107 protein-coding genes, 1 tRNA gene and 2 pseudogenes (1 of these 110 running past the window's edge) are annotated in these 115,343 nt (G+C 43.9%); 43 read left to right on the forward strand and 67 right to left on the reverse strand.

Annotated elements, in window-relative coordinates:
* Positions 1 to 196: 196 nt before the first annotated feature.
* From CES79_RS07885 to CES79_RS07915, 8 genes and pseudogenes are all read left to right on the forward strand, one after another.
* Entirely contained in the window at positions 197 to 1,222 is a 1,026-nt protein-coding gene (locus CES79_RS07885; RefSeq protein ID WP_089136839.1) for a phosphate/phosphite/phosphonate ABC transporter substrate-binding protein, read from the forward strand.
* Positions 1,223 to 1,245: 23 nt separating this feature from the next.
* Positions 1,246 to 2,016, forward strand: a complete 771-nt coding sequence (phnC, locus tag CES79_RS07890; RefSeq protein ID WP_089136840.1) for a phosphonate ABC transporter ATP-binding protein — start codon at positions 1,246 to 1,248, stop codon at positions 2,014 to 2,016.
* Positions 2,006 to 2,806 carry an ABC transporter permease subunit gene (locus CES79_RS07895; protein WP_089136841.1) on the forward strand — a complete coding sequence of 267 codons (801 nt, stop codon included), beginning with the start codon at positions 2,006 to 2,008 and terminating at the stop codon, positions 2,804 to 2,806. The genes phnC and CES79_RS07895 overlap by 11 nt, the downstream gene beginning before the upstream one ends.
* Positions 2,803 to 3,657 (forward strand): PhnE/PtxC family ABC transporter permease, encoded by an 855-nt coding sequence (locus CES79_RS07900; protein ID WP_089136842.1) that lies wholly within the window; start codon positions 2,803 to 2,805, stop codon positions 3,655 to 3,657. The genes CES79_RS07895 and CES79_RS07900 overlap by 4 nt, the downstream gene beginning before the upstream one ends.
* Positions 3,658 to 3,696: 39 nt before the next feature.
* Positions 3,697 to 4,443: pseudogene (gene phnX, locus CES79_RS13145) on the forward strand (phosphonoacetaldehyde hydrolase); the annotation flags it as partial.
* Positions 4,444 to 4,482: 39 nt separating this feature from the next.
* Positions 4,483 to 5,592 carry a 2-aminoethylphosphonate--pyruvate transaminase gene (phnW, locus tag CES79_RS13150; RefSeq protein ID WP_235870454.1) on the forward strand — a complete coding sequence of 370 codons (1,110 nt, stop codon included), beginning with the start codon at positions 4,483 to 4,485 and terminating at the stop codon, positions 5,590 to 5,592.
* A gap of 521 nt (positions 5,593 to 6,113) precedes the next feature.
* Positions 6,114 to 7,508 (forward strand): sugar porter family MFS transporter, encoded by a 1,395-nt coding sequence (locus tag CES79_RS07910; protein WP_089136844.1) that lies wholly within the window; start codon positions 6,114 to 6,116, stop codon positions 7,506 to 7,508.
* Positions 7,509 to 7,685: 177 nt separating this feature from the next.
* Positions 7,686 to 9,308: an ABC-F family ATP-binding cassette domain-containing protein gene (locus CES79_RS07915; RefSeq protein ID WP_170173455.1), complete on the forward strand. Its 1,623-nt coding sequence runs from the start codon at positions 7,686 to 7,688 to the stop codon at positions 9,306 to 9,308.
* Between the two features lie 43 nt (positions 9,309 to 9,351).
* On the opposite strand, the gene CES79_RS07920 is transcribed toward CES79_RS07915, so the two are convergent.
* From CES79_RS07920 to CES79_RS07950, 7 genes are all read right to left on the reverse strand, one after another.
* Positions 9,352 to 9,813, reverse strand: coding sequence for a DUF8821 family protein (locus CES79_RS07920; protein ID WP_089136845.1), 462 nt, complete (start codon positions 9,811 to 9,813; stop codon positions 9,352 to 9,354).
* Between the two features lie 9 nt (positions 9,814 to 9,822).
* A complete protein-coding gene (locus CES79_RS07925; RefSeq protein WP_089136846.1) occupies positions 9,823 to 10,335 on the reverse strand; it encodes a GNAT family N-acetyltransferase in 513 nt (170 codons plus the stop codon).
* A gap of 25 nt (positions 10,336 to 10,360) precedes the next feature.
* A complete protein-coding gene (locus tag CES79_RS07930) occupies positions 10,361 to 10,702 on the reverse strand; it encodes an iron chaperone (protein WP_054655519.1) in 342 nt (113 codons plus the stop codon).
* Between the two features lie 10 nt (positions 10,703 to 10,712).
* Positions 10,713 to 11,159 carry a GNAT family N-acetyltransferase gene (locus tag CES79_RS07935; protein WP_054655521.1) on the reverse strand — a complete coding sequence of 149 codons (447 nt, stop codon included), beginning with the start codon at positions 11,157 to 11,159 and terminating at the stop codon, positions 10,713 to 10,715.
* A 184-nt stretch (positions 11,160 to 11,343) separates the two neighbouring features.
* Complete coding sequence (locus tag CES79_RS07940; RefSeq protein WP_089136847.1) at positions 11,344 to 12,192, reverse strand: SDR family oxidoreductase; 849 nt, start codon at positions 12,190 to 12,192, stop codon at positions 11,344 to 11,346.
* Positions 12,193 to 12,244: 52 nt separating this feature from the next.
* Positions 12,245 to 13,000: an SDR family NAD(P)-dependent oxidoreductase gene (locus CES79_RS07945; protein ID WP_089136848.1), complete on the reverse strand. Its 756-nt coding sequence runs from the start codon at positions 12,998 to 13,000 to the stop codon at positions 12,245 to 12,247.
* A 52-nt stretch (positions 13,001 to 13,052) separates the two neighbouring features.
* Positions 13,053 to 13,979: an SDR family oxidoreductase gene (locus tag CES79_RS07950; RefSeq protein ID WP_089136849.1), complete on the reverse strand. Its 927-nt coding sequence runs from the start codon at positions 13,977 to 13,979 to the stop codon at positions 13,053 to 13,055.
* Between the two features lie 125 nt (positions 13,980 to 14,104).
* On the opposite strand from CES79_RS07950, the gene CES79_RS07955 reads away from it, so the two are divergent.
* Positions 14,105 to 14,734: a TetR/AcrR family transcriptional regulator gene (locus CES79_RS07955; protein WP_089136850.1), complete on the forward strand. Its 630-nt coding sequence runs from the start codon at positions 14,105 to 14,107 to the stop codon at positions 14,732 to 14,734.
* Between the two features lie 73 nt (positions 14,735 to 14,807).
* On the opposite strand, the gene CES79_RS07960 is transcribed toward CES79_RS07955, so the two are convergent.
* The 8 genes from CES79_RS07960 to CES79_RS07995 all read right to left on the reverse strand — a co-directional run bounded on the left by CES79_RS07960 (position 14,808) and on the right by CES79_RS07995 (position 22,390).
* Positions 14,808 to 15,443 carry an NAD(P)H-binding protein gene (locus CES79_RS07960; protein ID WP_089136851.1) on the reverse strand — a complete coding sequence of 212 codons (636 nt, stop codon included), beginning with the start codon at positions 15,441 to 15,443 and terminating at the stop codon, positions 14,808 to 14,810.
* 166 nt (positions 15,444 to 15,609) lie between these two features.
* Positions 15,610 to 16,116, reverse strand: coding sequence for a plasmid pRiA4b ORF-3 family protein (locus CES79_RS07965; RefSeq protein ID WP_089136852.1), 507 nt, complete (start codon positions 16,114 to 16,116; stop codon positions 15,610 to 15,612).
* Positions 16,117 to 16,139: 23 nt separating this feature from the next.
* Positions 16,140 to 16,859: a glycosyltransferase family 2 protein gene (locus tag CES79_RS07970; protein ID WP_089136911.1), complete on the reverse strand. Its 720-nt coding sequence runs from the start codon at positions 16,857 to 16,859 to the stop codon at positions 16,140 to 16,142.
* Positions 16,860 to 17,076: 217 nt separating this feature from the next.
* Positions 17,077 to 17,634 carry a hypothetical protein gene (locus tag CES79_RS12705; protein WP_133286334.1) on the reverse strand — a complete coding sequence of 186 codons (558 nt, stop codon included), beginning with the start codon at positions 17,632 to 17,634 and terminating at the stop codon, positions 17,077 to 17,079.
* A gap of 27 nt (positions 17,635 to 17,661) precedes the next feature.
* Positions 17,662 to 18,102, reverse strand: coding sequence for a hypothetical protein (locus CES79_RS07980; RefSeq protein ID WP_089136854.1), 441 nt, complete (start codon positions 18,100 to 18,102; stop codon positions 17,662 to 17,664).
* 244 nt (positions 18,103 to 18,346) lie between these two features.
* Positions 18,347 to 19,291 (reverse strand): Dyp-type peroxidase, encoded by a 945-nt coding sequence (locus CES79_RS07985; RefSeq protein WP_054655541.1) that lies wholly within the window; start codon positions 19,289 to 19,291, stop codon positions 18,347 to 18,349.
* Between the two features lie 341 nt (positions 19,292 to 19,632).
* Complete coding sequence (locus tag CES79_RS07990) at positions 19,633 to 21,564, reverse strand: elongation factor G (protein WP_089136855.1); 1,932 nt, start codon at positions 21,562 to 21,564, stop codon at positions 19,633 to 19,635.
* A 250-nt stretch (positions 21,565 to 21,814) separates the two neighbouring features.
* Positions 21,815 to 22,390, reverse strand: coding sequence for an NAD(P)H-dependent oxidoreductase (locus tag CES79_RS07995; RefSeq protein ID WP_054655543.1), 576 nt, complete (start codon positions 22,388 to 22,390; stop codon positions 21,815 to 21,817).
* A gap of 105 nt (positions 22,391 to 22,495) precedes the next feature.
* Between CES79_RS07995 and CES79_RS08000 the strand changes: the two genes are divergently transcribed.
* On the forward strand, positions 22,496 to 22,888 hold the full coding sequence (locus CES79_RS08000; protein WP_089136856.1) for a winged helix-turn-helix transcriptional regulator: 393 nt from the start codon (positions 22,496 to 22,498) through the stop codon (positions 22,886 to 22,888).
* Positions 22,889 to 22,986: 98 nt separating this feature from the next.
* Here the strand turns inward: CES79_RS08000 and CES79_RS08005 are convergent, their stop codons facing one another.
* Positions 22,987 to 24,438 (reverse strand): glycoside-pentoside-hexuronide (GPH):cation symporter, encoded by a 1,452-nt coding sequence (locus tag CES79_RS08005; protein WP_089136857.1) that lies wholly within the window; start codon positions 24,436 to 24,438, stop codon positions 22,987 to 22,989.
* A 311-nt stretch (positions 24,439 to 24,749) separates the two neighbouring features.
* Positions 24,750 to 25,868, reverse strand: coding sequence for an ROK family transcriptional regulator (locus CES79_RS08010; protein ID WP_089136858.1), 1,119 nt, complete (start codon positions 25,866 to 25,868; stop codon positions 24,750 to 24,752).
* A gap of 224 nt (positions 25,869 to 26,092) precedes the next feature.
* Here CES79_RS08010 and CES79_RS08015 point away from each other — a divergent pair, with 224 nt between their 5' ends.
* Entirely contained in the window at positions 26,093 to 26,869 is a 777-nt protein-coding gene (locus CES79_RS08015; RefSeq protein WP_089136859.1) for an SDR family oxidoreductase, read from the forward strand.
* A 243-nt stretch (positions 26,870 to 27,112) separates the two neighbouring features.
* Entirely contained in the window at positions 27,113 to 28,681 is a 1,569-nt protein-coding gene (locus CES79_RS08020) for an FGGY-family carbohydrate kinase (protein WP_089136860.1), read from the forward strand.
* Between the two features lie 84 nt (positions 28,682 to 28,765).
* On the opposite strand, the gene CES79_RS08025 is transcribed toward CES79_RS08020, so the two are convergent.
* The 6 genes from CES79_RS08025 to CES79_RS08050 form a co-directional block, all read right to left on the reverse strand.
* Positions 28,766 to 29,650, reverse strand: a complete 885-nt coding sequence (locus CES79_RS08025; protein WP_054655549.1) for an SDR family NAD(P)-dependent oxidoreductase — start codon at positions 29,648 to 29,650, stop codon at positions 28,766 to 28,768.
* Between the two features lie 60 nt (positions 29,651 to 29,710).
* Positions 29,711 to 30,274 (reverse strand): TetR/AcrR family transcriptional regulator, encoded by a 564-nt coding sequence (locus CES79_RS08030; protein ID WP_054655552.1) that lies wholly within the window; start codon positions 30,272 to 30,274, stop codon positions 29,711 to 29,713.
* Positions 30,275 to 30,323: 49 nt separating this feature from the next.
* The gene (locus tag CES79_RS08035) at positions 30,324 to 31,325 is read right to left on the reverse strand and encodes a cation diffusion facilitator family transporter (RefSeq protein WP_159459478.1); all 1,002 of its coding nucleotides are present in this window, start codon (positions 31,323 to 31,325) and stop codon (positions 30,324 to 30,326) included.
* A 239-nt stretch (positions 31,326 to 31,564) separates the two neighbouring features.
* Positions 31,565 to 32,950, reverse strand: a complete 1,386-nt coding sequence (locus CES79_RS08040) for a DHA2 family efflux MFS transporter permease subunit (protein ID WP_089136862.1) — start codon at positions 32,948 to 32,950, stop codon at positions 31,565 to 31,567.
* Between the two features lie 455 nt (positions 32,951 to 33,405).
* Positions 33,406 to 34,359: a zinc-binding dehydrogenase gene (locus tag CES79_RS08045; protein WP_054655554.1), complete on the reverse strand. Its 954-nt coding sequence runs from the start codon at positions 34,357 to 34,359 to the stop codon at positions 33,406 to 33,408.
* Positions 34,360 to 34,409: 50 nt separating this feature from the next.
* Positions 34,410 to 35,168, reverse strand: coding sequence for an SDR family oxidoreductase (locus CES79_RS08050; RefSeq protein WP_089136863.1), 759 nt, complete (start codon positions 35,166 to 35,168; stop codon positions 34,410 to 34,412).
* Positions 35,169 to 35,350: 182 nt separating this feature from the next.
* On the opposite strand from CES79_RS08050, the gene CES79_RS08055 reads away from it, so the two are divergent.
* Positions 35,351 to 35,839 (forward strand): MarR family winged helix-turn-helix transcriptional regulator, encoded by a 489-nt coding sequence (locus CES79_RS08055; RefSeq protein WP_089136864.1) that lies wholly within the window; start codon positions 35,351 to 35,353, stop codon positions 35,837 to 35,839.
* A 67-nt stretch (positions 35,840 to 35,906) separates the two neighbouring features.
* Here CES79_RS08055 and CES79_RS08060 read toward each other — a convergent pair whose 3' ends face one another.
* On the reverse strand, positions 35,907 to 36,461 hold the full coding sequence (locus tag CES79_RS08060; RefSeq protein ID WP_054655558.1) for a hypothetical protein: 555 nt from the start codon (positions 36,459 to 36,461) through the stop codon (positions 35,907 to 35,909).
* A gap of 118 nt (positions 36,462 to 36,579) precedes the next feature.
* Between CES79_RS08060 and CES79_RS08065 the strand changes: the two genes are divergently transcribed.
* The 3 genes from CES79_RS08065 (at position 36,580) to CES79_RS08075 (ending at position 38,409) form a co-directional block, all read left to right on the forward strand.
* Complete coding sequence (locus CES79_RS08065; protein ID WP_089136865.1) at positions 36,580 to 37,584, forward strand: amidohydrolase family protein; 1,005 nt, start codon at positions 36,580 to 36,582, stop codon at positions 37,582 to 37,584.
* A 16-nt stretch (positions 37,585 to 37,600) separates the two neighbouring features.
* Positions 37,601 to 37,912, forward strand: a complete 312-nt coding sequence (locus CES79_RS08070; RefSeq protein ID WP_054655560.1) for a DUF2316 family protein — start codon at positions 37,601 to 37,603, stop codon at positions 37,910 to 37,912.
* 86 nt (positions 37,913 to 37,998) lie between these two features.
* Positions 37,999 to 38,409: a hypothetical protein gene (locus tag CES79_RS08075; protein WP_054655562.1), complete on the forward strand. Its 411-nt coding sequence runs from the start codon at positions 37,999 to 38,001 to the stop codon at positions 38,407 to 38,409.
* A 45-nt stretch (positions 38,410 to 38,454) separates the two neighbouring features.
* Here CES79_RS08075 and CES79_RS08080 read toward each other — a convergent pair whose 3' ends face one another.
* Entirely contained in the window at positions 38,455 to 38,955 is a 501-nt protein-coding gene (locus CES79_RS08080) for a TetR/AcrR family transcriptional regulator (RefSeq protein ID WP_054655564.1), read from the reverse strand.
* 115 nt (positions 38,956 to 39,070) lie between these two features.
* Here CES79_RS08080 and CES79_RS08085 point away from each other — a divergent pair, with 115 nt between their 5' ends.
* Positions 39,071 to 40,036, forward strand: a complete 966-nt coding sequence (locus CES79_RS08085) for an alpha/beta hydrolase (protein ID WP_204772903.1) — start codon at positions 39,071 to 39,073, stop codon at positions 40,034 to 40,036.
* A gap of 94 nt (positions 40,037 to 40,130) precedes the next feature.
* Here CES79_RS08085 and CES79_RS08090 read toward each other — a convergent pair whose 3' ends face one another.
* Positions 40,131 to 41,090: a DUF5655 domain-containing protein gene (locus tag CES79_RS08090; RefSeq protein ID WP_089136867.1), complete on the reverse strand. Its 960-nt coding sequence runs from the start codon at positions 41,088 to 41,090 to the stop codon at positions 40,131 to 40,133.
* A 330-nt stretch (positions 41,091 to 41,420) separates the two neighbouring features.
* On the opposite strand from CES79_RS08090, the gene CES79_RS08095 reads away from it, so the two are divergent.
* A complete protein-coding gene (locus CES79_RS08095; RefSeq protein WP_089136913.1) occupies positions 41,421 to 42,590 on the forward strand; it encodes a DUF2075 domain-containing protein in 1,170 nt (389 codons plus the stop codon).
* Between the two features lie 60 nt (positions 42,591 to 42,650).
* Here the strand turns inward: CES79_RS08095 and CES79_RS08100 are convergent, their stop codons facing one another.
* Together CES79_RS08100 and CES79_RS08105 are read right to left on the reverse strand one after the other, a co-directional pair.
* Positions 42,651 to 43,232: a nuclear transport factor 2 family protein gene (locus tag CES79_RS08100; RefSeq protein WP_089136868.1), complete on the reverse strand. Its 582-nt coding sequence runs from the start codon at positions 43,230 to 43,232 to the stop codon at positions 42,651 to 42,653.
* Positions 43,233 to 43,254: 22 nt separating this feature from the next.
* Entirely contained in the window at positions 43,255 to 43,554 is a 300-nt protein-coding gene (locus CES79_RS08105) for a DUF2316 family protein (RefSeq protein WP_054655572.1), read from the reverse strand.
* Between the two features lie 150 nt (positions 43,555 to 43,704).
* Between CES79_RS08105 and CES79_RS08110 the strand changes: the two genes are divergently transcribed.
* On the forward strand, positions 43,705 to 44,139 hold the full coding sequence (locus tag CES79_RS08110; protein ID WP_054655574.1) for a MarR family winged helix-turn-helix transcriptional regulator: 435 nt from the start codon (positions 43,705 to 43,707) through the stop codon (positions 44,137 to 44,139).
* Positions 44,140 to 44,214: 75 nt separating this feature from the next.
* On the opposite strand, the gene CES79_RS08115 is transcribed toward CES79_RS08110, so the two are convergent.
* Positions 44,215 to 44,751 carry a dihydrofolate reductase family protein gene (locus tag CES79_RS08115; RefSeq protein WP_054655576.1) on the reverse strand — a complete coding sequence of 179 codons (537 nt, stop codon included), beginning with the start codon at positions 44,749 to 44,751 and terminating at the stop codon, positions 44,215 to 44,217.
* A gap of 27 nt (positions 44,752 to 44,778) precedes the next feature.
* On the reverse strand, positions 44,779 to 45,402 hold the full coding sequence (locus CES79_RS08120; protein WP_089136870.1) for a sugar O-acetyltransferase: 624 nt from the start codon (positions 45,400 to 45,402) through the stop codon (positions 44,779 to 44,781).
* A gap of 194 nt (positions 45,403 to 45,596) precedes the next feature.
* Here CES79_RS08120 and CES79_RS08125 point away from each other — a divergent pair, with 194 nt between their 5' ends.
* Together CES79_RS08125 and CES79_RS08130 are read left to right on the forward strand one after the other, a co-directional pair.
* Positions 45,597 to 46,163, forward strand: a complete 567-nt coding sequence (locus tag CES79_RS08125) for a TetR/AcrR family transcriptional regulator (RefSeq protein WP_054655578.1) — start codon at positions 45,597 to 45,599, stop codon at positions 46,161 to 46,163.
* A gap of 58 nt (positions 46,164 to 46,221) precedes the next feature.
* The gene (locus tag CES79_RS08130; protein WP_054655580.1) at positions 46,222 to 46,950 is read left to right on the forward strand and encodes an SDR family NAD(P)-dependent oxidoreductase; all 729 of its coding nucleotides are present in this window, start codon (positions 46,222 to 46,224) and stop codon (positions 46,948 to 46,950) included.
* A 79-nt stretch (positions 46,951 to 47,029) separates the two neighbouring features.
* Here the strand turns inward: CES79_RS08130 and rlmH are convergent, their stop codons facing one another.
* From rlmH to yycF, 7 genes are all read right to left on the reverse strand, one after another.
* The gene (gene rlmH / locus CES79_RS08135) at positions 47,030 to 47,509 is read right to left on the reverse strand and encodes a 23S rRNA (pseudouridine(1915)-N(3))-methyltransferase RlmH (protein ID WP_089136871.1); all 480 of its coding nucleotides are present in this window, start codon (positions 47,507 to 47,509) and stop codon (positions 47,030 to 47,032) included.
* A gap of 495 nt (positions 47,510 to 48,004) precedes the next feature.
* Positions 48,005 to 49,264, reverse strand: a complete 1,260-nt coding sequence (locus tag CES79_RS08140; RefSeq protein WP_089136872.1) for a S1C family serine protease — start codon at positions 49,262 to 49,264, stop codon at positions 48,005 to 48,007.
* A gap of 201 nt (positions 49,265 to 49,465) precedes the next feature.
* Entirely contained in the window at positions 49,466 to 50,275 is an 810-nt protein-coding gene (locus tag CES79_RS08145) for an MBL fold metallo-hydrolase (RefSeq protein ID WP_054655582.1), read from the reverse strand.
* 163 nt (positions 50,276 to 50,438) lie between these two features.
* Positions 50,439 to 51,269, reverse strand: coding sequence for a two-component system regulatory protein YycI (locus CES79_RS08150; protein ID WP_054655584.1), 831 nt, complete (start codon positions 51,267 to 51,269; stop codon positions 50,439 to 50,441).
* Between the two features lie 16 nt (positions 51,270 to 51,285).
* Positions 51,286 to 52,584, reverse strand: a complete 1,299-nt coding sequence (locus tag CES79_RS08155; RefSeq protein ID WP_089136873.1) for a YycH family regulatory protein — start codon at positions 52,582 to 52,584, stop codon at positions 51,286 to 51,288.
* On the reverse strand, positions 52,574 to 54,388 hold the full coding sequence (walK, locus tag CES79_RS08160) for a cell wall metabolism sensor histidine kinase WalK (RefSeq protein ID WP_408005809.1): 1,815 nt from the start codon (positions 54,386 to 54,388) through the stop codon (positions 52,574 to 52,576). Before walK ends, CES79_RS08155 begins: the two co-directional genes overlap by 11 nt.
* Before the next feature lie 99 nt (positions 54,389 to 54,487).
* A complete protein-coding gene (yycF, locus tag CES79_RS08165; RefSeq protein ID WP_089136875.1) occupies positions 54,488 to 55,210 on the reverse strand; it encodes a response regulator YycF in 723 nt (240 codons plus the stop codon).
* A gap of 406 nt (positions 55,211 to 55,616) precedes the next feature.
* On the opposite strand from yycF, the gene CES79_RS08170 reads away from it, so the two are divergent.
* Positions 55,617 to 55,689: transfer RNA gene (locus CES79_RS08170), tRNA-Lys, on the forward strand.
* 697 nt (positions 55,690 to 56,386) lie between these two features.
* Here the strand turns inward: CES79_RS08170 and CES79_RS08175 are convergent.
* The 4 genes and pseudogenes from CES79_RS08175 to CES79_RS08190 form a co-directional block, all read right to left on the reverse strand.
* The gene (locus tag CES79_RS08175; protein ID WP_054655648.1) at positions 56,387 to 56,884 is read right to left on the reverse strand and encodes a GNAT family N-acetyltransferase; all 498 of its coding nucleotides are present in this window, start codon (positions 56,882 to 56,884) and stop codon (positions 56,387 to 56,389) included.
* A 77-nt stretch (positions 56,885 to 56,961) separates the two neighbouring features.
* Positions 56,962 to 57,920, reverse strand: a pseudogene (locus CES79_RS08180) (NADP-dependent oxidoreductase).
* Between the two features lie 268 nt (positions 57,921 to 58,188).
* On the reverse strand, positions 58,189 to 59,385 hold the full coding sequence (locus tag CES79_RS08185; protein ID WP_089136876.1) for an aminotransferase-like domain-containing protein: 1,197 nt from the start codon (positions 59,383 to 59,385) through the stop codon (positions 58,189 to 58,191).
* The gene (locus CES79_RS08190; protein ID WP_089136877.1) at positions 59,385 to 60,389 is read right to left on the reverse strand and encodes a ketopantoate reductase family protein; all 1,005 of its coding nucleotides are present in this window, start codon (positions 60,387 to 60,389) and stop codon (positions 59,385 to 59,387) included. Before CES79_RS08190 ends, CES79_RS08185 begins: the two co-directional genes overlap by 1 nt.
* A gap of 533 nt (positions 60,390 to 60,922) precedes the next feature.
* Between CES79_RS08190 and CES79_RS08195 the strand changes: the two genes are divergently transcribed.
* Complete coding sequence (locus tag CES79_RS08195; RefSeq protein WP_054655591.1) at positions 60,923 to 61,357, forward strand: GNAT family N-acetyltransferase; 435 nt, start codon at positions 60,923 to 60,925, stop codon at positions 61,355 to 61,357.
* On the opposite strand, the gene CES79_RS08200 is transcribed toward CES79_RS08195, so the two are convergent.
* Positions 61,354 to 61,755 carry a MarR family winged helix-turn-helix transcriptional regulator gene (locus CES79_RS08200; RefSeq protein WP_054655593.1) on the reverse strand — a complete coding sequence of 134 codons (402 nt, stop codon included), beginning with the start codon at positions 61,753 to 61,755 and terminating at the stop codon, positions 61,354 to 61,356. The genes CES79_RS08195 and CES79_RS08200 overlap by 4 nt on opposite strands.
* Before the next feature lie 136 nt (positions 61,756 to 61,891).
* Here CES79_RS08200 and CES79_RS08205 point away from each other — a divergent pair, with 136 nt between their 5' ends.
* Complete coding sequence (locus tag CES79_RS08205) at positions 61,892 to 62,449, forward strand: LysE family translocator (RefSeq protein WP_054655595.1); 558 nt, start codon at positions 61,892 to 61,894, stop codon at positions 62,447 to 62,449.
* A gap of 106 nt (positions 62,450 to 62,555) precedes the next feature.
* Here the strand turns inward: CES79_RS08205 and CES79_RS08210 are convergent, their stop codons facing one another.
* Positions 62,556 to 63,647: an Ldh family oxidoreductase gene (locus CES79_RS08210; RefSeq protein WP_054655597.1), complete on the reverse strand. Its 1,092-nt coding sequence runs from the start codon at positions 63,645 to 63,647 to the stop codon at positions 62,556 to 62,558.
* Positions 63,648 to 63,932: 285 nt separating this feature from the next.
* Here CES79_RS08210 and CES79_RS08215 point away from each other — a divergent pair, with 285 nt between their 5' ends.
* Positions 63,933 to 65,114 carry an MFS transporter gene (locus tag CES79_RS08215; RefSeq protein ID WP_054655599.1) on the forward strand — a complete coding sequence of 394 codons (1,182 nt, stop codon included), beginning with the start codon at positions 63,933 to 63,935 and terminating at the stop codon, positions 65,112 to 65,114.
* A 729-nt stretch (positions 65,115 to 65,843) separates the two neighbouring features.
* On the opposite strand, the gene dnaB is transcribed toward CES79_RS08215, so the two are convergent.
* From dnaB to CES79_RS08230, 3 genes are all read right to left on the reverse strand, one after another.
* The gene (gene dnaB, locus CES79_RS08220; RefSeq protein ID WP_089136878.1) at positions 65,844 to 67,241 is read right to left on the reverse strand and encodes a replicative DNA helicase; all 1,398 of its coding nucleotides are present in this window, start codon (positions 67,239 to 67,241) and stop codon (positions 65,844 to 65,846) included.
* A gap of 84 nt (positions 67,242 to 67,325) precedes the next feature.
* Positions 67,326 to 67,778 (reverse strand): 50S ribosomal protein L9, encoded by a 453-nt coding sequence (rplI, locus tag CES79_RS08225; RefSeq protein WP_089136879.1) that lies wholly within the window; start codon positions 67,776 to 67,778, stop codon positions 67,326 to 67,328.
* Between the two features lie 147 nt (positions 67,779 to 67,925).
* A complete protein-coding gene (locus CES79_RS08230) occupies positions 67,926 to 69,947 on the reverse strand; it encodes a DHH family phosphoesterase (RefSeq protein WP_089136880.1) in 2,022 nt (673 codons plus the stop codon).
* Positions 69,948 to 70,135: 188 nt separating this feature from the next.
* Here CES79_RS08230 and CES79_RS08235 point away from each other — a divergent pair, with 188 nt between their 5' ends.
* The gene (locus tag CES79_RS08235; protein WP_089136881.1) at positions 70,136 to 71,554 is read left to right on the forward strand and encodes a DHA2 family efflux MFS transporter permease subunit; all 1,419 of its coding nucleotides are present in this window, start codon (positions 70,136 to 70,138) and stop codon (positions 71,552 to 71,554) included.
* An 86-nt stretch (positions 71,555 to 71,640) separates the two neighbouring features.
* On the opposite strand, the gene CES79_RS08240 is transcribed toward CES79_RS08235, so the two are convergent.
* The 11 genes from CES79_RS08240 to dnaA all read right to left on the reverse strand — a co-directional run bounded on the left by CES79_RS08240 (position 71,641) and on the right by dnaA (position 89,471).
* Positions 71,641 to 74,967 (reverse strand): leucine-rich repeat protein, encoded by a 3,327-nt coding sequence (locus CES79_RS08240; RefSeq protein ID WP_089136882.1) that lies wholly within the window; start codon positions 74,965 to 74,967, stop codon positions 71,641 to 71,643.
* Positions 74,968 to 75,170: 203 nt separating this feature from the next.
* Entirely contained in the window at positions 75,171 to 78,659 is a 3,489-nt protein-coding gene (locus CES79_RS08245; RefSeq protein ID WP_089136883.1) for a leucine-rich repeat domain-containing protein, read from the reverse strand.
* 340 nt (positions 78,660 to 78,999) lie between these two features.
* The gene (gene rpsR / locus CES79_RS08250; protein WP_054655617.1) at positions 79,000 to 79,236 is read right to left on the reverse strand and encodes a 30S ribosomal protein S18; all 237 of its coding nucleotides are present in this window, start codon (positions 79,234 to 79,236) and stop codon (positions 79,000 to 79,002) included.
* A gap of 24 nt (positions 79,237 to 79,260) precedes the next feature.
* Positions 79,261 to 79,788 carry a single-stranded DNA-binding protein gene (gene ssb, locus CES79_RS08255; RefSeq protein WP_054655619.1) on the reverse strand — a complete coding sequence of 176 codons (528 nt, stop codon included), beginning with the start codon at positions 79,786 to 79,788 and terminating at the stop codon, positions 79,261 to 79,263.
* Between the two features lie 35 nt (positions 79,789 to 79,823).
* Positions 79,824 to 80,111 carry a 30S ribosomal protein S6 gene (gene rpsF, locus CES79_RS08260; RefSeq protein ID WP_054655621.1) on the reverse strand — a complete coding sequence of 96 codons (288 nt, stop codon included), beginning with the start codon at positions 80,109 to 80,111 and terminating at the stop codon, positions 79,824 to 79,826.
* Between the two features lie 294 nt (positions 80,112 to 80,405).
* A complete protein-coding gene (gyrA, locus tag CES79_RS08265; protein ID WP_089136884.1) occupies positions 80,406 to 82,979 on the reverse strand; it encodes a DNA gyrase subunit A in 2,574 nt (857 codons plus the stop codon).
* Between the two features lie 84 nt (positions 82,980 to 83,063).
* Complete coding sequence (gene gyrB, locus CES79_RS08270; RefSeq protein WP_054655622.1) at positions 83,064 to 85,010, reverse strand: DNA topoisomerase (ATP-hydrolyzing) subunit B; 1,947 nt, start codon at positions 85,008 to 85,010, stop codon at positions 83,064 to 83,066.
* A 35-nt stretch (positions 85,011 to 85,045) separates the two neighbouring features.
* Positions 85,046 to 86,164 carry a DNA replication/repair protein RecF gene (gene recF / locus CES79_RS08275; RefSeq protein WP_089136885.1) on the reverse strand — a complete coding sequence of 373 codons (1,119 nt, stop codon included), beginning with the start codon at positions 86,162 to 86,164 and terminating at the stop codon, positions 85,046 to 85,048.
* Positions 86,165 to 86,168: 4 nt separating this feature from the next.
* Positions 86,169 to 86,414: a S4 domain-containing protein YaaA gene (gene yaaA / locus CES79_RS08280; protein ID WP_170173453.1), complete on the reverse strand. Its 246-nt coding sequence runs from the start codon at positions 86,412 to 86,414 to the stop codon at positions 86,169 to 86,171.
* A 332-nt stretch (positions 86,415 to 86,746) separates the two neighbouring features.
* Positions 86,747 to 87,886, reverse strand: a complete 1,140-nt coding sequence (gene dnaN / locus CES79_RS08285; protein WP_089136887.1) for a DNA polymerase III subunit beta — start codon at positions 87,884 to 87,886, stop codon at positions 86,747 to 86,749.
* Between the two features lie 250 nt (positions 87,887 to 88,136).
* Positions 88,137 to 89,471 carry a chromosomal replication initiator protein DnaA gene (dnaA, locus tag CES79_RS08290; protein ID WP_054655624.1) on the reverse strand — a complete coding sequence of 445 codons (1,335 nt, stop codon included), beginning with the start codon at positions 89,469 to 89,471 and terminating at the stop codon, positions 88,137 to 88,139.
* A 481-nt stretch (positions 89,472 to 89,952) separates the two neighbouring features.
* Between dnaA and rpmH the strand changes: the two genes are divergently transcribed.
* From rpmH to mnmG, 6 genes are all read left to right on the forward strand, one after another.
* A complete protein-coding gene (rpmH, locus tag CES79_RS08295; protein WP_054702263.1) occupies positions 89,953 to 90,087 on the forward strand; it encodes a 50S ribosomal protein L34 in 135 nt (44 codons plus the stop codon).
* Between the two features lie 80 nt (positions 90,088 to 90,167).
* Positions 90,168 to 90,530 (forward strand): ribonuclease P protein component, encoded by a 363-nt coding sequence (gene rnpA, locus CES79_RS08300; RefSeq protein ID WP_054655626.1) that lies wholly within the window; start codon positions 90,168 to 90,170, stop codon positions 90,528 to 90,530.
* Positions 90,527 to 91,357: a membrane protein insertase YidC gene (gene yidC / locus CES79_RS08305; protein WP_225362357.1), complete on the forward strand. Its 831-nt coding sequence runs from the start codon at positions 90,527 to 90,529 to the stop codon at positions 91,355 to 91,357. Before rnpA ends, yidC begins: the two co-directional genes overlap by 4 nt.
* A gap of 211 nt (positions 91,358 to 91,568) precedes the next feature.
* Positions 91,569 to 92,354: an RNA-binding cell elongation regulator Jag/EloR gene (gene jag / locus CES79_RS08310; RefSeq protein WP_089136888.1), complete on the forward strand. Its 786-nt coding sequence runs from the start codon at positions 91,569 to 91,571 to the stop codon at positions 92,352 to 92,354.
* Between the two features lie 469 nt (positions 92,355 to 92,823).
* Complete coding sequence (gene mnmE, locus CES79_RS08315) at positions 92,824 to 94,215, forward strand: tRNA uridine-5-carboxymethylaminomethyl(34) synthesis GTPase MnmE (protein ID WP_089136889.1); 1,392 nt, start codon at positions 92,824 to 92,826, stop codon at positions 94,213 to 94,215.
* A gap of 29 nt (positions 94,216 to 94,244) precedes the next feature.
* Positions 94,245 to 96,158, forward strand: a complete 1,914-nt coding sequence (gene mnmG / locus CES79_RS08320) for a tRNA uridine-5-carboxymethylaminomethyl(34) synthesis enzyme MnmG (RefSeq protein ID WP_089136890.1) — start codon at positions 94,245 to 94,247, stop codon at positions 96,156 to 96,158.
* Between the two features lie 60 nt (positions 96,159 to 96,218).
* On the opposite strand, the gene CES79_RS08325 is transcribed toward mnmG, so the two are convergent.
* Positions 96,219 to 96,722 (reverse strand): acyl-CoA thioesterase, encoded by a 504-nt coding sequence (locus CES79_RS08325; RefSeq protein WP_191983074.1) that lies wholly within the window; start codon positions 96,720 to 96,722, stop codon positions 96,219 to 96,221.
* 162 nt (positions 96,723 to 96,884) lie between these two features.
* Between CES79_RS08325 and CES79_RS08330 the strand changes: the two genes are divergently transcribed.
* From CES79_RS08330 to CES79_RS08340, 3 genes are all read left to right on the forward strand, one after another.
* On the forward strand, positions 96,885 to 97,241 hold the full coding sequence (locus CES79_RS08330; RefSeq protein ID WP_054655652.1) for an iron-sulfur cluster biosynthesis family protein: 357 nt from the start codon (positions 96,885 to 96,887) through the stop codon (positions 97,239 to 97,241).
* Positions 97,242 to 97,444: 203 nt separating this feature from the next.
* Positions 97,445 to 99,205 (forward strand): pyruvate oxidase, encoded by a 1,761-nt coding sequence (gene spxB / locus CES79_RS08335; protein ID WP_089136891.1) that lies wholly within the window; start codon positions 97,445 to 97,447, stop codon positions 99,203 to 99,205.
* Positions 99,206 to 99,395: 190 nt separating this feature from the next.
* A complete protein-coding gene (locus tag CES79_RS08340; RefSeq protein ID WP_089136892.1) occupies positions 99,396 to 99,587 on the forward strand; it encodes a hypothetical protein in 192 nt (63 codons plus the stop codon).
* Positions 99,588 to 99,918: 331 nt separating this feature from the next.
* Here the strand turns inward: CES79_RS08340 and CES79_RS08345 are convergent, their stop codons facing one another.
* Together CES79_RS08345 and CES79_RS08350 are read right to left on the reverse strand one after the other, a co-directional pair.
* Positions 99,919 to 100,449: an alpha/beta hydrolase family protein gene (locus tag CES79_RS08345; protein ID WP_089136893.1), complete on the reverse strand. Its 531-nt coding sequence runs from the start codon at positions 100,447 to 100,449 to the stop codon at positions 99,919 to 99,921.
* A gap of 33 nt (positions 100,450 to 100,482) precedes the next feature.
* Complete coding sequence (locus CES79_RS08350) at positions 100,483 to 100,911, reverse strand: hypothetical protein (RefSeq protein ID WP_054655636.1); 429 nt, start codon at positions 100,909 to 100,911, stop codon at positions 100,483 to 100,485.
* Between the two features lie 386 nt (positions 100,912 to 101,297).
* Between CES79_RS08350 and CES79_RS08355 the strand changes: the two genes are divergently transcribed.
* Both CES79_RS08355 and CES79_RS08360 read left to right on the forward strand, forming a co-directional pair.
* Entirely contained in the window at positions 101,298 to 101,483 is a 186-nt protein-coding gene (locus CES79_RS08355; RefSeq protein WP_054655638.1) for a hypothetical protein, read from the forward strand.
* A gap of 269 nt (positions 101,484 to 101,752) precedes the next feature.
* Entirely contained in the window at positions 101,753 to 102,127 is a 375-nt protein-coding gene (locus CES79_RS08360; RefSeq protein ID WP_054655640.1) for a hypothetical protein, read from the forward strand.
* Positions 102,128 to 102,363: 236 nt separating this feature from the next.
* Here CES79_RS08360 and CES79_RS08365 read toward each other — a convergent pair whose 3' ends face one another.
* Together CES79_RS08365 and lepB are read right to left on the reverse strand one after the other, a co-directional pair.
* On the reverse strand, positions 102,364 to 103,053 hold the full coding sequence (locus CES79_RS08365) for a M57 family metalloprotease (RefSeq protein ID WP_159459479.1): 690 nt from the start codon (positions 103,051 to 103,053) through the stop codon (positions 102,364 to 102,366).
* Between the two features lie 325 nt (positions 103,054 to 103,378).
* Complete coding sequence (gene lepB / locus CES79_RS08370) at positions 103,379 to 103,963, reverse strand: signal peptidase I (RefSeq protein WP_054656402.1); 585 nt, start codon at positions 103,961 to 103,963, stop codon at positions 103,379 to 103,381.
* A 207-nt stretch (positions 103,964 to 104,170) separates the two neighbouring features.
* Here lepB and CES79_RS08375 point away from each other — a divergent pair, with 207 nt between their 5' ends.
* Positions 104,171 to 105,343 (forward strand): multidrug effflux MFS transporter, encoded by a 1,173-nt coding sequence (locus tag CES79_RS08375; protein WP_191983075.1) that lies wholly within the window; start codon positions 104,171 to 104,173, stop codon positions 105,341 to 105,343.
* 23 nt (positions 105,344 to 105,366) lie between these two features.
* Entirely contained in the window at positions 105,367 to 106,689 is a 1,323-nt protein-coding gene (locus tag CES79_RS08380; protein ID WP_054656401.1) for a C1 family peptidase, read from the forward strand.
* Positions 106,690 to 106,786: 97 nt separating this feature from the next.
* Here the strand turns inward: CES79_RS08380 and CES79_RS08385 are convergent, their stop codons facing one another.
* The gene (locus tag CES79_RS08385) at positions 106,787 to 108,064 is read right to left on the reverse strand and encodes a homoserine dehydrogenase (RefSeq protein ID WP_054656400.1); all 1,278 of its coding nucleotides are present in this window, start codon (positions 108,062 to 108,064) and stop codon (positions 106,787 to 106,789) included.
* A 140-nt stretch (positions 108,065 to 108,204) separates the two neighbouring features.
* Entirely contained in the window at positions 108,205 to 109,359 is a 1,155-nt protein-coding gene (locus tag CES79_RS08390) for a D-alanyl-D-alanine carboxypeptidase family protein (protein WP_225362359.1), read from the reverse strand.
* Between the two features lie 545 nt (positions 109,360 to 109,904).
* On the opposite strand from CES79_RS08390, the gene CES79_RS08395 reads away from it, so the two are divergent.
* Both CES79_RS08395 and CES79_RS08400 read left to right on the forward strand, forming a co-directional pair.
* The gene (locus CES79_RS08395) at positions 109,905 to 110,330 is read left to right on the forward strand and encodes a GNAT family N-acetyltransferase (RefSeq protein ID WP_054656398.1); all 426 of its coding nucleotides are present in this window, start codon (positions 109,905 to 109,907) and stop codon (positions 110,328 to 110,330) included.
* Positions 110,331 to 110,461: 131 nt separating this feature from the next.
* The gene (locus CES79_RS08400; protein WP_225362361.1) at positions 110,462 to 111,562 is read left to right on the forward strand and encodes an SdiA-regulated/phytase-like domain-containing protein; all 1,101 of its coding nucleotides are present in this window, start codon (positions 110,462 to 110,464) and stop codon (positions 111,560 to 111,562) included.
* Between the two features lie 77 nt (positions 111,563 to 111,639).
* On the opposite strand, the gene CES79_RS08405 is transcribed toward CES79_RS08400, so the two are convergent.
* From CES79_RS08405 to CES79_RS08415, 3 genes are all read right to left on the reverse strand, one after another.
* Positions 111,640 to 111,948: a thioredoxin domain-containing protein gene (locus CES79_RS08405; RefSeq protein ID WP_054656397.1), complete on the reverse strand. Its 309-nt coding sequence runs from the start codon at positions 111,946 to 111,948 to the stop codon at positions 111,640 to 111,642.
* A 93-nt stretch (positions 111,949 to 112,041) separates the two neighbouring features.
* Positions 112,042 to 112,875, reverse strand: a complete 834-nt coding sequence (locus CES79_RS08410) for a phage integrase N-terminal SAM-like domain-containing protein (RefSeq protein WP_054656396.1) — start codon at positions 112,873 to 112,875, stop codon at positions 112,042 to 112,044.
* 112 nt (positions 112,876 to 112,987) lie between these two features.
* The gene (locus CES79_RS08415) at positions 112,988 to 113,539 is read right to left on the reverse strand and encodes a hypothetical protein (protein ID WP_054656395.1); all 552 of its coding nucleotides are present in this window, start codon (positions 113,537 to 113,539) and stop codon (positions 112,988 to 112,990) included.
* Between the two features lie 337 nt (positions 113,540 to 113,876).
* On the opposite strand from CES79_RS08415, the gene CES79_RS08420 reads away from it, so the two are divergent.
* Entirely contained in the window at positions 113,877 to 114,350 is a 474-nt protein-coding gene (locus tag CES79_RS08420; RefSeq protein WP_054656394.1) for a hypothetical protein, read from the forward strand.
* Between the two features lie 300 nt (positions 114,351 to 114,650).
* Positions 114,651 to 115,343, forward strand: partial view of a DNA/RNA non-specific endonuclease gene (locus CES79_RS08425; protein WP_089136896.1) — the 5' portion only. The gene runs 156 nt beyond the window's last position; the window shows 693 of its 849 coding nt (coding positions 1-693); the start codon lies at positions 114,651 to 114,653; its stop codon lies off the right edge, out of view.

The following is a 115,343-nucleotide window of genomic DNA, read 5'->3' on the forward strand; positions in this document are numbered from 1 at the left end:
GGGAATGCCTCCTGTGATGTTTTCTGTGGTTACTAAATATCATAAGGGAAGGCATTCCCTATTTCTATACAATTCAGAAATCTTTTATGCATTTACACAAGATATTTTACGCTCTCAAACATTTACGAAGGATTTATGTTGTATTTACAATCACCCGTTACTATTAACCCTATCAAACTAGATAGGGGTTATTCACATGAATATTTTAAAATCAAGCTTATTTACCGCGGGAATCATCGGCCTTTCACTTGCAGCTGCAGGTTGCAGTTCTTCGAATACATCGGGCGGTCATCAAAAAACCAAAGATCTCACAGTCGTTTTCCTACCTGGTGACTCAGCTAAGGAAGCCGGTCCCGCCAGAACAGCACTCGCAAACGAAATTCACAAAGCAACTGGTAAAAAAGTATCCGTTAAGACCACTACCGACTACAACGTGGCCATTCAAGCAATTTCATCTGGGAAGGCCCAGATCGCGCTGATGGGGCCGGATAGTTATATTCAGGCACATAAGCAAAACGCTTCAGTTGAACCGATTTTAACCTACTCTGGTAAGTCCGGAACACTAAAAGACGCGCAGTATCACAGCTACATTATGGTGCCAAAGGACAAGGTCAACCAGTACAAGGTGAATGGTAAATTCAGCCTGGAAAAGATTAAGGGTCAGAAGATGTCGTTCGTTTCAAACACCTCAACGTCTGGCTTTGCCATTCCAGCGGGTGCCATCCAAACCAGCTTTAAGCTCAAAAATAAGGATGATCTCCAACAAAGTAACAAGTTCTTCTCTAAGGTTTTGTTTGGTGGCTCGCACCAAGGTTCAGCCGTCAACTTACTCAAGGGAGACGCTGATGTAGCGGCTTTCGATGATATGGATCTGGTATCATATGGTAAGTTTACCAACGATTCAACCAAAGCGGGTGCTGATTTTAAGATCAATGCCAATGCGCCAGCACCGTTTAATCACGTTCGCGGTAAAGAAAGCATCGCTTTAGCAGCCTATCCAGTCCAAAATGAACCGATTGCGGTGAACGCAAAGACAGTTAACAAATCAGATACCAAGAAGATCATCAAAGCGCTGACCTCATCACGAATCACTAAGGATAAAAAATTCTTCGCGCCAGCTAACGCCAAAGTTCACAGTCTGTTACCTAAAGATGGTGATACTCAGTTCATTGCCATTTCCGACAAATGGTACGCCCCTACGCATAAAGTACTTGGTGAATAACTACTGACAAAGGAGGGACCCATATGCTAACCGTGAATCACCTAGCTAAAAGCTACGATGGCGAAAAAAAGTCGCTGACGGATGTTTCTTTTAGCGTCCGATCTGGTGAAGTAACCGTTATTATCGGGCCTTCTGGTGCCGGTAAAACAACCATTCTACGCAGTATCAACCAACTCATTCGTGACGATGAAGGCGAAATCTTATTTGATCAGATCGATATGCGCCAGTTAAATCGGGTGCAATTACGTCGTGCCCGCAGTCATATCGGGATGATTTTTCAAAGTTATAACTTGATTGAACCGCTGACGGCCATTGAAAACGTTCTGCACGGGTGTTTAGGCACTAAGTCAAATTTTGCTGGTATTTTCTCGATTTACAATAATCGCGAAAAAGAAGAGGCTTTAAAACTGCTTCAAAAAGTCGGCCTCGAAGAATTTGCCTATCAGCAATGCCGAAACCTCAGTGGCGGTCAAAAACAACGGGTGGGTATCGCTCGAGCATTGATGCAGCATCCTAAAATTATTTTGTGTGATGAACCGATTGCTTCACTAGATCCTAAATCGACCATTACTGTTATGGACATTCTGAGAGGCCTTGCCGTTAATGACGGTATCTCGGTTTTGATCAATCTCCACCAAGTCGATATTGCACGTGAATATGCCGACCACGTAATTGGTATTAACAACGGTCAAGTCGTTTTCGATGATCGTACGCAAGCCCTTTCCGATGCCGCAATTACCGGAATATACCGAAAGAATGCCAATTTGGAAGGGAGTTTAGTCCATGAATCCTAATCTTCAGCAAGTCAACCATTTTTTCAATAAAAAACGTTTCCGACTGTCGCTTATATTAGTCATTCTCGGACTAGCTTACGCCGGTGCATCACTTGGATTGGGATTTCAGACCCATTCGTTATTGAATATTCAGGATGGTATCGCTTGGTTGATTCAAAATTTCATCCCTAATGAAGCTTCAAAAGGTTATTGGCATGAGATTAGCCAGCAGCTCTTCCGAACCTTTTTAGTAGCCGTAGCAGCGACTACTTGCGCCGCTGTTGGTGCCTTATTTCTAGCGATTATCGGTGCCAAAACGCTGACCGCAGCCATTACTGTCAGCTGGGTCATCCGTGGATTTTCATCCCTGCTTCGAAACATTCCAATTGTTGCATGGGCGATGATCCTACTCTTCTCGTTCAAACAAAACGACCTAACTGGGTTCCTCGCACTCTTTTTCATGACCCTAGGTTTTCTGACACGGGCCTTTATGGAAACCATTGAGGATTTTGGCACCGAAAAAATTCAAGCACTACAGGCTACCGGCGCCACCTACCTCCAGGTTATCTTTCAAGGGTTATTACCGGAAATCGCCGTGGCGCTCATGTCCTGGATCCTTTATATGATTGAAAATAACGTTCGTGATGCAACTTTAGTGGGTTTACTGACAGGAACTGGCATTGGCTTTATTTTTAACCTCTACTTTAAAAGTCTCAGATATGGGGCTGCCGGTCTAGTCGTTCTGTCAGTCATCCTCTTAGTCGTCACGGTTGAATTAATTTCCAATCTGATTGGGAGGTTATTATCATGATCAAACCTGAGAATCAAATTTCATTACCTACTCAAGTACCAACAGGTCCGAGACTGACGATTCCCCTCCGTTTTCGGGACCGGCGTCGAATAACCATCATGCTGACCCTGCTTGTATTGGCCTATATCACACTCATCACGTTACCAACGATGATTCCAAGCCACTTTAAATTAGGCGCAGCTCTCATGAGTTTTACCGAAAACATTAAAATTATGTTTCTGCAGCCACACCTCACTAATACCACCTTTCTCACCCTTTTAGGTGCGCTAGGTCAAAGTATTTTATTAGCTTTTTTAACCACGCTGCTTGGCTCAGTATTGGCTTTTTTCTTCGCTTTAGCCAGTACTAGACGATTGGCACCCACACCCTTAGTACTGGGTATTCAAAGCCTAATGGCCGTCATCCGTGCGATTCCCACCGTGCTTTGGGTACTGATCTACAGTGTGGTCTTCGGATTAGGCGCTGACGCTGCAGTGGTTGGTATTACCTTTCACAGCGTTGCCTACCTCACTAAAGTCTATGCCGATAGCATGGATGAACTTTCACCAGATAGCATTGAAACCATGCAGGCTATGGGACTTAAAAAGGGCACGATTATTCGTCAAGCAGTCATCCCCTACCTCGTCTCTAGTTATTTCAGTTGGACTTTCATCCGCTTTGAAATTAACTTTGCAGACGCTATTGCTGTGGGCGCGGCTGCCGGTGCTGGCGGCATCGGCTATCAGCTTTTCATGTCCAGTAGTTTTTATTTCAATTTTCACGAAGTTGGCGTCATGGTCTACATGATCTTAGCCTTTGCGCTAGTGCTGGAAATTATTTCCTATCGTCTGCGCTCTGTCACTAATCAGTAGTCAAACCATTCTGTCCAACTCACCACTAGGAGGAATCTTATGATTGAAGCCATTGTATTAGATTGGGCTGGTACCACCGTTGACTACGGCAGTCGCGCGCCCATCATTGCCTTTAAAAACGCCTTTGCTCACTTCAGCATTGATTTGAGTGAAGCCACTATCCGTCAAGATATTGGCTTAGATAAAATGACCCACGTGCGTAAACTACTTCAAGAGCCCGAAATCTCAGGTTCTTGGGAAGCAAATCATCCTACCATTCCACTAACTCATGCCGCTGAAAAAATTTATGCCCAATTTCAACTTGAGATTAACAAAGTACTGGTAGCAACCGCTGATTTAAAGCCCGGTGTGACTGATTTAGTTAGGTTCGCCAACTCGCATCATATTCAATTGGCAACCACGACAGGATATACACAAGCAATGCTTGATCAAATACTGCCTTTAGCGGCTGAGCAAGGTTACAATCCTGCCTATAACATTACTTCAGAACAGACCAATCACGTTGGCCGTCCCAAATCAGACATGGTCGATCTCGCTATGAAGAAGATGGAAATTTCTGATCCAACCCACGTGATCAAAGTCGGTGATACCGTTAACGACGTCCTAGAAGGCAAAAATGCCGGCGTAATTTCAATCGGTGTGGCCGAGGGCGGTAATTTAATCGGACTGTCCCAGCAAGCATTCGATCAACTGACCGTTGAAGAACGTGCTCGGTACCGAATCAAAGCAGCTGCCATCCTCAAAGAAGCCGGGGCTGATGAAATTATTAATAACCTCACCGATTTAATTCCATTAATTGAATCGCTTGATGATCAGCAACACAAGGTGCCACTGTTACTCACACCTGGACCATTAACAACTAGCCAAACGGTTAAAGAAACCATGCTAGTTGATCATGGTACTTGGGATGATGATTATAAGGCGCTAACACAGTGGGTACGACACGAATTAGTGGCAATTGGTAACGCCTCAGAAGAAGATTACACCGCTGTTTTAATGCAAGGTAGCGGTAGCTTTGGCGTAGAAGCCGCTATTGGTACAGCTGTTCCGAAAAAGGATGCAACATTATTGATCGCCGCAAATGGTGCTTATGGTGACCGTATGATTGAAATTGCGGAATATTTAGCAATTCCCCACGTTGTGCTGCAAGTTCCAGAAGATCAAGTTATCACGTTAGCAGCAGTGGAAGAAGTCCTAGCCGCACATCCAGAAATTACCCATTTCGCTGTCGTCCATTGTGAAACCACAACGGGAATTTTAAACCCCATTGAGACTATTATCCCGGCTTTAGCAACCAAGGGGATTATCACGTTAGTTGATGCCATGTCTAGTTTTGGTGGTATTCCAATCGATTTAGAGCAACTTCACGTTGACTATCTCATTACCAGTTCAAATAAATGTATGCAAGGTGTACCCGGTTTTAGTATCGTGTTAGCCAAGAAACATACCCTACTAAAAACTAAGGAAAACGCGCGCTCATTGGCACTTGATTTATATGCCCAATATCAAACTTTTGAAAAAAGTGAAGGCAAATGGCGATTTACATCACCGACCCACGTTGTTTACGCTTTTGCTGAGGCCCTACGAGAACTTGATCAGGAGGGTGGTGTAAGTGTTCGCACGCATCGTTATCAGACTAACGAAACGCTTTTACGTGAAGGCATGCAAGATCTCGGCTATAAATTGGTCATTGATGAGTCCGTCCAGTCACCAATTATTACCTCTTTCAAGTTTCCAACGACTGACTTTGATTTCCGAGCATTTTACGACTACCTTAAAGACCGTCGCTTTATCATTTATCCTGGGAAAGTATCAAAATGCGATAGTTTTAGGATCGGCAATATTGGCGAAGTTTCTGCCGAAGATATCCATCACCTACTGGATTTGATCAAAACCTATACCAAAGAAACCTTACAATTACCGGTTGGCAATTAACAGCATCTGTTTTAATCACCGTTAAAAATTCCCCCGAGAAAATAAACGATTTTCAGCAAATATTTCAGAAAGCATTCCACAAATAACGCGTACTAGTCACCTTCCCCGTTTGGAAAGTTGCCAGTACGCGTTATTTTTAATGGTAAAAGCATTATCAAAGCATCATTTTGTTTCACATGAAACAAAATGACACTTAATTTACTAGCTATTTTTGATCAACAATAAAAAAATAAAAAAGTTTTCTTGGGGTATACCAATTGCTGAAAATATTTACTTATCGTATTTATATTCAAATACTTAAAAGTTGACTTGTGAACGTAGGTAAGCTGATGGTGCCTTATGTGACTAAATTAACATGAATTTACAACCTTTTATCGTGAAAAAAGTCACTATCCTATCCAAATTTGAAATCGCTTTAAATTTGAATCTATAGGCAATGTAAACGTTTGTGTTTTTTTAAGAAAGGAATACAATTGAGTTTGTTAAAAACTTATAGCAATTATACGTTAGGAGAGATTATTGTGCGTGTTCGTCATTTGAGTACTTGGTTTATTTTCACTTTCGGCGCACTGGGTGGCCTTTTATTTGGATTTGATACTGGTATTATTTCAGGTGCATCTCCTCTGATTGAATCTAGCTTCCATTTAAATATTGAACAGACTGGTTTTATTACCTCATCCGTTTTGATTGGTTCCTCAGTCGGTGCTTTATCAATTGGTTCTCTGTCAGATAAGTTTGGGCGGAAACGCTTATTATTAGTTGCTTCCATTCTCTTCTTACTGGGTTCCGGGTTATCAATGACTGCTTCAGGTTTCGTTTCAATGGTTGTTGCCCGAATTATCTTAGGCTTCGCCGTGGGGTCAGCTTCAGCATTAACACCAGCTTACTTAGCTGAACTTGCCGATGCTCCTCACCGTGGTTCACTTGGGACGATGTTTCAGTTAATGGTTACTTTAGGTATTCTGTTAGCTTATGTCTCTAACTTAGGTTTCTTAGGACATAACTTATTAGGCCTTCAAGACTGGCGGTGGATGTTAGGATCAGCTTTAATCCCTGCTGCTGCACTGTTCTTCGGTTCATTGGTCTTACCTGAATCACCACGATACTTGGTTGAAATGGGTAAGATTGACGAAGCCAAAGAAGTCTTACATGACTTACGTGCTAAAACTAATGAGGATCCCGATAAGGAATTAGCTGACATTCAATCAGTTGCTAATCAGCCTAAGGGTGGGTTGCATGAATTATTCACTTTCGCTCGTCCAGCCGTTTTAGTTGCCATTGGCCTAATGCTGCTGCAACAATTAGTTGGGATCAACTCAGTAATCTACTTCTTGCCACAAGTCTTCATTAAAGGATTTGGCTTTGCTGAAGGCGATGCCATCTGGATCTCAGTTGGTATTGGTATCGTTAACTTCTTGTGCACGGTTTTGGCATACAACATTATGGATAAATTCAACCGTCGTACGATCTTACTCTTTGGTTCAATCGTCATGGCCGTTGCCATTATCATCCTTTCAATTTTGAACTTTACGTTAAGTGTCAAAGCTGCCGCTGTACCTACTATGATCCTGATTGCCATTTATATCTTTGGTTTCGCCGTTTCATGGGGCCCAATTTGCTGGTTAATGATCGGTGAAATCTTCCCATTGAATGTTCGTGGGATTGGTAACTCAATTGGTTCAGCTGCTAACTGGATTGGTAACTTTATCGTTTCTCAATTCTTCTTGGTATTGCTAAATGCCTTCCATAACAATGTTGGTGGACCATTCGCCGTCTTTGGTTTCTTCGCTATCGTTTCGATCTTCTTCGTCATCTACGCTGTTCCTGAAACTCGTGGTAAGACTTTGGAAGAAATTGAAATGGAAATGCGTCATAAAGAAGCTAACAAAGAAGCTGCTAAAAAAACCGCAAATTAATCTTCTCTTCACTTAAATATCCAAAAGCACCTCTGAATTAAAAATTCGGAGGTGCTTTTTTACCCGATAAATACATTTCTCACGTCTCTTGGATGGAAACTGGCGGATAAATCTGATACTATGTAGGGACGGATTCACGTTTCTTGATTTCGACAACCAAAAAGTGAGGTACTAACTTTGTTAACTGTAACCAATGTGTCCATGAGTTTTTCGGACCGTAAACTGTATGATGACGTTAATTTGAAATTTACTCCCGGCAACTGTTATGGCATTATTGGTGCTAACGGAGCCGGCAAATCGACTTTTCTTAGAATACTTGAAGGCCAATTGACCCCTACTACTGGGAACGTATCAATGGGCGCAAACGAACGCATGAGTAGCTTAAAGCAAGATCATTTTGCTTTCGATGAACAAACGGTCTTGAACACGGTTCTGCAAGGCTATGAACATCTCTATCAGGTCATGACCGAAAAAGACGCACTCTATGCCAAAGCCGACTTTTCCGATGAAGACGGGATCAAAGCCGCTGAGCTTGAAGGTGAATTTGCTGAAATGGACGGCTGGAACGCTGAAAGTGATGCCAACCAACTGCTTCAATCCATGGGCATTGCTGAAGACCAGCAGCAAACACTGATGAAAGACCTCCCAGAAAGTGAAAAGATCAAGGTTTTACTAGCCCAAGCGTTATTTGGCAAACCTGACGTGTTACTTCTGGACGAACCGACAAACGGTTTGGACCCCATGACGATCAGCTGGTTGGAAAACTTCCTAGCTGGTTACGACAACACCGTTTTAGTTGTCAGCCATGACCGTCACTTCTTAAACGCCGTCTGTACCCACATGTGTGACGTGGATTTTGGTAAAATTCAACTCTTTGTCGGTAACTACGACTTCTGGCTGCAAAGTTCAGAACTCGCCTTAAAACTGCGTAATCAGGCTAACTCCAAAAAAGAAGAACAGATCAAACAGCTGCAAGATTTCATCGCGCGGTTCTCAGCGAACGCTTCCAAATCTAAGCAAGCAACTTCTCGGAAAAAGCAACTCGATAAGATTACTTTAGACGACATTAAACCCAGTTCCCGTAAATACCCATTTATCAAATTCACGCCTGAGCGCGAATTAGGTAATGATTTACTGCGGGTTGAAAATGTCAGCAAAACGATCGATGGCCACCAAGTACTCGATAACGTTAACTTCATTCTCCGTCCTGGCGATAAAGCGGCGTTAATTTCACGTTCTGACGTGACCACCAGTATCTTGATGCAACTCTTAGCCGGAACTATGGAACCCGATACCGGCTCAATCACTTGGGGTGTTACAACTAATCGTGCTTACATGCCTAAGGATTTAAATCCCGAATTTAGTAACGAAAACTTGAACATTCTCGAATGGCTCCGTCAATATGCCAGCAAAGAAGAAAGCGACAACACCTTCCTGCGTGGTTTCCTCGGTCAGATGCTGTTCAAGGGTGATGAAGTGCTCAAAGAAGTGCCCGTCCTTTCTGGGGGCGAAAAAGTCCGCAGCTACCTTTCAAAACTCATGTTGAGCAAGGCCAACGTCCTCTTGCTGGATGATCCAACTAACCATCTGGATCTGGAAAGTATCACCAGCTTAAACGATGCTTTGGTTGATTTCAGTGGTTCAATGGTCTTTACCAGCCATGATCATGAATTCATTCAAACGATTGCTAATCATATCGTTGAAGTTGGTCCTAAGGGCGTTGTTGACCGCGCCGATACCACCTATGATGAATTTATGGCACACGAAGCCGCTCAAGCACAAGTCGCTAAAATTTATTAACAGTAACCAAAAACGTCATCTCAAAATTTGAGATGACGTTTTTTTAGTGCTCTTTTTTAATTTTAAAATAACTTCCGCGAATGGTCCCCGCTAACTTAGATCTTTGCCGAGCAAATTTAAATTTATCGGCTAATTCAGCTGGCACTGCCATCCCATCTGAAAGTTTGAAGCCAACCGCCCGTTTACCTTCAGGGTCTAGCGCATACATGACGTTGATGGCCAAGCCATCTTCATAGAAAACGTATGTCCATCTAGTCCCTTCAACTTCGAACTGTGAGACCTCTAGTGGCTTTGCCGGAATTTTGAGGTCACGTTCTGATAAAACGTCATTCACGTAATCCAGTACTTCTGGATGCTCACTAGCCGGTTCCGTCACGTATTCGTGCTTATATTTATTCCAGAAATAACGTGCTTCGTTGGCGCGTAATCCTGCTAGTGCTAGTGCGACTGGTGACGACTCTAAACCAACCTGAGAAACGTTTTTAAAATCAACTTGATAGCTCATTAGCCCACCTCATTTTTTGATATTATCCGCTAGTGACCTTTTAAATACAATTGTTTCTATTTTACCACCCGGAACATCAGTAACACGGTTCGTATCGGTTTTATAAAACCCCATGTGAGTATAAAATTTTTGCGCACTAAGATTAGTCGTTAAAACCTCAAGGTAGATCTGCTGATACTTAGCAGTTAGTGCCTTCAATGCCGGTACAATCAACCGTTGACCAAGTCCTTGATGCTGATATTCTGGCAAAATATAGATGGAATAGAGCTCACCATATTCTGACCAGTCAGCCCATCTAGCTGGCCCGTAGCTGCACACGCCAACAACCTGATTCGTCTCCGTTAGCGCCAACTGCATATTTTGCCAACGCTTTTCAGGGTGCCAGATTGCTGGGATTAATTCTTTTAAAATGGTACTTGGTAACTGATTTTGATAAGTTGCCAGCCAGGTTTGATAATAAACCTGACGAATAGCATCAAAATCTGAATTTTCATTAGCTGGTTGAACGGTAACTGCTGTCATACTCAAAACTCCCTAAAATCATAAGTTAACCTGCCTGGACAACCGTTAAACGATGTTGCGCCAATTTAATGATTAACTGTTCAGGTAACGGTTCATCATACGCAACGTGCCAGCTGCCTTTGGTAGTTTGATAGTCAGCCAATTCGGCCGACAAAAACGCGATGCCTTCACTCGTTGGATAGATGCCAATATGTTGCTGGTTGGCACCAAAATAAAGCACCGCTTTGGGTTGGAAAAAGACCGGCATCCCATAGGAGAGCCGTTCTTCTGCATTGGGCAGAACCGTCTTCAGTAATCGGTACAATTTTGTCAGTTGCTGCTGATATTCTTGGGGTTGTTTAGCAATATACCTGGTAATCACACTCATTAGCTAACCCCTATTCTATGACTTGAAGCTCGAAATCAATGTGAGGAATTCCATCTTCTAAATACACATCCGAAACTGGTTTAAACCCAAACGATTCGTAAAATTTTTGCAAATAGGATTGGCCGGAAATCTTAATATTATTTCCCGGGAAATCCTGCTTAATTTCTTCAATCGTTGCACTGACGATTTCCCGGCCTAGATGCTGTTCCCGAAATTCTTTGACCACTAAAACTCTGCCAAAGCTCATATAGCCTGGCTTAGAGTCCTTGATAATTCGGGTATAGGCAGCTAAGCGCCCATCGACACGAAGAATCATATGAAGGGCATTATCATCTTGATCATCAATCTCTTGATAGGGACACTCCTGTTCGACCACGAAAACCTTAACCCGGGCTTTCATGATCTCTAGTAATTCAGGTACAGATAATTCTGACGTCTTCTTCACGCTTAATCTCATAATGATCCCTCCATTCATTTTTACGGTTGGTTAACCGTTGAAATTTAAATTAATGGCATTATAGCACAGTCACTACTTTAAGCTTATCACTTACTTGCCGAGATTGTCGTTACTCTACACGGCAAAAAAGGACGATTTCGTTTAAAAATCGTCCTTTTGCTGCATCTATTTTGTTGTCTAAAACTTACTTAATTTCCCGCTTCAGATACTCTTCAAAAGTGGTTGGTTCGCGTCCAAGCAACGTCTTAAGCACAAATGGATTACCATCCAAGCCCCACTTAGAATAAGTGTCAGACAAGTGCTTGAATGCTTGACGCATATACAGATCCGTAAAGTTATTTTCATCCAAGAACTTTTCGAGATCAATGTGCGTTGCAACAGCGTGTTCGCCAGTCAGCTTGTTATAAGTATCAACTAAATCTTGAGGGGTATATGTCTTCTTAGTGCCGACTAATTCGAAAGTTGCCTTGTTGTAGGTATCTGGGTCCTTAGCAACCTTAGCGGCAACTTCACCAACGTCCAAAGGATCAACGTAGCATAATTTGCCATCAGAAGCATAGAAGTTTTCGTACTTACCAGTATCGTGCACCCGTTTAGGATCAAAGTTATGCATATAGTGCATTGGCTGCAAGATAGTGTATGGCAATTGCGTTGCCATACCAGCATAGATCAAGTGCTCTTCAGTATCACGCTTTTCAACGTGTTGTAAGAGTGTAGTTAAGATTGGGTGGGTCACAGAAATGAAGATGAATTGTGAAACCCCGTTCTTAATGCTTAAATCGATCATTGTCTTACCAATCAAGCCCTCTTCTGCTGAAAACAGCGGTGGGATGTAGGCAATTTTGTCGCTGGCTTTAGTAATTTCATCAATCACCGTAATATCGGTTAAATCACCGACGAAAGCCTGCTTGATACCTGGTAGATCTTTGACTGCTGGGTTAATGTCGGCTGCACCGACTTCGAAACCGGCATCCACTAAGGCTTTAACAACGTGGCTACCAGCATGTCCAGCAGCTGAAGTAACTGTAATCATAAACTATTTTGCTCCTTTCGAATCATCTAATCACTTAGATTAAATCGTTAAACTACCACGGTACGATGCCGGCATCTTCTGTGAAGGTCCCGTTAGCATCGTTCTTAGGGTCTAAGGCAAGTACAATGGCACGGTGAGCACCACTTTCAACTGGCTTAGCACCATTCTTTTCAAATAATTCCTTGTCGACCAAATCAGTAGCGGTCATACCAGGGTTAACCGAGTTAGCCGTAACATTAAGCTTAGCATCTCTGAATTCCTTGCTAAAGGCAACGGTCATAGCGTTCAAAGCTGTCTTAGAAGCTTGGTATGGGAAGGAAATAATGTGTGAGAACATGGACTTTGGATCTGTAGCCAAGCCCAATGAACCCATATCACTAGTAATGGTGATGATCTTACCATATGAAGCCTTCTTCAATAGCGGAACAGCAGCTCTCGTCATTGCATAAGTCCCAAAGAAGTTAGTGTCAAAGGTCTTACGCAGTTCTTCGACAGTTGATTTCGTTGGTAAAGCATCTTGAGGGCCTGGGATACCAGCATTATTAATTAAAATATTGAGGTAGCCGAATTTATCATTAACGGTTTTAATCGCATCGTCAATGTTTTGTTGATCAGTAATGTCACAGTGTAATAAAGCAACGTCTAAACCTTGATCTTGTAATTCTTTAACGGCTTTTTGACCAAGTTCCATATCGTAAGCACCGATAAAGACGAATTGACCATGTTGTGCTAATGTCTTAGCTTCAACAAACCCCATACCTCTTTCGGCGCCAGTGATCAACGTCACAATTTTTTTACTGTCAGCCATTATAAAACACTCCTTTTCTTATAAGCATTTAATAACTATTTCACATGAAACATTAAAGCCATTCTGAACTATCTGCTGATTTTTCAGTTTCGGCTACTGTACAAGTAGGCTTGATGCCGTTAGCAACTAATTGACGGGCACACCAGTTAGCAACGCTGCGAGGTTTGTGATCCAGTAATTCGATCAATTGCTTGTTGTTACCAGCCCAGCCCCACTTGTTATAAGTTTTACGCAAGGCGTAGAAGGTTTCGGTTGCGAAACTGTCGCTACCTGCAAAGTAATCTGGCCAGTATTCAACCAACTTATCTTCAGGTACGGAAATTGGTGTAATTTCTTTACCGGAAACTTTACTCATGACAGTGGCAACGTCGCGTGGTGTCATGGATTCGTTACTTGCAGTGTAGATCGCGTACTTGTAGCCGTCTTCAGTCAACAGCTTGATGGCACAGTCGGCAACGTCCAATGGGTCGACCCATGAGACCAGCTTATCGATGTCACACATACTTGGATATTCACCCATATCGTAGAACATCTTCATGAAGATGTTTTGATGATACGTTGAAGGCCGAATAACACTCCAGTCTAAGCCGCTTTCAAAACCGCGATAAAGTAAGTATTGTTCATCTTTGGCTTTCATCCGGTGTTGTAGCAGTGTGCTCATGTTCGGGTACATGCAAGATAGGTAAACATACTTGCTGACCTTAGCATCAATGGCTGCATCGATTGCCATACGGCCCATCTTAGCTTCTTGATAAGTGAACTGCGGTGGAATGTAAAGCACCCGATCGACGCCCTTCATTGCTTCAGCGAGGAATTTTGGATCACGGCTATCACCAACAAGGGTTTCTTTAACCCCTTGCTGTTCAAATTTCTTAATGTCTGGGTTCATATCAATGGCACGAATATCAAACCCCTTTTTGGCAAGGTAAGGGACGATCTGACGACCAACTTTACCATATGCGCAGGTAACTAGTAACATATTTCACAACCTCCTTTAATGACCATAGTGTATCCCCTTTCAACAAACTCGTCAAGTATTACTTTATGAGTTTTCTTTAATTTATTTTCGTGTATAATGGTTTTGAACAGAGGGGGAAGATTATTATGACGGGGAAACAATCACAACGGCAGGATCAATATAATCGCGGTAAACAGCTATTTATCGATACTGCCAAACACCTTTTTAAAACGCAGGGGTACGATAAAACCAAAGTTAGCGATATCGTAAATGCCAGTGGCCGAAACGTGAGCACGCTCTATCACTATTTCCCAGCAGGTAAGAAAGATATCGTCAAAATACTTTTAATTACCGATATCAAAGAAGAATTTGATAAATTAGCTGCCTTAATGGCGCAGGAAAGTGACCGCTCGCTCATTGATGCACTACATTTGTTCTATCACCAGTTTGTGGCTATTTTTTACCATAACTGGTACTTAATGTCGATTATGCTTTACTACAAAGACGATTTTGAGGCTGAAGTGACCCCCATCACACGTGAAGGGACCGACCATATGCGCAAACTGCTGGCAGCCTTCTTAAAAAAGCGGGTTGACAACAGAGAATTGTATATCACTGATTGTAACGTGGCTGCTAAATTATTCTTTGCACCTGGGATGGAAGCCATCATTGTTAATTTTTCTGAACCCGAAAAAGACGTCTTTGATACCACTGAAATCGACCAGCTGATTGCGATCTGGCAACGAGAAACGATTTTTTTCGATCAATCTAAATAAGATTGAAAGCAACAAAAATAACCTGAAACTACCATTTCATCGTAGTTTCAGGCTATTTTTGTGAACTCATTTTTTAAGCATCAACGACACTAAACCGTTGTCTAATGCGCTTAGGGTCAGTCATTTCCTGCACAATTGCTGCAGCAAAGTTGCCGATAGTGGTTGTTTCCTTACCGTCTTTATTTACCATTGGGTGGTCGCCACCAATTTTAAAGTTGGTTTGGGGCCCTTCAATTAACTCATTTTGAGGGGTAGCAGCGATCCAATCGACGTTATCGATCCACTTTAAGTATTCAAATTCATGGCTTTGCTGAACGGGTGCGTCGATCCAAGGTTGACCCGCGTACTTTTTCAGAACCGTATCAATCATTGGTTGGCCATCGTCATCTAATAAGGTGCTAGCACCGATGATAAAGACTAATTTCGTAGCCGTATTTTCACGGAACATGGTGATTAGGTTAGTCGCCACATCGATATGCTGATAAGCCTTTGGTGACGCAAAAGCATCCACGACATAGTCAAATCCCTTTAAATCTGAGTAGGTCAATGCTAAGGCATCTTTTTCAAGAACTTTGGCATCCGCACCAAATACCTTTTGTCCTTTTTTAGCATCGCGGACGATTGCCGTCACCTCATTGTTCTTCGCAACTGCTTCTTTGTAAATCGCTTGACCAACGTGCCCTGTTGCCCCAATAATACCGATTTTCATGATAAATTCCTCCCATAATAAAGTTTAAATTTAGTTTAATTAATCCCATTTAAGTTGCCGACCACCGATATAATATAACCAATTTTAAACCACCTGTCAACCATTAATCATTTAACGCTTAATAAGACTAACGTTTCGTGATGAGTACCAACGAAAACAGATGGGTTCAAAAAGCTTCATCCCAACTACCAGCAAATTCCGCAAATAATGCATTGATCGTCTCGCCATTAAAAGATCTGCCACGACTGCCAGTCTCTTCTATGCGTTCTGGACCACGACCAGCCAAAACAACCGGTAATTGATGCTGTTTGGCCTTAATAAAGGACTTCATCGTTACCATTTTTTCCAGCTCAATCTGATGAGTCCAGCTCGCACCAAAGTCATAGATGTAGGTTACGTCGCCCTTTTCTAAATCCGGGTAAACGAAAAATTCAGTTTCGTTGCGCATCCCTTCACCCATATCAAGATCTGGCATAACAATACCATATTCAGTAGTAGGATCCTTAGCCGGTGAAAAACTATGCAGATGGCTATTCGTCCAACCAAACAACACTTGAATAATGGCATGCAGCTGATCATAGCGAATACTTGTCGGGACCAAGACCCGTCGCCAAGTCCCTGGTTTGACATCACTTAACGTTACTCTTAGTTGCATAATACTACTTTCTATCATAAGGCACCCCCAACTAAACGATGCTATAAATACTCACCCAGCCGATAAATTTGATCAAACACCTGATTTTCAACTCTGCGCTCCGCTAAACTTCTTGAATGGATCGTACTGCCAGGCCGGTTGACCTTGGTATACCTAACGGCCGGGTCGTAGCGATAAATACCGGGATTGTTGGCAACAAAGGTCGCTGTAAAAAGATAGTCTTCAGCAATCGTCAATGATTCGTCAAAGAGTAGCTGCTGTTGCCGCAGTGCCGGTAATGAGTAGGCTTTGTTCCAAATATAACCGCCAACTTCCGAACCGTGCCGGCTGGCTTGCTGAAACATAGCTCGTTGGGAGATTTGTTCATAATGATCCCGTTGATCAAGTGGTTGGCTCCACCAACGATACCCCACCGCAACTGCCGGTGTATCGGCTTGAAAGCCCTGCGCCAACGTCTTAACGTAATCCGGATGTAATCGGTCATCACCGTCAACAAAGGCAACTGCATCGCCCGAAGCATGGGTGATGCCAAAATTTCGGGCAGCAGAGACTCCTTGATGCGCGGTAAATTGTTCCACATGAAACATTGGGATGCCATTGGCAAATTGAACTGCCTTTTCTGCCGTGCCATCCGTCGAATGATCATCTATCAGCCAAAGTTCAAACGCTTCTGTTTGAGCGGCAATCGTCGCCAGCGTATCATCAAAATAATGACTTAAATTATAGGTTGGTACCACTAATGTCAGCTTGGTCATATTAATCACCTCTAACACTTATATTTGGTTGTTATTATGTCAGAAATCACATCATAGTCAACGAATTTAACTTGAAATTGGTAATGGCTCGTAGGATAAAAAAGATTCATAATCACTTCTACAATGTGGTTTGATAAAAAGCATGTTAGCTCACTTCAGTATTAATGCAATATAAAAACAGACTACCTCGATTAGATAGTCCGTTGGGTTAATTTGATTCCCTTTACTTGGTTGTTGGTTTATTCAGTGACCGCCATGAACTGGCTTTAAAATAGTAAATATTTTTTGGTGTTCCGTCATGTTTACCATAAAGATGTGAATATGAACTTTCAACTGCTGGAAAACGGTGCTTTTTACCGTTATTGTCACGTAAATAAGCATGGGTAAGGCGCATATCAGGGTCTTGATCCAAAAAGCCAGGGGCAAACATATACCATGCTGATTTTTTTAAGTGGTGAGCCCATAAAGGCCCAACGTAGCCTTTACGACCTTCATGGCCTGAAGAAGATGAGGACATTTTGGTAGTCCCTTCAACTTTATATAAGGCTTTATGGTTAGTAACCATGTTGTGGTCCCCCCAAGATAAAAACGTATACTTGGTAAATTTAATTTCGTTAATTTTAGAAAGATTAGATTTGCAATACCATGTACCTCTGAATGATTTAGGTATAGTTTTTAGATATGCATCATGAGTTTTATGCGCACTCGCAGTTGTAGCAGAAACGTTAAATGTAGCTAAAGCCAGCCCAGTTATAGCCAATCCCTTGATCAGTTTATACATGAAAATTCTCCTTTTAGTATGTAGTAATTAACGCTTTAAATCTTTATGATGGGTCCAATAAGTCATTTTGTATTGAAGGGGATAATAATCTATCAGGGTGCGCTCTTTAAGTGCAGTATATTTAGTGCCTTTAATTTTTATAGTAACCTTTCTAAATTGAGCAGCCGCATCAGTCCCATTACGGCTAAACCAATAATAGCTATGTGGAGATTTATTTTTACCAATATATAATTCTGGTCCGTTAATCCCTTTAAAAAATTTTTTCCCACTTAATTTCCAAGTCCCATTTTGAATGGTGTATTTCGTTATGTTTAACGTTTCGTGGGCCTTATTCAAACTATACCAACGCCCTCTTAAAGTCGTTGGTGTGGTTACATAGTGATGCTTAGCACTGGCATGTGTTGTAGTAGTACTAAATGCGGTAAGGGCTACTCCAATTACAGCTAAGCTCTTAATTAGTTTATTCATGAAATCTTCTCTCCTATACAAAAATAATATTATGTAACATTAATAAGAATAAAACTAATCATTGTATAATGATAGGCTTGGCTTACACAACTAATAGCGGTGCATAGCTATGGCCGAAAATCACGTCAAGTAGCTGTTAAATACTTAGTGCCACTAAACTAAAGAATTCTGTAAATATGTGCCCCGCATTTATCCCACTAAAAAAGACCCGCCATCATTTGACGAGCCTTGATTCTGATTTAATTTAAAATATTTCGCCATCCGCAATCTTAATCAGCACTGTCCGCGATGGAATAAAGAATAACTCCCCGGTTTCTGGTGTTGAGAAGTCCAGCAAGCGGTCGGATTTAGTAAACATTCCTTCTAGCATCCGCTTAGTGACTTCCCAGTGACGAGAATACCCAATGAAGTAGGTCCCGTTAACGCCTTCAGTTGGATTAGAAAACGGGACGTTCATCCGCACGATCTTATGCTCAACACCGCCCTCGTTGTCCTGAGCAACGATGTTATGGGCATTGGGGGCTTTTTGATCGTCTTCCAGCTCCACATCGTTAAACTTTTTACGCCCAATTGCTTGTTCCTGCTGTTCAGTTTTTAACTTGTTCCAGGCTGTCATATCATGAATATACTTTTGGGCAAAGGCATATGACCCGTTGATGAAAGCTGGGTCTTCGTCACCAATCACCGCATAATCCGGGGTATCTAAAGCACTGGGATTCTCCGTACCATCCACGAAACCAATAATGGCACGACCCTCAAAATATCGGAAGCCATGGGTTTCATCAAGAACGGTAACGTCGTCTTGAATCCGGTCCATCACCATCGTCATTAATTCAAAGGGTACCGCTGAATCCTTGGCCCGAACGTGAAAGAACAAATCAGCAGGCGTGGCTGGTGCCGTGTACTTGGGACCTACCACTGGTTCAAACTCTTCCAATTCTTTAGGCCGCTTAGCATCCGGAAAGAGGTAATCCCAAGCTTTGCGCGAAAAGCCAAACGCTACGGCTAGTCCAGCATCTGGATAACGAATATTCAACGAATTTTCAAACGCCGGCAAGTGCTCTGCTAGATCTCGAATCATATCTAAGTCAGCATCATGATCTTGCCGCTTTAAATTCATCGTTGAAAAGATAATGTTGCTGCCCGCGTCCTTATAAACTGACTGAACGTCTTTTAAATCAATTGCCATCTCAAGTTCCTCCTTATATACATTGTAAATGCATATACAATGCTTAAAGAGTGTTCTATTTTAGAACTATTCTTAATTGGCTTAATTTTAACACTTTTAAATACCGATTAAATCGCTTTCTAAAATTTTGATGGTCTTATCCCAAAGACTATCAAAATAATTACCATCAAGCTATTTTATTCGAAAGTACATAATTGATTGATTCACCAAACTTATCCCGATTTGGTGAGCAAAAATCAATACCTAACAAATTTAAATTCTACAAAAACACACCAAAAAGAACGTGATACTCAGTCATCTTTTAACCGATCATCACGCTCTTTTCAATATTCGTTCACTCTCTAACTTTTCGCATAAGGATAATGCGCCATTACTGGTAACTGATCCCACTTCACTGGGTAGCCAGCACCATGCGCACAAAAAACAGAGTCCGGCGTATTTTCTAGATCTGCCACCGGATTGTAGTCTTTATCTGTTATCACCTCATCAGCATTATGGCACGGCCGATAACCGTCAACCACGCATTCCAGCTCACCTTGACCATGAGTATAGGCATTCACTGTCTGAGCATAACCCTGCATCTCGGCCACCGGCGCGCTACCAGTCAGCGTAACCACTGTACCGCCAGTATTATCGGGCGTTTCAAATTCACCGGACATCCGCTGAATATCGTTCATTGCCCGGCCAACTTGGTCTTGAGTGACCATCAGCCGAAATTGGTACCAGGGTTCCAACAACTGTGCCGAACCTTGCTGTTTAGTCATCATCAATCCCTGTCTGACCGCTCGCCAGGTGGCTTCTCTAAAGTCGCCACCAACCGTATGCACAATACTGCCACGACCACCGATCAACGTGATCCGCATATCGATGATTGGCGCCCCAGTTAAAACACCTAGATGTTGCTTAGCCGCTAAATTAGTCATGATCAGATGCTGCCAATTTTTGCTTAATACTTCAAGGGAACAATTGGCTGCAAAACTCACACCGCTGCCACGTTCCGTTGGTTCCATAAGTAAATGCACCTCAGCGTAGTGTCGTAAGGGTTCAAAGTGGCCAACACCCTCTATTGGTGCAGTAATCGTTTCCTTATATAAGATACTGCCTTCATCAAAGGCCACATTAAGCTGAAACTGCTGCTGCAATAACTGCTGAATCACTTCTAACTGCATGGTTCCCATCAGCTGCACCCGAATCTCCTGCAGCTGATTCGACCAAGTAACGTGCAACTGCGGATCCTCATCTTCTAGTTGCTGCAGCGCCGTTAAACAGGCGTGCAAATCGTTCCCATTCGGATCAACTTTATAGGTCAGCACTGGCTGCAATAACGGTGTCTGGCTGTCAGCTAAGCCGCCTAATCCCTGACCTGGACGAGTACCGGTCAGCCCAGTAATCGCGCAGACCTCACCGACTGTAATCGACTGACTCACCGTATATTTAACACCATTATATTGCCGTAGCTGATTGATCTTTTGGTCGGGTAAAATTTCATCACGGGGGTGCAGCTCACCGCCAGTAACGCGAACCCAAGTGAGCCGCTCACCCTTTTCGTCGTGAGAAACCTTAAAAATCCGGGCACCGAACTCTCTTTTAGGCGTCGGTTCAATGGTCCACCGTTCCAAACCAGCCATCAGCGCTTCCACACCCGTCAACTTAAGAGCTGCCCCAAAGTACGTTGGAAAGACCTTTCGTTGACTAATTAGCCGACGAATCACGTCATCGCTAAGGGTCTCTGAAGCCATATAACTATCCAATGCAACATCATCCTGCAGAGCAATATCTTCATAACTATCAGCAATCTGTTCGCCGTCAAATGCTAAACAACCCGGCGCTAATTCTGCCTGCAACTGGGTCAGCATCTCATCACGATCAACGCCTGGCGCATCCATTTTATTCACAAAGATGAAGGTTGGAATCTGATATTGGGCTAGTAAGCGCCACAGCGTTCGCGTATAGCCTTGAACGCCATCGGTGGCAGAAACGACTAAAATCGCGTAGTCTAAAACACTCAACACTTGTTCTGTCTGGGCACCAAAGTCCGCATGACCTGGCGTATCCAGCAACGTTAAGTTGAGTTTTTGATACTGCAAACTGGCTTCGTGAGAAAAAATCGTGATGCCGCGTTTCTTCTCTAGATCATCCGGATCAAGAAACGCATCACCATTATCAACTCGGCCGAGCTGTGAGAGAGTTCCTGCCCGATACAGCAGCGCCTCGGATAACGTTGTTTTGCCCGCATCCACGTGAGCAATGATTCCCGTTACGATGTGTTTCATATGGCCATTCCTCCTGTAATTATTCAACACTATCCATTATTCCATTTTATTTTAATTTAGCAATTGAACTGACAGCTCAATTTAATGATGTCGTTTAATTAAAACCTAACTACCAGCAATTTTATACCTCTACACAACTCAGATACAAACGAAACTAGGCAATCAATTACCGCTCGAATTCGAGCAACAATTAGCTGCCTAGAAGAACCAAACTATTCAGTTTTAACCTTTTGAATACATATACCTATTTTTAAACGGCTGCTATCACCTTTGCTAAAAAGGCTGCACTATCCTTTTTAGCATGATGAACGGTTCCGTAGTGATACCAACTAACTGAATCCACGGCGATTCCGATATCAGGTAAGATATGATTAATGAACGTATGATTAATGCTTAAACTATCTGTTAATTCAAAGTATTTCATTTCTTGACCACCAGTAGTAATCAACGTTGTTTTACGGATATTTGTTAAGAGTCCGGTCAGCATACCATCCGCATTCTCAGCGTATGCTGTATACAACGTCATGACTTTATCAATAAATCCCTTTAACATTGCCGGCAAATCGTACCACCAGATTGGGAAGACAAAAATCAGCTCATCGGTCTGTTTCAGCATTTCTTGATACTTCAGCACCAATTGATCATCAGTTTGACCCGCACTATATAATCGTAACTGTTCGGTTGTCATAACAGGATCAAAGTGATCGGCGTACAAATCAATCACTTGGTATTGATCACCATTTGCTTTAAACTTATTGATAAGCCCCTCAAATATCGCATGATTCAAGCTACCGGTATACGGATGGGAATAGATAATTGTTTTCATAATGGCCTCCAATTAATTAAGTATTCCAAGTATATGGCGGCAATAAAAGACTCACAAGAACGCAAAACTTAGACAGTAACATCCCTAAAGGAGAGTAAAATAGTCATGACGGCATTCGCGAAGGAAGAAATTATTCAACCAGATTTAAGCAAAACTGGTTTTGGCTACACGCTGCAAAAAATTGGCGGTAAATATAAAATTAGTATCCTCTATTTACTCGCCTTAACCAAAACTCCATTACGTTATAATCAAATTCGACGAGAGTTAAACAACGTCACTTACAAATCACTCACTAATGCGCTTCAAGATATGACTAGTGATGGGTTAATCACCCGTAAACAATTCCCCGAAATTCCACCAAGAGTTGAGTATCAGTTAACCGATTTAGGTCGTTCTCTTGTCCCAGTTTTGGATGCAATGTGCCTCTGGGGTGAACAGCAGCTTGATAACGGTTCGAAAAAATGTGAATCGTTAAATATCCATGAACAGCATGTCTGAAAATCATATTTAATCTACTAAACACCAAAAGCGGCCTCTATCAAAGGATAGAGACCGCTTTCAATTAAACCATATTTAGTGAATCATCAATTCAAATTTTATGAACGATCTGGAACGGCGTTTGTATCAGTATTTACTTCTGTACTCGCTTCAGAGTCACCGTTAGCATCCAATTTAGTTTCAAGTTGTTGAACGATCTTAGCATGCTTTTCTTCAGATAACTTAACTTTACTAAAGAAGAGAATGGCTGAAATAACCAACAAGACCATTGGAATGTAGAACATGAACGTGTTGAAATGCATCACACCAGAAGCAGAAATGTCACTTGGCTTTGCGTTACCAGTCATCCCTGCAGCAACGGCAACAATACCAACAACACCGTTTGAAATGGCACCTGACAATTTATCAATCAAAGGCCGAATGGATAGCGTAACGGATTCGTTCCGGTGACCACTCTTTAATTGACCATATTCAACACTGTCAGTAATTGCCATTAATGTGGCCAAGAAGATCAATGGGTAAGGGAAGAATAACAGCCCGATGGCAACCAGCGCCATTGGTAAGTTTGTTCCGGCAAACAGGAAGAGAATGTAACCAAGCAGCATGACACCAATACCACCACAGAAGATTGCCTTACGGTGAATGAGTGCTTCAAGCTTTGGAAATGAAGCAACTGAAATAACACCGAGGATACAAGTGATCACACCAACCCAGGTATAAGCGCCCGCATTACCCAAACGGTAACGGAAGTAATACATCAACAGTGAGTTGTTAACAACGTAGCTAAAGGCAAATAGGAAGTAAGCTAATGCGATCCATAACAACTGGTCATTACGAGCAATGACTTTGAAGACTTCAATCACACCAGTATGTTTCGTGTTATTCCGAATCTTGTTTTGCTGTTCATGGGTGTTCATACAAGTGATTGCTGCACCACCGACACATAAAACAGCAACAACAATGGCGTAGCCTAACCAACCAGCTTGGGTCTGTTGGCCATTCTTGGCACCAAATAATTTAGAGAATAACAGAATGGCTGGCGTAATGATGATAATAACACCTTGCGCACCAAGTGTTGAACCAAAACGTGCAAAGGTACCGAATTTAGTCCGTTCGTCCTCTTTCATACTCAGGGCTGGTAACATTGACCAAAATGAAATATCGGCAAATGAGTAACTACCATCCAAAACTAAGAACGTAATCCCGAAAAGAACCAAATATAACATTGGGTTACTCGTTGTCAAACCGAAGTAATCGGAGAAAATTAACATTAACCCGATACCGGCCAAACATGAACCGCCGATCAACCAAGGCTTGAACTTGCCCCAGCGGGTGTTGGTGTTATCAACAACCCCACCGATAATTGGATCAAAGGCAATTTCACCAACCCGAATCACAACGATCAAAGTTGTTACGAATCCAACCATTTTGGCATCGCCAGCATTGGTGAACAGTTGACTAGTAACAAACATCATGAAATATATACTTAGTGTATTGTAAAACGCATCATGGCCAAAAGCACCAAGGGCGTAGGAAATATACTTTTTCAATGTGAACCCTCCTAAGTGTACTGATAATAGCAAATTAAATGTCGCAACCTATTAAACAAGTCATTTTGTAAAACTAGATTACTTATTGCTTTACATTATAGTTGTAACCGGTTTCAAATCGCAAGTTAAATTTATTTTTCACTTAGTCAAATGCTTTTATTTTTAGTCATGAAAACGCTTTATACCGGGGCCTATACCGATAATAATTTTTTTACTAAATTTTTAAAATTACGTCTTATTGTGATTGTTTGAGCTTTTGATTTCATTAAAAAAAGCGCAACTTCTCTCATTAGAAGCTACACCTAATGTACCTAGATATTATCTAAAACGCCTTTAATAATTGGTAAAGTAGCGCCAAATGAAACCGCCCGTGATTGAACCGTTCCCCGTTCAACATAGGGCTGATCTTCTGGAAAGGCGGTGATCTCCTTAATGCGGTCATTGATAAATTCAATGGCACTATCATCGAGATACCTGACTAATTCACCAGCAATGACCAGCCGATTATCAACGAACATGTGCAGGTTATTGATGACTTCCGCCAAGTTGGTGAGGTAATTACGCCAACGCTGAACCGTTTCTTTATCATCTTTGGCCAGTCGGTCCATGAAACTTTGAATGGTTTCGTTTGCCTTCAATAAAGCACTCAGAGAACTGTAGGTTTCCAAGCAGCCACGTCTGCCGCAATAGCACTTATGGCCATTTTGCGTATTGAGCGTAATATGCTCCATCGTCCCGCTGCGGCCCTTTTCACCCGTATAGATCCGATCATTGATCACGATTGCGGTGCCTAAATGCTCACCAATCGATAAGTAAGTGGCGTCCTCATGGTTGTGCGATAAGGTCTGTTCTGCCAGTGCAACACAGTCTGCATCATGGAATAGTCTAACGGGTAAGCCAAACGCCCGTTCAAATTGGCCATTGGTTAAGCCCGTACAGTTCAAAATCTTACCATAGAGCACCGTCTTCCCGTCAGACGAAATCAACCCCTGGATGCCAATGCCGACACCCTGGATTTTTTCTAGCGGAATTTCTTGCGCCTGAATAAAATCTCGAATCCAATCACCCAACTGCTGAAAATAACCCAGTTCAATTGTGAATGGCAAGTTAATAGTAGCTGATGCGAGATCTTCATACATCACATTAACGAGTGTCGCTGTCACATGATTCGCAAATAGTTCCAGGCCAATTGCGTAAGCCCTTTCATTATTTGGCGAATAAACTACGGCACGTCGACCAACAGTTGAAGAAAACTTGCCGTCAGTCACGATCTGTTCATCTTGCATCAACTGATGTAGCGTTTGCGTCACCGTTGGTAAACTTAGATCCATCTGTTTAGCAATTTCTTGTTTAGAAATTTTTCCAGACTCATAAATGAGTTTATACATTGCCCGATAATGTCCGGACGGTCTGGTATTATCACGTTTCATTCGTTCATCCCCCCGTTATGTCATAGTTAAAACCTACCATTACAATGACTAAAATGCAATTCTAGAAAACGTTTTCAAAAAAAGTATTGACTTTTATTTTGATAGGGGTTACATTTACTTATGAATTAAATAAAGCGCTTTTACAAAATGAATTTATTTAATAGATTTCGTTTTTAAATCCGCGAAATTTTAATCAAACTATATATTCCTGAGGAGGAACAGATATGGGTATTTTAGATCGTATGGCCCTTACCGGTAAGAAAGCTTACGTTACCGGTGGTGCACAAGGATTAGGAAAAGCAATGGCAACTGCCTTAGCTGAAGCCGGTGCCGATGTCGCAATCGTTGATATCAACGAAGACGAAGCCAAAGCAACTGCTGCAGAAATCGCTAAGAACACTGGTCGTAAGGCTATCGCCGTTAAGACTGATGTTACTGACCCTGACCAAGTTAAAAAGATGGTTGAAACAGTTGTTTCTGAATTAGGTGGCCTTGATGCTGCATTTAACAACGCCGGTATGTGCTTAAACATTCCAGCCGAAGAAATGTCATATGAAGACTGGTTGAAGGTTGTTAACTTGAACTTGAACTCAGTATTCTTATGCTCACAAGCTGCTGGCCGTTACATGATCAAGCAAGGCAAGGGTTCAATCGTGAACACCGCTTCAATGTCTGCTCACATCGTTAACCGTCCACAACCACAATGTTCATACAACGCTACTAAGAACGGTGTTATTCAATTATCGAAGTCACTCGCTATTGAATGGGCTAAAAAAGGCGTTCGTGTTAACACCATCAGCCCAGGTTACATGGGCACTGACTTGACTTTGAGCTCAGAATCATTGAAGCCATTGATCAAGACTTGGAACGACTGGGCACCACTTGGCCGCTTAGGTCGTCCTGATGAATTACAAGGTATGGCTGTTTACTTAGCCGGTGATACCAGCAGCTTCTCAACTGGTGACGATTACCTGGTTGACGGTGCCTTCACAGCTTGGTAATAAGAACAATGTATTTAACAAGGCGCTTACGGACCAAATTATAAGGTGCTCGCGTCGGCAGCATCCCAGCGATGGGGTGTTTCTGCCGGAAGTACCTTATATGCGAGCCTTAGCCTTGCGGAACATGGGCTGATAAATGACGGTGAGAGTGATAACTCAGCGGTGCCCCTCACCTATAACGCATTTGAGCCAGCATGTTCCCTACTCTATCAAAATATGATCGATCGAAAGGAAGAATTTCCGATGAAATACTTAATTGGTACAGATATTGGGACCTCAGGAACTAAGAGTATCTTAATGGATACTAATGGTAAGCTAATTGCCCAAGATCTTGAAGAATATGATGTTTTAACTCCAAAGCCTCTCTGGGCTGAACAATGGCCAGACGTTTGGGTAAAGGGTGTTAAGGATTCAATCCGCGCCGTCGTTAAAAAGTCTGGCGTTGCCCCAGAAGACATTAAGGGCATGGGTATTAGTGGCCTTTACGGTGGCTCAGGTGTTCCAGTCGACAAAGACATGAAGCCTGTACGTCCAGACTTGATCTGGATGGACCGTCGTGCACAAGAAGAAACTGAATGGGTCAAAGCCAACATCTCTACTGAAAAGTTGACCGAGATCACTGGTGACGACGTGGTTGACCCATACTACGGCTACACTAAGATCTTATGGATCAAGAACCACGAACCAGAAAACTGGCGTAAGATCCACATGTTCTTGCCACCGAGCAACTACGCTATCTACCAATTAACTGGTGCCGTTTGCATCGATCATACTGCTGCTGGTAACTTGGGTGGTTTATATGACATCAACACGCATACTTGGTCAAAGGAATTGCTGAACGCAATGGATATTCCTGAGAGCATGATGCCAGAACCAATCGTTGACTCAACGACTATCGTTGGTCATATTACTGACGAAGCTGCTGCAGACTTAGGCGTTAAGGCCGGTACTCCAGTCGTTTCTGGTGGTGTTGATGTTGGTGCTGCTAACGTTGGGATGGGTGTCTTTGAACCAGGCCGTTACGTTGCTGCCATTGGTTCATCAATGAACGCTGCGCTTGTAAGCAAGACCCCTATTAAGGGTAAAGGTTTGATCGTATGGCCATATCCTTACAAGTCTAAAGACTTAGTTTACAACTTCTCTGGTTCAGCTACTGCTGGTGCCATTACGAAGTGGTTCCGCGATACGATGGGTGAAAAAGAAGTTGCTGCCCAAAAAGCTGGCGGCGATAACGCTTATGTCGCATTAGGCAAAGAAGCACATGATATCCCTGTTGGTAGTGAAGGCTTAGTTGTCTTACCATACTTCATGGGTGAACGGGCACCAGTTTGGAACTCAGATGCTAAAGGGACTATCTTCGGTCTGTCATTAGTACACACCAAGGGTCACTTGTTCCACGCCTTCCAAGAAGCTGTCTGCTACGCTCTGCGTCACAGTATGGAAGCTACTGGCCGCGACCTTGGCGACTATGTTGTCATTGCCGGTGGTGTTACTAACTCACCTGACTGGGTACAAATGTTTGCCGATGTTACCGGCTACGCTGTTCGGACACCAATCGACAACGCTGAAGCTAACTTAGGTGACGTTATGCTGGCAGGTCTTGGCACTGGTATCTTGAACGTTGAAGATGTTCAAAAGTGGCAAGTTCTTGGCGACAAGATCGAACCAGATCCAAAGAAACACGAAGCTTACAACAAGTTCTACAAGCTTTACCGTCAACTCTACGGCGATCTTGAAGGTGACATGCACACACTCACCCAGATCACTAAAGAATCAGAAAAGCTACTTGCTAAAGACACACAAAACGTTTAATCGAATTTCATAACCATAACTAACTTAACTATCAAAAAGGGGTCGGAAAACTGCGAGTTTCCGGCCCCTTTTTGTGTTCCTTTCTTATAGGTAAGGTTTAACAGTTGTCATACAATAGTCCCATAATCGCTGTTCATTAGCTCGTGAGCAGTACCGTGTATCCGGCTTTAGCGCCTTGGAGTTCCCCCAGTATTGGCCAGTAATTCCCCTTACTGCTGAACTAACTGCTAAGTAAACGTTGGTCGAGGCCCCTTTCTCTGGTGAAGCCATCAGCTTAAATGGTTCAAATTTAGACAGCTGAATAGCAATCTTATAGATTAAATTAACCAACAGGCCCTTATCGCTATCCTGGCCAAAATTAGTCGCTACAGCCCCCGGATGAGAAGCGTTTACCGTCACGTTCTTAATCCCTTTTTGCTGCAATTCAGCTGCTTGATGCTGCGTATTCCAGATCACAAATAGCTTGGCTAACGAGTAGCGGCGTTGTGCTGAATAAGTCTTCTTTAAGTTTAAATCAGTCATATCTGGTCGGCCGCTTGCTCGGTGAGATGCAGAAGACGTATTAATGATCCGACCATCAGAGCTCTTCGTTAAACTTGATAGCAGTAATTGATTAAGTAAAAAGGGCGCTATGACATTCAACGCCATAGTCTTCTCTATCCCATCCGCAGATTCCGCACGCTCATTGTTAAAGACGGCACCGGCGTTATTGATCAATACATCTAAGTGCGCATACCGTTGATTAAATTCATTGACCATTCGCTTGATTGCAGCCATGGAAAATAAATCCGCAATCAAGTAATCAACTTGGGTATTATTCGTTTTAGTGACGATCTCTTGTACGATCCGTTTAGCCTTTTCTTCATTGCGACCATGGATGATCACATGATGTCCTGCTTGAGCTAATGCCATCGCTGTTGCCTTACCAATACCATCAGTAGCACCGGTAATTAAAATTATTTTGGACATTTTAAGTTCTCCTTTTAAGAGACTAACTAGTTAGTTTTGATGATAAAAAATTAAAAGAACCTACGCATGTATAGCCCTAATAATAACTTCAATGAGTGTCTCGATCTCTTTATCCTGTACTTCTGGCTTCCGTAATAATAATTGGGTTGGCGTGGCCAATAAAAGCTCAAACGCACTCTCCGATAAGGCAGCATAGTTCGCAGAATTCAGGATTGTTTGAAATAACTGTCCCAAAACGGTGTCCAATTCCGTCCCATATTCTCGTGCATGGTCATCTAGTAATTCCGGATTATTCCAGAGCGTCTGAACGAACCGAGCTTCTCGCGGATACTTACGGTACTGCTGGACTGAGAATTTGATCACGGCACGAATCTGTTGGTCGAGGTCATCAATCACCATTTCCAGCGCCGATACTAATCCATCATGCAGCTCATCCTTTACAATCTCATAGATTCGGCTCAACATATCCGTTTTATCCTGATAGTAGATGTACAGCGTTGCCGGACTAACACCTGCTACGCGAGCCACCTTAGCAGTAGTTAAGTTAGTTAGACCGTCTTGCTCGACCAAATCAATGACAGCTTGCGTAATATTTAGTTTTTTTTGCTCATCAATTTTTCTCATGAATTAATAATAACTGATTAGTCACTTATGGTCAAGAATTGAATCGATTCTACTCATTCCTGTTTGAATCTTCACCCGGATCTGGTACCGCTTGAGTAACCACATCAACAATCTGAAACTGCTTCTCTAAGCGCTTTTCTATCCGTTCAGTCAGCTCATATAAGCGCATCACATCCATATCAGGATCAACCATGATCAGCATTTCAACTACTAATACATCACCAATGTAGCGACTACGAAACTCCCTCACTTGGTGGACTTCACTGAAATTCAAGACTGCTTTTTTAATGCGATTCTCCAGATCAGGATCAACATAGTCAGCTAAGTTTAGCGTACTTTCTTGAAAAATCACTAGACCTGACCAGAGGACGAACAGGCCAATAATAATACTAACCGTACTATCTAACCAGGGAATATCAAACAGGAAAGCGGCCAACACGGTCACCAAAGTGCCAAAACTAGTGGCCACATCCCCCATGCTGTCTTTGGAAGCGGCCATTAAAACGGAACTCTTCAAGCGTTTACCGTTGTGCCAGTTCCACCACCAAACAACCGCCATCAGTACAGTTGCAGTACCCGCACCATAGGCCGAATAAATATTGGGATGGTGACTGATCCCCGCGGTGAGCAAGGCATGTAAGCTTTGATAAATGATTTGACCAGAGATAAAAATAATAATGAAACTCGTAATCAACGTAAAAATGGTTTCCATTCGAAACCGGGAGAGCTGCATTCGCTCATCGTTACGCCCGTTCAGCAACGGAATCCGTTTACCCACCAAAAAGTGATCATCGGAATCGGTAGCGGTGTGCAGGCCAACGATGAGGAAAAATGTTGACATGACTCCAGACAGGTTATTCATGGCATCGGCTCGCAAAGCTTGAGAATGGCCAATCGATGCCAGCCAATATTCAATAGCTGTGATTGCCAGGTAGATACCAATATTGACCCAAAGTGATTTTAAAGCGCGCTGCAATCTCTTGATCTCGGCTGCTTCGATTTCTGACAAATGGGTATGTTCACGTTTCAAATACTGCGCTAAATTATTCACATCATTCACCTCCCCTGACGATTCACTCAGATTATAGCCCCAAATGGGAATATTACTTCGGCTAAATACTTAGTGAATTGGCTGGAATAAGCACCGTCGCTGTTTCACATGAAACATCTGAACCGTTGAAACAACAATTAACGCATGAAAAATTCCAGTGATTAAATACATTTAAGTATTCAATCACTGGAATTTTGATGACAACATTATGGTAATATCCTGTCAAAACACGTTGTGACCTAGTGCGTCACCGGTTTATTGGTTGCCCAAATAATAATGACCAGCTCTGCAAGAGATAAAATAACGAAGAGAATTAGGACATGGAAAGAACCAGTAGCGGTACCCACAGATAAACTGGCAGTTTCAGCTTGGCCGGCCGCAATAATGGCGGCTGCGAGGCTAGTCCCCACCGCACCACAAAATTGCTGAACGGTACTGAAAAGCGCGTTACCGTCAGTTTGATCCGTTCGGTTTAACTGCTGCAAGCCATTGGTCATCAGATTACCAAAACTCGAACCAATACCCACCATAAAGATGATATAAAGGAAGATGATCAACATATCATTAAGGTGATGACTCATTAGCATGAACGCCGCGATGCCCAGTAGTGCAATTAGCCCGCCGGAACGTAATGGTAAGCGTCCTCCAACATAATCATACAAGCGACCGCTAAGTGGGGCCGCAATGGCACCAAGCGCAGCGCCAGGCAAGACGATCAGCCCAGCTTGTAACGCAGAAGAACGGTTGACGATTTGAATGTAGTTCGGCAATAAGAAGGAGACCCCGAGGGCAATGATTTCCAGCAAGGCAAAGGCAATCAAGTGACCAGAAAAGAACTGATTGCCAAGCAACGATAAGTTAATGATTGGGTGGGCAATTCGCGTAGACCGAAAAATAAATAGCCCTAACGCAATCACACCCAATAGCAGTGCCCCAGCGACAGATACACTAACCAAGCGGGTACTACCAATATTACTAATGCCGAAAATCAACCCACAAAACGTCAGAACAATCAGAATAACACTGATTGTATCGATGTTTGCATGGACGATTGGCGATTTCTGCTCAATACAGAATAACCCTAGGATCAGAGCAAAAATGAGTAACGGCAGCAGCAAAATAAAGATGTATCGCCAGTTCAGCATCGCAATCAAGGTACCACCAAAGGTCGGCCCGATTGCTGGCGCAACTCCGGTAATGAGTGTCCCCACCCCCATCATCGCCCCAATTTTAGGCTGAGGAACTTGCTCAAGAATGATATTAAACATCAGTGGCAAAGAAATACCAGTACCCAGTCCTTGAATCCCTCGACCGAGCAATAGAATTGTAAAGTTTGGCGCAATTGCATCGAGCACGACCCCAATGATGAATAAAGTAATTGCAGAAAGAAATAACTGCTTTGTTTTGAAACGGTGCTTTAGTGTCGCCGATAAGGGCACCATTGATGCAACAACCAGCATATATAACGTGGTCATCCATTGAACAGTATCGGTCGCCACGTGAAATTCTTGCATCAGCGTCGGAAACGTAATATTCATTGCCGTTTCGACAACCACGCCGCAAAAGGACATGAGCCCGGTTGCAACGACCGCACCAATTACCCGGGATGGAATTTTATCGTTCATTTTTTGACCTCTATTCGTTTTAAAAATAACGTATCGAAGGCTATCTTTGCGTCAATTCAGTTAGAAATGACTGATCAGATGCCCAGTTTATCTTGTAATACCATTAGTAAAATCTTTTGAGATTGTTTGATTATTCCTTATATTTCCTCTCTATTTCAAAAGACCAACGCTAAAAATATTAAGTCAAAATTGGTGAAAAATCAAATTAATATCCTTACTTAATTCAGTAAATCTCGGTATATATGTAATTTTTTCGAGTACCTCAATCCATCATTTTTAAGCATTAAACTCTTTATTAGTGGCTTTCTAGTATTCTTAGAGATACTTTTAATTAATAGTTTACATTATTTTTTTAAATGGGAGAATTATCTAATGACTGTTAAGCAATAGCATCACTAAAAAAAGTTCCAACTTGTGAACCATAACCGGGTTCATAAATTGGAACTTTCATTATTTTAAGGTAATACAACCACTTTTCCAAAGCTATGCTGACTATCTAAGTAAGCCTGTGCCCCACCTGTATGTGCCAGATCAAAGGTTTTAACTGGTGAAACGTCGACTTTGTTCTGATCAATAAGCGCCAGCAGATCATTAAACTTTGCCTCAGTGACGCTGTCGGAACTAAAGTCGGTCAGATACGCTCCGGATGGCAATGTACCAATCAGTCCGAAATCTTTAACGCTCCAACTACCGCCCACGGAACCAGTCAAACAAAGGATACTGCCTTCATGCAGGTACTGCAGGGAATCAACCAAAGTTAATTCACCAACTAATTCTAAGACCTTATCGAACTTTTGATCCGTCTGCAGATCATTATGACGATCCTCAATCACCTCATCAAAGCCCACATTAGTCAGCTCATCGCGCTTAGCCAAGTTGCGGGTCGTCCCGTAAATTTTTATTCCGGGCGCCATGGCCTTAGCCAGTTTAGCGGCTGCTACACCGACACCGCTGGTTGCACCGCGAATCAGTAATGAGTCAGAACCAGTAATTTTCAAGTTGACTAACGAACCATAAGCAGTGAAATAAGTTTCTGGAATCGCTGCTAAATCGGCCCAACTTAACGTCGTTGTTACCGGATAGATACTGTCATTAGGGATCAGCGCATATTCGGCATAACTACCATCAAACTTACGACCCATGCCATGCATCAATGTCACCACTTTTTGGCCCTTCGGCAAGCGCTTAAGAGCCGTCGTTGCCGCAATTTCACCAACCCCTTCAATGCCTAAAATTCGGGGTAGTTTTACCGTTGGCGACCACCCGTTCCGCGTAAAGATCTCGGACCGGTTAATGCCAAAGCCCTTGATTTTAATTAAAGACCAGCCTGGTTTAACTTTTGGCGTGGGTACCTCTGTCACCTTGAGTACGCTGGCATCGCCCGGCTGATTTAAGACAACAGCTTGCATAACGAATACTTCCCTTCTGTTTGCATGACCGATTACTTACAGCAACCCATTTACCAAGGCAACGTGCCAGCATTTTCCGTGAAGGTGCCGGTTGTTTTATCATCCAGTGGTAAACTGGCCATTTTAATAACCTGCGCTGCTCCAGTCGCCACGTCCTGCATACCTTCAAGCTTAGGGGCATCTTCCGGGCGGCCACCAAAACCAGTGGCCGTCCAGCCAGGATTGACCGAGTTAACGGTAATGCCATCCGCTGCCAGTTCTTTACTAAAGATGATCGTCGCAAAGTTAACGGCAGCTTTAGAGGATTGATAGCCCAGTGAATTAACTTTATAGAACCGGGAGTTAGGATCACTAGCCAGTCCCATCGAACCCATATTACTTGAAAGGTTGATGATCTTAGCCGGTTTTCCTGCTTTTAACAGTGGGATCATCGCCTGGGTAACGTCGATCAGGCCAAAGTAATTCACGTCGAAATCCTGCCGAATCGTATCGGTGCTAAGCTGTGAAGCTGGTTCGTGGTGATCCATGGCAATTCCAGCGTTATTGATCAGGATACTGAGGTAACCGTAGTCGGCCTGAATCTGCTTGGCAGCCGCTTTGATCTGTTCTTTCTTAGTGACATCTAACTGCACAAAATCGGCTTTGATACCCGCTGCTTTAAGCTGTTTAACGGCTTTTTCACCACGTTCTTGATTACGCGCGCCAATCAGCACGTGCTGGCCCTTTTTACCAAGTGCTTGCGCGGTTTCAAAACCAATCCCCTTATCGGCACCGGTAATTAGTGTAATAACTGCTTTTTTATCCGTCATAATACACACTCCTTATCTTAATTAAGAATGACAATGATCGCTATTTTTTAATCTAATCTATAGTAGTCCATAATTGACAACCATCCACTTTATACTTACAATTGATAGTTGTCAATTGTTTACAATCATTATTGCTGTCTGCGTCTAAAAAATTTTTAAATTTCAATTTAGGAAGTGATCAAATGGCAGCTAATGCCGACAATGCTTTGGAACTGGAACGGCTTTTTACCGATTTAACGCAAGCCATCACTCAAAATCGAACGCTTGATGAATTCGGACTCACCCGGCTCCAAGCAATGACGTTAAAAAACGTCTACTCACGAATTGGCATCAGCATGAGTCAGCTCGCTGAAGTTACTGGTATTTCACGAGCACAATTAACCCGGTTGATTGCGGTACTAGAAAAACGCAATTTAGTTGAGCGCCGGCACAATGCAGATAATCGTCGCGTCGTTAACGTCTACGGTACTGAACATGGTAAAAAAGTAATCCATGAACACCGGCAGTTGATTGCTGGACGAATTCAAGCCCACATGGAAACACTGTCAGTGACTGAGCAAACCGCTTTAACACATCATCTACAAGAAATGATTCGGTTGATGATCAAAGCTGGCATCATCACACCAGATGACCAGTCACCACTTAATCAGGTACGTGAAGATAATAAATAACCAATTAAAAACGTTAGTAGGCAATTATCAGGTCTACTAACGTTTTTTGCTGACCTCCGTCAGCCGCTCACAAATTATGCGGTATCAATATCCGATATAACTCCAGTGCTTGGGAAGTTGGAATGGGTTCTGGTGCTTCCACAATCTCTTGGGCAAACTTCAAAATCATTGTCCCTAAAAAGTCACTGATAAACTGCCTTCTAGCCTGTGGATAGTCCCGTAAAATCAAAATTTGCTGAGCAGTACCGCTCAGAATTGATTGCACTTCCGCCTGGTTACCGCTCCAACGAACCAGTCTGATCAAATCCAGGTTGGCTTCGATTTCTGAGACCACAATGGCGCTGCTATGCGTAAAGTCCGCCTGTTCCAAGGCATCAATTTGCTGTTCAAAATCGTTGATCACGATTAGAAAATGCACTGAAATCACATCCGCTAAATTCTGATAATGGCGGTAGAAGGTGGCCCTAGAAACGCCGGCATCTTGGCAAAACTGTTGAATTTCGATTGCTTTAAAATCGGTTCCCTCACGATATTTTTGCACTAGTGTATCAAATAACTTTGCGTGGGACCGCTGTTTACGCTGATCAATTTTGATCGGTTGATTTAAAAATGCTCTAGCCATTTTATCACTGCGACACGAGACGCATGTTTGTCTCGTATGTTCCTTTCTTACGATCTTATTGCCCTCTATAATACTCAATGTAAAGTCAAGATACAAACTGATAGAGGAAGTTAAACCCATGAAAATTATTACAGTAGAAGAACATTTTGAATCCGCTAAAGTTACTCAAGCCATCAACCAAAGCGTTGGTAAAAAAGCCATGCCAAACGTCAGCAAAGAAATGCTGCATTACATGCAAACCACGCTACCAACACCCGAAATTATGCAAGATGTCACTAACCAACGTATTGCCTTTATGGATAAATACGAAATCGATCAGCAGATCCTGTCGTACGGGAACTCATCACCCCAAAACCTTGATCCCAAAGTTGCCGTTAAACTGTGCCAAGAAGCTAACGATGAATTGGCCAAGGCAGTTCAGGATAACCCCACTCGTTTCGGTGGTTTAGCCGTATTGCCTGTCAGTGATCCAACCGCTGCTGCAACCGAATTAAAACGGGCTGTTAACGAACTGCACCTAAATGGTGTTCTGCTCAAAGGTAATTATCAGGGTAAATTCTTTGATGACCCCTTCTTCTTCCCGATTTTTGAAGCGGCCAGTCAACTAGACGTTCCGGTATACTTCCACCCGTCATTTATCCCAACCAGCGTCACTCAGCATTACTTCGCCAACGACAACTGGTCTGACGTAGTAACGGGGATTCTCTCATCTGCTGGTTATGGCTGGCACATGGACGTTGGGATTCAAGTGATGCGTATGATTGTCTCTGGCATCTTCGATAAGCTGCCTAACTTAAAATTAGTTTCCGGTCACTGGGGCGAATTAGTCCCGATGTTCCTGGAACGGTTGGATGATGAAGTTAACGCTTATGCCGGTTTGAAGAAATCATTTTCTGATTACTACCGCAATAACGTCTACGTCACTCCCAGCGGCATCTTAAGCAAACCGCAACTGAACTTCTTATTAGCTGAAATGGGTCCTGAACACCTGATCTATTCCATTGATTATCCCTACAAGCAACCAGAGAATGCACGCACGTTCTTAGATAACACTGATCTAACACCCGACCAGCTTGAAGCCTTTACCCACGGCAATGCTGAAAGAATTTTTCATTTGAACTAGAAAGGAATTTAACAAAATGTCATTAAATCCACAACAAATTACCAACACGAAAAATGAATTGCAAGCCAACTTTGAACTCAGTGGTTTAACCCGCAAACAAGTTGCCAGTGACCTACAGATCAGCCTAACTAAGCTGGATCATCTAATGACCCTCACTCAGGAATCGTTAAATGACCCTTGGATCCTCCGCAATTACCTGATTGAAAAGGTTGAAGATAAAGGTGAAAAGCCGGTGCCATTTACGGCTCTAACTGGTGATTGGCACCGCCACTGGTTCTTAAATAGCCATCTGATTGATGCCCGTCAGATGTCAGCCGGTGACAATTAAATTTTAATTATCGTTAGATAGGTTTATCCGATTAGATTGCGGTATAATGATGCCGTTCATAAATCTACTAAGGAAGATGACATTCAATGGTAAACTCAAAACGCATTGTTGCACTTACGCTAGCTGCTGGCATGCTCCTACCAGTCTTTTCCGCACCGCTAACGGCTAACGCCAAAACCACGTATTTGCCTTCAGCAGTTCGCAGTCATCGCTGGTATCAGCTGACTGACGGTTCTCAAGGTGGTTTTCATAATAAGACCACTTTTAAGGGGAATCATATGACAGTTGGTCATAGCCACTGGTCACTGACTGGCTTAAAGAAACACAGCAAATCCACTTATTATGGTAAACTGCATTATTCAAAGAGTTACTCACAGCTCATTAAGGTCAAAATCAATAGCTCAAAGAGTTTCTGGTTCATTCCTAAACACGTCGAGGGAACAAAGGGTAACTACAAGGGTAATGCCGACTATGGTGCGATGATCTTTAAACGTTAATGCTAAATTAACAAGCGACTCAATCCTGATTGGACTGAGTCGCTTTTACGTTTTAGGAAACTGACCGCCATTAATCATGTGATCAAATTTTTGATAGTCCCGGAAAACGTCAAATGGCTGCTGATTATACTTAGCCCAAATTTGAACGGCTGAAATTTTCCCCAAGATTTGATAAGCTGTTACCCCATCATTTGTGCGGATAATCGCCCGACAGAAGGCATCCGTGCTCCCCTGAATAAATTCGGTATCACTGACTTGCTTGATGAATTTTTGCGCCATGGTGGCGGCATACGATTGGGCAATTGTCTGAAAGGGATGCCGCTGCAGCTCAGACGCATTCAGTTGGTAGGTCCTTAACTGATGATCCAAGAATTGAGCTAGTAGATCGTGCTTGTCCGTGAAATGCAGGTAAACCGTATTGCGATGAATATGCGCTTGATCAGCAATCATCTGTACAGTGATTTTACTAAAGGGGATCTGAGTTAAAAGCGTCTCAAAGCCTTGAAAGATCCGCCGTTTGATTGAATCTTGCTGTTGTTTTGCCACGTTAAGTCCCCCTTCCATCATGTGCATCCGTCACGTTTTAACCATTCACATTATAGCCTAGACTTCCTATAATTGAGTCACTATTAACTGCTCTGTTAGAGAGGACTGATCTAAAATGGCACACATTAAAACTAAGGATATTAACCCTGATATTCGTTTAGCTGGTATGATTGCACGACCACTGCTAGCCAGAATGAATGAAAAGTCTTTTCGTCGTGCTCAGCGGCTGATGAATAAGTTCATGAAGGGTCATTTACCCAATAATATGAACGTGGAACAACGCTACATTGACCGTCCCGACGGCAGTAAGCTCCGTCTGCTAGTTGTTTTACCAAAGGCACCCAAGCCATCAGCAACCGGTGTGCTCTGGCTACACGGCGGCGGTTACGCACTTGGCGTACCAGAAATGGATCTGCACTACGCCCGTAAGATTCAGGCTGTCACTAATTCGGTGGTGGTCATGCCAGACTACCGTTTATCGATTGAAGCGCCCTATCCAGCAGCTTTAAGCGATGCTTATTTGGCGTTAAAATGGTTCAAAAATAATGCCCAGCAATTAGGCGTTAACCCGCAGCAGTTATTTGTTGCCGGTGACAGTGCTGGTGGTGGCTTAACCGCGGCACTCACGCTGTATGCTCGAGACCAGCACGAAATCGATGTGGCCTTTCAAATGCCCCTGTATCCAATGATCGATGATCAGCCGACCGAATCTTCAAAGAATAACGACGCACCCGTGTGGAATACCTATAATAATCGGCATGCTTGGCAACTCTACTTAGGCAGTCAATATGGCACCGGTTATATATCGCAATACGCGGCACCGGCACGAGCGGTGGATTACCGACATTTGCCACCGACCTATACCTTCGTCGGCACCATCGAACCCTTCTACGATGAAACGCGGAAGTACATCGCTAACCTCAAAAAAGCCGGTGTACCGGCCAGCATCGACATTTACACTGGTGGTTTCCACGCGCTAGACTTATTTGGCGGTAAATCGGAATTAGGTAAAGAAGCAACCGAAAAATGGCAGCACGCGTTGAAATATGCTAGTGAACATTACTTTAGTGAAGAAAATTAAACCTATAATAGCAAAATAACGGTGAATTCAAAAACTGAATTCACCGTTATTTTTTTATTTTCTAAATTAGCTTAATCCACATTTCACACGAACTTTAGCGGTACTTATCCCACCCCTGCTTCATCAGGCTCAATGCATATTCTAATTTCTCATCATCTTTTAAAACCATTTCATATTCACCGTTACCCCAGTGGCCTATTTGGCTAACATCTCTAGTCAGGCCTTCTGAATCCTCTAACTGCCCCTGTTTTAAGTTAATCCATATTTTCAGTTTATGTTGCAGAGGTAAGATGTCAATAACGTTGTGACGCTTAAGCCGAAAACCCACATAAACTTTAGTCGGTTTGCTTTCAAAATTAGCATCCCATTCTAAAAGGGTGGCCTTGATTCGTTCGTATAGTTCACAAATTTCATCAGAACTCTTATCTAACAGGCTATCTTCAGAAATTGGCTTTAACTCTATCGCCGTATTGATCTTCACAGTTTCTTTTGTCGAATTTACTTTATTAGGTACGATGACATTATTAGCGATTTTTTGAGTGCCATTGGTTTTTTCAATTTTATTCAACACCATCTCATCATTATCAAATAATTTTGCTTCATACAAATCAATGGACTGGTCAGGATTATTAACAGCATCTTTCTGATATTTATCAAAAGCGCCTGCAATAAAAATGATTCTAACTTGTGACCAATCAAACTTATCTTCGCTTTTTTGAACATGATATCGTTCGTCATAGGCCAATACAAAATTAGCTTTATGGTTTAATAGTGTATTCAAGTAAGCAAATCCTTGATCAATGACACTGTACTTAGAATCCCGCTTATATTCAATAATCACAAAAGTTTCTAAATCTTCATCATAACCAATCGTATCCATGCGGTATTTACCAACTGTAAATTCACTGGCGATAAATTGGACACCTAAGGTTAACTCAAGATTTTCTTCAATGATATCTTGCAATTTACGTTCTTTTTTAAAACTAGTTGTCTCAATCTTTTTTAATTGTGTTTTCCCAGTTGATTCATCTGCATTTATTTTGTAAAAATCCACTTAATTCTCTCCCATACCCTTTAGTTACTTTCCATTTTATCATGTGCTACATACTGTTTGATATCATATATAATAAAATACCTCAGTTAGCTAATTAACCGTATTGTACTAATCAAAATCAATTGTTTCACATGAAACATCTCCTGATTGGTTCAAGGATAGTTAATTAACAAATGTCATGGTATGAATACGTTTATCTTTATCATAATTTCTAAGATTATGAAGCAATCCCACGTTTAACTGATATAATGGAATAGTTTTTTCCGTGACTAACCAAGTTTCACCATACTAAACTATTAATCAACTAGGAGTTTTCCAATGACCAAACCAATGAACAAAGTTTTAAAAGCACAATTTTTCGTCGATGATCTGTCTGACGATCAAAAAAATGTCATCACTAATATCAACGCCTATATCAAGAAGGGACTCACAGGTAAGCAGTCCTCAGTTGCCATTATCGAAGGCGCAGCGGGAACCGGTAAATCGGTTGTCCTGATGGAATTGGTCCGTCAGTATATGACTGATAAGCGCTATAAGACCTCTCTTGTAGTCAACCACCCTGAGTTGTACAAAGCCTATCGTGAAATGGGGACCGCCATTCCCAATATGAACGTTAGCACTATTCGGCGGCCCACGTCCCTGATCAACTACGCACAAAAAAATCACGAAAAATACGATATTATTTTTGTCGACGAAGCGCATTTACTCTATTCCAAATCAGAACCCTACGCTCATTATCGCGGTCAAAACCAACTGACTGATCTGATGAATTTAGCCAAAGTAGTGGTCGTTGTGTATGATTTCGAACAAGTTTTCCAATCCAAGATGTACTGGGATAAGAAACTGCTCTTCAAAACCATCGGTAACCACCCTTACAAACAGTTTGACATGGACTTCCAGTACCGAATGGTGGCCAGTGATGAACAAGTGACTTGGATGAACGATTTAACTGAAGAAAAGAAGATCAAACCATTCCCACGCAACAGCGACTTCGAATTCAAGGTCTACGATAAAGCCGGCGAGATGTTCGAAAAAATTAAGGCGCGTAACAAAGAATATGGTATGAGTCGGATGGTTGCTACATCCGGTTTTCCACGGATTGATGGCCGCCATAACGTTGAAATGGACTCCTTTAACCTTCCTTGGGACGAATGGGATCCGCAACGGACACCGTGGGCTAAACGGGAAGGTTCCATTACCCAAGTCGGGACAATTTATACCTTACAAGGATTTGATTTAAACTACGTTGGTATGGTTATCGGACCATCATTTGGCTATGACAAAAAGACCGATACCATGACCGTTATTCCGGAAAAGTACTCCCACAAGGAAGTCTTCAAGAAACGGAAAGATATCAAGTTTACGCGTGACGAATATAAGGCATTTATTGCTAATGTTCTGAACGTCTTGATCAAACGTGGTAAGTATGGCCTTTATTTGACCGCTTATGACGATGCGTTACGAGCACGACTGTTAGAATTAAATGAAACGGGCAAATGATCACAAAAAAGATGCAGCACTTATCTAATCGATAGGCGCTGCATCTTTTATTTTCAATCGCTATTTAATCCAAGCATTGGCGCGGTCATAAACCGGTTTGACCGTTTCGGGTTTGTCTGACCCAATCCCGTCTTGACCGATCTTACCCCCTGCTTTAATGCGGGTGTAGGCAAGATACCGGTAAGAAGTTCGGAGACTCTTAGCCAGTTTGACATCAATGTGCAGGTCAACACCGGGAATCTCAGGTGCAATCGTATCAGCTTCATTAATGGCACTCATATCGCTAATTTTCCATTCACCGTTGCGTTTTTCGACACAGTAGATTAGTCGCATGAACGATTCAACAATGGCAATGTTGCCGTCCAAATTAACCCAGTGCTTCGTCGTGGAAGGCAGCTCAGCGTAGGCTCGGTTACCGTTTAGATGAACGATTGGTGCTGCGTAACGGCCAACTAGCGGTAAATCGGTGGCATAGTCAACAGGACGCTGACCAATAAAAGTCTCGCGCGCGTTACCTTTAGACCAGCTGGTGGTCACCGTGCCATCTTCCCAATAACAGTTCGCCAGTTCGTCATCAAGGCCGCGACCCCGGGCTTGGCGTTCCCATAAGACTAATTGACTGATTTCTTCGATATCTGACATTGTTTTTTCCTCCTAAAGTGAATTAGTCGATAACACTCCGTTCAATGATACTAGGATGCAAGAACCAGTAATCATGATAGTCGCCAACCATTGCACTGAATGGTACTGGCTCGATATCATGGTCGCCCATATATTGAAGCAGATAATTACGGATGATCCAGTTATCATCAATGCGGCGCGGGTGCATGTCGACACATTGGGCAATCACATCCGCGGTAGTCCCCAGCGCAGTCGCAATCTCAGTTAAACTCAGACCGCTACGTTTGATATTTTCTTTAAATTCTTGTCGTGACGCTTCTGTTTGTTCAGGTGTTAAAGACATATTAACCTCCATGTGGTAAAATAATCTTGTAAATACAAGTAACAGAATATGCGCATTTTAAAAGATTGTCAACAATAAAGTTGTAAAATTAATTAAATTAATCACTGCACCTGTTGTTAGTGATAATTGAATCAATCATGGAGGATCAAAATGAATTTAGGAACCGATAACGAATTGGTAGAGCAGCTCTTTCAAGTGACCCGTGAAGAGAAAAAATTTATTCAACGCGAATTAAAACAGTATGGCCTCAATGTTTTGCAGGCGCAGGCATTGAATTTTATCGCTAATAATCCGGGATCGATTCAAAAAGAACTCTCACGCTATCTCGGTAAACAAGAAGCCTCAACGACCAATATCTTGAAGGTTCTCGAAACGCAGCAGCTGGTTATCCGGCGCGTTGCGGCTGATAATGAACGGCGCAAGAAGTTGTATTTATCCCCTGCTGGTCAAGAGTTAGTCCAGTCTGTCCATAACGTGTTCATTGAGTTAGAGCAACGGGTCAGCGCACCGCTAGATGATGAGGAGAAGCAGGCTATGCTAGTACTGCTACATCGAATTAATCGGCAGGCTAATTTTAACCATTAATCCGGATTTAAAAAATTCACCACTTTAAAGTTTTTTAAAGTGGTGAATTTTTTAATATTCGGGCTATAAAAGCCTCTACCGTCGCTTATAAACGCAATCCAACATACCATTATCAGACGTAGAAGTAACCAAACGCAACGGTATCTGCTGGGACTGTCCTTCAAATAAGCGAACGCCAGCTCCCAGTAAAATTGGTATAATCGTCAGGTGATACTCATCAATCAAGTCCGTAGCAATTAATGGTCTCCCGATACTTGCACCACCCATAATCCAAATTGCTTTGCCGGTTTGCTGACGCAGCTGCTTGATCAATTCAGTGACAGGTTGCGACACAGCCATCACATTGTCATCGGCTGATAGTTGCTTATGAGTTAAGACATAGCTTTTCAATCCGGTATACGGCCATGCGCCTGGTGCCAATTCAGTAACAACCTGATGATAGGTCGTATATCCCATCACAACGCTATCAACAGTGGCTACAAAAGCACCATAACCGCCGTTGTTCTGGCTTTCTATCGATATATCTTGACCACTCAGCCAGCTAACGCCACCCCGTTTATCAGCAATGTAACCATCTAGACTCATCGCGATGTATAAGACTACTTTGCGCATCATTCATCCCTCCTGATAATATGCCAGTTATACTTTATTTTCGGAAATCAATCTACCGTGATCATAATAGGTCTCGTCATCAGCAGTAATCTTCCTCACTACCTTGGCGGGCGTGCCCATCGCAATCACGTTAGTGGGAATATCTTTGGTAACCAATGACCCCGCACCAATAATCGAATTATCCCCAACGTGGACCCCCTGTAGCACGGTCACGTTGGCAGCCAGCCACACGTTTTTACCTATATGAACGGGTCGATTACAACCATATCCTTCAGCCCGTAAAGTCGGTGATACTGGATGCGAAGCCGCGATGATGGTCACGTTAGGCGCAATCATGGTACCATCACCAATATAAATCTGCGCATCATCCACAAATGTACAGTTAAAATTAACGTAGACCTTTTCGCCCAAGTGGACATGATGGCCACCCCACATTGCGTAATAAGGTGCCTGAATATAGGCCTTATCACCGACTTCAGCAAATAACTGTTTTAAGATCTGTTGTTTTTTCTGCTCTGCAGCTTTCGTATAGCCCAGCTGATTGTAAGTTTCCATCTGCTGTAAATACTCCTGATAGCGTGGATCACTATCGGAACCATCCTGGACACGATATAATTTTCCAGAATTCAAAATCTTTTCAAAATCGGTCATGTTTTTCCCTCCATAAATAATCTATACTACTGCTTGCGTAACAGATCAAACTACGGTTATTCTTCCCCATTTTACCAACCACGAGCAGGAATTACTTTGAAAAATAGCTAGTGCCCCAAAAAGAATAAATACGATTTCTCTTGACATTTATGAATCGAAACGGTATCGTATCGTATTGAAAGGTGGGATGCGGTATGACCCAGAATATTGGTCGACCACGCAGCAAAAACGTCGACAGCAAAATTATTAAAGCAACCAAACAACTGCTAGCCCACACCAGTCCCGACGCGTTAACGATCGAGGCGATCGCCAAACAGGCAGGTGTCGGTAAAGCATCGATTTATCGGCGCTACAAAAACAAAAATGACATCGTGTTAGCGGCGCTGTCTGAGATTAAGTCAATCGATTTGAGCGGGCTTGACCTCTCGGCGTCGGCGCCAGCTATTTTCTACGAGATTGCAGAGCGGTTCCTCACCGCTTATAACAATCCCGCCGGCCGTCAGGCAATCATGACCATCGTCAACACGACGGCCTCTGGGGATCAGCTTTCAAGCGTTCACGCTATGAATGAAACCCAGGAGCTGACTCAGCTCATCCAACAGTTGCAAGCACAAGCCAAGCTTCCGCAGATACTAGACCCTAACGTGACTGCAGAGACCTTGATCAGCATCTTCATGGGCCAATTTCTGTTGGTACCACAATCTCAAGTCGCCGCATCACTGCGACCAATTTTGGAACAATTATTCTCGACCTGGGAATAATTTTATTTTTAATTAATTACGATACGATACAGACTCGTTTATCAAAAGGAGAAAACACATGACTAAAACAGTATTGATTTCTGGCGCAAACAAAGGTATCGGGTATGAAACCGCCAAGCAGCTCGGAGCAAAAGGCTGGTTTGTTCTGGTTGGCGCACGCAACGAAGACCGCGGACAGACGGCGGTGCAGCACCTTCAAGAACAAGGCATCCGCGCCGAATGGATCAAACTTGATCTAAACGACCTGGCAACTATCCATCAAGCCGCTGAGTTCATTCAACAAAACCACCCTGATTTGCAGGCTGTGATCAACAACGCCGGCATCCCCGGCGACATGAACAAGTGCCCACTCGATTTCACCGTTGAAGAACTCCAAGCCGTAACCAGCGTCAACTTCCTCGGCAACTTCGAAATGATCAAAGCCTTCACCCCAATCCTCGCCAAAAACTACGGTCGTATCGTTAATCTGACTGTCCCCAGCGTTCCAAGCGGCTACTTCCACCCCTTCGCCTACCTGACAAGCAAGTCGACTTTGAACATGATGATCAAGTTAGTCGGCCGCGACTACAAGCAAACGCACACGAATGTCGACATCATGGGCATTGCGCCAGGCGGCATCACCACCGATCTCAACGGTCACATGAAAAATCCCCTGATGCGCACAGTTAAACAAGGCGCCCACTCAGTCGTTCAGGTGGTGACGGACAAGCGCCATCATCAAGGAAAAATTGTGCTGCGCTTTGGCATTGGGAACTTACTGACCAACATGCTTTTCAAAAAAAACTAGTACATGCCTGCCTTGTCGCAAATAGCGACGTATTGTTCACCTTACGTCACTTTTCTTTCGTGACGTAAAAGTATCCGCATTACTTATGATACGGGCTCCCCTCATTGATCATAAACGCCCGGTAGATCTGTTCGGACAATACTAACCGCATCAACTGATGAGGCAACGTAAAGCGGCCAAATGAGATCTGGGTATCAGCCCGTTTCAAAACTTCTGGTGCTAACCCTAACGATCCGCCAATCACAAACGTGATATCAGAGTGACCATAGGTGGTCAGGTCCTTGATTTCCTTCGCAAATTCTTCCGATGAGCGTTCTTTTCCTAAAATAGCTAACGCATAGACGTATTCCCGGTCTTTGATCTTCGAAAGAATGCGTTGCCCCTCTTTTTGCATCACCTGATCCATCTCAGCGTTACTTAAACTTTCTGGTGCTTTTTCGTCGGGAACTTCTACGATTTGGAATTTACAGAACCGCGATAACCGCTTAGCGTATTCTGCGATGCCCTGTTTAAAATATTTCTCCTTTAATTTACCCACTACAACCAGTTTAATGTTCATAACTTTTTCCTCTTTTTAAGTTGTCCACAAAGTTATCCACAGGCTATGTCACCTAATTTATTTTTCTTTGTAGCCAAATTTTTATTGGTTATTACTAAATATTCATTTTCATTGAATACGACTTTCCAGCTCTTATTGTACCAATGTAAACGCCGTCATACCAACGTTTTATTAAAAATAAGTTAGACTAGTTTTCTAGTTATCCACAGGCTGTTCATAGTTTTCAAGACACGCCTGGAAGAATTCAGCTATCACGGCATTTCGACAAGCTTAAATCTTATCCACAAAGTTATCCACAGGTTCATAAAAATTAATTGAACTCCGAATTTTCCACAGCTAAAACGCTTTCGTTATTCGACTGCTATATCCAGTCATGCCCATAAAACTGGTTTTATCCACCTGTTCATAACTCGAACATTCGTCTTTTTCAACAAAAATGAAAAGGCTGGCATCTGATTGCTCAGATGCCAGCCTTTTATTTGATATGCATGTTATTTATCGATTCAATTGTGACGTTGTTTCTGTCAATTTAACCTTAGTCGTCTTTTGACTGCCATTGTGGTAATACGTCAGAGTGACCGTATCATTGACCTTGTACTTGTATAACAGATCTCTCAACGTTGAATTCGTACTGATCTTCTTGCCGTCCAAAGCGGTGATCACATCATACTTCTTAATCCCGCTGCGACCTGCTGGTGTTGTTGCACTTGGTGTCTCCATGACAACAACCCCGTTTTCAACGCTAGCTGGTAATTTCAAGATCGACTTTTGCTGGGCCTTGGAAATTTCGGACAAATCAACGTACTTAATGCCTAGCGCTGGCCGCACGATCTTACCATTCTTGATCAGTTGATTGATCACGGAAACGACTTCGTTACTTGGAATGGCAAAACCCATCCCTTCAACGCTCGTCCCGGAATTATCACTCGCCAGTTTCATGGAATTGATCCCCACGACTTGGCCGGCTAAGTTGATCAGCGGGCCACCAGAGTTACCGGGGTTGATCGCGGCATCCGTTTGAATAACCGTTGCGTTCCCCGTCTGCTGATTGGTAGCTTCATCCGTAGTGGCAACCGTCCGTTTTTTAGCTGAAATAATCCCTTCAGTCAGCGACGTTGCGTACTGCGAGCCCAATGGCGAGCCAATGGCAAGCGCCGTTTCACCAACTTTGATGTTATCGGAGTTCCCAAAGGTGGCCACCTTCGAAACATCGGCACTGTTAACCTTCAACACAGCAAGGTCAGTCACCGCATCTTTACCTACTAATTTGGCATCGATCTTCTTACTATTGCTCAAAATGACTTCCAGAGCGTTAGAACCGGCAACCACGTGATTATTCGTGACGATATAAGCACTGTTACCAGCCTTCTTATAAACGACACCTGAGCCTTCTGAACTGGCCTGCAAACTACCATTAGAAGAGCTGCCGTTAGACTGATTACCGCCTAAGATACCATTCAAACTATTGGAGGACTGGTTCTCCTTCTTCAGGTTGATGACCGATACCACTGAATTTTTAACGTTTGAAAAGGCTGTCGAAGCTTGTGAACTAACATTGACCTTCATATTACTGGTTGAAGCTGTCCCAGATTTATTGGAACCGGCTGGAACCGAACTGGTATCGCGATTACTGATGTAAGTTGCCCCACCATATGCAATACCGCCACCTAGTAAACCGGCAACTAAGGCTGTTACGGCAACTTTGATCAGCAGGCCGCGATTATTATTAGATCCTGGTTTTTGTTGATTATCCATACTCCGCGCGAATCGCGCTTCCCTCCTTGTATGTCATCACAATTTAGTTCAAGTGATGAACGCCGTTATTTAGGGCATGATACCGCCCCATAAACTGACTCAATTAACATACTCATGAATCTATTTTACCCATGATGTGTGAAATTTGTTTGAAGCTTTCCTCGAGAAAAGGATAAATTTTGCTAAAAAAATTTAAAAGAATCAGAGCGTGACTAAACCACTAGCCTTTTCTGGATCCGTATCCAAAATTTTAAAATCGTGGTTAACGCCGAAATCATGGTCTTCCATAATCGAAGCAACGGTCAGATGGGCTAACGACTTCATGTTGTTTTCCTGACTTAAGTGCCCCAAAAAGATTCGTTTGGTGTGATTGCCTAAAACGTCCATCATCACGTCCGCGCCGTCTTCATTGCTTAAATGACCGGTGTCACTCAAGATACGCTGCTTCAAAGGCCAAGAGTAGCTCCCCATCCGCAGCATCTCAACATCGTGGTTGCACTCCATCAAGTAGGCATCGGCATTCTTAATGACACCCTCGACATGGTCCGAAACGTAACCGGTGTCCGTGAGTACTACAAAACTCTTACCACCGCTGTGAACGGCATAGAATTGCGGCTCAGCAGCATCGTGGGAGACCGTAAAGGATTCCACGTCTAGATCGCCCATGCTAAGAACGGAATCTGGTGCGATGATGTTTTTTTGTTCCATTGGGATCTTACCCACTTTACTGGCCATGGCATCCCAAGTCCCCTGGTTCGCGTAAACATCCATGCCGTAACGCCGAGCCAAGACACCCACGCCCTTACGATGATCTGAATGTTCATGAGTTACGAACAGGGAATCAACATCGCTCAGATCTCGGCCGATGGATTGCATGAGATTCTCAATTTTTTTGCCACTTAAACCGGCATCGATCAGGATCTTGTGATCAGCCGTTTCGACATAGGTACAGTTACCCGTACTGCCGCTGGCTAGAACACTGATCTTTAAGCCGTCATTTTGCTCTTGCATAAACTGCCCAACTTCCTTTTTTTAAAGACAAAAGACCCCGCCAACATGGTCATTGGTAGGGTCGTGAATAATGGTCCATACTCACTTTTCAATGATTGTTCGTCGTTACTATTACAACGCATTTCACAGCGAAACGCAATCATTAAATACTACTTATAAGTAATTATGTGAGGGTGAAAATTTCTGAATTTGCATTGCTAGTTTGATTATTATCACCGGTCTTAATGACTTCACCCGTGTACGCATTCACCCGTTTTAAAATCATCGACGAGGAATTATTCAGCTTCACTGCAAATACCCAGGTCGGTAAGAAAACGTACTGCCCACGCGCCGTTAATAGCCGCGTATAAGCCAAGTGAACCCAGGAAACTTTGGCGCCGTTAGGAATTTCATTGTACTGGTATAACCAGGTCAACGCCCGTTCTTCACTGATTGTCTTGGCCTCTTCCTTCAAGATCTTAACGTCTGACAGGTAATTTTGGCTGTAGCCAACTACTCGATGCTGACTGTTCAAATCAAAACGAATCTGACCAAAATGCGAATAGACCGGCATTTGAGCAACGTGCTGGACGTAAATCACTTCACTATTACTCGACAGCTGCTTACTGTAACTATACTGCTTACCTTCAGCAATCAGTCCCGAATTCGTGATAATTTTATCCAGGGTTTGTTTCGCTGAATCATTGGTCAGCTTAATGGGTGTTTTGAATTCACTGACCAATTCGTCACCGTTAAACCGGATATTTTGCTCCTGTAATTTAGGGGCATCCTGCCGCAGAGTATCACCGTTATTTCCTGAGAAATAATAACCTTCATGTTTTTGGGTAGTCGGTGTACTAAACGTAATTTGATCCTTATGCATCTCTTCTAAGATATTATTATTGCCAGAAGCGGTAGAATCACCGACATTACTGTGATTAAACATCATAAACAAGAGCACATCCATTGCAATAAAAATCACTAAGAAAATTAACTGAATTCGTTTAAAATTCACGTCCGGCTACCTCCCTTCACTCTTGGCCAATTAATTTACGGTAATTTTCCCACTGGTTGCCGATCTTAACGTACCAAGTTGGTGATAGATTAACCACTTTTGATAAGGTTTTATCCCGACTCCATTCGTAGCCAAGTTCGATATCCTGAATCTTATTTTGCCGAACACCAGCAGATTTAAGGTGCTGAAGCAGGTCTTTAGTCGACATCACGGTAGCGGAACTTTGAACCGGCGGAATTGGTACCTGTAAACTATCCAACGAGAATCGCATGCGGTATGACGATTGATCTAACACGCGCATTTGAATGGCACCGAAGTTACTCTGATCAAAGACTGGCAACCCACCAGCATACGTCCGAAAGACTGCGGTATCCGTACTGGGATCATAGGAGTAGAAGCGAATGTTATCTAGTGGCATTCCCACCATAATAAATTGCTCATAGACGTGATTCATTGTCTGTAAGAAACTGCTGCTCTTAACCTGTGAATTATAGTCCGTAAAGGTGACCGTATCCGTCGCATTATCGATGTTCATATGCCGGAAACCATGATCATCATAATCGGTACTATTTTTGTGCCGCTTAACTTGTACGTTGCTATTCGCATTCGTTGTCATGATCCGGTTCGCATAATAGTCCTGGGTCTGCTGGGTCAGCTGATAACTATAAGTTCGTACTTTGAAACTATTAGGATAATTCAAAATAACCTTGTTGTTAAGTAACCTAAAGGAAACTGGATGTTTCACCATCCGGTCAGCGATAACGTGTCGCAACTTACCGGCACGGTTATTCTTCAGCGTTACCCGAACGATCCGATAACCCTGATCATTTAACAAATAAAGATGATTGGGATCGTTTAATAATAGCTGCATCCGGTTAAACTTCTGGTTTGGAGACTTCAATTGATTTTTGAAGGCCTTCCGAAAGAAGTTGACCGAAATCGCAGAATTATAATTCAGCAAAACCGTATCGTGCCGTTTTAATTGATTGAGATATTTTTTGGCATTTCCGTGACTGATATTTTTAGCATCTTGGGCTGTAAAATGACTCATTCGATCCCGTAGATCCGTCGCCACGTTCACCCGGTTATCAGTCAGCTGTTCCTGCTTACCAGATTTACTGGTTGAGATGAATTGAGAGGGTAAATAGATATCTTGAAAAGTGGTGTTATTACTGTTATCGGCATTCTTAGTCACTTTAGTTCGACTGCTTAGGTTAGAGTGAGCCGGATTAGTCCACATCAAACCTGACAGGCCTAAACTGATCAATATTGCAATCACCAGACTCGTTGGCAGCCATAAATTTCTAAGCTTCATCCCAGAGATCATCCCCCTCATCGTAAGGTTCGTATGGCAGTGAAATGTAGAAGGTAGAGCCGTGACCTTCACGGCTCTCTACCCAAATTTTGCCACCCAATGACTGGACAACTTCTTTGGAGATCGCCAGACCAAGCCCCGTACCACCTTGCGCACGAGAACGTGCTTTATCGACCCGGTAGAACCGGTCGAAGACGTGGGGAATATCAGCTCTTGGAATTCCTAATCCCTGATCCGCAATGCTTAAGATCACATTGTTGTTGGTTTCAATCAGCCGGCAAGTGATGATCCCGCCATCCGGTGAATACTTGATGGCGTTATTCATAATGTTATCGATCACCTGCGTAAACCGGTCAGTATCAATTTCAACCCACAGGTCACGTTTCGTAAATTCCCGTTTAATCGTGTAGTGCTTATCAGAACGGTCCTTTTGCTCATCGCTATCGATGATCATATCAAACCGGTTCAAAATATAGTTATACAGTTCATTGAGATTTACTAGTTCCAAATTAAGTTTTTGGGTCCCTGAATCCATTCTTGATAAGGTCAAAAGATCATTGATCATCCGAATCATGCGGTCGGTTTCCTCTTGGGTCACCTTCAAGAATTTAGGTGCAATCTTAGGGTCTTTCCAGGCACCATCGGATAGTGCTTCAACATATGACCGCACACTGGTCAGTGGGGTCCGTAATTCATGGGACACGTTGGAAACAAATTGTTTTCGGTCTTGATCGATCTTTTGCTGTTCAGTCACATCATGCAACACACAGGCCAGTCCACTAATAAACCCAGATTCACGCTGGATCAGTGAGAAGTAGGCCTGCAGGATCAGATCATGATCATCAGTGGAGAAGTCCAGCATAATTTCATCCGGATCTTCCAGTAGATCACGCAACGTATATTGATTGCGAATCTTCAAAATATCCAAAATTGACTGGCCAATGGCTTGATTGGAGTCAATATCCAAAAATTCAACGGCCGTTTCGTTAATAATCGTCACGTTCCCACGGCGATCGGTGGCAATCACGCCATCCGTCATGTGAGCCAAGACAGAGTTCAGCCGCCTACGTTCAGACTCCGTGGACTCTTGCGCTTCTTCCACACGAACAGACAGGTTATTAACCGCGCTGGCTAACTGACCCAATTCATCGTTACCATAAATTTGAACCTGCCCAGAGTAATCTCCGCGAGCGATTCGCTGTGTCTGTTCCTTCATTTCAGTAATTGGTACAGTAATTGCCCGGGAAATAACGATCGATAAAATCAAGCCCATGATGATCGCAATAACGGCTGCAACCAAGTATATCGCAGTCACTTTACTGATACTGTCATACACGCTTTCTAGGTTAGCACGAATGTACACGACCCCAACGGGCGTACTGCTCCCGCTGCTTTGTTTAATTAATGGTGTGACTTTAGTGTAATAATATTGGTTCGATGACGCATCAAATGTCGTTGTTTCACTGCCGGCGCTGTTATTATAAATGACCTTTTTAACAGTGTCGTCCGTGGTTTTTTGGCCAACGATCTGCTGATTATTAGCCTCATTGGTTCCCCGAATGGTGCCCTTATTGTCGATGACGCGGATCTGCGCGTTCGCCGTGCTAGGAATATTGGCATCAGACAGGAGAATGCGAATCTGGCGGTTAGCTGAGCCCGTATTAGACCGTGCCAGCTGAGACGTTAAGTTCGTACTGACGTAGCGTTGCAGCGAAATTTGGCTTTTGAATTGCCGCAAATTTTGGGTCTCTAATTGCTGCACAAAAACGGCTCCGACAATTTCCAATGTAATAATGAGCATCATCGCGAATACGAACGCGATTTTGAATTGTATCGAATGATACCATTTAATTTTTCGTTTCACGCTACCGTTTACCCCTTAAACGTCCTTGCATGCGTAATTTTACGCCTGACCTGACTCGCTTTCAGTATTCCGTAAATAATACCCAACACCACGACGGGTAACTAACCACGTTGGGTGACTAGGATTATCTTCAATTTTTTCACGCAGTCGACGTACGGTTACATCGACTGTTCGAACATCACCAAAATAATCGTAACCCCATACCGTTTGCAGCAGGTGTTCACGCGTCATGACCTGGCCAATATGCTGCGCCAGATAATGCAGTAACTCGAATTCACGGTGGGTCAATTCAATGTTTTGACCACGCTTAGAAACGGAATAAGCATCTGGATGGATCACCAGATCGCCAATTTCGATGTCTTTGTTTTCCTCTTCTTCCGGCTGAGCTGCGTTAACGGTGTTTTGCCGGCGCAGGTTAGCCTTAACTCTGGCAACCAGTTCACGGTTTGAAAATGGCTTCGTGACATAGTCATCGGCACCCAGTTCCAAGCCCAAGACCTTGTCTAGTTCGGAATCCTTAGCAGTGACCATAATGATTGGCATATCATGTTTCATTCGTACCTGACGGGCAACTTCCAGTCCATCGATCTTCGGTAACATCAGGTCCAAAATAATTAAATCTGGATTAACTTCTTCAACTTTTTGAAGGGCTTCTTCACCATCATGGGCGACCACCACTTCGTAACCTTCTTTAGTTAGGTTAAATTTTACAATGTCAGTAATTGGTTTTTCATCATCGACAACGAGAATAACTTTTTTCATCTGAACATGTCCTCCTTCAGATAACGATTCGTTCAAGTATATAAATTTTTAGTTTTAGGTGCTTTTCGGTCATTCCAACGCAGTAGCACGGGCCACGCAGGAGAATTCAAGTAGGTGGCAGGTACATTTGGCTCATACCTGCGCAAACTTTATTATATCACAGTATTTTGCATTACGCGAAATGGCTAACCTCGCGTGAAATACGCGTTTACAGCACAAATGATAACTTACTTGTATAATACAATCATTTTACTTGAAATAATCCAGTATCTGTCCATTATTTATATTTTTTAAGTTTTTTGGCACTTTTTTTCAAAAAGTTGTTGCCAATCACTTTTTATCATGATATATTAGTAAACGTTGATTAAGACAGCAACTTAATCGCAAGGCATTAAATAATTGTTATGGGCAGTTAGCTCAGCTGGCAGAGCAACGGACTCTTAATCCGTGGGTCCAGGGTTCGATCCCCTGACTGCCCATCATATACACACCACTAATCAGTTTTCACGCAGTGCTTGACACCGTGGATGCTGATTTTTTTGTGTCCTGAATTTGTGTAACGCGATGACCACTTTGGTAAACGTAGCAGTCCCATAGCTACTAAATGCAATTACTGTTAATATAGTCCCTGGATAACCCGTTATTACACTTTAACTCGTTACATTGTCCAATTACTGATGACACTAAAAGCTGATATTAATTTCTAGGGAGATTTAGGGTAATGAAAAAGTGTTTGCTTCTGGTTTTTACAATGGTTGCATTGTTCTTAGGATTTAGCGTTAGCAACAACCAGCCTGTAGCTCATGCCGCCTCAACTATTCCAGTATCAATGCGGGGACATTATGTCAATCGTGATAATCATGATCATATGAGAATGACGGCTCACCACGTCCATTTTGTCGGCAGAACTCGTCACGTCCATTATTTAAGCAAATCGGGTAGTTGGCGCGTTATTCATTTCTATCACGCTTCACCTATCTATGTCCACAAATCAGTACATTCAAGCGTGCTTCACTTGGAATATGGAATGAGTATTCGAGTTACATATCACAAATATTAGTTAAATCATTCCCTACTCGGTAGCCAATAGTAAGTTCGACCCTTACGAGGGAACTCACACAATATATGTTCAACACAAAAGCACCAAGTACTGTTATGAGTACTTGGTGCTTTATTCTACTTAAATCGTCTACCCAAAATATCCAAACTCCGCAGCTTGCCATCCATCGAAGCCACATCGGGTAAATGGCCCCAGGTGTTAAAGCCATTCTTCTTAAACAACCCTAAACTAGGCACATTGTGATGGAAAATAAACGCTACCAGCGTATCCACATCTAATTCTTTTAATTGGGTGAACACATAGTTCAATGCTTTTTGTCCCAGTCCATGATGGCGGTAATCTTCAGCAATATAAATACTGATCTCCGTGGTGTGCAGGTACGCTGGCCGACCGTAAAACGATTCTAGGCTCATCCAGCCGGCAATCGTATCGCCGTCCTTCATCAGCCAAATTGGCCGTGAATGGCGGTCAAATTCAGCAAACCAGGCCTGTTTAGAAGCAACCGAGACTGGCTTGAGATCCGCCGTCGCTAATCGACTGGGAATACTTTGATTATAAATATCAGTGATTGTTGGTAAATCAGCTTGCGTTGCGTATTCAAAAGTAATGCTCATTGGTAATTGCTCGCTTTCTAATTGATTACCAATAGCATACGCCCATTCGGTTTTCAAAACCACGTAACGTTGTGGCGTTACTTCGCCGGTGGATCCGCAATTGTAATCACGATCTTACCATGCGCATGGTGGGATTCGCTGCGAATGTGAGCTTCCCGCAACCCTGCTGTCGTTAACGGGTATTCACTGTCTATAATCACTTTCACCTTACCGTCGGACACTAATTCAGCTACCGCTGACAGATCACGGCCATTAGGATGCAGCCACCAGTGCTTCGCCGACGGATGCCCGTTTTGCTGAGTCGCTGTCGGGCGGCCCACAATACTGATCAAACGGCCCGTTGGTTTCAAAATTGCTAACCCATTTTCAATATCATCCGTCGTATCAAACACGGCATCGTAATCATGCAAGACGTCAGTAAATTTTGTCTGGTGATAATCGATCACTTCATCCGCACCGATCGCCCGTAACAGGTCATGATTTGCGGCACTAGCGGTGGTTGCCACGTACGCACCCTGCGCTTTCGCAATCTGAATGGCATACAGTCCCACACCGCCAGCACCGCCCTGAATCAGGACCCTATCGCCCTTACCTACTGCAAGCTGGTTGACAATCACTTGATAAGCCACCGTTCCTGATAACGGAATCGCTGCCGCCTCTTCAAACGAAATATTAGCTGGTTTTAAGGCCAGTTGATCTTCACCAACCGCTACTCACCAACCGCTACATACTCGGCATAGCTGCCACGGGTAGCATCCGCCGAATTAGCCGGCCTAGCAATCACTTCGTCGCCGACTTTGAAACGGGAAACAGCAGCCCCAACCTCGGTGATCACACCCGAAACGTCCCAGCCCAGAACCATGGGAAACGCCGCACCTGACCCTGCCGTACCTTTACGGGTGCGCCAATCAATGGGATTCACACTAGTGGCGACCATTTTAACCAATACTTCATCTGCACTAATTGTGGGTACCGGCAATTCCGCTTCGTGGAGCTCCTGCGCATCACCGTAACGATCAATCACAATTGCTTTCATTTGATTCAGCCTTCTTTCGCAAAATCCAGTGAGTTCATTTTGCGCATAATATAAGCTGTATTGAAGTGAAATACAAGCATTTCAAATCGGCATTATCCGATACAAAAAACGTTGCTATTACCCAATTAGGATGATAGCAACGTTTTTTATTATGTGTGGTCCATTAGCCGGAGTCTGAGTATTATGTGTCTCGTTTTTAGCGAGGTTTTAAAATGATTTCTACTATAATATTAGCTAACCTAAATATGTGTATGTGAACATTATGTGATTAAACTTCAACTTGTTTGCTGATGGTTTCCTTAATGGCATTCCCTAACCGTTCGATACCAGTGACGATCTTATCGTCTTGCATGTTGGAGTAGTTCAAACGGAAGGTGCCAGGAATAACTTTGTCCGCATAGAATGGTTCGCCAGGAACAAAGGCAACATCGTGGTCGATGCAGGTGTTAAAGAGTGTTTGCGTATCAACACCCGGTACTTCGACCCAGATGAACAAGCCGCCTTCTGGATGGCTGTATTTGGCATTCTTTGGGAAGTACTTCTCAATGGCGTCCATCATGATGCCTTCACGGCGACGGTAAGTCTCGCGAATCTTAGCGATATGGTCGTCAATATTGAAGTCTTCAAGGTATTTAGCGATAATGTGCTGGGTTAAGTTATCTGAATGGACATCAACGGTTTGCTTCATTAAAGTAAACTTCTTGACCAGATTCTTCTCAGCAACGATCCAGCCGATCCGAAGCCCTGGGGCTAAGATCTTTGAGAAGGTGCTCATGTAGATCACCCGTTCGTCATGTTCAAAGGTCTTAACGGGAGCAACATCTTGACCAGCAAAGCGAATAGCGCCGTATGGGTCATCTTCGAGGATCATGACATTGTACTTATCAGCAATTTCAATCATCTTTTGACGACGATCGGCTGGCATTGTCCGGCCGGTTGGGTTTTGGAAACTCGGAACGGTATAGATGAACTTGGTGTTCGGATTATCCTGAACCGCCTTCTCTAAGGCATCCATCTTCATCCCATCGTCATCCATTGGCACCCCCACCATGTGAGCGCCGTAAGACCGAAAGACATCCAGGGCACAAAGGTAAGTTGGCTGTTCGACGATGACCGTATCACCGGGGTTAACAAAGAGCTTAGCGGTTAAATCAATGGACTGCTGTGAACCAGTGGTGATCATAATGTTATCAATATCGCAGGCAATCCCTGAACGGTTCATCCGCTTAGCAATTTGCTTACGTAATTCCGGATAACCGGCAGCAATACTATATTGTAAGGCTTGGCGACCGGATTCGTCATACACCTCGTTAGTGACCTTCTTTAAGTCTTCAACGGGGAATAATTCAGGTGCGGGTAAACCACCCGCAAAGGAAATCACTTTCGGATCTCCTGCCACCTTCAAAATATTACCAACTGGGTCTTCATCGCTTTCAGGAATGTTGTTTGCAAATTGATATTTCATTATGCTTCCACCTGTGCTTTCTTTGAATCAGCCACGTTTTCTTGTGGCTTGTGATATTTACGCATCATTTCTGCCATATGAACTTCTTGGACAACGAATTCGTGTACCCGGCAAACGTAATCATGTTCCCGACCGATCTTGGCAATGTAGCCGTTAATGTAGTCGACTTCTGTAGGACGGCCCTTTGAGAAGTCTTGGTACATTGATGGGTAGTGGTACTTGTAAGCTTGGCTAACTGGGATCACTGAATCGATTTCTTCTTGACGGGATTCGATCATGTGGATGCCGGCCCGTTCGCAGGCATCAAAGGCTTCGTTAAAGAGTGTGGTTGCCATCTTCGTGACGCCTTCGTATTCGATAAATTGGCCCATCTGCATTTCAAACATCGTGCAAAGGGTGTTGGTCACGGCGTTAAAGACAACCTTGGACATGCACATGCCCTTCCATTCGTCGACCATGACTGGACCCATCTTAGCAGCTGTGAAGTCGTTGAAGACGGCTTCAGTCGTCTTATCAGCTGGCTTATTGTTGTAAGGTGCCATATGCATCACTTCGCTGTTAACGGGGCCCATGAAATCAACATTAGCGGGACCATCAAGCCGGGTAGCAATCATCGCCGTCCCACAAATAATGTGATCTTTAGGGAAGTACTTTTCGATCTTTTCGAAGTGGCCCATGCCGTTCATGGCTGAAAAGACGTATTGGTCGTCGTGGAAAATGCCGGCTTTACTGTCGCGTTTAAGTTCTTCAGCTAATTGCATCTGCTTCTTAAAGATGATCCAAACATCTGGATGACCCGTGTATTCTTCTGGGTAATACATGTTGATGGGAATAATTCGGCGATTCTTGTGATCTCGGGCAACTGAAACACCGCCTTGTTCACGGACTTTCTTAACGTTTGGTTCCCATGTATCGATGAAGTCAACGTCTACGCCAGCGTTTTCCTGAAGCATGACACCATACCGATAACCCATTGCACCTGCACCAATAATTCCGTATTTCATGACGACCACTCCTTTTAAAATTTTTAATATCTATCAACTGTACGACAACTAAAAAACGCCCTTTGGTCAAAGACCAAAGGGCGTTTAGTAACGCGGTACCACCTTAATTCAAATTACCGTTTGAAGTAATTCCTCAACACGCACGGCAACCTTGGTTGCGATACGCTGCACGATAATGGGTGCCACCAGTTCGCCTCGAAAAGCGAACCCGTCGAACGCGATCTTTCAAGTCATAGTCCTAATACCGTCTCACCAAATCGGTACTCTCTTCATAAGGCTATGTCCCTAATCCACCGGGTCAAATCTTGTTGTCGTATTTGAAATGTTGTATGTAGTGTAGCGCTGAACATGAGAAAATGTCAATCATTTTTAATAACTTAATTTTAAAATTGGCGTATTGAAATCTGAATAAGCACTGATATAATAGGCTTTATTGACTTCGAAATTATTTTTAGTTTTTTGAGAAATGAACATGATTTATGGTTTCTCACTAAAATAACAGAAGTTAAATAATCGATCAGGAGTGTCTGTCTATGTGGAAAACTAAGTCATTTTCAGAATTATCAACTAAAGAACTGTATGAGATCTATCATCTCCGAGTAGCCACCTTCGTTGTCGATCAAAAGCGGATCTACCAAGAAGTCGATGAAAATGATCTCAAAGCGCTGCACGTCTTCTATCAAGATGACAGTATCGTTGCCTATTCCCGAGTCTTTAAAACGGACGCTGGCGTCACCTTTGGCCGGGTAGTTACCGATAAGGCCCACCGGGGTATCGGGCTGGGTGATCAGCTGATGACGAACATTTTAACGACCATTCGAACGCATTTTGCCCATTTACCAATTGAGATCGAAGCGCAGGTCCAAGTTGAAGGCTTTTATCAAAAATACGGCTTCAAACCGGTTGGTAAACAATTTATCTTCCAATCAACGCCCCATATTAAGATGGTCCATGATCCATTAGCTTAATAGACTAATTTAGAAAGTAATTGTGTCAATTGCGTTTGTTCCTCTGCCGTCAGCTGTGAGACGAGTCGATCGGAGGAGTGTTTTTCAAAAGCGTGCAATTCTGGATACACATCTGCCCCTTTTTGCGCCACGTACACTCGGCGTAACCGTTTATCTTTAGCATCGTCTTCTAATCTGAGATAACCGCTATCTACAAGCTTTTGCACGGTTCGAAAAGCCGTCGTGCGGTCGATTTGGACAGAATCTGCCAGTTGACCGAGAAACATACCGGGCTTCTCATAAGTCCGAATAACATAGATAAAGGCATTATTAGCTAACCCTAGTCTTCTAAACTCCGCGTTGGTCTCAATTTCGGTTTGGCGCGTAATGGCACCAATGTCACGAATAATTTCAAACATCATTTTTCCTCCGTATGATACTTTCTGCCTCTAATTTACAGTAAGGTTATTGTATTTACAATGAACTAGTGCTAAGATTTCACTAAGTTATTGCAAATGCAATGAATAATCATACATATGCTAAGGGGGATTATTAATGTCAGCTTTCTTTATCTTTGTTTTTGTGATGTCCTTTACGCCAGGGCCTAATACGATGATGGCCATGGCTTCCGGTCAGCAACGCGGTTTCCGTTCCAGTTTACAGCTCAATATTGGCATGCTATCCGGCATGGGTTTTATGGGTCTAATGGGCGCCTTATTCGCCCATTGGCTCCAGTCAACCCCGACATTTCTGACGGTGATGAAAATCGTTGGTACGGCTTACCTCATCTATCTGGCCTACCATATGTTCATTAGCAAGCCTGGTGAACAAGATGACAGTACCGGTGGTTTTAAAACTGGAATGCTACTGCAGTTAACCAATATTAAGGGCTATCTGTATTTCATTACTGGGCTAGGTGCCTTTAGCCTAACTGGTTTATTGAACAATATGCCGATCAAGTGGTTGCTCATGGTTTTAATTGGCAGTCTAGGAACCTTTGCATGGACGGTTTGCGGAACCATGATGAGTCGCTTTTATAAGCGCTATTATCGCATCTTCAATACCATTATTTCGCTATTACTCGTATTTGCAGCAGCTGATCTTTGGCGATAAGGTCATTACAGATGTTTCACGTGAAACATCTATCGACATAAAAATGAGTTCTGATATCAACCGATTTGATTCGATCACTATCAGAACTCATTTTTTATGCTGACTTTTAGTCCATTGCCAGTGAACCGTGTTTGACACCGAGACGATCAGCAATACCGATCACTTCAGCCAGTGTCTTATCGTCAATAATCATGCCGTTTTGCTTCCGGTCTTCGTAGGCTAAAGCCTCTTTATCCCCGTGCACATAGATCTTCTTGCCGGGAATAGCCGACAGCTCACGAATTTGCTGTAAATATTCGGAGAAGCGCTGAACGATTTGATCCACATCACCAAAGATTGCTGGATCAATGGCAATAAAGCTTTGACTGGGACCCACCTGTAGATTTTCAGGACTAATTTCAGTTGAGGTGTTGCCCATCGAAAGGATGGCCGTGAACACTTCGACGATAATTCCTAAACCAAACCCCTTATGACTCCCGGTTTCTTCCGTTACCCCACCCAGTGGTGTGAGACCAACGTTGGATAATGGATCGCGTAAAGCATCCAGATCGGCGGTATCGTGGTGGTCATTAATCTCTTGATTCCCATCTTTAGCCACCCACAAGGCTGGTAGATCCTTTTCCAGCTTGCGATAAACTTCAATTTTACCCTGAGGGACCGTCGTCGTCGCGGCATCATAGATAAAATTATGCGGTTTGGCTGGCATGGCAAACGCAATTGGGTTGGTCCCAACAAAGGCTTGTGTCGCGTGTGTTGGTAACATCGCCGGCCGTGAGTTAGTTGACGATAAGCCGATCAATCCCTGATCAGCAGCCATATTCGCATAGTAGCCGGCAATCCCATAATGACCAGAATGCCGAGTCGTCACAATCCCCACACCATGCGCTTTAGCCTTCTTAATCGCAATGTTCATGCTATAAATACCGTTCAGCTGGCCTAAGCCAAAGTTAGCGTCAACGACGGCGCTAACGTCGGTTTCTTTAACCACTTCTGGCTTACTTTGAACCCGAATTTTACCATTTTGAATGAAGTGATCATACATTACCATCCGCTGTACACCATGCGAAGCAATCCCGTGTAGATCGGTATAAATCAACGTTTCAGCAACTGCGGAACTTTGTTTTTCCGTAAATCCGTACGCCTTATAAATCTTATGTACCAACGCTTTAACCTTGTCACTATCGTATCGTTTGACCATTTTCAACATCCTTTACTAATGTATTTATGAAAATTAGATTAAATTATGTACCGGTTTTATTATCGGCTTCCTGTTCGCTGCTTGCAACCTGCTTTTTTTAATTCAAATTTGCATTTTTATCATCTATATTAATATGATATCCAATTTATCTAATAATTTTATCATTTTTACCATTATCACTAGATTTCCTATTTCTAAATAAGGCCATCGTTAATTAACCATTCAAATTCATGGTCACATTGTGCTACAGTATTAATATCACGCTTAATAAAGGAGGAAGTCTCTATGGATTCAGTAACCGTCCAGTCCAGCTGGCGGTCAGACCTGTCTATTTTCTTTTTGGGGATGTGTGCTTTGTTAAACTTATACGCCACACAACCCGTGCTGGAACAGCTTGCCACACAGTATCGCGTGTCGATCAGTCTCGCGACCTTGACGATCAGTGCCACCACATTTGGTGTGGCGATCACCGCACCGCTTGCCGGTTCGATATCCGATCGTTACGGCCGCCGGAAATTAATGTTGTGGGCCATTTTAGCAATGGCTTTAGCGACTATTATCTGCATGTTCAGTCCTAATTTCACCTTGCTTCTGTTAGGACGCCTGCTGCAAGGCATTGCGACCCCCTTTGTGTTCGCAGTTGCTGTAGCCTACATTACGGAAACTTTTGCACCCAAGGACGCTGTTCGTCTAAATAGCCTCTACGTTGCCGGAACTGCCTTTGGCGGTTTCTCTGGCCGGTTCTTTGCAGGACTTTTCTTTGATACCTTTCATTCAATTCCCGCTATTTTTCTACCAATGGTCATCATTTTAGTTCTGGCTTATCTCATGACCCTGCGCTGGTTACCGCAAGACGACCAGTTCGTTCCTAGTGATTCTGTCTGGCAGAGTATTGCCGGTATTGGCAGTCACCTGCTCGACTGGCGCCTGCTGTTGACCTGTTTCGTGGGGATGAGCTTACTTTTTCAGCAAGTGGCGACCTTTACCTACGGCTCACTGCGCCTGCAAGCTGCCCCCATTAATTTAAGCACCATGGCGGTCGGCTTCGTGTTCATCGTCTTCTTAGTTCCTTCGATACTGACGCCATTTATTGGTCGGCTCATTTTAAAGGTGGGCGTCAACACGACGTTTCTTTTGACCTGTACCCTAGGTATTCTCGGGTTATTAGTGGCGCTGATTCCTAATCTATGGACGATGATCTTGGGCTTAACCTGTTCTTGCGTCTCGGTTTTTGCCGGCCAGTCCTGTGCCTTGGAATTCGTTGGTCAGCACGTTAAGCAGAATAAATCGGCAGCTATCGGCTTATACCTCATGTCTTACTATTTAGGGGGCACGTTAGGCGGCATCGTGCCTGGCCCGGCCTACGCCCATTTTGGTTGGATCAGTACAGTGGGCATCATCTGTGTGATCTCACTGATTGCGCTAGGTGGTGCTCAGTTAAGCTGGCACGGTCAGCCTAACCAATAAAAAAAGCGCATATTGCTTTACTATTCCTTAACGATTACTTTAGAAAGTAGCATGGAAAAATTCACATTTTTATCACAATTTTTGTTTATGATTTGAACATAGTCAATTAGAAATTAGTTGACTTCCCTTTAAAACAGATAACGATATTTCGATTTTTCCTCCTCCCCAAATCAGGATAAACCAAGGATTAATACGCTATCACTCCCCTCGACCTCACCACAACCCCTAATGTGGTGGGGTCATTTTTTTGTAGACAGAGTGTGAAAGTCAGCGTTTAGATAGTGGAGTAGAAGCCCCGTTAACCGAATTTCCCGAACTTGGAAATTGGGTTAACGGGGCTTCTATGCAACTATCTGCTGACTTGAACACGTTTCAGCTATGTAAAATTATAATTACCCACAAAAAAATCCAGCCATCCACCGATGACCGGATTATTTATTGACATAAGAAAAGGCAGGCCCGCCGACCTTCTGAATGCACGAATGCACCGATCTTTGGAATCCCGCCATGGTTTGGCACCGCTTGATAGTATCGCATGGTTAGTGAGTTGTGTCAAGGTGTTTAGGAGCTTAGTGGCTCATACGGTTTACATAGCCTAATCGGGCTTCAGCAGACAGAGAGCTGTAGCTAAGGCAGAAACCTTGCACGTAAGGGGGAAACACCACCCAAAGCCCAAACCCAGGCTTTACGTGGCATTCCCCCTTACGCTCCAGTTCCTAACCGCCTTGTTTACGCACCTTGACTTGGATCCGCCCCATACGCAATCGATGAGAACTTGTTATACGATTTTACAAACAATAATTTAACCGTGCCTCGAGGGCCCGACCGGTTCTTTTCAATAATGACTTCAACTTCGCCGACGTCTTGCTCGCCATCGTTGTCGCCTCCGCCGCTATCATCACTATCGTCGTCATCACGTTCATAGTAGTCATCCCGGTAAAGAAACGACACAATATCGGCATCTTGTTCAATTGAACCAGATTCACGGATATCTGACAGCACTGGCCGCTTATCTTGACGCTGTTCCACGCCACGCGACAATTGCGACAGCGCAATAACTGGCACATGCAGTTCCTTTGCCAGTTTTTTCAGCTGCCGCGAAATTGCGGAAACTTCTTGTTGCCGGTTTTCCGCGCCAGTACTTTCAACCAGTTGCAAATAATCCACCACAACTAAACCTAAATTACCGTTCTGCTCTTTAGACAACCGCCGACATTTTGCCCGAATTTCAGACATTTTAATGCCGGCTGTATCATCAATAAAGATTTTCGCTTTGGATAAACTACCCATCGCAACGATTAAATTCTGCCATTCGCCTTCTTCAAGCTGGCCGGTCCGCAAGTGGTTCGCGTTAATACTGCCTTCCGCACACAGCATCCGGTTGACCAGTGATTCGGCACTCATTTCGAGACTGAAGATCGCCACGGCTTTATCCGTCTTAGTTCCCACGTTTTGTGCAATGTTTAGGGCAAAGGCGGTTTTACCAACCGCTGGACGAGCGGCTAGGATCATCAGTTCATCATCATGCAGCCCCGTGGTCATCTTATCTAGATCCGGATACCCGGTCGATAAGCCAGTTACGGTATCGCCCTTCTGTGATAGCCGGTCGATCTCTTCAAAAGTTGAATTTAACACATCTTTGATTGCTTTAAATCCCGCCCGATTGCGGGACTCATTGACGTTCATGATAGACTGTTCAGCCTGATCTAACAGTTCATCAACCGGCGCATCTTCTGAATAACCATCCGTCACGATCTTCGTCGCTGTTTGGATCAGCCGGCGTAAAACGGCCTTTTGAGCCACAATCTTCGCATAGTAGCCCACGTTAGCTGCCGTTGGCACAGACGCCGCCAGCTCGGCAATATAGGGCATACCACCAATGTCTTCCAGCTGGTTTTGCCGCTTTAATTCATCTGAGACCGTGACCACGTCGATGGCTTCATCCCGGTCATTTAAATTGACCATTGTCTGAAAGATCAGGCCATGTGCACGACGATAGAAATCATCCGCGGTCAGCTGTTCCATTGCGTCAACCAGGGCATCGCCGTTTAAAAAGATGGCCCCAAGTACCGCTTTTTCCGCCTCAATGTTTTGCGGCGGCGTTTGATCTCTCAACCCTTCACTCATGATTCATTACTCCTTGCTGTGATAAACGAAGGGGTCGGGGCAAACTCAATTTGCCGACGACCCCTCGAAAAAATGGACTTCAAATTACTTTTCTGAGATGTGAACCCGGATACGGGCAGTCACATCTTGATGTAATTTAACGGGCACGTTGACGAAGCCCATAACTTTAATTGGTTCGCGTAATTCGATCTTGCGCTTATCCAATTTGATACCGTACTGCTTGTCCAAAGCCTGGGCAATCTGCTTGCTGGGAATGGAACCAAACAACCGGCCGTCAGTACCAGCCTTCGCTGCTAATTGAACGATGGTATTGTGATCTTCCAAGACCTTCTTAACGGACTCAGCTTCCTGACGTTCTTCTTCTTCGCGCTTAGCTTCAGCTTTTTGTTGACCCTTAAGCTGACTCATTGCACTGGCCGTCGCAGCCTTGGCTTTTCCCTGCTTGATTAAAAAATTTTGGGCATAGCCGTCTGAAACATTCTTAATTTCGCCGCGATTACCTTTGCCGCGAACATCTTGCAAAAAGATAACTTTCACAATAAGTCCTCCTTATTCAGCACACCGAGTAATTCCCGAAATGCCAAGCTTTATCGCTCCCATAAACGGGAACTTTCATTAAATAACTTTACCATAATTACGCCTCAATAACATGAAAGTCGCCATTTTTTAATGTCGAACTATGCATTATGTGGCTGGGGTAGCTTCTTCATCAGTCTGAGCATTTAAAATGGCCACCAGCTGTTCTTTGACTTCCGCTACCGTGCTATCAGCAATTTGTGTGGCACCACTCGATAGATGACCGCCGCCGCCCATCTTTTCCATAATAATTTGAACGTTAATTTCACCCATGCTTCGAGCGGAGATCCCGATTCGGCCATCATCGCGCTTAGTAATCACAAACGACGCATCCACTCCGGACATATTAAGCAGATCATCCGCGGCTTGAGCGGCCGTTACAGAATCGTAAATCTGGTCTTCTTCGCCGGCGATAATCGCCAGATCTTCGTGAACAAACGTGACCAGCTCAATTAGGTGATTACGTTGCAAATAACTGTCAACGTTTTCCTTCATAAACTGCTGCATCTGAACCGAATCAGCACCAGCGGAACGTAAATAACTGGCCGCATCAAAGGTGCGTGAACCAGTCCGTAATGAGAACGACTTGGTATCAATAAAGATCCCCGTCAGCATCGCTGTGGCTTCAATCTTATTGATCGGTTCGCTTTCTTGAGACTGATACTCAAACATTTCGGTGATCAGCTCACACGTTGAGCTCGCATAGGGTTCAATGTAGACCAGCATTGGATTTTCAGGGAACTCCTCGCCACGCCGGTGATGATCAATGATCATGACCCGGTTAGTGAGCTGCTTGTAGAGTTCTGGTGAAATTGATAATGACGGTTTGGAATGATCCACCATCACTAACAAACTCTGCTTCGTGATTTTAGCCAGCGCTTCTTCAGGTGAAATGATAGCATCGTTGATTTCAGGATAGTCTTTGATAGAATTCAGGAGCTTTTGGACATCACTGTGAATATCGTGACGATCCAAAATAATGTAACACTTCTTCTGGTTCATCTGCGCGATCCGCCGAATCCCCATACAAGCCCCAATGGAGTCCATATCAGGCTGCTGGTGTCCCTGAACGAAGATGGCATCCGACTGGTTCATTAACTCTTGTAGGGCCTGTGAAATCATCCGTGCCCGAACCCGTGTCCGTTTCTCCATCGGGTTGGTCTTGCCGCCGTAGAACCGGGCTTCTTCATCTTGTGCCCGAACAACCACCTGATCACCGCCACGGCCAAGAGCCAAGTCCAGATTACTCTGGGCCTGATCAGCCAATTTTGGTAGATCAGCGCCGCCATACGCGATCCCAATACTTAAAGTCAGTGGGAAGTTTTGCTTGGAAGTACTCTCACGAATGGTATCCAAGATGCTGAACTTATCGGTTTCCACTGCCTTCATTGCTTGGGCATACATGAACACTAGGTAATGATCATCATCCAGCCGTTTAAGGTACATTCCAAAGCGCTGTGCCCAAGCCGACAGTTCGTTAGTCACGTAGTTTCTGAGGTTAGAAACTTCCTGATCCGTCATGGACTGCGTTACTTCATCGTAGTTATCCAAAAAGACCTGGCCAATGGCGACCCGTTCATTTTCGTAGCGCTGTTCGATCTGGGTGAAATAAGTGACCTCAATCATGTAGACCGCCCGAAAATCTTTTTGAACTAAGAATGAAAATTGGCGACCATTCCAGGTCACCGTTTGTGGCTGTTTATCATTCACATGATCTTGAATTAACTTTTCCAGTTCCGGGTCAACATCGTTCATCCGCTTGCTCAAAACGGTCTGATCTCCGAAATATTGCTGCAGGTATGGGTTGACCCATTCGATCGCATCATTATCGCCAAAGATCATAACCCCCACGGGCATGTCGATCAAGGCCTCTTGTTCGCCACGATTAATGCGAAACGACAGGTCAGCAATGTAACGGTTCATGTCTTCGCTAATCTCATTCATGGTATTAAAAGAAAATACCAAACTGGTAACCACTGCTACTAACGCTAATAACCCTAAAATCCATGAGAACAAAAAGGCCAGAACGATCCCTGCAATTGATAATGCGATCATGAATAGTGACAGACCGCGAAGACGTCTATTTCTTAAAAATTCGGGTAAATTAACCCTTGAAAATAAACCGCTCATCTTCAGACTCCCCTACTTTTTGTCGCTGATAATAGTAGTTATATTTTAGCACAAATGACTCCCAGGTGTCTGTGATTGAAAATCGCTGTGTCCTTCAGAACTTAAAAAAAAACTTACGAAAAAGATTTTTTTCTGGTAATGTAACCCATTGTGCAAAAAACTTTTTCTGAAAGTGAGGAATTTATTCAATGGAACAGCAAGCTTCAATAACCGCTTCTCAACCACGTGTCAGCGTTAAACACCCAGCATTAGCCATGACCAGTATGCTGATCGGTGCCTTTGTTGGCATGTTTAGTGAAACGTCTTTAAACATCGCCTTACCCAGTTTGATGGCTAATTTAGGCATCACCACCGCAACTGTCCAATGGCTAGTAACCGGCTACATGTTAGTGATCGGGGTCGTCTTACCGTTAAATAGTTTGATTACCAAGTGGTTTACCACGCGGCAGGTCGTTATTTTTGGACTGTTAGATTTTCTAGTCGGTGCCGTGATTGCAGCCTTAGCACCAAATTTCCCGGTATTATTGTTCGGTCGGATGATTCAAGGCATTGCCACCGGTTTGATCCTGCCGTTAATGTTTACGGTTGCCATGCAGGTCTTCTCACCAGCTAAAATTGGGGCCGCAATGGGGGCCTGCGCCATGGTCATCATGTTCGCACCAGCTATCGGACCAACTCTGACTGGCCTGATCTTAGCCAAGCTTTCTTGGCACTGGATCTTTTGGGCATTTGTCCCCTTCTTAGTGATCGCCTTGATTTTTGCCCTGACATCCCTGGAAAACGTGGGTCAGCTCAGTAAACCTAAAATTGATGTTCTATCCATTTTAACGAGTGTGGTAGGCTTTGCCAGCATCGTCACAGCCGTTAGCTTCGCCAGTTCACACGGCTGGGGATCACCCCTGGTTTTAGGCCTATTGCTGTTCGGTATCATCGTTTTAGCCGTTTATGCTTATCGTCAGGTTCATATTGAAACACCTATCTTAAATCTGAAAATTTTCGCCAATCCGGCTTTTCGGGCTGGCGCCTTGATGGTGATGCTGGACTTTGGCATCATCCTTTCTGCCATGTATATTTTACCGATGTATATGCAAAAAGGATTATTACTACCCGTTGCCATGACGGGGATCATCATGCTGCCAGGCGGTATCGTCAACGCCTTGGTTTCCGCGGTTTCCGGTCGTTTATTTGATAACTTCGGCGCTAAGTGGTTAACTCGGTTAGGTTTTCTCATTGCCATTATTGGGAGTGTCATGCTACTCACGACCGGTACGCATACTGCTGTGATGTTTGTTATTGCCGCTCACGTCATCTTAATGATCGGCTGTCCATTAGCGATGTCTCCGGCACAAACACACGCGCTCAATGCGTTAGCTGGGCCTACCTCTGGCGATGGCAGCACCATCATGAATACCATGCAGCAAATTGTCGGCGCCATTTCCACCGCTTTAGCCACCAGCCTCTTAGGTATCGGCCAAGCAGCCAGTCATTTAGGCGCTCAGGGTGCCTTTACGGCCGGGGTCCACGTTGCTATCTACTTACCACTTATCTTAGCTGTCATCGCGTTAATCATTGCGTTTACGACGCGTTCTTTTAAGACAGCTCATTAATTAAATGAATCGTTCAGCAAAAAGACGTTTTCGTTGGTCAAAATGACCCTGCGAAAACGTCTTTTTTAATTTCTTAGTGTCCTTGATTAATCTTGTCCGTGTTTGCGCCGTGCAAACCCAAACCAACCGAGAATGCTCAATAGTAAAGCACCAATGAACGTTGGTTTGACTGAAGAATCTTCATTGGTTTGTGGTAATGCCGCTGTAGCCGTCTTTTTAGGCTGCTTAGTCATCATTGTTTGTTGATAAGCTTCGTGACTTGGTGTTGCAGCAGTTGCCGCTGAGCTGGTTGTTGCTTGTTGCTCAACTGATCCAGCTTGCTCACCCGTTTGAGAGGTTGTATGGCTCTTTTCAGTTGTTCCCTGCTGCTCAGTATCACTCTGACTCGTAGTTTCTTGATTCGTAGTTGCAGGATTTGTCTGCGGCTGTTTTGCAGCATCACCGTGACCTCTATGACCTAGTGCCGTTGTGTCATCCGAGGTACCAGGTGTCGTTATATCCGTAGTATGATGTCTAACTGGTTTAGGTAAATTAGTCACTGATGGCACTCCCGTAGTATCACTAGGATGTGCAGGTCGAGTAACAGGTGGCAGCGTCCCTGTATTAGGATCAGACTGTGTGGGCGTGTTAGGCGTAACCGGTGGCTCCACCGTACCTGTATTGTTATCAGGCTTTGTAGTTGTGTCGGGATTTGTCGGTGGTACTCCTGCACTGTGATCAGATTGTGGAATTCCTGGTTGGGTAACATAAAAAATCAATTCATTTGTTCCATAATTGCCAGAACCATTTGAACTAAAACGAAAAATAATATTATGAGCTAATATCTGACCATTATGATTCATTAAAGTATCTGTTGCGGCATCATAAGACCATACAGAATCGGTAAATGTTAATTTATCTCCTAAGTTAAAACCAGTAGTATTACCAGCTCTCAACGTTTGCTCAATCGCTGATTTAACATTCCGAATTTGGTTATCCTTTACATCTTTTATATCTATTGGTACGTAAATGATAGCTTGCTGACCACTTAAATATTGGTCTGAAACCATTGACTTAGCACTTGTTATCTTACTGATATCGTTGCTATCAAAGGCATACAATCCAATATTAGGGATGTTTTGACCAAATACTAGTGCATTAATTTTATTATTTGCAAAAGCGTTCATACCAATGCTAGTAACCGAATCGGGAATGTTAACAATACCACTAATATGGTTACGTGAATTTGACTTCGTAAGATTACGTGAAAAAGCATCAATACCAATTGTTTGAACCTTATTTCCTAAGATTAAGCCGCTCATATCATTATCTGCAAAAGCTCGGTCACCAATGCTAGTAACTGAATCGGGAATTTCGATAATCCCTTTAACCTGATTACCTGAAAAAGCATCAATGCCTATTATTTGGACACCTTTACCTAAGGTTAATTCACTAATATTATTGTTTGCAAAAGCCCTCGCATCAATTCTAGTAACTGAATCGGGGATAGTGACACTACCAATATGGTTAAGTGACTTTGGATTTTTAAGATCATGTGAAAAGGCATCTTCACCAATTATTTTAATATTTTTGCCTAAAGTTAATTCACTAATGTCATCATCTGCAAAAGCTCTTATACCAATGCTGATAACTGAATCTGGAATAGTGACAAGGCCGCTGATTGGATTAACTGAAAAAGCATCTTTTCCAATTGTTTGAACGCCCTGACCAAGGTCGACTGTTTTAATTTGATTTTGCGTAAACGCTTTTTCGCCAATACGAGTTACTGTATCAGGAATTTTAACAGCCCCAATTTGGTTAACTGAAAAAGCATCTTCACCAATTATTTGAACTCCTTGGCCTAGATCTACTGTACTAATGTTATTTCGCGTAAAAGCATCATTACCAATATAAGTGACTGTATTAGGAATAGTAACAGTGCTAATTCCTTTATCAGCAAAGGCAGAATTACCAATTGCTGTCACAGATTTACCATTATAAGTACCTGGCACATTAAGGCTAGTTATTTGCCCATCATTACCAAGATACTTCTGCAAATCACCAGTATAGCCCGTAACAGTATATGTTCCATTACTATTAAGGGCATAAGTATAGTCTGTTAATCGCGTACGTATCAGATTGCCATTCGAATCCAGATTTAGCGTCCAATAATTACCAGCTGCGTCTTTTTCAGCTACTTTAGTCGTAGCATCAAAGAAATTCTTACCAATCATATCAATATTCTGACCAAGTACTGCTGTACTAATTTGGTTTTTCGCAAAAGCATTCATATCAATTGACTTCACACTATCAGGAATCGTGATAGCACCGCTGATCTGATTACCCGAAAAAGCATCCACTCCAATTGTTTCAACTTTTGAGTTTGAGTCTGAATCGCCAAATTGTAACCGTGTTATTTTATTGTTCGTAAAAGCCCGATCACTAATAGTAGTAACCGTATCTGGAATGATGACTGTCCCACTAATTTGATTACCCGAAAAAGCATCCATTCCAATCGTTTCAACTTTTGAATTTGAAGCTGATGCCGAATCACCAAATGTTAATTGTTTAATTGTGATATTCGCAAAGGCACGATCACCAATAGTGGTAACTGAATCGGGAATATTGACTGTCTCAATGCTATTATTTGAATTTTTATCATTTGGATTACGTGAAAAGGCATCATTGCCAATCGTTTGAACGCTCTTACCCAAGTTTAAAGCTGTAATATTATTATTCGCAAAAGCATCATGACCAATATTGATAATTGAATCAGGAATGGTTACAGTACCACTAATATTCTTATGATTAAAAGCACCGGCCCCAATTTCTGTGACTAAACCACCATTATACTGACTAGGCAAGGTAATATTAGTTTGACTGCCACTGTATCCTTTAATAGTATAATTAGCGCCATTTTGGGTGAATTGATAATCCGTTATCGGTGTCTCTGGTGTTGATGTTTCGGGTGCTGGCGTCGCAGTCGGTGCCGGTGATGCTGCTGGTACAGTCGGCGTTGCTGTAGCGTCAGCTGGTTTTTGATCAGGTTGACTTACCGAACCATCTGTCGTTGGCTTTTCCGAATCGCTTGACTGATTGCCGGAATCAGTTGTATCACCATCTGGTTTGGACGAATTGGCACCGTTCGTTATCACTGAGTCTCCAGCTTGTGATTGATTAGAGTCCGTTTTTGTATCCGGATCAGTTGCTGGCTTTTCAGCTGATGTCGGAACAGCATTAACATCCGTGCTTTGAGTTATCGGTGTAGTTGCAGTTTCTGTTTGCGCACTAGCAACCGTCGTGGTGAGGGTAACGCCTGTTATTACTGTCATGGAAATAACGCCCATACGTAACCAACCTTTTTCTATATTGCACTGGAAACGATGAGCCTGTCCAATAAGTGGATTATTCAATCCAGTAGTGTTGTTTTTCATGTAATTGTATTTCTCCCCATTATTTACTTTTATATATAAGTGTTTGTTTTGAACAGATACCCAATTACTATAGCACTCTCGTACTCACTTAAAAAGGTCTCATGAAATTTGTTTTAAAAATTATTAGAGTAATAATCAAAAACGCCTTCGCAAAGGCATTTTCAACCTTACGAAGACGTTTTTAATACTTTTAATCTGATTGTTTAATCTTTTTCATGCTTGCGACGTGCGAAACCAAACCAGCCGAGAATACTCAACAGTAGACCGCCAATCAGCGTTGATTTAGCTGGCGCTGCTTCATTGGTTTGCGGCAATTTCGTTGTCGCTAAATTCATCTGATGGTTAGTTGGGTCTACCTTTGTCGTTACCATTGTAGCGGCTTTTTCAGCTACTCGACCATTGCTAACAGTCTGATGAAGAATCGTCGGTGTAGCTTCTGAAGTTGGTTTAACTGAGGTTGATTTAACCGATGTAGCCTGCACCGTTTGCGTACCTTGAATATCCTTAACTACTTCAGGTACAGCGTGAGCTTCATCCGTTTTACCCGTTTGAGGGCTAGCAGTTCCTTGATCAACCATGGTCCGAACGACCGGATCTGTTGCTCGTGGTGGCGTTGGAATAGCACTACCATTATCGGTTGTTAAAGTCGGTTGCGCCGGCACTACATTGCCAGTATCCGTAGCTGTATTGGGTTGTGAATCACCAGATACTGGTGTTGGTACTGACGTATTTGAATCACCAGTAGTCGGTGTTCCAGAGCCACTGCCATTGTCAGAACCATTCGGTGTAGTTGTACCAGTATTACCAGGACCATTTGGTATAGGTGTACCTGTGCTATCAACAAGATTCATAACCAAATGGGTCGTGCCATAACTGCTGTCTCCTGATGAACTGAACCGGAACTCAATCGGGTTAGACGTGATGCTACCAGAAGGCGCGGTGAGCGTATCCGTTTGGGCATCATATAGCCATTGATGACCATCCCAATCAACAAAGGTTAATTGATCTGCCTTTGATAATTGAATGCCAACAGCTTGATCAATCAAAAAACGCACATTTTGAATCTGAGTTGACGTTGCCTGTGCCGTTATATTAACCCAAGCTTGTTGACCACCTAAATAATTAAGTGAGTCATCCTTAGAATGATTGATAACTTTATTAATTTCGTTTTGAGCAAACGCAGCGTTAGCAATTGATTTGCCACTAAGGCCTTTACCCAACGTTAATGCACTAATTTTATTATCAAAAAAGGCTGTTTGACCAATAGAAGTTACACTGTCAGGAATTGTCAACATCCCCGTAATTTGGTTATTTGCGAAGGCACTGGTACCAATTGTTTGAAGATTACTATCCAATGTTAGCCCGGTAATGTAATTGTTGGCAAAAGCCTCATTACCTATATTTGTCACTGTTTCTGGAATCTTCAACTGGACCAGTTTATTACCTACAAAAACATCATCATTAAGCTTTGTTATCTGATTACCTAAGTTAAATGTAGAAATTTGATTATTGGCAAAAGCATAGCTGCCAAGATCCGTTACTGAATCCGGAATCGTGACGGTACTCAGGTTATTACCCGCGAAAGCTTTGGTACCGATTGTTAGAATATGACTGCCTAACTCTAAAGTATCAATTTGATCATTAGTAAAGGCATCATCACCAATTCTAGTGACTGAAATAGGAATTGTAACTGTCCCGTTAATCGAATTATTTGAGAAAGCATCCGTCCCAATAATTTGCGTATGATTACCTAGTGACAAGGTGGCTATTTGATTCCCCGTAAAGGCGCGGTCACCAATATTTGTCAGGCTATTGGGAAGCGTTAGTGAACTTATGGCATCTGCTTCAAAAGCCGATGTCCCAATACCTGTTAGCTTGCTTGCCTGTCCAAAATGAACGGTCGTTAAAGTCTTATTGTTCTGAAATGCCCCATCATTGATCAAGCCAACCTGATCTGGTAGCGTCAGCGTCGTCAATTGATTATTAGCAAATGTACCACTGCCAATCGTGTTGATGCCCGTTCCTAAATCAAGGTTACTAATCTGATTATGAGTAAATGTGTCGTTACCCGTAAACCAAGTCCCATTGCCAAAGACAACACCGGTAATTTGATTATTCGCAAAAGCATAATCACCGATCTTCAAGACGGAATTCGGTATGGTAATAGTGCCGCTCAGATTATTATCCGCAAAGGCACTTACCCCGATCGTTGTCACATTGTTATTGAGTCCCAACGCACTGATTTGATTGCCCGCAAACGCATTATCACCAATATTAGTAACTGCATTAGGGAGGTTAATACTGCTAATTTGATCACCTGCAAACGCACTCGTCCCAATACTACCTAATTGACTTTTATTTCCGAAATTGACCGTTTTTAATGTTTGGTTGTTTTGAAATGCTGAATCATCGATCTGTCCAATTTGATCCGGCAACGTTACCGTTGTTAATAGGTTATTTTCAAACGTGCCCTTACCGATCACTGTAACGCCCGTTCCTAAATCAAGCTGACTGATCTGATTATTCGCAAATGTACCATGGCCAGTAAACCACATGTGTGATCCTAGCGTCACACTAGTAATTTGATTATCCGCAAAAGCATCATCACCAAGTGACAAAACTGAATTAGGAATTACAACTTTACCACTAATACCATTACCGGCAAACGCATCCTGGCCAATTGATGTCACGCCATTAGGGATTACGATCTCACCGCTAATATGATTACCAGCAAACGCATAGTCACCAATTTTGGTGATATTTTTGCCAAACGTGACTTGCGTTAAGACTGGTTGCGGATGAGCATGCTTTTTTTCATTATTAAAGGCATCATCAGCAATCGCTGTTACTGCATCACCATTGTAGGTATCTGGTAAAGTGATCTTAGTTGAATATCCGCCTGCAGGTGTCACACCGCCAGCGAGATACTTTTGAAGATCACCCGTATACCCTGTAACGCTGTACGTTGAACCGTCGGCGTTTTTCGTGTAGCTATAATCCGTTAGCTGCGTGTAAGTATTAGCATCCGCTGGCTGACCATTTTTAGGATCTACAGCTGGCTGCTGCAGCCAATAATTACCCGTTGTATCCTTTACAACCAGATTATTCGCCGCTTGTTTAGACGCATTAGTCGCTGATTTATCAGTCGTTGCTTTAGTTATTGCGCCTGCTGTAGTTTTAACTATTGTTGTTTGATTATTGGTTGTTTGATTATTTAATGCATCAAAATCAAGTTTATGGCCATTAACGTCCATTGCTGGCTGCTGAGTTGATTTCGATTCAGTCTTTTGGGAACTGTCCTGACTTGATGAATCAGTCATTGCGGAATTTGTTGAGTCACTTGATTGACTAGCAGAAGAGCTGGAAGCGCTTTCATTATTAGAGGATACACTAATAGAGCTACTGCTATCAGCCTTAACACTGCTTGCTGATTGAGAAGAAGCCGTTGCTGCACCCTTTTGAGATGATGCATTAGCCGAGTTCGAGGCATCACTGGCTTTAAGTGTCTGAGTTGTTGAAGCCTCAGTGGTTGCTGTTGTTGCTTGGGCACTAGCAATCGTTGTGCTAACGGTAAAGCCCGTTACCAGCGTGATCGTGATAATGCCTAAGTGCATCCAGCATTTTCCCTTATTACACCTAATTTGACGCGACTGCGCCATAACCGGATTATTTAATCGGTTGGTTATTTTCATGTACTGATATCTCTCCTTATACTTGTGAATTTCCTCTACTTATAGTTCACAAGTAGCCATGCTTTTTAAGATTACGTGATTACTATAACACTATTCTTGTAGTTTGACCTATCAAGCAATTAATTAACCGCTTTAAATGGGCTAAATATGCCTAGACAGGCCACGAGAACACGGTTTTTATGAACCAAATTCAATCACAGTGCCCAATAAAAACTTAAAATAATTAATATAACAACTTTAATTGATAAAAGTTTTTTCAATTTTAACCGGTTCTTAAAACACAAAAAAACGTCAACCAGCAGTACTGGTCGACGCTTTTCAATTCACTATACTAGATAGACTAGTCAGCGACAACGAATGGCATTAAGCCCATGATCCGCGCACGCTTGATAGCAATCGTTAACTTACGTTGGTTCTTGGCACTAGTACCCGTCACCCGACGTGGTAAGATCTTACCACGTTCTGAAACGAAACGTTCCAATAAGTTAGTATCTTTGTAGTCAATGTATTCGATATGGTTTGCGGCGATGAAGTCGACTTTACGACGACGACGGCCACCTCTTCTTTGTTGAGCCATGATTTTCCCTCCAATTCGATCCGCTTAGAACGGTAAATCATCATCGGAAATATCAATCGAATCGCCATTATTTGCAAATGGGTCAGCTTGGTTATTCCCGTTGTTTTGATTATTGTTAGCCGCTCCATTGGTTTTTGGATCACCAAACGGATTAGTGTTCTGAGGAGCATTGCCAGTGGGTGCATTATTGTTGCCACCGTTGTTCGAATTCCCTGCGTTATTATTATTCGCTGAACGCGGTTCTAATAAAGCAAAGTTTTCAACGACAACTTCGGTAACGTAGACCCGTTGACCCTGTTGATTTTCGTAGTTTCTGGTTTGAATCCGGCCATCGATCCCGACTAACGCACCTTTATGGGTAAAGTTAGCAAAATTTTCAGCAGATTTCCGCCAAATAACACAGTTGATAAAATCAGCTTCACGTTCGTTGTTTTGATTGGTAAATTGCCGATCAACAGCTAACGTAAAGTTCCCAACTGCCGCCCCGCTTGGGGTATACCGCAAATCAACATCTCTTGTCAAGCGTCCGGTAAGCACTGCCCGGTTGATCATACGACCCGCTCCTCTCAGTCATTAAATGTCAAAAATTAGTCTTCACGTTTTACGATCATGTGACGAAGAATATCATCATTGATCTTTGAAAGACGGTCGAATTCGTTTAAAGCAGTATCGTTATCAGTAGTTAAGTTAATAACGTGGTATTGACCTTCGTTATAGCCACCGATTTCGTATGCGAAACGAAGCTTCTTCCAATCCTTTGAATCGATTAAATCTGCACCATTATCAGTCAAAATCTTGTCGAAACGGTCGACCAGTGCGGTCTTTGATGCATCGTCAAGATCTGGACGAATGATGTAGGTAATTTCATACTTCATGAAATTTGCACCTCCTTATGGACTTCAGGCCCTCTTCATTGAGTTTTAAGAGAGCAAGGAGAGTTATCCGAATGGATTACTCACAGAATATTATTCTACCAAAGTTCAAGCAAAAGTGCAATGTTATTTTAAAATTAACCTGCCAGCAGTTCACTTTTCACCCCATTTGACTGCTGCATGCCTCAAGTAATGAATCCCAGTTAAGCCTAACCTGACAAGAGATGGTGGTTATAGCACTAACTACGCAAAAAAGAACGGCACCAATTGCCGTTCTTTTTAAATTCTTGCGTTTAACTAATCGTTATCAGAATCGTCACTATCAGTTGATGTATCTGAATCATCCGTTGCCCGATCGACTAAGCGGTCTAACGACGTATCACTATCGTTATTGGCAGTATCTGCAGTTGCGTCATCGGACTCATCTTCAGGTACTTCCTTTTCGACTACCGCCATGGTGGCAACTTTAGCATCATCATCTAGCCGGATCAGGTGAACCCCTAAGGTTGCCCGACCAGTTTGGGAGACGTTCTCCACGCCAAACCGGATCATGACACCCTTATCGGTAATCAGCATAATATCTTCTTCACCGGTCACTGTGGTCAAACCAGCAAGCGGACCGTTTTTTGCGGTCACGTTAATGGTCTTGATCCCCTTACCGCCGCGACCTTTAATCGCGTACTCGCTAGCTGGCGTCTGTTTACCGTAGCCCTTTTCAGAAATGACGAATACGTTATCGTTTGGTCCCAAAATGGCTGAACCAACCACGTAATCATCATCGCGAAGCCGGACACCGCGAACCCCGGTAGCGGAACGGCCCATTGAGCGGACATCGCTGGCTTTAAAGCTAACGGCATAGCCGGAATGCGTCCCGATGATCATGCATTGCTCGTTATCCACGATAGAAACGTTGATCAATTGGTCATCGTCTTTTAGACTCAGAGCTTTTAGACCGTTGGAACGAATGTTAGAGAAGTCACTCACTGGCGTCCGCTTAACGGTCCCATGCAGAGTGGTAAAGAACAGGTATTTTTGTTGGTCACCAGCGGCATCAGATACGTTGATCACGGCTTGAATGCTCTCGCCGGCCTCAATGTTCAGTAGGTTGATCACTGGAATTCCCTTAGCGGAACGGCCGTATTCAGGGATCTCATAGCCCTTCATCCGGTAAACTTTACCAGCATTAGTGAAGAACAGGAGCACGTCATGTGTTGAGGTTGAAACCAGGTGTTCGATGAAGTCGTCATCATGAATCCCCATGCCTTGAATACCACGGCCACCACGATTTTGCGCCTTAAATTCAGACGTTGGTAACCGCTTGATGTAGCCGTTATGGGTCAGAGAAATCATGACATTTTCTTCTTCGATCAGGTCTTCGTCTTCAAGGCTCAGAACTTCGCCGACCATCAGTTCAGTCCGGCGCTTATCGCCGAATTTATTCTGAATATCTAGCAGTTCTTGGTAGATGATCTGGTTCTGCTTGTCCTTGCTGGCCAAAATGGCTTTGTAATCAGCAATCGAATTTTGCAGATCCGTGTATTCTTTTTCGACTTTGTCGCGTTCCAGACCGGTCAGCCGAACCAGCCGCATATCCAAAATAGCTTGCGCTTGTTTTTCAGATAGTGGGTAACGGTTGATCAGTTCATTCTTGGCCACTTCAGCAGTTTGCGACTTACGGATGATCGAGATGATTTCATCAATGTGATCAAGCGCAATCTGCAAGCCTTCCAGAATATGGGCCCGGGCTTTTGCCTTCTTCAGTTCAAACTCGGTTCGCCGCCGAATAACTTCCAACTGGTGAGCCAGGTAATACTGCAAAATTTCTTTTAAGCTCAGGATCTTTGGTGAGCCGTTAACAATGGCTAACATGTTGAACCCAAAGGAGGTCTGCATCATGGTCATCTTGTACAGATTGTTCAAAATGACTTCGGCGCTGGCATCCCGGCGGACATCAACGACGATCCGCATCCCTTCACGGTCAGACTCATCGTTGACATCCGTGATGCCTTCGATGCGTTTGTCCCGCGCCAGATCAGCAATCCGCTCGATCAAACGGGCCTTATTGACCATGTAAGGAATTTCAGTGGCCACGATCTTTTGCTTGCCGCTCTTATCCTCTTCGATTTCGACCTTAGCCCGTAAGGTAATGGTTCCCTTACCGGTTTCATAAGCTTTCCGGATACCGGATTTGCCCATGACAACACCACCGGTTGGAAAATCAGGCCCTGGCAGAGCTTCCATCAAATCAGCAGTTGTGGCATCCGGATTCTTCATCAAGATATGCAGTGCACTAATGACTTCCGCCAAATTATGCGGTGGAATATTAGTCGCCATCCCAACAGCGATTCCAGAAGCCCCGTTGACCAATAAGTTAGGAAAACGAGCTGGTAAAACAACGGGCTCTTTTTCAGTGCCATCGTAGTTCGGCTGATAATCGATGGTGTCTTTGTTGATGTCGCGCAACATTTCCATGGCAACCTTGCTCAAACGCGCTTCGGTATACCGCATGGCAGCGGCGCCATCACCATCGACTGACCCAAAGTTCCCGTGGCCGTCAACTAACATGTACCGGTAACTGAAGTCTTGCGCCATTCGGACCATGGCTTCGTAAATTGCGGAGTCACCATGGGGGTGAAACTTCCCCATGACGTCCCCAACAATTCTGGCCGACTTCTTGTACGGTTTATCAGGTGTGACCCCTAACTCACTCATCCCGTAAAGAATCCGTCGGTGAACTGGTTTCAGGCCATCACGAACATCTGGCAGTGCCCGAGCGACAATCACGCTCATGGCATAGTCCAAAAATGAAGTCCGCATGGTTTTCGCTAAATCGACATCCGTGATGCGACTTGGCAGTTCTTCATTCGCCAAATTTAGTACCTCCCAGCTAATATGGCGCGGGTAATGACTACCCGCCAATCAATGATTCCCAGTGAATTAACAGAAACATTCACACTAGACATCCAAGTTTTCAACATACTTTGCATTCGTTTCAATAAAGTCGCGCCGTGGTTCGACTTTGTCACCCATTAACGTGGTGAAAACCTCGTTGGCTTCCGCCGCATCGCTAGGGTCGACCCGTAAGAGCCGGCGCTTTTCTGGATCCATCGTGGTTTCCCACAGTTGGCTGGCATCCATTTCACCAAGTCCCTTATACCGTTGAATCACTGGTTTTGGTGACGGTGGTAACTGACCCATAATGGTGTTTAATTCTTCGTCGGAATCGATATAACGCCGCATCTTACCCTGACGGACCTGGTACAGCGGTGGCTGGGCGATGTAAACAAACCCAGCGTCAAGTAACGGCCGCATGTAGCGATAGATCAGCGTTAACAGCAAGGTTCGAATATGGGCACCATCCACATCGGCATCGGTCATGATAATCAGCTTATGGTAATTGACTTTCGAGACATCAAAATCATCCCCAAAACCAGTCCCCATCGCAGTAAACAGGGAGCGAATTTCTTCGTTAGCTAGGATCTTGTCCATGCTGGCTTTTTCAACGTTCAAGATCTTCCCACGAATGGGCAAGATGGCTTGAGTCAGCCGTGAACGGCCCTGCTTAGCAGAACCACCGGCTGAATCACCTTCGACAATGAACAATTCCGAAATGGCTGGGTCTTTACTGGTGTTATCAGCTAATTTACCAGGTAAATTACTGATTTCCAGGCCGCTCTTCTTCCGGGTCACTTCACGAGCCCGTTTAGCAGCTACCCGCGCTTTAGAGGCCAGCGTCCCTTTATCAACGACTTTTCGAGCAGTCGTTGGGTTCTCCATCAAGAACTTCATGAAGTGTTCGCTGAAAATGTGATCAACGGCGGTTCTGGCATCGGAGTTCCCCAGCTTGGTCTTGGTTTGACCTTCAAACTGCGGGTCCGGATGCTTCACGGAAACCACGGCCGTCATCCCTTCACGCACATCTTCACCGCTCAGGTTAGCTTCGTTATCCTTCATCAGGTTATTCTTGCGGGCATAATCGTTGACAATTCGCGTCAGCGCCCGTTTGAACCCTTCTTCATGGGTCCCGCCTTCATAGGTGTGAATATTGTTGGTAAACGTCAGTAGATTAGAGTGGTAGCCATCCGTATACTGCAGGGCCACTTCCACCGTAATACCGTTTTCCTGGCCTTCAACGTAGATTGGGTCGTCAAACAGCACGTCAGTATTCTTATCCAAATACTCAACGTAATGTCGAATACCACCCTCATACATGAAGGATTCTTCCGTTGGCTTTTCCGGCCGTTCGTCACGAATCGTAATCCGTAAACCCTTATTCAAAAAGGCCAGTTCCCGAATCCGCGTGGTCAGCGTTTTAATATCAAACGTGGTCGTTTCTCGGAAAATATCGGAATCCGGCAGGAAGTGGACCGTGGTGCCGTGAATGTTTTCCGGCAGACCAGTATCGATCACCTTGATTGGCGTGGTGACCCGGCCATAGGCAAAGTCCATGTAATACCGCTTGCCACCACGAGCCACTTTAACATCGAGTTCAGAGGACAGCGCATTCACAACTGAAGCGCCCACACCGTGCAGGCCACCGGAAACTTTGTAGCCGCCACCGCCGAATTTACCGCCGGCATGCAAGATTGTGAAGACGGTCTCCAGTGCCGACTTACCGGTTTTCTTTTGGGTATCGACTGGGATACCACGACCATTATCCACCACCGTAATACTATTATCTTTATGGACCGTCACGTGAATTGCATCGGCGAAACCGGCTAAGGCTTCATCGATCCCGTTATCAATGATTTCCCAGACCAGATGGTGCAGTCCTTGTGCACTGGTCGAGCCAATATACATGCCGGGCCGTTTCCGAACCGCTTCAAGCCCTTCAAGGACTTGAATCTGACTGGCATCATATTCGCGAGCACGTTCCTGTTTAGTTTCTTTTTCTTCAGCCAAGTGTGATCCTCCTCATTACTAATCCCCTGAGACAACTATTCATCAGCTTGGATTTCACCATTGCTGATTCGAAATACTTTTGGTTGATGTATCAATTTCTGTGCCACGCCGCTTAAACTCGTCGTGGTTAAGAAGGTTTGTACCTTATCTTGAATTGCGGTTAATAAATGCGTCTGCCGGCTGTCATCTAATTCTGACAGCACGTCATCCAGCAGCAAAACTGGGTATTCACCAGTCTGTTCGTGCATGAGATCAATTTCAGCTAACTTAACGCTTAGTGCGGTGGTCCGTTGCTGGCCTTGAGAGCCAAAACTGGAGACGTCTTTATCGTTCACCAGGAATTTTAAGTCGTCCCGGTGCGGTCCGATAAGCGTCGTCCGCCGAAAGAGTTCTTTATCACGATGCTTTTGATACAGCAGTTTGAGCGCATCATAAATATGCTGGGTATCGCTCAGATCATCATCTTTAACACTGGTAACGTAGTGAAATGACAGCGTTTCACGCTGCTGAGAAATTTCTTGGTGCACCTGAGCTGCCCAGACTTCCAACCGTTTCAATAACGTCACGCGGGCGCTAATAATCTCTGAACCGTACGCCGCCAGCTGATCGGATAACACATCTAACAGCACCATATCCGACTGCTGCTTACTGCCTAATTCTTTGAGGTAGCGGTTGCGTTGTCTTAAGATCGTCCGATATTGCGCCGTATTGTACAAATAACGGTGACTCATCTGCCCGAATTCCATATCCATGAAGCGGCGACGGCCTTGCGGTGACCCCTTAACGAGACTGAGATCCTCGGGGGCAAATAAAATCACGTTTAGCTGCCCCACATACCCGGATAGCTTCGCCTGTTCCAAATGGTTCACTTTGGCTTTTTTGCCGTGCTTGGAAAGATCTAATTCCAGTGGGGTTTGGCCACTGTTTTTTTGAACCCGCCCAAAAACTTGCGCGGTTTCAGCCTGCCAGCTGATCAATTCACGGTCATTGCTGGTTCGGTGGCTTCTAGCTAAAGCCAAAAAATAGATGGCTTCCAGCAGATTCGTTTTGCCCTGCGCATTTTCACCCAGCAACACGTTGACACCCGGGCCAAAGGTAACTGTCAAATCCTGGTAGTTGCGAAAATGACGCAACCTTAATTCTTCTAGTTTCATAAGCTTATTCAGCCTGATTTAAGCGAATAAAAAATAGCCCGACATCTTTGACATCGACCGTATCTCCTGGATATAGTTTTCGTCCGCGCCGATTATCCGGCTCATCGTTCACATCAACCGCATGTTCCTTCAAATACCACTTGGCTTGACCACCTGAACCAACGATTGCTTCTTCTTTAAGCAACTGGCCTAAGGTGATAAAGGGTGGTTCAATGAAAACTTCCTTTTTCACGGCTTCACCCACCTTCATTTTCTCTTATAATTATACGCTTTTTAAGGGTAAAAGTATAGTTTCTGTTTCATTTCACGGCATTTAAGCGGTTTTTTATATTCGTAAGGTAATTTGTCATAATTGAGCTAAAAACGCTTAGAGCTTAAAAATAGCGTTTTACGTGTAATTTGCCGTTAAACAGATTTAAAAGCGTCTTGTTTTGAGACAAACGACCGTAAAAAGACCATTTCGGCTAAAAATTGTGACCGTTTTTCACCGCAGAGGCTCTGGTTAACTAACGCCCTGTTAGGGCAAAAAAACACCGCTTCAGGTTAAAAACCGAAGCGGTGTTTTGAGGTTATTTTTAATGATTAAAAGGTCCGGACTGGTGTGATCAGCTGGATAAAGTTCTCTTTATCTTCAGTTGGTACCAGCGTAAACGGCCGTAATGGCGACGTAAAGGCAATCGTAATCACTGCTGCCCCAAATGAGCGCAGTGCGTCCTTCATGTAATCAGGGTTAAAGGAAATCTCTAGCTCATCGCCAGTCATTTCACTGGGTGCTAAGGCTTCTTCAACGTTCCCAACGTCAGGCGAATTACCAAAGATCTTGGCCTGGTTATTTCCCGGATCCAAGGTCAGCTTAACAACGTTGTTCCGTGATTCGTGGGACAGTAGCGAAGCCCGTTCGATGGCTGCCAGTAACCCTTTAGCATCAAATTCGGCACTCGTTGTCGAGTCATTAGGGATCAGACGGGAAGTGTCCGGGTAATTGCCTTCCAGTAACCGGGAATAAAACAGAGTGTCACCGATCGTGAATAACACTTGGTTTTCGGATAACCGCATTTCAACGTCCGGATTATCATCGCCGATCATGCGGGCCAGTTCCGTCAGACTCTTACCGGGAATGATGACGTCATAGGTTGCGGATGCTGCGGATGGTAATTCAATTTTACGTTGACTCAACCGGTGACTATCGGTGGCAACGGCCAACAGCTGGTTGTCGACTAACGTAAAGTGAACCCCGGTTAAAATGGGCCGGCTTTCTTGATTAGAAACGGCAATAACGGTCTGGTTGATCAGTTCCCGGAAAACGTCACCCGTTAAGGTGATAGCGTCAGTTGCGTCGATTTCTGGTAAGTGTGGATAGTTGTTGGCGTCTAATCCATTAATGGTGAAGGAAGCCGAACCGGAAGTAATTTCCGTCTGAAAACCTTCAGTCACATCTAACGTCATGTTGTCTTCCGGCAGCCGTTTAACGATGTCGCTGAAAAAGCGGGCAGGTAACACAATGGCACCTGGACTTTGAATCGCCAGCTGGTTGTCCGGATTATCGGCATGGATCAACGTTTCGATCGAAATGTCAGCATCTGAACCAGTCAGTGTTAAGCCACTGTCATCAGCCACTAGCTTTAAACCAGTTAAGATCGGAATCGTGGTTTTGGAAGAAATAGCGCGTTGGACTGTATTGAGTTCTTTGATGAACGCTGCGCGATTAATTGTAAATTTCATAGTGAGTACTCCTTATAATCCATAATATAAATAAAAAGAATAGTAATAGTAGAGCAGTGGATACTGTGGATAAGTCTGCGAAACACGTAATAGTGATAAGTTATGCACATGTGGATAACTTGTGCATAACTTTTTGAGTTTTCCACAGCAGCCTAGTTGAAGTCTTATCTATAATAGCCTATTCGGACCAGTAAAAAAAGTAGCCGACTTGAAGCTTGAATCAAATCGATTACTTTTTTACTGTCTAGGGCTATCTTTCAATTTCGGTTTTAAGATTCGTAATTTCGGCCTGTAAGTCACTGTCCGTTTTGAGCGCATCCGCGATTTTATCGTAGGCGTGAATGACGGTGGTGTGATCTTTACCGCCAAATTCATTGCCAATTTTTGGTAGTGAACTGTCGGTGAGTTCCCGGGACAAGTACATCGCAATCTGCCGTGGTACGACGATGGTTTTAATCCGCTTTTTACCCTTTAGATCGGTTAATGAAACGTGATAGTATTTAGCAACCTTCTCTTGGATCAACGGAATCGTGAGTTCACTGGAACGGCGATCAAGCTTGAGACTCTTCAGTGAACTGGCCACTAATTCAGTCGTGATCGGCTGATGGACCAGCTTGGAATACGCATGGACCCGGGCTAGGGCGCCTTCCAGTTCACGCACGTTAGAATCGATCCGGCTGGCAATGTAACTCAGGGTTTCATCCGGAATAGCAATGTTATCAGCTTCGGCCTTATTGCGTAAAATAGCGATCCGGGTTTCCAGATCTGGTGGCGTAATATCGACTGAAAGTCCCCAAGCAAACCGCGATACTAAGCGATCTTGCAGCTTGGGAATTTCATTTGGCAGCCGGTCTGACGTTAAAACGATCTGCTTACCGTCATCGTGAAGATCATTAAAGGTATGGAAGAACTCTTCTTGAGTCCCTTCCTTATCAGCAAAGAACTGAATATCGTCCACTAACAGTAGGTCAACGCTGCGGTACTCTTCGCGAAATTGATCCTGCGTCTTCGATTGAATCGCAGTAATGAAGTCGTTGGTAAAGGCCTCACTAGTGACATACTTAACCTTAGCGTTCGGATCATCTGCTAACATCTTGTTACCAATGGCATGCATTAAGTGGGTTTTACCTAAACCGACACCACCATAGAAAAATAGTGGGTTATACATCACGCCAGGTTCCTCGGAAACAACCAGCGCAGCAGCGTGGGCCATCTGATTTCCCTTACCAATGACGAAGGTGTCAAAGGTATATTTTGGATTCAGCTTAGCGCTCTGACTAAATGGCGCAGAGGCTGTTGCGGGGTGTTCAAGTGTGGATACCTGGGAGTTTTCAGTGTTATCAGCAACAATAAAAACTGGCTGAATATCCTCTTGGGCGTATTCATAGGCCAGTTCAACTAACGGCTGCGTTAAGTTGCGTTGCCAGTAATCACGGTGTAACTCCGATGGTAGCTTGATTGTCAGACGATTGTTGGTTAACTTGACGGGTTCGGCAGATGCGATCCACGTTTTAAAAGCAGTTGGGGCGATTTTCTGTTGGAAACCGTCTTTGATTTCACCCCAAAGAGTGTCTAAATCAAGCACTTTTCTTCCTCCCCATATTAAATTGATAAATTAAGTTTAGCATGCCACAAAAAAGTTTTCCACAGCCTTTTGAACTTGTGGATAATTGTTTCACAGGCAGGTATAAAGTTTTCCACAGGGTTGTCGATAACTTTGCTAAAAGCTCTGTGAAACATTTTTATCCACAGGAGGTTGTGTAAAACAAATACTGTAGTATCAGGTGTTTCACAAGTTTGTCCCCAAAATTAACAGGGTAATCTGATTGAGAAACCACAGGCTGTGGACTAGTGGATAACTCAGTTAAAAAGCGCTCTCTTTAATTCTGAAATTAATGAGTTATCCACACCCCTAAAGCATGAAACAAATTTTTTTAGACAGAAAAAAACCGGCTTTTTTTAAATTAAGTCTTTGATGTTGGCGCTAGATATGCTATTATATTTTAGAAATGCATTTAAGATGTAAATAAATGGCTTCATGCCTGAAGATCAGGAGGTGTAAGTTTATGAAGCGCACATATCAACCAAAGAAGCGTCACCGTTCACGCGTGCACGGTTTCCGCAAGCGTATGAGCACGAGCAACGGCCGTAAGGTTTTAGCACGTCGACGTCAAAAAGGTAGAAAAGTATTGTCTGCATAGACCACTGACCAATCAGTGGTCTTTTATTTTTATCTGTACAAAATAAAAATAAAAGTCAGCAGACGTTTTGGAGATGCAATATGCGAAAATCTTACCGCGTAAAGAAAGAAGCGGAATTTCAAGAGGTTTTTGAAACACGGCAGTCCGTTGCAAACCGTCAATTTGTGGTTTACCGGATGGACCGGCCAAATCAGCCCCATTTTCGGGTAGGGATTTCAGTGGGTAAGAAAATCGGTAACGCGGTTCACCGGAATTGGGTCAAACGCCGAATTCGTCAATCGCTGACCGAACTGAAGCCCTATTTGAAGCAGGACGTTGATTTTTTGGTGATTGCTAGACCATCAACCTCAGAAATGCCGATGCCAGAGATCAAGGCGCATTTAGTACACGCTTTGAAACTTGCAAAATTGCTTGATAATGATTATAGCGAGGAAGACCAGTGAAAAAATTAAAACGATTTATCACTATGTTTGGAATCGTTGGCCTATCCGTTTTATTAACGGCTTGTGGTAATCAGCCAATCACTGAACATAGCACAGGACTTTGGGATGGCGTTATCCTGTTAAACTTTTCCCGAGCCATTATTTGGTTAGCTCACATTTTTGGTGGGTATGGTATGGGGATCATCGTCTTTACCATCATCGTGCGGATCATTATCTTACCATTGATGATTTTCCAAACCCGCAGTATGCGGAAGACCCAGGAGATTCAGCCACAGTTAAAGGCACTGCAAAAGAAGTACTCATCCCGTGATCAAGAGACCATGACGAAACTGCGTGAAGAGCAGCAAAAGCTCTATAGCGAAGCGGGTGTCAATCCGGTTGCTGGGTGTTTACCAATGGTTGTGCAACTGCCAATTATCTGGGCTTTGTACCAAGCTATTTTTAGGACCGACGTTTTACGGTCTGGTCATTTCTTATGGCTGCAATTAGGGGCAAAGGATCCATACCTGATTTTGCCGATCCTAGCTGCGGTCTTTACCTTCTTAAGTTCATGGCTCATGATGAAAGGTCAACCAGAGTCTAATTCCATGACAACTATGATGACGGTAACCACACCTGTGATTATCTTCATCACCGCGTTAAATTTGCCAAGTGCACTGTCACTTTACTGGGTTGTTACCAACGCGTTTCAAGTGGGTCAAACCTTGGTCATTCAAAATCCTTGGAAGATTCGCCGCGAACGTGAAGAGAAAAACCGGAAAGAAAAGGCACGTGAACGACAAGTTAGAAAAGCTATTCGGCGGGCTAAGCAAAGCCGTCGCAAGTAACTGAACAGCAATTTTTTTAAAGCAAATAACTAATCTCAGGGCGGTATGACCAGCTCTGAGATTTTTTTATGCCCTTTTTTAAAAGGATATTTAGTTCATGGCGACAAAAGATTGAAATTTGTAATATTACCATTTGCAAAAGCTATCAAATGAAAGCCCCGCACATGCTATACTGTATATTAAGTAGTTTATCGAAGGGAGAAAAGCAGTCATGACTTTATACACAAGCGAGACCGTTGACGGTGCCGTCAAACAAGCACTTCAACAACTTCAGCTCGACAGATCTCAAGTGGAGGTGGCCGTACTAACGAAACCGCGCAAGGGCTTCTTTGGTATTGGTGCCCGAAAGGCTAGGGTTGATATTAAGCCAGCTGTTACCGTTAATTCAAAACAACCAAAAAAGACAGAAAAACCAGTCACTAAAACAACGGATGAGTCAGCTACTGAACCAAAACCAGCGTCAGTAGCTAAATCAGTGACGACGCCAGCGGATCAGACCGTAGCGACCCAAACCACTGAAGGCCCGACGGTTAACCGGCAGGCGGAATATCAGCAGGTAGCGGCTGAATTAAATCGGTATTTAGGTACGATCATCAGCCAATTAGGCATTGATGCGACCAGCACGGTTGAAGTGAAGCACCGGCATATTAATATGAATTTTAAAACGGAACAGGAGGGCCTGTTGATCGGCAAACATGGTCGCACAATTAATGCCTTGCAAAGCTTGGCACAGGTCTTTTTGAACCATAAACGCTTCTCTAAATTAGAAGTGACACTGGACGTGGCCAATTACCGCGAACGGCGAGTGGAAACTTTAACCCGTTTGGCCGAAAACATGGCTCGAGAGGTCGTTGCAACCGGGAAGCCGGTCTATCTAGATCCCATGCCATCGTTTGAACGAAAACAAATTCATAGCGTCTTAGCAGATAATGAACACGTCATGACCTATTCGGCAGGAACGGAGCCGAAGCGGGCGGTGGTGATTACGCTGAAGTAGGTGCGGAAAAAAGCGGTTAGGGAGTGGAGCCTAAGGAGGAAACGGTGTAAACCACGGGCTTGGGTTTATACCGTTTCCTCCTTAGGTGCAACTCCCTGCTTTTCGGAGCCAGTTTCGGCTAGATAACAGGGGAGAGCTGTGAATAAACAAGAGGTTAAGTGCTTTCCGCTTATATAGCCTAATCGGGCGCCAACGAGCAGATAGCTGCATGTAAGCCACTGTCAGCAAAACCACGCCAAAGAACAGCGCGGCCTTGCTGACAGTGGCTTACACACCGCTATCTAACCGCTCGTTTCTGCACCTTTTTTATCCTTGACACGCTTCTGATTCCAGTCTATTATGATAACTAATCATTCTTATCTTAAATAGATAAAGTAGTCAAAGTGCTTTATCCATGCTGTTAGGGGCATGGAGTGGGCACTTTTTTTGTGCGTGAAAATATGAACAATTAATCAATGGAGGGATAGACATGACGACAACAAGTGAATTTGACACGATTGCGGCCGTTGCAACACCGCCTGGTGAGGGTGGCATCTCAATTATTCGAGTGAGCGGCGACCATGCTTTTGAAGCAGTTATGCCGTTATTTAAGGGCAAAGCGTTGGATAAGGTGAAAAGTCACACAATCAATTATGGCCATATCATTGATCCTGAAACGCAGTCAGAAGTGGATGAAGTGATGGTTTCCGTTATGCGGGCGCCTAAGACATACACCCGTGAAGACGTGCTTGAAATCAACTGTCACGGTGGTTTAGTTGCCACCAATGACATTTTGCAGCTTGTTATCAGTCAAGGTGCTCGACTGGCTGAGCCCGGTGAGTTCACCAAGCGTGCTTTCCTCAACGGCCGCATTGATTTAAGTCAGGCTGAAGCGGTCATGGATCTGATTCGGGCGAAAACGGACCGGTCAATGAAGGTCGCTTTAAACCAGCTTGACGGCAGTTTATCGCGGTTGATCAAAAAGCTACGTCAGGATATTTTGGAAGTTTTGGCGCAAGTCGAGGTCAACATTGACTACCCTGAATACGATGACGTGGAAACCATGACGACGAAGCTACTGCTGGAAAAAGCCAAAGAAGTGAAGGCTTCGATTCAGCAACTACTCAAAACTGCTAAGCAGGGTAAAGTACTGCGTGATGGTCTGGCGACCGCGATTGTTGGCCGGCCAAACGTGGGTAAATCCAGTTTACTAAATGAACTGCTGCACGAAGATAAAGCCATCGTGACCGACGTTGCGGGAACGACCCGAGACGTGATTGAAGAATACGTCAATGTCGGCGGTGTCCCGTTAAAATTAGTCGATACAGCCGGTATTCATCATACGGATGATAAGGTTGAAAAAATCGGTGTTGAACGGTCTAAAAAAGCGATTGCGGCGGCTGATCTAGTCATTTTGGTACTCGATGCCAGCGAACCGTTAACCAAAGAAGACCGGCAGTTATTAACCGATACGGCGGATGAAAAACGGATCATTATTTTAAATAAAACCGATTTACCACTGAAACTGGAAATGCCCGAATTAGAGCAATTAGCCGGTGATACGAAGATTATAAAAGCCTCTATGACGCAAAATCAGGGGGTCGATCAGCTGGAAGGCGAGATCAGCCACCTCTTCTTTGATGAAGGTATCGAAACGGGCCGGGGTAACGTGATGGTTACTAACGCCCGTCATATTGGCCTGTTAAAACAAGCCAGTTCGGCGTTAGATGATGTTATGAGCGGGATTGCAGCCGGCATGCCGGTTGATCTGGTCCAGATCGATATGACTAGATGCTGGAATAAACTGGGTGAGATCACTGGCGATAGCTATCAAGATGAGTTATTAGACCAGCTGTTCAGTCAATTTTGTGTTGGTAAGTAAACGAGAGAATTTATTTAGGAGGAAACAACATGCCTGAGATTCAACCCTATCAGGGTCAGGACTATGATGTGATTATCGTAGGTGCCGGTCATGCCGGTGTAGAAGCAGCGCTGGCAGCTGCGCGAATGGGCAACCAGACGTTATTAATGACGATTAACTTGGATATGGTGGCCTTTATGCCATGTAACCCATCGGTCGGTGGCCCAGCCAAGGGAATCGTCGTACGTGAAATTGACGCATTGGGCGGTGAAATGGGCCGTAACATTGACAAAACTTACGTCCAGATGCGGATGCTCAATACGGGTAAGGGACCGGCTGTTCGGGCATTACGGGCCCAAGCCGATAAGCATGCTTACCACGCTGAAATGAAACACACCTTGGAAAAGGAACCAAATTTAACCCTGCGTCAGGGCATCGTCGACGATCTGATCGTTGAAGACGGGGTCTGCAAGGGGGTCATTACCAATACCGGCGCGCACTACAACGCTAAAACGGTGGTGATCGCTGCTGGAACGGCCGCACGGGGCAAAATTATCATCGGAGAGCTCATGTACTCGTCGGGGCCTAATAACTCCCAGCCAGCCATGAAACTCACTAAGAACCTCGAAAAATACGGTTTAAAGCTGGAACGGTTTAAGACTGGGACACCGCCACGAGTGGACGGCAATACGATCAACTATGACGAAACCGAAGAACAGCCTGGTGATAAAGAACCGAACCACTTTAGTTTTGAAACGCCGGATGAAAACTATTTAGCGCTTAAAAATCAACTCTCATGCTGGTTAACCTACACCAACGAAACAACTCATAAAATCATTCGGGCCAACCTCGACCGCGCACCCATGTTTACCGGTGTAATCGAAGGGGTTGGACCCCGTTACTGTCCATCAATTGAGGACAAGATCGTGCGGTTTGCGGACAAGAGCCGCCACCAGCTGTTCTTGGAACCAGAAGGCCGCAAGACGGATGAATGGTACGTTCAAGGACTATCGACTTCCATGCCTGAAGAAGTTCAGCAAAAGATCCTCCATTCGATCAAAGGGTTGGAAAAAGCCGAGTTGATGCGTCCAGGTTACGCCATTGAATACGATGTTGTTTCCCCTTACCAACTGCGCCCAACTCTTGAAACAAAATTAATCAAGAACCTGTATACTGCTGGTCAGACCAACGGAACTTCGGGTTACGAAGAAGCTGCCGGTCAAGGAATCATGGCTGGGATTAACGCCGGTTTACGGGCATTAGGCAAGGAACCTTACGTCATGAAGCGGTCCGAAGGCTACATTGGCGTCATGATCGATGATCTGGTGACTAAGGGGACTAACGAACCTTACCGCTTGCTGACTAGCCGTGCGGAATACCGCTTAATTTTACGGCACGATAATGCTGACCTGCGTTTGACGCCTAAGGGCCATGAACTGGGGCTGATTTCCGATGACCGCTACAACGCCTTTTTGGCGAAGCGCCAAGCCATCAAAGATGAACTTGCCCGCTTAAATACGGTGCGGGTCAAGCCATCGCCTGAAGTGAATGCTTACGTTGAATCACGCAACGAAAAGCCACTGAAAGACGGTGTGCTAGCGTCTGAATTCCTTCGACGGCCACGGGTAACTTATGCCGACTTGCTCCGGTTTATTCCGGCGCCTGAAAAGCCGCTGGATCGCCGCGTCATTGAAGAGATCGAAATTCGCATCAAGTACGCCGGCTACATCAAGAAAGCCGAAGAAAGCGTGGCTAAGATGAAGAAGATGGAAGCTAAAAAGATTCCCGATAACATCGATTTTGATGCCATTGACGGTCTCGCCACGGAAGCCCATCAAAAGCTCGACAAGATCCGGCCGGAAACTATTGCCCAAGCAACGCGGATCAGTGGGGTTAACCCAGCTGATATTGCGATCTTGAGCATCTATATCGAACGGGGTAAGATTGCTAAGATTCACGCATAATCAAGAAAATCAAAAAGACTAAATCTTCGCTGAGTTGCGAGGATTTAGTCTTTTTTTAATTTAATTGAGATCTAGATGTTTGAATAATCCCTTTTGATAATTCCGGTCCGCTTTGCGCTGCACTAACCGGTCCGCGTAGCCGCTGCAGAGAAATTTTTCTTCATCCGTTTCCGGCATAATTTTTGGCAGCGGCGGATTTGCTGGATTAGCCACCGTGACGAAGGTAACAAAACAGGTAAAGCCTACAAACTGCTCGCCAGTCAGTAAGTGTTCGCCCAGCCCTTTAACGAAGACTTCCAGTGAACGGTGGCTGGTACCAGTGACGTAGGATTCGATCAGCATGGCGTCTTGCATGACGAACGGGGCAATGAAGGCCATGTGATCCATCGTCGCCGTGACCTGGACTTGATGGATGGCGCGCGAGGCCGCAATTGAGCTCGTATCATCAACTAATGACAGAATTCGACCACCAAACACAGTGTTGTGTTCATTTAAATCCGCGCTGAATACCCGGTGACTTGAACTGACTAAGGTTTCGTGACAGGTTAACTGATTGATGCTCATAATGTGACCTCCAGTAATCCATAATTAGGGCTATTCTAACATAGATTCGAAAGGGGTATTGAAGCGGTTACATTTAAAATGAGTGAGTTAGAATCATATTAATTGTATTACGGGCAGACAACTTTCATAATGAAGTCAAAATTAATGAAAGAAGCGATCAAAATGACACGACATTTAACGTTATCACCAGAGGCCATTGCTAAAATCAAGCCGCAGTTAACGGATCACACTCGGATCTTACTGAGTTATGACGACGGGGTTGGCCCCTATTCTCACCATGGACTAGTTGCGTTGCAGGTCTCGTTTCAACTGGTGCTGATCAACGATAGCCAGCCCTATGACGATTACGACGAAGAAATCGAGACTAATTTACAGCCAATGTATATCAAATCCTATTCCGGCCGGTTTCTGAGTGATCAGATGACCTTAAAGCTGCAGCCCAAGTATCAGACTATGGTGCTAGCAGATGAAGGCGGTGAAATTGATCAAAACGTGGAAATCGTCAGTGAACGAAACTAAAAATTAAAAAAACGGGAACTGTTCAACGGCGACCGTTTTTTGTTGAAATAAAAGCGTGAAAGCGTTGTGAAAACCTTAACTTACAAAAAGTAAGCAAATCAGGTGACTTTTAAAGCTTGCAGCACTATACTTTTTAACGTTAAACAATTTAAGCATTGGATAGTTTTAATTGTGATGAGAAATTAATGGAGGAGTGCGATACGATGACAAAGATGATGGCAGGACAAGCATTAGTTAAAGTATTGGAAGATTGGGACGTTGACCATCTTTATGGGATTCCTGGGGGCTCAATTAACCATACCGTTGAAGGTCTATATCTCGAGCAAGATAAGGTGAAGTATATTCAGGTTCGCCACGAAGAGGTCGGTGCCATTGCGGCTTCTGCCGATGCTAAATTCACGGGTAAGATCGGGGTTACTTTTGGTTCCGCAGGTCCTGGTGCGACTCACCTGTTCAACGGCCTTTACGATGCCAAGATGGACCACGTGCCCGTGCTGGCAATCGTGGGCCAAGTTGCCCAACCGGTGATGAACACCAACTTCTTCCAGGAAATGGATGAAGGGCCAATGTTTGATGATGTTTCAGTCTATAACCGGACCGTCACCACGGCGGAACAGATCCCCTATGTCATCAACGAAGCCATTCGTGAAGCTTACCGTCAAAGCGGCGTGGCAGTGGTCATTTTGCCTGAAGACTTGACCCAAAAAGAAATTGATTATGTGCCATCAAAGACACCGAAAGAAGTTACGAATAACTACAGCCAAACAGTTGATCCAAAGGCTATCCAGGACAGCCTTAAGATGATCAAGGAAGCTAAGCATCCACTGATCTATGCTGGCCGCGGCTTGCTGGGTGCCCGGGATGTGTTGACGAAGTTCTCCGAGCAGTTCAACATTCCAGTGATGAACACGGTACCGTCAACGGGCGTCATTTCAACCGATCACCCGAACTTTATTGGCACATTTGGTCGGTTAGGAACAAAATCAGGCTTTGAAGCCCTGCAGCATGCTGATTTGATCCTCTTCTTGGCTTCTGAATTTCCGTTTGCGAACTTCTGGCCAAAGAACTTAAAGATCATTCAAGTAAACACGAACCCATTTGATATTGGGAAGACGGTTGACGTTGATTATTCAGTGATTGCGGATGCTAAGAGCTATCTAAATGATATGATTGCCACCGGTGAAACACGTCCAGCAGATACTTGGCTGAAAGCGAACCAGGAAAATAAGGCGAACTGGAACAAGTGGCTGGATGAACAGGCTGAAGATGAGAGCCGTGGCTTAAACCCTGAAGCAGTTACTAAGAAGATTGCTGAACTGGCAGGGCCTAACGACACTTATGCGGTTGATACCGGGAACGTTTCTGAATGGGGCGTTCGTGGGTTACCGATGAACAAGAACCAGCGTTTTGCCATTTCTGGTTTATTTGCCACCATGGGCTTTGGCCTGCCTGGTGGGATGGCTGGTGCGCTGAGTGTACCGGATGCACAGGCTTGGTCACTGTCAGGTGATGGCGGTTTCGCCATGGTAGCACCTGACATTATTACTGAAGCTCGTTATGAACTGCCAGTCATTAACGTCGTCTTTACCAATCACCGCTTCGGCTTTATCTACTACGAACAGGCGGAATCCAAGCAGCACTTCTACGGGGTCGATCTAACGGATGCCGACTGGGCGAAGGTGGCTGAAGGACTTGGCGGGATTGGCTTTACCGTTAAGAATAAGGCTGATCTTGATGAGGTCTTCGCTAAGGTCAAGGACTTACAGGCCAACGGCAACAAGAAGCCGATCGTGATCAACGCCTACATTAATCCTGATGATCCAATCGCGACGGCCTTTATGCCATTAGACGAAAAGCTCTACGGCGCGGATACTGTTAAGGCTTACTCAGAGAAGTACCACATTGATCCAAAGACGCAGCCATCATTAGGTGAACTGCTTCGTGCTCAAGGCGATGATAAGTAGGTTTTAAGTTCTGAAAAATAATTTTCAACGTGAAAAGCTCAGTACAATAATCAGATTGTACTGGGCTTTTTGGTTTGCGTTTAATAGATTTTGTAATAGCGGTTCGTCGCATTACAAATTACCAGGAATTAACGCCACCGTGGGCAAATCTGGTATGATACGAGTATAACTATCTTGGGGAGGAATAACGATGGCAAAATGGTTTAGTGGTAGACGATCAAAGCAGCAGGTATTAGGGGACACCAATAATGATCACGAGATCGATTATGGTGAATTGTACACAGCGTATGCCAAATCGAAACAGAATAATATGTCTCGTCAGCGACACCAAGCGGAGAAAATGGCCAGTCAAATCAAAAAAGATCAGCAACGAAATTCATGACAGATAAAAAATTATCCTACGAGGGGACAGCGACTTGCTTATTTTACAAGTGGTTCTACAATTTAAATCCAGGGAAAAGTGATAGGCCACTATATGGTTACTATCATGAAAATGGCTTAAAGTACAGGCATATAGCTTCAATGATAATTGACATATAACTGGGAAACCATGACACTATAAGAAGTCAGGGTAAAAGCTGAAAAGTTCTTGGTAAAATAGCCTTTAGAGCCATTTTTTGACGGCTTTAAAGGCTATTTGAATGTTCTAGGGGGAATTATTTGCAGTAAAAACGGACTACCTAATTGAGACAGTCCGCTATTGATCTATTTAGTTATTTCCAAGCACTAGCCTTGAAATAGTATTGATTTTGAGGCTCAGTTCCGCCTTGGTTACCAAAAATGTATCTCAATGAACTTTCAATAGCTGGATAGCGATATTTTTTACCGCTATGATCATATAAATAAGCGTGCGTGCGTCTCATCGCGGGTACTTCATAGAGACCACCGACGCTAAAAGCGTACCAAGCAGACCCCTTATTGTGTTCAGTAAATAAGCAAGCGTAATAATCTTTGCCGACAGAACGGCCTTCTTTAGCTGTTGAACAATGTCCTATTGGTTTAAATCTGCTACTTCCTATAGTTTTATGGTTATGATACCAAGTAGTGTAGGTATACTTGGTAAATTTAATCTCGCTATCCTTGGATAGACTAGGTTTGCTGTACCAAGCACCCCTTAATGATTTAGGAATAATTGCGTGAGATTTTATACCAGATATAGCAGTTGCACTTGCAGTCATAGATGTAGCACCGAACGTTGCTAGGGCAAGCACGATAACGGCTAGTCCCTTGATTAATTTATTCATGGAATTTTACTTCCTCTTTTTTGATTTGATGTATTAATATTTGTATTCCCAGGCACGATGTTTAAAGGAGTGCGTCCATGTATATTTGATTTTTGACCCTCGTTTGTAAACGCGCATGGTCTGATTAACATCATCCATCTTATCCATGCCATTGATCTCATAGGTATGAGTGCCAATCTTTTTATAGGATGCATCCATTGCTATTCCTAGCATTGCAGATCCTGTAAGACTACGCTTACCATGATACATAGGACTCCAAAAATTGTAGAATGGTGCCGAATCTTGTCTAATATAAATGCGCGAATAGTTTCTTTCTTTGCCTAGAGGCCTACCCTTGTATTTCCCTCGTAATGTGACTGGTGTACCATTATGCCACGTAGCAGCAGATACATGAGTAGGCATCAAAGTAAGAGTACCTAGAAGTGCTGACGTGGCCAATAAACCTGTAACACATTTGTTCATTATTCCGTCTCCTTCTTACGACAACAGTTTATGTAACATAATTAAGCATAGGTCTAGTATCCCGAGAATTCCAGAGTTGACCGTAATTCAATTTTAAGATCGATAAAGTTTGGTATAATAAGACTTTCCATATGTAAAATATTGTAAAAGAAACCCAGCGACCTGCTCTCTAAAGCTATTTCTAGTTTTGGGGAGCAGGTCACTGTTATACTATCTACAAGGGAGCGTAACCATAGTTATGGAAGATTTTGGGAAAGACCTGGAAGAACTAGGCGGCTGCATTAACGGTTGCTTTACTGGTTGTGTTGGGTTGGTAATAGCCGTTGCAGTTGTTGCCTTCTGCATAGCCGTAATTGTCGAAACAATACTTCATTAGAGGTGATAACTTGAATAAAGTTTATATGTTGCCAGTCATTCAATCTGGTCTGGAAAAGGAAATTATGATGACCATAGACGGCATAAATCAAGTTTTCACCGTGCCAGAAGATGCCGGCCAACAACTGCCAATTAAAATCAGTGATACCGATAATGACGGGGTTAGGTGGGCTACTGCTCATAGCTTTGTCTGTTGATAATGAAGTAGTAAGATTAAATGGCGGCTATTATTGCATGGATTCAAGCCTTACAGACGTTCAAACGGCAATCCGGTTTATATCGGATTACCCTTTTTTATTTTCTTCAATTTGTTGAAATGCAATCGCTCATTGATGGGCTACTACTGACTCCCTCGTCTGCCTAAGCTTCGGCAACAAAATAGAGTTGATCTCGTTAATGGGCACCTCATACCTAACAATGACACCCGAATTAGTGTTAAGCTTTGAGCAATTAAGGAGGCCACATTATGAAAGTCCGTAAAGTTCTTTTAGGATTTGGTTTAAGCTTGTTATTTGTCTTTTTGGGTCTTGGTGCTAGCTCTAGTTCAGCCTCTGCACGTACAATTCATGCCTTTCCATCATATATTAGAGGGTACTGGCATACTGGTAGCGAAAGTCATGGGGTACACATTACTAAACATACGATGACGATTGATGGCAGCACAAAATTCACTCATCCACGGTATAAACCATCAAGCTATGCCGCACAAGATGTTCGAATTTATAACACACACAAACACCACTGGAAAACGATTAGTTTCGTTACAGAAGGTGGACACAAACTTAGTTATGCTTATGACGCATGGACCAGCAATCCGTGGATACTACACTACGGTTGGTAACGTGAACTACTAGTAGTTTACGTCAGACAGAAAAAGCGCTAAGGGGCTTAGAATGAGCTTCTGGGCGCTTTTTTAGCATGATAATGGTATCGAAATAGTCACTGCTTTGGCCGGTTATTTTGGGGGAACCATGACCAGCAGTCAACTGAATTTGATATATAATCCAACTGGTAATTTAAAGGAAACTGATTAACGGCATGAACTATTTTTAAAACTTGGATTAAGATTGATTGAACTTACCCGGGGTTAGCCTTGGTGGCTTCAACGAGTGTTCTGACGGGAGAAAATGCCGGTGCTTGATCAGCAAGTGGAACAAGGTCCCGAATGGTGACAGGATCAATAAAGGTGTGGCTAATAATTGGCGCGTCGTTAAAAGTATCTTCAAACGTCGTGGTGCCATAATCCTTTTTGACGGCTGCAATATCGACGGGCTGCACCGCAACGTAACGGTCTCGATAATACATGACACTATCTTCACCGGGGTTGTGTAACAGGCCTATTGTATGTCCTAACTCATGCTCTGCCACGTTCGTTTGCTCGTTTATGTTATAGTGATAAAGTGCTAGTGAGCCGCGGTTGAGTTGGGTTTTAGCTGATAACAATTGATTTCCGCTGTAACGCGTATAAGTAATTCCAGTTGTGTTGCGATATTCATCATTCAGACTACTAAAACTATCCGCTTTGATCTGGGCGTTGCTATTCACGATCTTGAACGTAAACGCGTGGGTTCTGTTCCATGCCTTGATAGCCGCCTTCCATAGGTTATTCGTTCGGGAATCGGTCAACTGAATGGTTGCCACTGGCGCTTGATAACGATAGGCACTGAACGGCGTCATATGTGAAACGGAATGAGCAGATGCAATTTGTTTAGGAACACAACTTACCATGGACAGCATGGCCGTTAATGCAGCAAGCACCACTGCCATGCTTAAAGCCTTGAAGACAGCAATTATCTTCGCTTTTAACATCAGTAACCCCTCCAAAGTGTTACTAAAATTTAGGTGACTGACAACTTATAATCGCGATTATGAATTAAGTATAGAGCGGTAAAAAATATGGTTCCACTATTTAGTCTCAATTCTAGAAAAAAGTTCATCAGGCGTAAAAATAAGGATTTAAGCCACCTATCAAAGGCTGCTTTGAAAAAGAAAAAGCAAGCTGAGAAGTGATTGGCAAAAAAAGAACCCCCATGACGTGTACCCCAAAGTTGTTTAGCTTTGGGGTACACGTCATGGGGGTTCTTTTTATCTGTTATTCATAGCCTAAGCCATTTACATTTGCACGTTCAGTTTTAGTACCGGCCCAGAATGGCACTTTGACCACACCGGCGACCTTATTCTTTTTCACAAAGCCCCAGTAGCGGCCATCGTTAGAAACACTGCGGTGGTCACCTAAAACGAAGTATTCACCGTTTGGCACCACGGTGACGTGTTTTCCCCAGCCATACTGCTTGGCTAATGACTGTAACGTCCAGTTATGGGAACCAGTCCCCGTCGTTGCCTCATCTTTGCTGATAAAATGCTGATTAACCACTTTATCGTTGACGTAGAGTTTGTCGTTCACAAAGGAAACGGTGTCACCAGGCAGCCCGATGACCCGCTTGACGTAATCCGTTCCGGGGGCGGCTTCTGGATCAGCACCATGGGCGTCAAAAACAATGACACTGAGGTGTTTGATCTTGGCTTGTTTAAACATCCAGACCCGTTCGTTATTCGTTAGGTTAGGCTCCATCGACGGACCATCTACCCGAACTGGTGACAGCACTAAACTTTTTAGGCCGAATGCCAGTAGCAGGCCAATGACGACCGGCACCACGATTTCTTTGAAGAATTTCATTGCGTTTTTATCCCTTCCAATGCCTGTATCACAGACACTGTTATCTTAGTTAAATACACTTCATATTACTCTTTTTTTCTTAAAAGGCACAATAGATGATGGTGATTTATCACAATATTAACTAGCCGGTGAATGATTTCGCTAGTATTTTTGGCAGAATTCCTTATCATTATAGGTATGATGTTTTTAAAGGGGTGAATGAATAACATGTCTGAGCAACAGCACCGGCTGCGTTTTGTTTTAATTTTAGGGACGTTAAGTGCCACGGGGCCACTGTCCATTGATTTATACTTACCCGCATTACCGCAAATGATGCGGCAGTTCCAAACGTCGGCATCGCTGATTCAGTTGAGTTTAACCGCTTGTCTCTTAGGGCTCGCGTTTGGTCAGCTGATTGCGGGGCCCTTAAGCGACCATTATGGCCGTAAAAGACCGTTAATCGTCGGCTTTTTGGTCTTCGCGTTGGCTTCATTGCTGATTGCGATGGCCCATTCGATCACCATGCTGATCGTCATGCGGTTTATTCAAGGCCTTGCCGGAGCTAGTGGGCAGGTCCTTTCTCGAGCGGTGGCCCGGGATCTATTTAGCGGTCACGCACTGACTAATTTTTACGCGATTTTAAACGCTGTGAACGGTGTTTTCCCTATCATTGCGCCGATCATTGGCGGTTATATGATTCGGTTTGTCCCCTGGGAAGCAGTGTTTATTCTCTTAGGCGTAGTTGGGTTAGTGCTCGCTGGTTTGATCGTCATCGGCATCCCAGAAACGTTGGCACCAGAAAAGCGGCTAACGGGACCGGTATTTGCAACGTTTAAGTCCTTTAAGACGTTAATTGAACTGCCAGGGTTTCTGCGTAACATTGTGATCACTGGGATGGTCTATGGTTGTTTGTTCAGTTATATTTCGGCGTCCACCTTTATCTACCAGCAACTTTTTCATTTGTCGGCGCAAGCCTTTAGCTTGTTTTACGCCATAAATGGTCTGGGAATCGTTATTGGCAGTGGCTTGCCCAGTCGGGTGAACCGATTATCAGAGCGCGTTCAGGTGAAGGTTGGGATGGTGCTGGTCTTACTGGATAGCATGATCTTGTTAGTGGGGTCATGGCTGCATTTTCCACTCATTGCAGTGGCTGTCCTGCTGTGGTTCTTAGTGGTGTTTGTGGGTATGTTACTCACGCTGACCACCGCGATCATCATGAATCAGACCCCGCAAAATGCCGGTAGTGCATCGGCGCTGGTAGGCTTGTCACAAAACGCGTTTGGTGGGATTTCTTCACCGTTAGTCGGTTTATTCGGTACGGCCAGTTACGCCCCAATGGCGGGTTTGATCCTCATCTATAGTCTGGGTGCGTTAGGGTTGTCTCATCAGAAGCAAGTTTAGAAGTATGATTAGGAGGTTTAAAAATGGAAAAACCGTCAGCATTAACAGCAAGTGATTTTAAACAATATCATCAAGATCTCAAACAGCGACCAGACGCGGATGTGATTAGCCGCGCGGTCATGACGAACGGTGTGAATGCCGCGGCGACTGATCCAGCGGCGAAAGTACGCCTGCACCGGGAATTTTCCGTGGAACTCGATACCGGCACGGTGACCAATCAAAAACAAAGTGGCCGCTGCTGGGAATTTTCATTACTGAATACGTTACGGCACCGGTTTGAACAGACCCACCACGTGAAAAACTTTGAATTATCGCAGAACTACTTATTCTTCTGGGATAGAGTTGAACGGGCGAATATGTTCTACCAGCAAATTTTAGCGACGGCCGATAAGGGTCCCAATGACCGGGAAGTGGCTTTTTATCTCAAAATGGCAGGTGGCGACGGCGGTCAATGGCCAATGGCTGCGGCACTGGTCGAAAAATACGGTGTCATGCCAGCCTATGCCATGCCAGAAACTTATAATACCGACCATACCAATGCCTTTGCGTCGACCTTAGCGCTTAAAATGCGGCGGGATGCGGTGATTTTACGGGATCTTGTCCATGAAGGTGCCAATGCTGATCAGCTGGATGAAAAACGCCGGCAGATGGTGGGCGAAGTGTACCGCATGGCGGCCTATTCCTTTGGTGAACCACCGGCAACCTTTGATCTTGAGTACCGTGATAACGATAAAAAGTGGCATCGGCAGGCCGATGTGACGCCGACTGACTTTTTCAAACAGGAATTTGACGTTGATCTGGAAGATTACGTAGTGGTCACCAACTCACCGGATAAACCGCTAAATGAGCTGTATCGTTTAGCCAGTCAGGAAAACATCGCTGGCGGTAAGCAGATTCAGTTTTTAAACGTCGATATGGACGTCCTTAAAAAAACGGCGATTGCCCAACTGCAGGATGGCGAAACGGTCTGGTTTGGTAACGATGTGCTGCAGCAGATGAGCCGTGAACAGGGCTTCTTAGATGCTAAATTGTACCGGCGTGCGGAACTATTTGGGATCGATCTGACGTTAAATAAGGCCCAGCGTTTCGCTTATCACGAAGCCGAAGTGACCCACGCCATGACCTTAACGGGGGTCAATCTAGTGGACGGCACGCCTAACCGCTGGAAAGTGGAAAATTCGTGGGGCGAGAAAAACGGTGAAAAGGGTTATTTCGTGATGACGGATGACTGGATGGATCAGTTCGTCTATGAAGTCGTTGTCCACAAGAAGTATTTGACGGCTGAACAGCGGGCAATCTTAGCGCATCAGCCAGTTGAATTAGCACCGTGGGATCCGTTGATGTAAAGTGTGTGACAAAACGCGGTAGATTCCAAAATACAGTAAAAGCGCAGATGGGTTTCCTAAACTTGGAAACTGATCTGCGCTTTTATTGTATTTAAGGTTACAAAACCTTGTAAGCTGCCAGTAACGACATGGTGTCGACTGCCAGTAACTGCTGCTTTAAATCATGTAACTGAACTTTTGACATCTCGTGAGTAATGATCACAACGCGCGCCGTTTGACCATCAGTACTCGTTTGGACGATTCGGCTGAAGCTGGCACCGATCTGGGTCATAATTTGCGTGAATTTTAGCATCTGACCCGGGACATCCAGCATGTTTAAGGAGAGGTAGTAGGGGTAGATGACGTTGTTTAGATCAACTTTGCCCACTTTGCTTTGGTAGTTATTAAAGGAGTTGCCGGTAGTGCCTAGAACGATGTTTTTAGTGACGGAGACAATATCGCTTAACACGCTATTGGCGGTTGGCAGGCCACCGGCACCACGGCCGTAGAACAGGGTTTCACCAACGGCTTGGCCCGTGACCATCACCGCGTTGTTTTCGTTATTGATCGTTGCCAGCGGATGATCTTTAGGAACCAGTACCGGGCCAACTTCAGCAAACACCCCATCATCGATCCGCCGGGAGATCCCCAGTAATTTGATGGTGTAACCAAACGCATCCGCCTGCTGGACATCAGATTGCTGAATGGTTGAAATACCTTCCACTGACATATTGGCGAGCTTAAGGTGGGTACCATACGAGAATTGACTCAAAATAATCATTTTGTAAGCCGCGTCGATACCTTCCACGTCGTTAGTGGGGTCGGATTCAGCGAAACCCAGTTCCTGAGCTTTCGCGAGTGCCAGATCATACGACCAATTTTTGCGCTGCATTTGAGTCAAGATGTAGTTGGTCGTGCCGTTAACGATCCCTTTGACCTCAGTAATATAGTCGGCTGCAAAGCTGGTCACAATGGTTCTTAAAATGGGGATCCCACCGGCAACGCTGGCTTCGTACATAAGGTCGCAGTGATTGTGCTTGGCAATGGCGGCCAATTCTTCACCCGCGGAAGCAATTAGATCCTTGTTGGCGGTGACCACGTGCTTTTTAGCGTTTAATAGTTTCGTGATGACTTCCTTAGCTGGATGGACGCCACCCATCACTTCCACCGCAATTTTGATTTCAGGGTCATTGATGATCGCGTTTAGATCAGTCGTAACGGTGACTCCTGCTGGGACTTGATTCTGGTGCTTGGCGACGTCTCTAATCACAACGGTTTTAACGCTCAGACTGCGACCGGTGATGTTTTGGACCTTATCGGAATTTTCAGTGATCATTTTAAGAACGCTGCTGCCAACGGTTCCAAGGCCTACCAGCCCAATTTTAATTTTATCCATATATATGGCGCTCCTTGTTTGATGTTTACCTGCCAGTATAGCAAATATAATGAGAACTTTGTGAAAATTAAGGATAAATTCTCATAAAAAAGCTCATCTAAGTCAATCAACTTAGGTGAGCCTGGATTTAATACAAAAATTTAAAAAACTTGTGAAAAGGTCTTGCCAATACCGGCAAACAGACGGCTGAACCAGTTGGTGCCGCTGGTGTTACCCTGTTTGGCAACTGGTTTGCGCACGGTTTTAGCTGCTGTGCCAGTTTGCGTGGTGGCAGTTGGTAAGCCGGTATTGTTAAAGGTCGTGGTCGTTAACTGCTGGCCCTTTTTAACCGGTAATTCAGTAGCGGTCAGCCGATTGGTGATCTTAATCTTCTTAGGATCTTGACCTATGCGGTACCAAACTTGCGTGTGTGCTTCAGCAGGATCAGCCGTTACCTGATGGCCGTGAATCCGGTATTTCTGGGGTGTTTCCGTCATCGACTTGCTTTTCACCGTTTTATCCAGGTGAGTGATCAGGCCGTTCATCGCGGAGAAGGTACTCTTACTGCCAAGGATGGTGGCGATCAGTTCACGACCATGACGCCAGTAGGTGACCGTTAAGCACAGACCGGCAGTTTCAGTATAGCCGGTTTTAAGGCCGGTTAAATGGTTGCTAGCACGATAGTAAAAGCCGGGTTTCAACATGGAATTAGCGTTAACTAATGTCTGGCCGTTCAACTTGGCGTTGGGTTTGGTGCTCCATTTTGTGATTTGAGGGAACGCCTTGATCAAATGCTGAGCTACGATACTGATGGCTTTGGCGCTGACCATGTTTTGAGCTTTGGCAGGCGTTCCATCTAACCGGTAACCATAGCTTTTAAGGTCGGTGTTATCTAACCCGGAGCTGCTGACAAAGTGAGCGTCGATGCCCCAGACTTTGGCCTGATGGTTCATCATGGCAATGAACTTGGCATTGTCGCCGCCAGTAACTGCCTTACCCAAGGCAATGGCAGCTGAATTAGACGACGCAATCAAAGCAGCTTGATAAAGGTCTTTGACGGTATACTGATCGGAATGTTTAATTTTAAAGGATCCCAAACTGTAAGACTTGCTCATTTTGACCAGCTGATGATCCACGGGGACTTTATCGTTCCAGTGAAGCTGATGATGTTTGATGGCCTGAGTGGTTAAATAAAGGGTCATCATCTTGGACAAACTGGCAATCGGTAACTGCCGGTCAGCATGGTTTTGATAGAGTGTCTGGCCGCTTTTAGCATCCATGACGTAAGCGGATTTAACTTTCGTGTAATCTGACATTTGGCCGTTCTTTTTACTTTTAGCGAAACTAGGACTAGCTGGTGAAAACACCAGTAGCATACAAATAAGTGCGATCAATAGACGCGATACGCGCTGTTTTGTGTGATTTAAAATAATGTACACCTCCGTAGCACAAAAACTGTGACTAGTATAGCAGAAAATAACCTTAAAAAGCGTCAAAGAAAGAGTTAAGTTCTAGTAAAATAGGGTTAAATGGAAAAGTGAGTGGCAAAAAAATGGATAACAGCTATAAATTATAGAAATTATTAATTACCACAAAAAATAACCGCCGATTGGGACGGTCGTTTCTTGAAAATACGCGGTTTAAAAGGTTATTAGCTATTTAGCATTCAGTAACTATAAGCCTAAATAGCCGAAGTTTCAATATTTTGACGCTGATTTCTTAATCATATAACCTGATATTACGTTATTAGATAATTAAAATTTAATAGCGATAAACTACCATCTGAAGCGTTTTTAGCAGGTTGTTAATCACCATTAATGCTATACTTTTTTCAGACGTCATTTAAGGAGGAGAGAGTGAAATGATAGTCCGGCCAATGAAACCAACTGAGCGAGAAACCGTCGCAGAAATTTATTTACGTGATCGGCAGCGTTATTTTCCGTGGGTTGCCCAGCCGAACATAACGGATTTTGCCCGTGATTCACGCGGTGAGGCGCTATTTGTGGCGGAGATCAACGGTCAGATCGCTGGTTTTGCCAGTCTGCTACGTGTGATGGATTTTATTCACCTGTTATTTGTGGCACCCGAATTTCAGCATCAAGGGGTTGGCCACGCGCTGATTCAAAGAATGCGGCAGGAGGCAGTGGGCACCTTAACGTTAAAGTGCGTGATCGATAATGAAGCCGCCCTCAGATTTTACGCCAGTGAGGGGTTTGCGATTAAACGTGAAGACCGCATTGCAGTACCGGCAAACTATACGCTGATCGATACCGTTAAAGCACGGTGATTGAGTGACTTAATGATGACAACATAACGTTTTTTCTATCAAAAGATTAAATTCTTATTGAAAATCATACAATCAGCGACCTATTATTAAGCATGGAACAATAATAGATTATTAAGGGGAGCGGAAAAGTATTGAAACGGTTGCTAATTCTATTTGCGAGTTTTATTTTGTGTTTGAGTTTAGGGCAGTCGATTAGGGCGACTGCTGCGGTTAAAGTCCACCGGCAGCATTCATCGGCGTTTATCTATCATCGAACGCGCACGGTCAATGATACCAAGGTCCACTTCGTCAACGCACCACGGCGATATGTACATATGAAGACTTCCAAGAAAACGAATCGGGTACGGTCAATTACGGGGACCAAAATGGCCTTCAAGACCCGGTTGCTATTGCCTTATCCTGGCAAAAATAAGCAGCATTGGGGAAACCCGCAAAACATCACCATTTCGAAGGATAACATGATGTATATTGTGTATTGTCCCATCGTTTTGCGAAATCGGGGGCGGATCGTCCGTTTTGATTTAAACCGGTTAGAGCAGCTTGGTGTTTATAAAAATCCCAAGCGATTAGAATCCGTATTCGTTAAACACCACGGCAAATATTCCAGTCACCAAAAGGCCCTGCAAAAGGCCATTAAGATTGGGCGCTTATTTGATACGGGTCATGGGCAGACGCTCGCCTATAATCCAAAAGATCAGGGCCTCTATATGTGGCGTGATAATCGTAAGGGTAACGGTGGTCCCATTGGCAATCAGGGCTATATTCAACACATTAGCGCTAAAACCTTAAGACCGGATCGTGCCATTAGTTTTCACATGAATGGCCACGACGCTTCTGTTTACGGCGGTACCCAGACCTTTGATCAGGATGGAAATGTCTATTTCTGGAGTTTAGAAGGTCCTAGAGCGGTTATTTACAAGGGTAGGATTACTCAGCATTCCGTTAAATTCCGGCGAACGAATCAGATTCTCAAAAAGGCGCCCGGGACCTTTGCCCAGAGTATGGGTTATAACCCGAAACGCGGTCGGTTATACTTAGTTTCTGACGACTCCATCGCTAGTTTTCCCGCTAAACAGCTGAATGGTCACGGCTCATTGACCCGGCATTCTTTTGAATGGTCGGAGTTAACGCCCAGACGTGAAATAGAAGGGTTGACCTTTGATAATGCTGGCACTGCTTACTTGCTGGCCAATCATAATCCGGAAGTTTTGAGATCGACAGCGGGTTTCTAAAAAGACGACCAAGTATTATGCAGTAAAATAAAAGCGGCTAGTTTCCTAAATTGGGAAATCAGCCGCTTTTTTGTGGATTAAAGTTGTCTTGGTGCTGCTGGGTTAAATTCATGGTAGTTGCCATTGTGTTTTGAATGGTGACGGTGATGACCATGATTATACGGATGGCCGTTTTGAAGCTGCAAGGTTAATTGCTTGGTTTTTTCACGTTCGATTTGGAGCTTCTTTTTATAGATGTTAGTTTTGACATGACCATAAATCAACAGTGCCAGCGGAACCATTTGAACGGTTAGACCAACGGGGATCATCCAAGGATTTTCCTTAAGAAATTCCGCGTGCTGGCTAGCCAGTTTTGCGAAATCAACAGTAACTGTTTCCTTTGCCATAACAACCACACTCCTTTTACCCTAATCATACCGTAAAAGTTTCTGAAATACAGTGGTAAAGGTCAAAAAGTTAAGCGCTATCATGTTAACGACTTATCCCCGGTACGTCATCGCCAGTTGCCGGTAATAATTTAGCGATTGCGGGTCAAGCCGCAGTTTTTCACTGAGTTGCTGGTCACTTAATTTAGGATGCTGTAAGAGATAATCCAAGACGGCACTTTGATATAACCGAGTGGGCGTTAACGCGAAGCCTAATAATTTTTCGTCAGGTTTTAAGTACTTATGCAGTCCCGCAGCGGTGAGGTGAGGATCACCGTCTAACCGCTGCTTTAAAAACAGATCCTGACTATGCTGGCGCGCTTGTAACGGGGTGATGAATTGCTGATAATCTTGCCAGAAAGTCCGTTCATCTTGATTAAAGTCCCGCGGGTGTAATTGCCGATAAAAGCCGGGCGTTAAAAATTCCGAGATGGTGTAATAGCGACTGGTCAGCAGCATTGTTAAACGGGTATAGAAGGCTAGTTGCTGATTTGCCAAAATAGCTGGCATTAAGTGCAGCCATTTGGTTGTCGGTGTTTTTAAATCATCGTGTGATTTGCCCTTTAATGTGAGCGTGGGATAGTGCGTGATCAGATCATGCGTAAACAGGTACTTAAAGTAAATATTGATGTGCGACAGCATCTTATTGTAAGTGCCGTTAGTCACTTGACGCTGGTTGACTAGCATTGCCAGGTACTGCTCGACGTCCCGGTCTAATAACGTTGCCACCCGGTGATCAGCTTGGTAGCCAGCGTTGAAGTTACTCAGAAAGTTAAATAGATCGGCTAGGACCGAACGATATTCGGCAATGGTGGGTTGCGCCAGTTCTTGGCGATTGAGATAACGTTCAAAAACTTCTTGGTAGGGATAAGCATTAGCATGCGACAAACAACTCAACCTCCTTTGGAATCATCTTTAGGCCTATTATACGTTAAAAACCTGCGCTATGGCGAATGACTCGTCATGGCGCAGGTTTTGTAAAGTCTGTCATTTAACGCGTTTAAGTGGTTTCAACAAACACGACGTTAGTTTTATCCATATCGACATCACGAACAGCGTGATAACCGCTGAGGTGTAACTTAGTCGACTTATTGGTCCCCTTAGTTGTGTCTTTAACGGTAACGGTTTGCGTCATCTGGACACCTGATAATTTACCTGATAGTTTGATCAAAGTTTGATTCTGCTTGTTTTTAGTGAACGTGTACTTAACGGTGCCCTCCTTATTCAAGGCCTTGGCGTTTTTAGCGGCACTGTAAGACTTGTAAAATTTATCAACGTTATACATCGTGGCTTTACCCGTCTTTTTGTCAAAAGCGACAGCTTCGATGCCAGAATTACTCTTGTGATTGATCTTACCAGCTAAGTACCAGAAACCGTCGCCGGATAAAATCGTTGATTTAACGTCGGCGTGTTTCGTGGTTGTCGGTTCGTTTTTAAAACTCGCCTGTTCATGTGACTTATTAGTGGCTGATTTACTACCGCAAGCGGTTAGAAAAATAGCGAGAACTGCAACTAAACTCAGTAACAGGACCTTTATTCGGGATGTTTTCATATTAATCACCTCATTATTATGTGAATCGAGTATAGCAGTGGAAGCAGTGACAACGCAAGCATTTGAAATAAAGTTAAGGTTTTCCAAAGTAAATGAATAGCTGGCATTATTAGTGGTAATGTTCGCTTTTAGCTGATAGCGAAGATACAATGCAGGGAACATTACCAAATTTTTCAATAATTAATGAAAAAATGAGAAACATCTCATAGTCAAATTATTGTATAATGTTGGCGTAAGTTGGGGATAGTACCCTGAAGCAGGCAGAATAGTTAATCACATTAACTATTTCTGATCAGCGTTATGGGGGATATATTTGAATCGAAGGGGAGGATCTTTAATGAGTCATTGTATTGATTTAACTCATCAGCGGTTTGGAAGATTAGTGGTCGAAAAGCGTGCTGATACGGTGGCACGAAATGGAAACGTTTGCTGGCTGTGTCTGTGCGACTGCGGCGAACGGGTAGTAGTTGAAGGCTATGCGCTTAGAAAGGGCATTACCCGAAGCTGCGGCTGTTTACGACGAGAGGTATCGCGCCATAACGCCCAGCACAATGAAAGCTTTATTAATGCTCAGGGCGGCGCGTTAGTGGATCAAAATGGCATCGGCTATTCATCGTTGATCCGTTCCAAGCGGAATCGTTCGGGTGTGATCGGGGTTTCCTTTGATAAGAAATCGGGGACCTACGTAGCACGGTTAATGTATCACGGCCGCTACGTGTTAAATCGGGCCACCCACTCCTTTGCAGAAGCCGTGGAATTACGCCGGCAAGCAGAGCAGCAGTATTTTAAAGCACAGGAATTGCAGAACTAATGATGAAGCTGTGATAAAACTCGGTAGATTCCAGAATTTAACCCCAAAAATGCTTGTTCCGGCGAACTTTGTCGGGACAAGCATTTTTGGGGTTAAATGGCCGGAATCTGAGTTTTGGCACGCGATTAGACTATATTGAAGTATTGAATAAATAGACACTTTCTTATTATCTTCAGTTAAGAAGTCAGTTGAGATACTTACCAATATCGACTTATGTCACAGGTTCTTTTTTATGTGACTAGACCGAACGTATGTTTATTTGGTAAACTAAACCTATTAGACTTTTAGGGGGGATATAACATGCCAAGACGACGGCGTAAACGTAATAGCAATTCGTTTTTTACCTGGCTGGTGATTGCGGTCGCACTGATTGCGGGGATTTCTAGTACAACGGGGAATCAGCATTCAAAGACGGATACGGCAAGTTCTGCCAGCAGTCAAACGACGCTGCAGAGTAAGGCGAGTTCAGTCATTCAGACCTTTAAGGGTCGCCAGTCTGCTAGCACAACGAGTCAGCCGCATGCCGATGGTCACACTCAAGCTAATAGTACGGCACAACTCGCAGATCTGAACTACCGCGGCCAGCAGGTAGTGCAGGTCAATCACGGTGTGCCAACTTTTACGAAGGCTCAGCTCAGCACCGCTAAAGGCCCGTGGCAAGAATATCATCAATTAGATAACCTTAACCGGGTGACGGGTGCTGATGCATTACTGTCCAAATCACTAATGCCCCATGCCCAGCGGGAACCACTGTACGTTAGTCCTACGGGATGGCACAATAAGCGGTTTACCTATCAGGGAAAAACGGATTGGTTATATAACCGCAGTCATTTGATCGGCTACCAGTTCACTGGCCAAAACAATAACCCGAAAAATTTAATGACGGGGACCAGATCACTGAATTCGCCCGGAATGGAAAACTACGAAACTGAAGTGGCGACTTACCTTAAATTAAACGCGACAAATGAAGTACGGTATCGAGTAACGCCAGTT

The organism is Secundilactobacillus silagei JCM 19001 (assembly GCF_002217945.1).
Lineage (GTDB): Bacteria > Bacillota > Bacilli > Lactobacillales > Lactobacillaceae > Secundilactobacillus > Secundilactobacillus silagei.

Excerpts from the sequence above, each read along its gene's own strand:
- CES79_RS07920 (WP_089136845.1), bottom strand. The coding sequence starts at position 9,813 with ATGAGCTATCAAGTTGATTTTAAAAACGTTTCTCAGGTTGGTTTAGAG.
- CES79_RS08185 (WP_089136876.1), bottom strand. The coding sequence starts at position 59,385 with ATGAAATATCAATTTGCAAACAACATTCCTGAAAGCGATGAAGACCCA.
- CES79_RS08415 (WP_054656395.1), bottom strand. The coding sequence starts at position 113,539 with ATGAAAACATCCCGAATAAAGGTCCTGTTACTGAGTTTAGTTGCAGTT.
- CES79_RS08235 (WP_089136881.1), top strand. The coding sequence starts at position 70,136 with ATGGAACAGCAAGCTTCAATAACCGCTTCTCAACCACGTGTCAGCGTT.
- walK (WP_408005809.1), bottom strand. The coding sequence starts at position 54,388 with ATGATGCTCATTATTACATTGGAAATTGTCGGAGCCGTTTTTGTGCAG.
- CES79_RS08040 (WP_089136862.1), bottom strand. The coding sequence starts at position 32,950 with ATGAACGATAAAATTCCATCCCGGGTAATTGGTGCGGTCGTTGCAACC.
- CES79_RS08020 (WP_089136860.1), top strand. The coding sequence starts at position 27,113 with ATGAAATACTTAATTGGTACAGATATTGGGACCTCAGGAACTAAGAGT.
- phnC (WP_089136840.1), top strand. The coding sequence starts at position 1,246 with ATGCTAACCGTGAATCACCTAGCTAAAAGCTACGATGGCGAAAAAAAG.
- yaaA (WP_170173453.1), bottom strand. The coding sequence starts at position 86,414 with ATGAAGGTGGGTGAAGCCGTGAAAAAGGAAGTTTTCATTGAACCACCC.
- rnpA (WP_054655626.1), top strand. The coding sequence starts at position 90,168 with ATGCGAAAATCTTACCGCGTAAAGAAAGAAGCGGAATTTCAAGAGGTT.
- CES79_RS08115 (WP_054655576.1), bottom strand. The coding sequence starts at position 44,751 with ATGCGCAAAGTAGTCTTATACATCGCGATGAGTCTAGATGGTTACATT.
- CES79_RS07965 (WP_089136852.1), bottom strand. The coding sequence starts at position 16,116 with ATGATAGAAAGTAGTATTATGCAACTAAGAGTAACGTTAAGTGATGTC.
- CES79_RS08095 (WP_089136913.1), top strand. The coding sequence starts at position 41,421 with ATGAACAAAGTTTTAAAAGCACAATTTTTCGTCGATGATCTGTCTGAC.
- CES79_RS08105 (WP_054655572.1), bottom strand. The coding sequence starts at position 43,554 with ATGTCTTTAACACCTGAACAAACAGAAGCGTCACGACAAGAATTTAAA.
- CES79_RS07925 (WP_089136846.1), bottom strand. The coding sequence starts at position 10,335 with ATGACAGCAGTTACCGTTCAACCAGCTAATGAAAATTCAGATTTTGAT.
- CES79_RS08215 (WP_054655599.1), top strand. The coding sequence starts at position 63,933 with ATGGATTCAGTAACCGTCCAGTCCAGCTGGCGGTCAGACCTGTCTATT.
- CES79_RS08240 (WP_089136882.1), bottom strand. The coding sequence starts at position 74,967 with ATGAAAAACAACACTACTGGATTGAATAATCCACTTATTGGACAGGCT.
- CES79_RS08010 (WP_089136858.1), bottom strand. The coding sequence starts at position 25,868 with ATGAAACGTGATAATACCAGACCGTCCGGACATTATCGGGCAATGTAT.
- CES79_RS08015 (WP_089136859.1), top strand. The coding sequence starts at position 26,093 with ATGGGTATTTTAGATCGTATGGCCCTTACCGGTAAGAAAGCTTACGTT.
- CES79_RS08395 (WP_054656398.1), top strand. The coding sequence starts at position 109,905 with ATGATAGTCCGGCCAATGAAACCAACTGAGCGAGAAACCGTCGCAGAA.
- spxB (WP_089136891.1), top strand. The coding sequence starts at position 97,445 with ATGACAAAGATGATGGCAGGACAAGCATTAGTTAAAGTATTGGAAGAT.
- CES79_RS08100 (WP_089136868.1), bottom strand. The coding sequence starts at position 43,232 with ATGTCAGATATCGAAGAAATCAGTCAATTAGTCTTATGGGAACGCCAA.
- CES79_RS07940 (WP_089136847.1), bottom strand. The coding sequence starts at position 12,192 with ATGATTACAGTTACTTCAGCTGCTGGACATGCTGGTAGCCACGTTGTT.
- CES79_RS08025 (WP_054655549.1), bottom strand. The coding sequence starts at position 29,650 with ATGTCCAAAATAATTTTAATTACCGGTGCTACTGATGGTATTGGTAAG.
- lepB (WP_054656402.1), bottom strand. The coding sequence starts at position 103,963 with ATGAAATTCTTCAAAGAAATCGTGGTGCCGGTCGTCATTGGCCTGCTA.
- CES79_RS08340 (WP_089136892.1), top strand. The coding sequence starts at position 99,396 with ATGGCAAAATGGTTTAGTGGTAGACGATCAAAGCAGCAGGTATTAGGG.
- CES79_RS08350 (WP_054655636.1), bottom strand. The coding sequence starts at position 100,911 with ATGAACAAATGTGTTACAGGTTTATTGGCCACGTCAGCACTTCTAGGT.
- CES79_RS08380 (WP_054656401.1), top strand. The coding sequence starts at position 105,367 with ATGGAAAAACCGTCAGCATTAACAGCAAGTGATTTTAAACAATATCAT.
- mnmG (WP_089136890.1), top strand. The coding sequence starts at position 94,245 with ATGCCTGAGATTCAACCCTATCAGGGTCAGGACTATGATGTGATTATC.
- CES79_RS08325 (WP_191983074.1), bottom strand. The coding sequence starts at position 96,722 with ATGAGCATCAATCAGTTAACCTGTCACGAAACCTTAGTCAGTTCAAGT.
- rpsR (WP_054655617.1), bottom strand. The coding sequence starts at position 79,236 with ATGGCTCAACAAAGAAGAGGTGGCCGTCGTCGTCGTAAAGTCGACTTC.
- dnaB (WP_089136878.1), bottom strand. The coding sequence starts at position 67,241 with ATGAGTGAAGGGTTGAGAGATCAAACGCCGCCGCAAAACATTGAGGCG.
- CES79_RS08065 (WP_089136865.1), top strand. The coding sequence starts at position 36,580 with ATGAAAATTATTACAGTAGAAGAACATTTTGAATCCGCTAAAGTTACT.
- CES79_RS07995 (WP_054655543.1), bottom strand. The coding sequence starts at position 22,390 with ATGAAAACAATTATCTATTCCCATCCGTATACCGGTAGCTTGAATCAT.
- CES79_RS08155 (WP_089136873.1), bottom strand. The coding sequence starts at position 52,584 with ATGAAGCTTAGAAATTTATGGCTGCCAACGAGTCTGGTGATTGCAATA.
- CES79_RS08055 (WP_089136864.1), top strand. The coding sequence starts at position 35,351 with ATGGCAGCTAATGCCGACAATGCTTTGGAACTGGAACGGCTTTTTACC.
- CES79_RS08085 (WP_204772903.1), top strand. The coding sequence starts at position 39,071 with ATGGCACACATTAAAACTAAGGATATTAACCCTGATATTCGTTTAGCT.
- CES79_RS08345 (WP_089136893.1), bottom strand. The coding sequence starts at position 100,449 with ATGAATAAATTAATCAAGGGACTAGCCGTTATCGTGCTTGCCCTAGCA.
- CES79_RS08145 (WP_054655582.1), bottom strand. The coding sequence starts at position 50,275 with ATGCAAGAGCAAAATGACGGCTTAAAGATCAGTGTTCTAGCCAGCGGC.
- CES79_RS07895 (WP_089136841.1), top strand. The coding sequence starts at position 2,006 with ATGAATCCTAATCTTCAGCAAGTCAACCATTTTTTCAATAAAAAACGT.
- CES79_RS07885 (WP_089136839.1), top strand. The coding sequence starts at position 197 with ATGAATATTTTAAAATCAAGCTTATTTACCGCGGGAATCATCGGCCTT.
- CES79_RS08405 (WP_054656397.1), bottom strand. The coding sequence starts at position 111,948 with ATGGCAAAGGAAACAGTTACTGTTGATTTCGCAAAACTGGCTAGCCAG.
- CES79_RS07950 (WP_089136849.1), bottom strand. The coding sequence starts at position 13,979 with ATGTTACTAGTTACCTGCGCATATGGTAAAGTTGGTCGTCAGATCGTC.
- CES79_RS08245 (WP_089136883.1), bottom strand. The coding sequence starts at position 78,659 with ATGAAAATAACCAACCGATTAAATAATCCGGTTATGGCGCAGTCGCGT.
- CES79_RS08125 (WP_054655578.1), top strand. The coding sequence starts at position 45,597 with ATGACCCAGAATATTGGTCGACCACGCAGCAAAAACGTCGACAGCAAA.
- CES79_RS08030 (WP_054655552.1), bottom strand. The coding sequence starts at position 30,274 with ATGAGAAAAATTGATGAGCAAAAAAAACTAAATATTACGCAAGCTGTC.
- CES79_RS08360 (WP_054655640.1), top strand. The coding sequence starts at position 101,753 with ATGAAAGTCCGTAAAGTTCTTTTAGGATTTGGTTTAAGCTTGTTATTT.
- CES79_RS08190 (WP_089136877.1), bottom strand. The coding sequence starts at position 60,389 with ATGAAATACGGAATTATTGGTGCAGGTGCAATGGGTTATCGGTATGGT.
- CES79_RS08420 (WP_054656394.1), top strand. The coding sequence starts at position 113,877 with ATGAGTCATTGTATTGATTTAACTCATCAGCGGTTTGGAAGATTAGTG.
- CES79_RS08385 (WP_054656400.1), bottom strand. The coding sequence starts at position 108,064 with ATGGATAAAATTAAAATTGGGCTGGTAGGCCTTGGAACCGTTGGCAGC.
- CES79_RS08130 (WP_054655580.1), top strand. The coding sequence starts at position 46,222 with ATGACTAAAACAGTATTGATTTCTGGCGCAAACAAAGGTATCGGGTAT.
- CES79_RS08110 (WP_054655574.1), top strand. The coding sequence starts at position 43,705 with ATGAATTTAGGAACCGATAACGAATTGGTAGAGCAGCTCTTTCAAGTG.
- CES79_RS07935 (WP_054655521.1), bottom strand. The coding sequence starts at position 11,159 with ATGAGATTAAGCGTGAAGAAGACGTCAGAATTATCTGTACCTGAATTA.
- CES79_RS07900 (WP_089136842.1), top strand. The coding sequence starts at position 2,803 with ATGATCAAACCTGAGAATCAAATTTCATTACCTACTCAAGTACCAACA.
- dnaN (WP_089136887.1), bottom strand. The coding sequence starts at position 87,886 with ATGAAATTTACAATTAATCGCGCAGCGTTCATCAAAGAACTCAATACA.
- rlmH (WP_089136871.1), bottom strand. The coding sequence starts at position 47,509 with ATGAACATTAAACTGGTTGTAGTGGGTAAATTAAAGGAGAAATATTTT.
- CES79_RS08210 (WP_054655597.1), bottom strand. The coding sequence starts at position 63,647 with ATGGTCAAACGATACGATAGTGACAAGGTTAAAGCGTTGGTACATAAG.
- CES79_RS08070 (WP_054655560.1), top strand. The coding sequence starts at position 37,601 with ATGTCATTAAATCCACAACAAATTACCAACACGAAAAATGAATTGCAA.
- CES79_RS08075 (WP_054655562.1), top strand. The coding sequence starts at position 37,999 with ATGGTAAACTCAAAACGCATTGTTGCACTTACGCTAGCTGCTGGCATG.
- recF (WP_089136885.1), bottom strand. The coding sequence starts at position 86,164 with ATGAAACTAGAAGAATTAAGGTTGCGTCATTTTCGCAACTACCAGGAT.
- CES79_RS07955 (WP_089136850.1), top strand. The coding sequence starts at position 14,105 with ATGACGGGGAAACAATCACAACGGCAGGATCAATATAATCGCGGTAAA.
- CES79_RS07960 (WP_089136851.1), bottom strand. The coding sequence starts at position 15,443 with ATGAAAATCGGTATTATTGGGGCAACAGGGCACGTTGGTCAAGCGATT.
- ssb (WP_054655619.1), bottom strand. The coding sequence starts at position 79,788 with ATGATCAACCGGGCAGTGCTTACCGGACGCTTGACAAGAGATGTTGAT.
- CES79_RS08175 (WP_054655648.1), bottom strand. The coding sequence starts at position 56,884 with ATGAGCATTACTTTTGAATACGCAACGCAAGCTGATTTACCAACAATC.
- CES79_RS08375 (WP_191983075.1), top strand. The coding sequence starts at position 104,171 with ATGTCTGAGCAACAGCACCGGCTGCGTTTTGTTTTAATTTTAGGGACG.
- CES79_RS08230 (WP_089136880.1), bottom strand. The coding sequence starts at position 69,947 with ATGAGCGGTTTATTTTCAAGGGTTAATTTACCCGAATTTTTAAGAAAT.
- CES79_RS08050 (WP_089136863.1), bottom strand. The coding sequence starts at position 35,168 with ATGACGGATAAAAAAGCAGTTATTACACTAATTACCGGTGCCGATAAG.
- CES79_RS12705 (WP_133286334.1), bottom strand. The coding sequence starts at position 17,634 with ATGTATAAACTGATCAAGGGATTGGCTATAACTGGGCTGGCTTTAGCT.
- CES79_RS08330 (WP_054655652.1), top strand. The coding sequence starts at position 96,885 with ATGACACGACATTTAACGTTATCACCAGAGGCCATTGCTAAAATCAAG.
- CES79_RS08140 (WP_089136872.1), bottom strand. The coding sequence starts at position 49,264 with ATGGATAATCAACAAAAACCAGGATCTAATAATAATCGCGGCCTGCTG.
- jag (WP_089136888.1), top strand. The coding sequence starts at position 91,569 with ATGACTTTATACACAAGCGAGACCGTTGACGGTGCCGTCAAACAAGCA.
- CES79_RS08000 (WP_089136856.1), top strand. The coding sequence starts at position 22,496 with ATGACGGCATTCGCGAAGGAAGAAATTATTCAACCAGATTTAAGCAAA.
- CES79_RS08195 (WP_054655591.1), top strand. The coding sequence starts at position 60,923 with ATGTGGAAAACTAAGTCATTTTCAGAATTATCAACTAAAGAACTGTAT.
- CES79_RS07945 (WP_089136848.1), bottom strand. The coding sequence starts at position 13,000 with ATGGCTGACAGTAAAAAAATTGTGACGTTGATCACTGGCGCCGAAAGA.
- rpsF (WP_054655621.1), bottom strand. The coding sequence starts at position 80,111 with ATGAAGTATGAAATTACCTACATCATTCGTCCAGATCTTGACGATGCA.
- CES79_RS07930 (WP_054655519.1), bottom strand. The coding sequence starts at position 10,702 with ATGAGTGTGATTACCAGGTATATTGCTAAACAACCCCAAGAATATCAG.
- CES79_RS08205 (WP_054655595.1), top strand. The coding sequence starts at position 61,892 with ATGTCAGCTTTCTTTATCTTTGTTTTTGTGATGTCCTTTACGCCAGGG.
- mnmE (WP_089136889.1), top strand. The coding sequence starts at position 92,824 with ATGACGACAACAAGTGAATTTGACACGATTGCGGCCGTTGCAACACCG.
- CES79_RS08120 (WP_089136870.1), bottom strand. The coding sequence starts at position 45,402 with ATGACCGATTTTGAAAAGATTTTGAATTCTGGAAAATTATATCGTGTC.
- CES79_RS08365 (WP_159459479.1), bottom strand. The coding sequence starts at position 103,053 with ATGGCAGTGGTGCTTGCTGCATTAACGGCCATGCTGTCCATGGTAAGT.
- CES79_RS07990 (WP_089136855.1), bottom strand. The coding sequence starts at position 21,564 with ATGAAACACATCGTAACGGGAATCATTGCTCACGTGGATGCGGGCAAA.
- CES79_RS07985 (WP_054655541.1), bottom strand. The coding sequence starts at position 19,291 with ATGGCAATTGATTTAAAAGACGTTCAGTCAGTTTATAAGGACGCGGGC.
- yycF (WP_089136875.1), bottom strand. The coding sequence starts at position 55,210 with ATGAAAAAAGTTATTCTCGTTGTCGATGATGAAAAACCAATTACTGAC.
- CES79_RS08060 (WP_054655558.1), bottom strand. The coding sequence starts at position 36,461 with ATGGCTAGAGCATTTTTAAATCAACCGATCAAAATTGATCAGCGTAAA.
- CES79_RS08390 (WP_225362359.1), bottom strand. The coding sequence starts at position 109,359 with ATGTCAGATTACACGAAAGTTAAATCCGCTTACGTCATGGATGCTAAA.
- rpmH (WP_054702263.1), top strand. The coding sequence starts at position 89,953 with ATGAAGCGCACATATCAACCAAAGAAGCGTCACCGTTCACGCGTGCAC.
- CES79_RS07980 (WP_089136854.1), bottom strand. The coding sequence starts at position 18,102 with ATGAATAAACTAATTAAGAGCTTAGCTGTAATTGGAGTAGCCCTTACC.
- CES79_RS08045 (WP_054655554.1), bottom strand. The coding sequence starts at position 34,359 with ATGCAAGCTGTTGTCTTAAATCAGCCGGGCGATGCCAGCGTACTCAAG.
- CES79_RS08200 (WP_054655593.1), bottom strand. The coding sequence starts at position 61,755 with ATGTTTGAAATTATTCGTGACATTGGTGCCATTACGCGCCAAACCGAA.